Source organism: Salinicoccus sesuvii, assembly GCF_042648145.1.
Lineage (GTDB): Bacteria > Bacillota > Bacilli > Staphylococcales > Salinicoccaceae > Salinicoccus > Salinicoccus sesuvii.
In genome coordinates this window covers 112,422-211,936 of record NZ_JBHRWV010000004.1, presented here as the reverse complement: position 1 = coordinate 211,936, position 99,515 = coordinate 112,422, and the positions used below count along the sequence as shown (strand labels likewise).

Below are 99,515 nucleotides of genomic sequence, written 5' to 3'. Positions count from 1 at the left end.
TGTCGAATTGCGCAAGATTGCCGCATAAAAAGCTGAGATTCTAATCAATTAGAATCTCAGCAAAAATTATTTTATTCATCTGTAAACTTTAGTGGTCTCAGGTCATGTTAAGGTACCGGTTAGTTTTATGCTTCTGCTGTGAGTTCGTCGTAGTGTGTATCGTCGTAGACCGTCTTGTCGAGCGTCCCGTTTGTTTTGGCGGTAATTGTACCGGCTGTCATCGAACCGTTTACATTGAGTGCGGTTCTACCCATATCAATCAATGGCTCGATGGAGATGAGGACAGCGGCAAGCGCGACAGGCAGGTTCATAGTGGAGAGGACAATAATGGCTGCGAATGTTGCACCACCTCCGACGCCTGCGATACCGAGTGATGCGATGACAGTGACCGCAATCAGTGTCACGATAAACTGTGCATTAATCTCAACGCCAGCAGCTGGGGCAATCATGATACCAAGCATTGCCGGGTAGATACCTGCACAACCGTTCTGTCCGATAGACAATCCGAAGCTACCTGAGAAGTTGGCGATGCTTGATGGTACGCCGAGTCTCGTACGCTGCGTTTGTATATTGAGTGGCAGTGTCCCTGCACTGGAGCGTGAAGTGAATGCGAATAGCAGTGCTTCAGACGTTTTCTTGACGAATTGAATCGGGTTCAGTCCAGTCAGAGATATAAGCAATAGGTGGATGATATACATCGTAATCAATGCTGCATAGGACGCGACAACGAATATTCCAAGATCGTATATTGCTTGGAAGTCGGACGTTGCGACTGTTGAAGTCATGATGGCAAGGATACCGTAAGGTGTGAGAGCCAAAACAATTTTAACAAGTTGCATGATCCAGTCATTGAGTGCAATGACGCCCTGTTTAATTCTTTCTCCGCTTTCAGGGTTGCGTTGCATCAGTCGCACAAAGCTGACACCGAGGAATACAGCGAAGAATACAACTGCAATCGTCGAAGTCGCACGATCCCCAGTAAAGTCAAGGAACGGGTTGGCTGGTAACAGGGATATAAGTTGTTGTGGCAATGTCTGATCCTGCACTTCAGAAGCAGTGCTTTCTAGTGACAGTGCGCGTTCGTTCTCAGCATCACCAAGGTTCAGGCTGGAAGCATCCAAGTTGAATACGAGTGCTGCAGTAATACCGATCGCAGCGGCGATAGCTGTTGTGCCGAGTAGTAAGGCGATAATTTTAAGACCGGACTTCAAGAATTTTTCTTGGATATCCATTTTTGCGAATGCGCCTAAGATGGAGATGAAAATCAGCGGCATAACGATCATCTGCAGCAGTCTGACAAATCCACTGCCGACAATGGAAATCCAATCCATCGTGTCCGTGATGACGATATTTTCAACGCCATAGATGAGTTGGAGTGCAGCGCCAAATACAAGGCCGAGTAAGAGACCAATCATGACGCGGTATGAGAATTTTACATTCCGGCGCTTTAAATAGGCAAGTGCGCCAATCAGCAACAGGAATGCAACAAGATTTATTATGACGAGTAGTACATCCATTATGTTAGCTCCTTTGGTTTTGTAATCAAGCAAAAGTTATTATAATGGATTAAAGCATACTTGTAAAGTAGGAAATCTTGTAGCCCATGGCGCTATGGATTCAGCAGGTACAAATGCCGCGTGGCGCGTGACGCAAGTACATAGAGAATATGTTTTGAATCCTGGTAGTTCTGTGCATCTGTCAGGATGACCGTGTTGTACTCGAATCCTTTTGACAAGTAGTAAGGTAGCACGATGAAGGACTGGTTGTACAACGTGTCTGTCTCTCCGAGGTTTTTAATCTCGGGGAAGTCGTTTTTCAATATTTCGTAGTAGCGGTCTGCTTCAGCACGCGTCGGTGTAATGATTGCCACTTGAGGATGGTCATCTTTTTCCAGCAACACTTTGATATATTCAGCTTCGTCGTCCGTAGATACCTTCTGGACCTCGTCGCCGTCGACAGATACCGATTTTATCGAATCTGGTATGATGCCGTTTAGAAAGGCATTGATCTGGTTCGTCGAACGGTAGGACTGTACCAGGCGTTTCTCTGTGTGATCGCGGGCAACAAGCGCGTCCTTTTGACCCGGGTGGATCTGCTGATTTGGATCTCCGAGGCTTGTAAACGTGGCCTTATGGTAGAAATGACGCATGACATAGTACTGGATGTTCGAATAGTCCTGTACTTCATCAATCAACACGTGTTGTATTTTCCGATCCGTCTTGCCAAGTACATGGATGTAGAGGTAGAGCAGTGGTGCAATATCTTCATATTTGAAATCGTTCTCTTTGATTGAACGTACCGTCTCGTTACGGAACTGCCTGTCTCTAATGGAGTTGAGATAGAGCTTCTCAAAATGGACAAAGCGGAACAGTGAAATCTGCCGGTGGACAACCTTGAGTTGTTTTTTGGCATATTCATGGGCTTCTTTCTTCAATTCTTCTGTTTCACCGATGTACGTATTGGTCTCCTGCAAGACTTCAAACCGCTCATCTTTTAGTCTTCTGACTTCTTCGTTGTAGCGCACAAGCAGACGCTCCTGCATTTTGGCGAGCCTTCTGCGCACTGGGTGACTGCCAAGTTCATTGTAGAAGATGTGGGATAGGGCATCTTTTGTGAAGAACATGCCGTTCTCCCCGACAAGGTTTCTAAATACCATTCCAGCTTCACCGAGCGACTGGATGTATTGGTGCAGGCCGCTGAAATAGTCGAGTGAATTTTTATATTCGTATATTGCGTGTCCCGATTCGCTCTCCCTCAGACGGCGTATATTTTCGTAGACATGCTCGAAGTTGCGTCCCTTGAAGTATGGAAAGCGGGAGAGCATACGATAGAATGTTGTATTTTTAACGTGGTTCTCCCCGAGCTCCGGCAGTACATCCGACAAATAATCGTTGAACACTTCGTTTGGGGAGACGAGCAGTATGTTCCCAGGGTCGAGTGTATTCTTATGTTGATATAAAAGATAAGCAATACGCTGCATCGCAAGAGATGTCTTTCCGCTGCCTGGTGGGCCGTACACGAGGGTGTCTCTAGATAGCGGCAGGCGTATGATATCATTTTGCTCCTGTTGGATGGTCGAGACGATATTCTTGAGTCTGGACTGTGATGAATCCGTAATCATGTTCTGGAGAATCTCGTCCCCGATATACATGTCACTATCAAACATATTGATGAGTGCGCCGTCTGCAATGATGAATTGGCGCCGCTGTTCGACGGTGGCGTCGATTCTACTGCCATCAGGTATAATATATGAGAGGTCACCTGTACGGTTCTCATAGAACAGACTGGCAATCGGTGTCCGCCAGTCATAAATCAGGATGTCGTTGTCTTTATTTTTGATGGTGCCAGTGCCGATATATATGGCTTCACCATCGACCACAACCTTGCCGAAATATGGTTTTGGGATCATGCGCGTGGTGCGCTCGAGCATGGTACGTATATAATTGTAGTTCATTTCGGTGGTTCTGATTTCAGGTAGCATCTGTACGAATTCCATAACATTGCCGTCTTCGAAATCGATAACGTTTGATATGTTTTCATTAATTTCATACCGTGTTCCAACGATGCCCTCTGCGGTCCGTCCTTGCTTCATTTCGAGGTCGGCTTTAAATACTTTCAGAAAATCGACGATGAAACCGAGGTGCTTGGCCTCGTCTTCAAAAGATAGAATTTGCATAGGGATCCTCCTTTGGTTTGACACTTATCATATATGCATTTGCATTTTTTTAACAGACTTAAATTCACAAGTACCATATGCTATAATGGAAGTGTAAAAATATATGGAAATCCATCATTACCAAAGGATAGCGATCATGAGAAAAATATTAATTTCGGGTCTTGTGACCGGCATCATTTCAGGTCTGCTGCTCTTTCTGGTATGCTTCTATGTCGAACTGGCAGCCGAGATGGAACTGATGACACTACTTTTGAATGTCGATTTCATCTATGACGGTGGTCTGAATATCGTAGTGGAAGTCGCATTCCACCTCATTGTGTCCATTTTTCTGGCAACTGTGTTGAAATGGCTCTACGTTTACAGAAGAGATTTGTATATGCCAGGAATGGTGACAGTAGGGGTAGTGACGACACTGCTCTACTTCATTCTTTCGTCACTTGCAGTCCAGAATCTTGAACTCTACGGCTACATCGGCTTCACCCTATGGGTGATTCTTCATATCGGCTACTTGGAAGCTTTGCACTTGATGTACAGGCTTGGCATGTAACTTGGCGCACTCCGACCTTTTGTGGTCTGGAGGCGCTTTTTTATAATGGTAGATTTCGGTCAGATGGGTATAGGTTAATATATGTATAAGACATGTAAATGAGGTGATGAGAGTGAACAGGAATGATGCACAAGTACTGCTTCAAGAAGTAATGGATGTAAGAGACGCTGTCATACAGCAAGGAGATGCACTCTTTAATGAATGGAATAGGGACGGCATGCGGGAAGCATACACACATAGTGCTGCCAATCTGGCATATTATATGGCCTTCCGCAGCCAGGACATGCGGACACTGCAGGAAAAACTGATTCCGTGGGGACTCTCTTCACTCGGGCGTCTGGAAGCGGATGTTTTAGGTACGCTGAATGCCGTAGTACGAACACTCGCATATATTGCGGACCAAGATGTTGAGGATATCGATTACCGTTCTTCGGATTCTTTTTTGGAACGTAACCAGACGCTCAGGAAAAATTCAGATGAACTATTTGGATCTATCAATGCGGGGCGCGACACACGCGTGCTCGTTACAATGCCCTCAGAAGCAGGGAAGGATTATGAACTGGTCAGACAGCTCGTGGCGTCAGGTATGAACATGGCCCGAATCAACTGTGCCCACGACGATGCCTCCGTATGGACCGGCATGATTGAAAACGTCAAGCGGGCGGCAGATGATACAGGACATTCTTGTCGTATATTGATGGATATCAGTGGACCGAAAATCAGAACAAGACATCTGCTGACATCAAAACGGAGCCCGAAATTGAAAGTCGGCGAGTGCTTCCTCCTATCAACCGATGAAGCGATGACGTTGCCTGAAGGTATTGAAGTTGCGCTTAATACTTACGTTCCTGAAATGATCGCTAAGATTTCTGTTGGGCAGAATATCAAGATGGATGATGGACATATCGAAGCGAGCGCACAGCAGAAAGTCGATCAAGGCATCATATGTGAAGTCGTCCGTACAGTGAAGTCAGACGGCGTAAAAATCAAGACTGAGAAAGGCATCAATTTGCCGGACCTTGATTTCAAGCTGTCCGTTCTGACCGATAAGGACCGCAAGGACCTAGATTTTGCGGCAAAACATGCCGATGCCATCGCTTTTTCGTTTGTGAAAGATGTGGAGGATATCGATCAGATAGAAGCGGCACTTTTAGAGCGTTTGCCTCAGAATAAGAAACACTTACCAATCATCGCAAAAATCGAAACGCCAGAAGGCATCAGGAACCTGCCTGATATTATTCAGCGTGCAGCAGGTGCACGTCCGTTTGGTATTATGTTAGCCCGGGGTGATTTAGCAGTTGAGATCGGCTATGAGCGCCTATCGGAAATTCAAGAAGAGGTGCTGTGGATTTGTGAAGCAGCCCATGTACCGGTCATTTGGGCGACTCAAGTCGTCGAATCGCTTGTGAAAACAGGTATACCGACGCGTTCTGAGATGTCGGATGTGGTTGCAGGCTCAAGAACCGAGTGCATCATGCTGAACAAAGGCGAGTATATTGTGGACGGTCTAAAGGTCGTGGCGGATATTTTGGCGAAGTTCGATGACCATCACTACAAGAAGACCGCAATGCTTCGATCACTCAGTATAGCTAAGAACACTTTAGATAGGAAAGAATAGTTTCAACCATCCGAGAAGCATGGAAAATGCTTCTCTTTTTGATGAAAACGCATTCATTATCAGAATGATTCGTTTTTTCTGAAAATAGCTTCCTTTCATGTTTGCGAAGGTTTATACTACGTACATCGTGAAAATTAGGAGGGATGAATCATGCTACAAGAACCCATTGTTGCAACAGTCATGATATTCGCACTGATTGCATTTGGAGAATTGCTCTCGGTCTTAACACGGGCAAGAATACCCATGTTGCTGACGTCGATGCTTGGCTTTTTGATACTCACATGGATTGGAATATTTCCAGAAAATATTCTTGAACTTTCTACACTACCGGCACTCGGTGCCATATTGATCGGCCCTCTGATTGTACATATGGGTACACTTATGCGCTTCTCTGTTTTGAAGCTGCAATGGCGTGCTGTCATCATCGCATTATCCGGTCTGGTCGGTGCGTTGGCACTGGTTTTGACTATTGTAACAGCGGTATTTGGATTTCCAACAGCAGCAAGTGGCATCGGACCATTGTCGGGTGGTGTTGTCGCACTGCTGATCACTAATGAGACGCTGACAAACCTCGGGTTGACCAGCCTGATTGTTGTCCCTGTGCTTGTACAGGCTTTTCAAGGCGTCTTCGGTATGCCACTCGCTACATTCTTCATGAAACGGTATGGTCGATCATTCATGGAGAACGAACGCGTAACAGGTTCTACGAATATCGCTGTTGAGACGGAAAGGGGACTTTCCCGTTTTAGTCTAATGAAAAACAATACAATCAAACTGTTTGTGATTTTCGTGCTTGGTATGCTTGGTATTATTTTAGGAGATCTGACGGGTATCCACTATACACTTTTTTGTCTGCTGTTCGGGATACTTGCTTTGAATACGAACTTGCTTCCAAAAAGTGCACTTGAGTCCGCCAATTCATTCAGTTTCATGATGGTTGCTCTCATCTTTGTTATTATAGGATCAATGGGAGGAATCACACCTGGCGATGCACTTGCAAACATTCCAGCCGTGGCGGTTATCTTAGGTCTCGGTATAGTGGGTATCATCGCTGGTGGTTTCATCGCATCAAAACTAGTCGGTTGGCATCCTTATAAGGGTATTCCGGTGGCACTTACTGCATTGATTGGTTTCCCTGGGGACTATCTGATCTGTGAAGAAGTGGCAAGAAGCGAAACGGATAACGTGGAGGATCAGAATGCACTTTTCCAAGAACTTGTAACGCCGATGCTGATTGGTGGCTTTGTTACAGTAACAGTTGCTTCAGTCTTCATCGCTAGCTTCATCATGAGTCTAATTTAAAAACAACTAGGAGTGGAGAAAATGAAAAACCTATTCATTAAAAATGTTAATCTAATTGACGGAACAGGATCCGAACTGATCAGCAATACAAACGTGCTCGTTGAAGATGGGCGTTTTAAATCAATCGGTGCGGATGAGTCGCAAGTGGGAGATGCCGAAGTGATTGATGGGCAAGGACAATACATGCTCCCGGGTATGATCGATGCACACGTTCATATGATGATAGAATTCAAGCCAGTGGAAGAGCGTCTTGTAACACCATTCTCGTATAATTTCTATGCTGCTGCGGAATACTTAAACCGTACGTTAAACGCAGGGGTGACGACAGTGCGCGACGCGTTGGGTAGTGACCTTGGACTAAAGAAGGCAATTGAGGATGATTTGGTTAAAGGACCAAGAATGCAAATCAGTGTCAACGCATTGACCATAACAGGCGGTCATGGTGATGGCTACAACTATTCAGGGGTTATCACTGATATTCTTCAACCACATCCAGGCATGCCGCAAGGTATATGTGACGGGGTGGAGGAAGTACGCAAGCGGACGCGGGAAATGCTACGGGCCGGTGCGGACGTTATCAAAGTCCACGCGACCGGCGGTGTATCCAGTCCGACGGATCACCCTAAATTTACTCAGTTCTCACTGGAAGAATTGAAAGTCATCGTTGAAGAAGCGAAATTCAGGAATGGTGTTAAAGTGATGGCGCACGCCCAAGGTCTTGAAGGCGTCAGACAGTGCATTGAAGCCGGCATCCATTCCATCGAGCATGGTATCTTCCTAGATGATGAAGTATGCGCCATGATGAAAGATCAGGGAACGTATCTTGTACCGACGCTACTCGCGCCTGTATCCGTTCTCGAATTTGCGAAAGAGCTTGGCATGCCGAAAACTGCAGTTGAGAAGTCTAAAGAGGTCATCGAAATTCATAAGGAAAGTTTTGCACGTGCTTACAAGGCGGGTGTCAAGATTGCAATGGGTACAGATGCCGGTGTGTTCAAACACGGGACGAACTTGAGAGAGCTTGAACTGATGGTAGAATGTGGTATGACACCGATTGACGCCATCGTGGCATCGACAAAGACCGCAGCTGAATGTATGGGCTATGCAGATCTTGGACTAGTCAAGGAAGGCTATGTTGCAGATTTCATATTCTCAAAGGAAAACCCACTAGAAAATATCGGTGCACTTAAAGATAACGATAACATCCAAGTTGTTGCCAAAGCAGGCACAGTCTACAAAAACACGATAGAGGCATAAATCAGTCCCCGGTACATACCGGGGATTTTTATATGCAAAGGGAATCTAGTGGAATGTTTAGGTGTCTAGATAGAGGGAACAAGTGACTAACAAAGTAAAGGAAAGGGGAGAGGGCATGAAAGCATTGGATATTTTGGCACTTTTACTTCTAATCATCGGTGGGCTCAATTGGTTGCTTGTCGGACTGTTCGAATTCGACCTTGTTGCATCCATATTTGGAGGCCAAGAAGAACTCTTATCAAAAGTTGTCTATATTCTCGTTGGTCTAGCGGCACTCTATTGTCTGAAGTTCTTTGGCATGATTACAGATGACGGTGCACGTCATGAAGCAAGACGCGACGACGTAAATGATAATTCAGCGATTGACAGCGGCATGCACAGAACAGTCGACGATACACCAGGTGCGAGACCAAATCTGGAAAATGAAAGAAACACAAGAACGGACAGTGTTGTAAACGATGGCGCAGTCGACGACGGACCAGGAGCAGGACCTACACTCGAAAATGAAAGACACACAAAGACAGAGGGTGTCGTAGATGATGGTTCAGTCGACGATACAACACGTAGAAAAGATGAAACAGATCGTCTGTAACTGTATAGATCGACCAATCTTCATTATATGGAATCGGACATTCAGTTAACTGGATGTCTTTTTTTGTGTTTAATCGACATGCGCGTGTTATTACTATAAAATGATGGAAATACATCAAGCGATGGGGGAAGAGCGATGAAAACTGCTGCAGTCATTATAAATAAGAGTTCAGGCAAGAAGAAAAAGCCACCAATCGAGTATGGTGTTCTTAGCAACCTGCATGCGCAAGGGTACGACGTGAAACTACTTTATACAGATGGGTCCGATGCGAAAGAACTGGCCAAAGAAGTATCAGATTACGCAGATCTGATCGTTTCTGCAGGTGGAGACGGTACAATTGGAGAAATAATTGATGGTATGGTCGAGTGTGGATCTGATTCCGTACTTTCCATACTGCCAGCCGGTACGGTCAACGACTACGTGCGTGCACTTGGGCTGCCGCTCGATATGAACGCTGCCATCGAGAGTCTCTCTGGTCCTCAAAAAGAAATCAAAGCAGATGTCATCAAGTTCAATGATCGGCATGCTGCCTACTTAATTGCGCTTGGTGATTTCATGGAATCATTCACCAAAGTGAGCTCAAAGGTGAAGAACAGGTTTGGTATCTTGGCCTATCTATACGCAGGACTGCGCGCATTACTGACAATGAAGAAATATCGGGTCAAGATAGAAGCGCCAGAAGAGACGGTGATGTCGGATTCAATATTGACCATAGTAGCCAATACTTCCTCTGTCGGCAGTTTCACGCGTCTTCTTCATGAGGCACGGGTCAATGATCATCATCTTCATGTACTGAACATCGCACCGTCCAATCCAAAAGAAATTGTCCAAATTGTACTGGGTGCTTTGCGTGGGAATATTGCTGACCATAAAAATGTTCAATATATACGTACGAAAAAACTGACCCTCGATACGGACCGACTTCAAGTAATGGACATTGATGGCGATGCTGATACATTCACAGCGATGGATATAGAAATAGTACCAGGATGTATAAAACTCAATGTACCGGAGAAGTAATCTAAATAGCTGAGCGACTTTCCTCAAGTTGAAAAAATTCCCCTTATCGTATATTATGTATCGGTGGAATGAAAAACGTGAGGAGGAGGATAATTGTGCAGATTAGAAAAATGCTCGGAAACAAAAGTTTTGATAAGAAGAGGCTTTCGTTTAGCCCGAGAATCACCCAGCAGACCTTGATTAATATTGCGACAGTCATCATTGGGTCTTTCATCTTTTCAATTGGTGTTAATTCGTTCATGATCGCTGGTAACCTTGGTGAGGGCGGTGTCACCGGTCTCGCAATTATTCTCTACTATGCATTCGACATTTCTCCCGCACTGTCGAACTTTGTACTGAACTCTATTCTTCTCGCAATCGGATTCAAATTTTTAAGCAAGCGGGCGATGTACTATACGATTGTGGTCGTTTTCCTGACCTCGTTCTTCTTATGGCTGACGGAGACGTGGCGTGTGGAGACTGATGAGATACTCATTAATACAGTCTTCGGCGGCGCACTCGTCGGACTTGGTATTGGGCTGATCATCCGAATCGGCGCAACGACGGCTGGAACGACGATTCTCGCGCGTCTTGTCAATAAATATATGGATATAAACGTGTCTTATGCACTGATGTTTTTCGATCTCGTTGTCATTACTATCGGGCTCACAGTTATGACACTCGAGCAGGTACTCCTGACTGTTATTGCGATCTACATTGCCATGAAGGTCATGGACTTCATCATAGAGGGAATGAACCCGAAAAAGGCAATTACTATTATATCGGATCACCCGGATCGGCTGGGTAAGATGATCAACAGCGAAATTAGACGCGGCGTAACGATTATGAATGGTCGCGGGTTCTATACCCAGGAGGATAAGGATATTCTCTATGTCGTCATCAATAAATCGCAGCTGACGCGGCTGAAGCGATTGATACGGCGCTACGATGAGAATGCCTTTGTCGTAGTCCATGATGTCAACAGTGTGCTTGGCAATTATTTTATATAGGCAGGATTAAAGACTGGCAGCTTATGTTGCCAGTCTTTTTATTCATTGGTTATTTTACAATATTAGGGGTAGAATACATCAAAAGCTAAGAGGCATAGATCAAGGTGGTAGAGTGAATAAAATATACGGGAGGCAAAAAAATGAAGAGAGCCTGGCTGGTATCATTGTTCAGTATCTTTGCGCTTTCAGCATGTAGCGGGACGACCGAGGAAAACGCATCGAACGCAGACGAAACAGTAGTCTTAGAGAATACTTCTGAAGAGATAGAGACAGTCGAAGAAGTAGAAACACCTGAAGAGGTAGAGACGACTGAAGAGGCACCAGCATATGAAGATGAATCAAGCGAGGGCGAGACAGCATCACGTGACCTTCAGCGCGGCGATATAGAGGCGGACAGATCTGCATATGACAGTGATTTAAGAAAAGCTGAGTTGTTAGAAGAGGCAGAGGAAACCACGCTCGGTTTTGAAGACGTCATGAGACCGGTGTCCGAAGTTACTTCCTATGAGCACAATACGGCCATTATTCTTGAATTAACTGAGAACGGTAATGTGATGGAACAGCAGTTCCAAGGCATCGTAGCAGAGGTGAGGGAATCCGATGAGATCGAATTGGCATCTGATTTCTTCGACGAAAACTATCAGATCGTTGGACCTTATGCCTATGGCAATACGGATACCGAAGAAGTTCTGGTTCATGAAAATGGAGAATGGGTGGATTATTCTTCGCAATTTGAAGTTGAAGACCTCATTAACGGATTATACTCAAAAATAGATAGTATGCTTCAGGAAATGAGTGATCTGATGCAAGTTTTGGAAACAGATGAATACTATATTTTGAATTACGCAGGCACGGATATTGAAGTATTCGAGCTCTACCAAGAGCACTTTGAAGTAACATTTGAAAATGCCAATCTGACTCAGCTTGAATTGGGGATGCTTGGGTTTATCAACAAAGAGACCGAAGATCTTGAAAGTGTCAATTTGATCTCTACTGCACCGAGTAGAGAAGACTCGAATCAGTTCGTAACCATTGAAATCATTCTCAACTACTCAGATTATGGTGCTTTCGACGATAGAGATATTCTACAACCCGCAAACTAAACATGTAATGCCTTATTGACCGTGCAAAGCACATCTGAAATCGAGTTACACTTACAATTTCAGATGTGCTTTGCATTGTCATTTTCTTATTGATCTTTCTTTACTTTCAAGTAGATGCAGAGATTCTCACTATCCTTTATGAGATCGAATCCTTTATGTAAGAGCCAGTTTCTGGTGAATGCACTGGAAAGGTCATCCATGAATAAGTAGATTTTTTCAACCTGGCTGGTATCTTCTATATAGGCATTCATTAGTTTTGAAGCAATCCCTTTCGTGCGGTGCTCAGGATGGACTAGGAAGTCGGAGATGACTTGGGTGAACTGCATGTCCCCAGAAGAACGGATGAGGCCGACAAGCAATGGACCGTCCCAGGCCGTAACCAGATGATCCGAGTGGACGACTGCTTCATAAAGCGCACCAAGTTTGTTTTCATACGGGGTATCGCCACTGCTCATATATAGATGTTCAATATCGCTGTAGGCAATATTTTTCTCTCGACTGATATTCATATATGATCTCCCCTTTTTATATAATAATAGCGCCTTACAGACAAAGAACGCAATGATTATTGAAAATTCAAAAATAATCTGTATAATTTTTAGTAAATATCTAAAATTTTAGAAAAAAATGGTATGGATTATGAAAAGGGGATTATAATGGAGCTCTATAGTTACGAGAAAAAAATTAAGGCACCACCCGAGCATGTATTCAAAGTGGTCGAGGATGACGACAAATTGAAAGAATGGAGCTCGATTTTTGAAGGCAATATGTACTATACCGAGGAGAAGCGCGCCGAGGGAACAAAGTTCAGAACGATACTTAATGTCCTTAATAAGACATATCAATTCAAATCCACCATTACAAAATATGAAGAGAACCGGTTCATCGAAGTCGAAACGGCACTCAGACAAGGAATCATTACCTCATCGTTTAGTGTAGAACCAACGGATGCAACAGCTTCAGATGTGCAGGTGACCAGTTATTTTAATACCGATAGCAAGCGGTATAAGCTGATACTGAAGGGTGTCCGCCCAGTGATGCGCCGGGTATTGGATAGTCAGATGAAGAAGCTTGAAGTACTCATGTACTAGTACACCATCGAATCCATAAATATAAAGAGGAGATTACATATGTTTATTGCTGTGTTCAGGGAGACACTGAAGAGAACATGGAGAAACCGTAAGAACCGCCTGGTTCTAGTCCTCTCACTTGTGGCCATCTTCAGTTATCTTCTGATTTACTTGCCAGGGACGGAACATCCAACAACGATTGATCGTGAAGGCTTGGCACTCCAGTTGAGTACTGAGTACGGAACGAAAGAATCAAGAATCACACAGGGCGATATCGCGATTAACAATTTTACTGGCATCAATACATATAGCGTTGCTAAAGAAAGTTATGAAAGCTATTATCCGTTCCACAGCGCAATCGACAATGGAGACATTCGGTTGCTAGCGGATTTGATTACAACGCCTGGCTTATCACCCCCTAAAACTGGTGGCAACGGAGGGACGGGGAGTGGCTATGGGAGTGATATGCATCGTGTCAATTATGAACTAGCAGTAATGCAAACGGACCTTAGAGCCGTAGCGGAATTGGAGAACTTGACACTCCATCTTTATGACCAGAAAACGGCTGCCCAGCAACTTCATCTCTTCATGAAGACGAATGGCTCACTGATTTTATTACTAATCACAATATTCGTAGCCAGTGAAATTCTTGTCGATGACAGGAAACACCGCACATTGAAATCAGGTCAACCTTTCGGTTGGCAACGCTACATACTCTATCAATCTCTTTCACTTTTCACCATACTGATCATCGCATTCACCGCGCTGTTATCTCTATTCTATCTGGTCACCGGTATTTTATATGGATTCGGTACATTCGGTTTAGGGGTGTCCTCATATGCTTACCAGGATGGCTATCGCGGAGAATTAGTAAATTTTTCAACTCGGTCTATTGGTAGTTTTGTTGGCATGTCTATCGCATTCTTACTCTGCCTTATCTATCTTTTTGTCCGTCTCAATGCCTGGATGTCACTGCTCTTTCGGCATGACGTGGTAGTAATGATCATCGGTTTTCTAATCGTCGGCTTCAACCGTATATATGGTGGTGGGACGGAGCCAGTTATTTTTGGCATAGGTGCACACTACTTCCCACAAAACTACTTCGAATTCGGACAAGTATTGAGTGGAGAACGCAATTTCCTCACTTTGAGTACTGGATTCACTTTTGAGACCGGTATCATTGTGTTGGTTATCTCAATTGTTGTCATCGAACTATTGCTGTTGGTAACAGCGAAATGGATGGATCGTCAGAAGTTCGTAAGGGAGGTGGGCTGATGCGACTCTTCAAGTGGGAAACTTTAAAAGTGCTACGAGACTGGAAAGTGCGCATTCTGCTTGCTGCATTGATTTTGTTCGTTGCGACATATTCGACACTTTATCAGAATCGTTCAGTTGAATTGCCGATTGAAGAAACAAGAGCACAGTATCGAGAAACCCAAGACCTCTTCCATGCGATCCCTCAGCAACATTTTGAAACAGAAGTGGGTCAGGGGGTCTATGACCGCCTGGCTCGCCAGCAAAGTATACTTGGCATGCAAAGCTTCATTTTGTCCGAAAAGGAAGGCAACACTGTAGAAGGGCTTGAAGACATTGTCAGTGACTACGTCGATCAAGGCATCGAACTGGCAGAGAATCAGCTATACTTTCATGCTGAGGATGGTTTTGAATCACAGGAGTTGTTACTTGAATTTATCCCAAGTGAAACCGAAATTAACAATACACTCAAATTCCTCAACTATTTACAAGAAAACGATGTCGCCATCGACTGGAATCCCATGTCACCGAGCCTTGTACTCTACACGTTGATTAACATCATTGCGGGGGTGTTCATCTATATCATCGCGGCAATATTCGGGGCCGACCGTTTCAGTAGGGATCAAGAAAATAACTGGAGCATCACCCAGGGGCTGCCATACACGTGGAAGTTCCAGTGGCGACAGCGCACCTTTATCAGCTGGGTATTGATCTGGGTCACCTTAATCATCGGGATACTCATTTCGTACTTCGTCAGCCGTGTATTTAATGACACCGGTACACTTATGTACCCGGTTCAGTTGTACAGCGGCGCAGACGCTGTATATATCAGTGTACTGCAGTATGTCATCACGACACTACTGCTTGCCATGCTACTCAGCTATGTCATCATCAAACTGTCAACGGGTCTTAGCTGGATGTTTAGGAATATCTATCTGACCATTACGATTGTCGTCGCCATTTTCTTCATTCCTTATTTGTTCACTATCATTTCGCCGCTCAGTAGTTGGAATCCGCTATTATATCTGCAGCTGTTGCCGGTACTCGAGGGAGAATGGTCAGATATCGGTAATGTCACTATCGTGAAGCTACTCATGGCGATTCTACTATTTTATATACTAATTGAAATACTGTTCAACTTCATTTTCAAACTGATACCGACGCGGACAGGCAAACTTGAGAGGAGGAAAAACTGATGCCACTCGAAATAAAGAATTTAAGCATCAGCTACGGCACTCACGTCGTACTCAAAGATATCAACTTCAGCATCGCAGATGGTAATATCATCGGACTCGTGGCGCCAAATGGTACCGGTAAGACGACATTATTCAATGCGATCATTCGTTTCATTCCCATCAACAAGGGAGAGATACTGGTCGATGGGCGTGCCTATAAGAACACGACAAAGGATGTCCGCGCATTGCATGAGAAAATCACCTTCTTTCCGGACCAGGCGGAGCTTTATGAGAATTTTACAGGATATGAACATATAGAAATGTATCGAGATATATGGAAAGGCAATGAAGGAGACATCGATGCGATTGTTGACCGTCTGAACATGGGAGGATACGTCAGGGATAAAGTTAATTCCTATTCCCTCGGTATGCGTCAGAGATTGTGCTTCGCTATGATGATGGCTGCTGATACGAAGATCATGTTCATGGACGAGATTATGAATGGACTGGATCCGGTCAATGTTGAACTTGTCAGTAGAATCCTTCAAGAAGTAAAGCAGGAAGGAAAAATCATTATTGTCGCAAGTCATCTTCTTGAGAACCTTGATGATTATGCCGATCAGATCTATTTTCTCAATAATAAAGATATCTACTATACGTATGACCGGAAAGATGCACAGGAAAAATATATCAAGGGCAACATCGAGCTAAGCCATTATCAGGCGCTTGATACACTCCCTGAAGGAACGATGTACTTGAATCGCCAGCGTATCTGCATTCCAACAAAAACACTGACTGATGCTGATAAACTGAAATTGATGACCCGTTTGCAAGAAGGTGGATCGGAATCGGTGACTATCGGTCCGCTCGGTACTTACGAGCATTACTTGCGTATCTATAAAGGTGTGGAATCATGAAGCGGATGATCTTACTCCTAATGGTATTCGGGCTGGCAGGATGCGACTATGGAGGCATTATGCCGGAAACGTATGACGGAGAAGCTTTTGTGAAGGATGAAGCAGCAATTAGTGCTTATGCCGAGGATAATCTGCTTGTAGCTGATGACATAGCAGCACGCTTTCCATTCGTTGAGAGCAGTGAAATACCTGGGACTGTTGAAAGTGACCGAGGTGAACAATTGATTCTGGAACCGGGAACATACGTCACAGGGGAAGACCTTGACCCTGGTAGGTATACAGGTATGATGATGGATGCGGTAGGTGTAGTCATTATTGAAGATAGTTCAGGCATAAGAATACTCGAAGTTTCAGTCGGTGTGCCGACACCGGACGTCACTTTTGAACTGAAGCCTGGATATAATATGATATTCAAGTCACGCGATAGCGTACTTGAACTATCAACGGTCGAAAATGATATGATGGAACCACAGGAAACAGGTAGTTTGATGATCCCTGCAGGTACCCATACGGCGGGTACGCATATTGAACCTGGGAACTACCTCCTGGCGTCGGAAAGTCTGCCTTTGTTGAGTGCATCTGGGGAACATCGGATCTACTGGAATGTGTCGGGGAAATACCGAGATTTTGATCCCACGGAAGGGCCGGGCCCGGAGGATACTGTCGGTGTAGAAATCAACGCCGGTGACACAATCGTTTCAGACTACTATATCGAGCTGTTCCAGCAATAGTCATAGGAGAGTGATCGTATCAATATAAAAGTGCTACAGTACCAAGTAGTGTTCGGAGATTTAGAAGCGAACTTAAAAAGAATTCAGGATGTTTTTGCCGAGGAAGACTTTAAAGATACCGACGTTGTCGTACTGCCGGAAATGTGGACATCAAGCTACGATCTTGAAAATATACAGTCGCATGCCTGTCATCATCTCGAACCGGCCAAATCCGTTATATCGGAACTAGCGAAGAAGTACGACGTCAATATCGTTGCGGGTTCTGTTGCCAATATGAAAGACGACTCAGACAGGGTATACAATACTGCCTTCGTCATTGATTGGAGTGGTGCACTCGTGCATGAGTATTCGAAGATGCACCTCGTACCGATGCTCAACGAACCCGAGTTCCTGGCAGCGGGGCAGGATAAGGTGGAGACTTTCAAGTTAGACGGTAATACGTGCGGTATCGTTATCTGTTACGACCTGAGGTTCCCTGAACTGTTCAGGGACTTGGCACTTAAAGGTGCGACATCCATCTTCGTCGTTGCCGAGTGGCCTATGGCGAGAAAAGCACATTGGGAGACACTCATCCGTGCGCGTGCCATTGAGAACCAGCTCTATATGGTTGCAGCGGATACACATGGCGAAATCGGTGATCAGGAATACGCCGGGCGCTCCATGATCGTTGGTCCATTTGGTGAAAGTGTCGACGAAGCCTCTGACTCTGGTGACGCCATATTAACTGGGAGGGTTGATGGGAGTGAAGTGGATAGAATCCGTAAGGACGTACCGATTTTCGATAGCCGTAGGAGAGAGATGTATCACTTTCTATAGGCATTCAGAATGGGAGGTAACGATGTGTTTACAATAGCAGAAGCATTGGTATTGCTTGCGACGGATAAAGAGAAAGGCACCCAAGTAAGTGGGGCGGATTCCATTGAGTACGGGATTACTGGTGCTATTTTATCGGAACTGACGCTGATGGAGCGTGTAGAGTTGCAGGAGGACAAAATGGTTGTGGTTGACCGTACGCCAACAGAGATACCTTATTTTGAAACTGTCCTGGACGAGGTTGAAAAAGCGAAGAAGCCACAACAGGTTGATTACTGGGTGGACCGCCTGCCATTCAAAATGCATAATATCAAAAAAGAGATTATTCAATCGTTAGTAGAAAAAAGGGTTCTAAAAGAAGAGTCCAAGAAATTCCTATTTGTTTTCAATTGGAAACATCATCCCGAAGCAGATGGCAGAGCCGAAGAGGAGATTAGGAACAGACTTCAAAGAATTGTTTTTGAGGATGAGACGCCTGATCCGCTTGCTGGCATTCTATTGAATCTGATCAAGATATGCAACCTGACCGCTGAAGTGTTTGGTGAGGATAAAAAAGAAACTGTAGAGAAGCGAATTGAGAAGATTGCAGCCGAAAGCGAATACGATGTCGCCATCAGCAAGTCCATCGAAGAGATGGAAGCGGCAATCATGATCGCAACAACCACCGCCATTTCGATGACAGTAATCAATAGCGCCATGCCACCGAACAATTAGGTGGCATGGCTATTTGCCGTTGTCATAGCTGCCGTAAATAGTTTGAATCACGATGCCAACGATTAAACCAATCCCTGCACCCGCAGGAATTGTATAGACCATAATTGTTGGATTGATGAACAGAGCTACAAGGATGGCGAACATGCAGCCGAAAATCATGCATAGACCAATGGCGCTATCGATCCAGTCTTTTTTAGTGGTTTTTCTTGTCATATTGAGTCACCTTTCATTTAAGATGTGAGTTAGTGAGGGATCTTATGCAAGAGTCTTAGTTATTTTTATTGTATATGAAATGAGCAGATTGTGCAGAGTTCGTTATTAGGAGATGGAGTAGGGCCATGACTGCTCATTAAATAAAAGCATAGATAAAGATACCGCACATGGTACAGTCGTTCAGAGTTGAATGAAAAAGTATATACGTATATACTTAGAAGAAAAGGAGTAATATTGTATGACTAATTTAAGGAAATTAAGGAAAACTGGAAATAGCACGGTTGTCAGTATACCAAAAAGTATTCTTGAAACGTTGAAGGCTGACGAAGGTGATAATTTGGAGTTTGTTGCAGAGGGTGATTCAGTGGTCATCAGAAAGCAAGAAGATTCGCAGAAAGAGATATTGAATCTATCCAACGAAATGTTTGTAAAGTATGATAAAACAATGCGTGATTTGGTAGAGAGATGATCCGCTATCTAACAGAACAGGATTTAATACTCATCAATGTCAATGTGATTAAAACCTATTCTCCTCAAGAACAAATAGGTGTAAGAGAACCTTACGCATTAAACATGGCGGCGGAATCGCCGAAACAGAATGTTTTTGGCAAAGAACTTTACCCCACCTTGGCACTGAAAGCTGCAAATTTGTATAGAAATATTGTATTGAAGCATATATTTTTCAATGGTAACAAGCGCACTGCTGCGAATGCGCTCTATATTTTCTTGAAACTGAATGGCAGTACACTTACAGTAGATTCTGATGAATTTACAGAGTTTACTGTCAAGATTGCCGTAGAGCATATGGAAGAGCAAGAAATAGCGGAATGGCTAAAAAAATATATGGAGTAGTATCCTCTAATGAATGTAACCCAATACATTTGATTAGAGGATTTTTTGATTTGCATTTTATAGAAATTTGAGTGTAACTCTTTAGTGTTTACATACACCGTGACCCTAGCTCTATTAAAGGGATGTCAGAATGAGTAGATAAACTTAAGTTTGTGAAGCCGCTAATCATATTTAAATACCAATCCACTTTAAATTAATAACGTAAGTCTTATAATAGAAAGTTAATATTAAAACTTATGTATACCTTTTTTATACTTTCGTGACATAACTAAATTGATAGTCAGCCACAAAACTTGTACTACGGCTGGAATAAGAAAAGCTAAAGCCAATACGGCTATGCTAATTAGCTTAATTTCAGTTGTTTGTATTGCACCTGCTGCGTCTATTTCTCTTGCCCATAATAAGAAAGTCAACGCAGAGAAAACTACTATTTCCGTTGAAGTGACTATTGACCAAAGAATCCAAGAAACTTTCATTTTTGATACTCTCCTCGTATATACGTCTTGATGTTTTCTATATATTACCACTTTATAAGATGATAGAGTAAAAGAATAAAGCGTAACTGTTAGAATATTTTGGGTTGATCACGGTTGTGTTTGAGCCACGATGGTTAGAGGTCATTTGAACAGACGATAGGATTTCGGGAGTAGAGAATATATAAAACGATAAGGCACAGTTAAAAGGGGAGAAGAGAATGAATCTTAAAAACGTAACGTATCTAAACAGTAGTATGGAATTTGAAACCCATAACATGACGATTAAAAATGGAGAAATACATTCAATTACTAATAGCTCAAGTAGTGAGGAGGATATAGACTGTTCCGATTATTTAGTCCTCCCTGGTTTAGTGAATGCTCATTTTCATAGTTATTCCACTCTAGCCAAAGGGTTGATGAAAGAAATGCCACTTGAAGAGTGGAGCAATGATTCTGAGCAAGGAAAAATACAGGAAGTTTTTTTCAATTATATCGATAATGTAATTTCAGAAAAGGATTTCGTGCATATTGCTCAGAAGAGTTATATAAATATGATTAAAAATGGAGTAACCTTCGTAAGTGATTCGGATCCGCAATCCCCACAATTACTAAGCGATGCCATGAATGAAGTTGGAATAAGAGGTATCATAGATACTTACGAGGAAATTGGCGAGTATCATAATAAGCATGAAGGCAATATTCTATTTGGGACACATCTATTAGAAGAAGAGGACTTTAATCTTGAAGATCTACACAAATTGAAAGAGGTAAAAGACAAATACAATTCCATAATGATGACACATTGCTTGGAGAATGAATGGAGACATAACTTGGTACAGTCCAAGTTTGAAAAATCGAGCATCGATATCTATAGTGAACTAGGTCTGCTCGATTATAGAACTGTTCTATTTCACGGTGTCTATATGTCGAAAAGTGATATAGATTTAGTTGCGAAACATAAGAGTGCAGTTGTGCATTGTCCAATTTCAAATTTAGAGACGGGGGCAGGCGTTGCAGATGTCAGCTATATGCTTCAGAAGGGGGTCAACGTTTCTTTAGGAACTGATTACGGCCATACGAATATGTGGGAATTAATGCGTTTAGCTTATTATCTTTTGAAAATAAACAATCCAGTGAATAAATACTCTGCCGAGGATATTTTTAAAATGGCTACCATAAATGGTGCGAAAACATATGGCTCACAGGATCTAGGGCAAATACGAGAAGGTTGTAAAGCGGACTTAGTATTCATCAAAAAGGAAGCAGGGCTGGAGCCGCTACTGAACAACGAAATGTTTTCTAACTACCTCCATAATCTATTGTTTTACAACAAAGAAGATTCAGTCGAGCATGTTATGGTGGACGGTAAGTGGGTCATGGAGAACAGGAAGCTTGTAAATGTAGATGAGGAAAAAGTGGAGAGTAGATACAATGAACTTGCTGCAGGCTTCTTAAATTATCTAAAAGCACAGTCTGATTAAGTTACAGAAATCCAACATAAAAAAGGATCATCTCTTTCGAGCGCTAGGAAAATCAACATAGTTTCTTTCAAAGTTAAACATTTCTTTAAAACTTTATTGTAGCAGGGCATATTTTATTTCAATCAATTGATAAAAAAACTCATAATAAGTGAAAGAAGAGACCTTTTAGGTCTCTTCAGCTATTCAATAAAATAAAGCGGCAATGCTTTTCAAGTTGAGTAAGTTCTGTTAGTTAGTAGTGTGGCGTGTTTCTTTTCTGTCAGGTGAGATTCTATCTTTTTTCGAGATTCCTACAATAAGCGCTATTATGTTAACAAGCAAAAGAACAATGGAATAGATGCTAATACCATCGAGGACCAAATATGTTGTATAGCGTAAAATATTGAAGACCAAAAAGGCCAATAGCAAATAGTAGAGTGTTCTGTTCATAATGATGCTCCTATCTCTTCTAAAATCGAACACGTATAAATTTAAGGTTTTTAATGCCGGTATAATTTCGTTACCTCTTTATCCATCTATGCTTCCATATTCACGAACGGGTGATTGTATTCAAGTGTGCCTCTGATCTGCTTGATATTAACTTTATCACCGTCGAGCCACTTTTTGAAATCAAAGATAACAGGCTTTTTGTCCGGACCGATCACGAACCATGCTTTTAGATTTTTAGGAAAATAGACGGATGTGTGTATTGTTCCAGCTGCCGCATCGTACTTGTCGGAGAATACACCGTGGTCGGGATTATTCATGACTTTGAATGCTTCGTAAGGGTTGGTGGTGGACGCTTGTTCCTGCTGTATCGTTTTCTCACGTTCTCTCGTCTCAGTCTGGCGATGCTGGTTTTCATCATTCAACAAGTGGAAATGATTTGTACATACGTTTGACTGTCTGACCGCGACATTCCTCGGTGACGCTTCAACGACGTACGTAATACCCCCGGAATCGAGTACAATATAACTAAATGAGTGCCTGTGTGGAATATCCTTTAGTAAAGCAATCGCTTCTTCCACATTGGCACATGTCTCGAGGACCAGACGACCGATCATATTACAAATGAATCCATCACCTGAACTTTTTCTATGAGTGAAGTTATATCCCATCACTAGTCCTTTTTCGTTCATGCCGTCCATCCGTCCTGTGATCTGCATGGACGGACCAATGACGGCGTATCCATTATCAGTCGGTTCATAGAGTGTATAGCGCCCCTCGTAAGAGCGCGGCTGGCTATCGTAGTTGCGTACCATGAAGTCGCTATCAGTGAATATTGAACAACCGCTTCTCGTATATTCTAAGTAGTAGCCACCAAACAGCTGGAATGCTTTTTCCATCTCCATATCGAGTGCGTCGGCAAGTCCATGAATTTCTTCCAGTATGGCTGGTGAATATTTCGAAATGATAGTGATATATTCTTCTGGGTTCACGATAAAATGTCGATCTTTGCGATGTACCCATTGCTTCTCACGATTTTGTAGAATTAATGAGTCTTTAAGTTGTTGCCCTTGAAAATGACCGAAGTCATAATGGGTGCCTCTAAATTGAATGACATCACTGTGGTACTGTTTCATTGTATCCCGCCTCTGACTAATCTCTCTTGTCAGTATACATACTTCGTAGAAAATCGCATTCTTGGTGCTTCAGGCATTTACAATGTAAGCGGCCGAAGTGGAGTCAAGAAGCAAACTATTTCAATCATCTGCATTCTCTATAACCAATACATAGGAACTAAAGAATACTGAAACTAAAGCAACGATTAGAAGTAAGATGACGATAGTCGGTACCAATGCGCCGCCGATATTTACGTAAAACAAGGATTCTTGGTAAGGAAAATAAGTGTTACTAAACAAGAGGAAAGCTATCATCGCTAAGAAGATGATATTTCCAATCTTGTTGAGTAGCGTTTCTTTGATGATGACAGTATCCCCATCCTTGATGTAGATCTGATGGCTGTGATCAAGGGGTTGGGAGTATTTCAGTCTGCCTGCTTCTTGCGGGATTTGTATCGTTTTATTTTCAAATGCATGGATTTTCGCAACTACTTCACCATTGAACTCGAGTTTCAGTGGCATCAGGATTCCAAGCCACCAGGTACGTCGTTTTACAGTAATCTCCATAACATCCTCCCCAAGTGATGAGAAATGACTCCGAAGAGTCATTTCTCATTCTTATTCTTTATCATCAGTCTCATTGACATCGAGGTTGTCTTCTAGATCTTCACCATCTGCTTCATCTTCTGTGTATATTTCTTCAGTATGGGCTGCTTCACTCTCGTCTTGCACGCTAGTGGACAAGTTCTTTAGGAACCCTTCCATATCAAAACCGGTCATCTGCCCCATACTTTCCTGCAAATTGGCCATTGTTCCGGTTATGGTGTTTGGTAAGGACTTGAGCTGATCTCCACTGCCACCGTCTAGAATGCGGATGGATTCAACATTGCTCATGGAATCGCTGACCGCTTTGGCAAATTCAGGCATGATTTCAATGAGTTTTTCCATCAGAATAACATCTTTATGCTGGGCCATAGCTTTGGCACGGCGTTCAATGGCTTCGACTTCAGCGAGGCTCTTCTTGCGGATGACTTCAGCTTCTGCGTTACCTTCTGATATACGGGCAGCGGCACTGGCTTCCGCTTTCTTCGTTTCGGCGTAGTAGTCGGCTTCCGCTTGCTGTCTACGCACTTCCACTTGTTGCCTTTCTATTTCAACATCGTTTTCACGTTCCATCTTACGCAATTTCAACTCGTTCGCTTTTTCCTGCTCACGGATCTCAAGACGTTGCTGCTCGACTGCGAGTCGGCGTTCTTCAGCCTCGAGCTCTCCAGCAGCTTCAGCGATTGCACGTTCTTTGGCAGTCTCTGCTGAGTTTCTGGCTTCTTTCAGTTCTTTCTCTTTACGGCTGTCGGCAATGTTCATCTCACGCTCGTATTTCTCACGGGAGATTTTCTCATTCACTTCAGCTTGCTTGCTTTCTGTAGCGAGCTTGTTTTCAGACTCTGCAATCTCGGCTTCTTTCCTGACACGCGCAATCTGCGGACGACCGAGGTTTTCAAGATAGTTTTCGTCGTCTTTCAGGTCTGACAATCCGAGGGAAGTGATCTTGAAGCCCATACGATTGAGCTGATCTTGTGCAATCTCACGCACTTGTTCATTGAAGCTCTCCCGGTCTGCATTGATGCTCTCTACCGTCATCTTCGAAAGGATGGCACGGAGGTTTGAGTTCAATACTTCGGATACTTCGTGTTCAATGTCGTTTTGATCCTTGCCGAGGAACTGCTCCGCGTATTTGACGATACCTTCTAGGTCATCGGCAACTTTTACAGTGGCCACTGCCTGACCATAGATGCCAACACCTTCTTTTGTGTATACCTTCGGAGTCTCTATTTTCAACTGGAATGACTTGAGAGAAACTTTCGTTCCGGTCTGGAAGAGACGCAGGCGATGGCCACCGCCGCGGATCACTTTCATGTAGCGTCCTTGGTCGTCCTTGTAGATGTTCGTCTCTTTCGCTTCATCACCAAGGTTCGGGCCGGTGACGATCAAAGCTTCGTTCGAAGGCACTGTTCTGAACCTGACCTTCATATAGAAATACCAGGCGATACCGGCGGCGATGATCAGCACTAGAATCGCACCGAGAATGATGATTAACCCCATGTTTTCTGCCATCTTGCACACTGCTCCTTTTCAATTATTATGGATTTATGTAGTAGTCGGAACGTACAGCATGATACATATCGGACTACTCATCCATTCATTACCTATTTTACATTAATTTTTACATCTATGTAGTGTATATTTAAAATACTCTATATATTTAAATTAATCTATGTTTTGAAATTTTATGACTTCACAAGTAAAGTATTTAAGGTATTCTAATATTAGAGAGATTTGATACCCCAAAGCTTACTTTAGCGTGATTACATCCAGTTTCATTTATATCTATGCAAGAAAACTCGGAGGAGAGTGGGAAACACCGATGAACAACAAAAGAAAGAATTACAATGAGCTGGCAGGACAGATTATAGAGAAAGTGGGCGGCGATGAAAACATCGATAACGTCATCCATTGCGTGACTCGGCTCCGTTTTTATCTGAAGGATCCTGCGCTCGCTGAGACGGAAGAAATCAAACAGATGAAAGGTGTTATGGGTGTTGCGGAAGCAGGGGGTCAGTATCAGGTGGTGGTCGGGCCTGCGGTTGATGATATATATAAGGAAGTAATGGCTCAGCTCTCCCGCTCGGAAGATCAATCCACAAGTCGGGAGTATGTTTCAGCACCTAAAGCGGATAGCACATTCATGGAGAAGATCGGTTACCAGTTCAACAAGCTGATCGGGATCATCACGGGTTCTGTTATGCCGATCATCAGTATTCTTGCTGCTGCAGGAATTATAAAAGGATTGCTTGCGGTCCTCACAGCAACGAACATCGTTACTGATACAGGCACAGCATATCTCATCATCAACGCAATGGCGGATGCGGTATTCTACTTCTTGCCGATACTCATCGGTTTCAATGCAGCCAGGCGGATGGATGGGAACCCGGTTCTAACCGCAGTCATTGGGGGAGTCATCATTCACCCGACAGTCCTTGAAGCGGCAAATAGCGATGTGAACATCTTCGCTGTCGGCAATTTTGCCTTTCCCTTCGTCTCGTATACATACTCGATATTCCCGATGATACTGGCGGCGTGGATGGTGAAGAAACTTGAAGATTGGCTGAAGACTTGGGTTTCATCTTACATTCAAGCCATTTTTATCCCAATCGTCATCATTGGACTCGTATCTGCCATTACGCTCATCATTACCGGTCCTGTATTGGTTGGTTTCTCTACAGCACTCGCCAACGGACTTCAAGCCATGCTTGACTTCAATGCGCCACTATTTGGTGCTGTCATTGCGGCATTCTATCAACTCCTTGTCATCTTCGGATTGCACTGGGGGATCGTGCCGGTGTACGTCAATGATTTCGCAACGCTCGGGTACAGCTATCTGTCCGTCATGATCAGTGTCACCATCGTCGGACAAGCAGGTGCTGCACTTGGTGTTGCCGTGAAATCGAAAAAGAAAGAAGTGAAGGAACTCGGATATGCCGGTGCATTCTCAGCTTTTTGTGGTATAACGGAACCTGCCATTTATGGTATTAACCTGCGTTTCCGCAGACCTTTCATCTGTGCAAGCGTCGCTAGTGCGGTCGGAGGACTGCTCGCTGGCATTCTTGGAGTCAACATGTGGAGTATCATTGGTTCCCTGATTGGACTACCATCCTTCATCGATCCAGACAACGGCATTACTGCGAACTTCTGGTATGCCATCCTTGTGACATTCATTACACTTGCGCTATCATTCGGCCTGACTTATATCTGGGGGTATAATGACAAGATGGAGATGTACAAGAAGCTTGAGAAGCCGAAGAATCCAGCGAAGGCTAAATTCTAAAAATGATCATTAATTGCTAAATATAGTGGGAAAGACAATGACTATTTCCAAGATGAAACTGTCTTTAAAACGTTCTACAAAATCTCGCTGGGAAAAGATTGATTGTGTACTCCGGACTTTTTAAAGATGCCAATAAAAATACGAAAACAAAGAATTAGGACATTATAAAGAAATGGACCCGACGAATTACATTTACCAAATTTTTTATCATTGAGGTCAGTCAGATTATCTACAAACCTAAAAGAAATTGATGTCATAAGATATGCAAGAAGAAGTGAATAATTAAATGTTGGACGAGGGGGGAATTATGTTAAATTGAAAATAGTTAAAGGTATTTTATTAGCATTATTAATTCTTTGTATTCTATATCCATGGTTTTTTGGTGAAGTGGATGATGTTTTTTATATAGTCGTCGTAGTTGGAATACTTATTATAATTTTAACTTTTTTCGAAGAATTTAAAGATAAAAAAGGGTGATAGTCATCTTGTACTTTTTGTCTTTAAGTTCTATTTTTGAACTCACTCTTGAAGTGAATTACCCAGAGGGAGGCGCATCTTTTCGCTAGAAAAATTCGTGTGTGTAACTGGGCAGTACTGCGTTCTGATATTTTAACAAAATTAAATTAAACTAGATGGATAAGGGAATGGGGCAATATAAAGTTATTGAACACTTTTAAGAAGGGGTTCTTATGAAAGCAACTTTGCTCAAAATATTTGGGGTACTCGTTATATGTTTATCTGTATAGATTTCTTATTTTATAGGAGAACGGGTCGATTCCTCTTTACTTCTTGTTCTAAGTATAGTCGTTGGCTTAGGGATTGTTATAGCAGGTGTTATTCTTGAGATAAAGAATAAAAAAGTTAGAAAGACTAAGAAAAATAAAGAGACTTAGAAATCTTTCTCTAGTTGTAAGTGCTGAAGAAGTTTTGGAGGCTGAATATTAAGAAGTTAATTATAAGGAAATCGAGAATAATATTTTTGTAAATGAAAAAGAATTACAAAACATTAGTGATGAAGATTTTGAAGAAATAATGTGTCTTGCTTCGGCAGATAGTAACGATTTGAATAGTAATTCTGGGAATGGTGGCTTTTCTACATTTGCAGTTCCCAATGTGGGAGATTGTAAGTTCTCATATTGTCAAAACTTTAGTACGCATGGATACACAGCTGCGTCTAGTACTGTGCTTGCACCATCATTTGCTCTAGCTAAGAACAGGATACACCCTGCTTTGAATCTTCCACTTGGAGTTATTGCTGGTTTTTCTGACGCTTATTTTTCTCCAAATAATCTTTATGGTGTTGTAGAGCACTTTAACTATTATTATCCGAATGAAAACTTCAAAAAAACAATGAAGTTAACTAAGTATTATTATAATTCTTCTCTTACAATTCAAAGTAGTACTTGTGTTGGATAATCTATTAAGAAGGTGATTTATATTGTATAGATTGATTACAATTATATTACTACTTATTATGTTTTTTATTGGTAATTTAATTTTTTCTTATATTGAATCGGGAATGTCCAGTATTATATTTGCGATTTTTTATATTATATTTTTGACGCTAATGTTTTGGTTTATAGAAAAAAAGTTCAATAAAAATGAAAAGTAAAAGCGATTTTTTTACTGAGCTTTAACTAATTTTATTTAAGCTTGGTACTATATGTCACAATTCTAATTGACCCTAATATGCTTTGAATCCTTACCAACACTGGTTAAATACGAAAAAATACCTTTTTCTGTCTGCTAGCTTAGTGTTTAGTTAACACTATCAATCTACTAGAGGGTATTATGCCATCGAGTAAAGAGTCTATTGCGCTAATTGTAATGAATTTTTGTATTATATTATTCTTTCCGGAAGATGCGCATTAGGACAGCGCACTCTTCATATTGTTAATATCAGTAAGCCTCGTAGTAGTCATTTTACAGGGGAAAGCTAGAATTCTTTGAGCAATGAGCAGTTACAATCTCTTAATGGTTGTTTGTAGTCAATATTAAGGTTTTTGTATTCCTGTATTGTATAGAAAATCAGGTAGAACCCCCTAAGTATTTACTATTATTGATATTTAAACACTTCGTGAGAGTAAATATTGTAAGGACTTTCTAAAGAGTCAATATAGAGATAATTGTGGATAATCTATTACAATTACTAGTCAATGGATTTAATATCTAATTCTTTTTGCTCAATACCATCGCAACATCGGCAAATTTTAATCTGATTTACTAAATTTCATTCTCCAACGAAAAAATGTATAATTACTATAATGAGAAATAAACGAGAATGGACGAATGGTAAACGATGAACAGTAAAAGGGGGATCATAATGAAAACATTGACGCTATCGGATGTACGAAAAAAGAATAGAGAAAAAAGAAAAGATGCTGTTCGTGCTATCAGAAGAGTCAGTCCAGATTTCATGCCTGGTGATCGCAATTTTGATAGACCACGCCGTAATCCCGAAAAGCAAAGAATATTAGATGAAATGCGAAAAAAAGAAAATGACTTATAATATAGAGCAAGCGCGAATCGATATGAATAGTATTTCTTCCGATTCAAGCCTATCTGATAAAATGCTTGAAGTTTCTGCAATTATAACAAGACTCATGTCAGAAGAAGTGAACGAAGGTGACTTACCCATCATAGTAGGTGGATTATCTTTAGAAATTTTTACGGAGAGTAAATATACGACTCATGATATAGATTTTTTAACTTCTGCATCAGGAAAAACAAAAGAGATATTAAGTGAAATTGGGTTCGTTCATGAAGAACAAATTTTTATATAGGAAAGATTAGATGTCGCCATAGATATTGTAGATGACACTCTTGATCCCCCAGATTATGATAAAACAATAAAAATTAATCTACCTGGTGATAAATACGTTCTTGTCCAATCAATAGAAAGTATTTTATATGACAGGGTCTTGGATTATGAACGAGCTGATAATGAAAACTACGGTATCTATTTGATTGCTACAAGGTTTGATGACATAGACTTCTCGTATTTGAGAGAAAAGCTAAAGAGTACTGATATTAAAGCACTTCATGCTCTAGAACAGTGGATTAAAGTAGCGCAAGAAAATTAGTATTTCAGCAAGTACTCGGTATATAAAAACGCCTGACATTGATTCGAAGTCAATGCCAGGCGTTTTGTTTTATTGGTCTTTACGTGGTACTGGGTAGAATCCTTTATAGAACTGTTCCCATAGAGGTTCAGTCAGTTCGTGCTTATCTGTACGTTCTGGATCGAATACGTTGGTAATCTTGTCTTCTCTGCCAGCTTCGATCTTGTTGATGAAATCTGAATCAAGAAGCAGGGCGCGACCAAGTCCGAGCAGGTCGACATTACCAGCCTCGAGTGCTTCCAGTGCCTGTTCCGGTGTGAAAATGGAGCCAATACCGATCAGTGGCATACGACCGCCAATCCATTTGTGGAGGAGTTCAATACGCTCTGTACCTTCGTATTTGCCTTCACGTGTCGTGGAATGTATGTCAAATAGCGAGACATGTAAGTAGTCGAGCGGCTTCTCAACGAGTTTGCCAATCAACGCTTCAGTGATTTCCATACGAATGCCAGGTGATTCGCTTTCTTCCGGTGAGAATCTATAGCCGATAATGAAATCGGGGTTGCCATGTTTCTTGGCCGTTTTGACTACTTCATCCACAACTTGCATGGCGAAGAGGTAGCGGTCTTCGCCCCATTTGTCCGTACGTTTATTGAAGTAGGGGGAGATGAACTGGTGAACGACGTAATGGTTTGCACCATGGATCTCAACACCGTCAAACCCGGCTTCAATCGCTCTGCGTGTTGCTTCCCCGAATGCTTTAATCGTTTCTTCGATTTCATCCAGCGTCAGTTCTCGTGCATCGTGGGGTTCCGGTTCACCAAAGCTCTGCATGGTAATGGCGCTCGGGCCGGCAGATTCGCCAGTGGCTGTCTGAGACGGGAGCGCTTGGACGCCCCCATGGTGGATTTGCATGATTGCCTTAGCGCCATTTTCCTTCATGGCATCGGCAATTTTTCGTTGCTCTTCAATATCCGAGTCACGAACGATGGACGGCTGGCCCGGGAATGCTTTGCCAAGGTCCGTTACGTTCGTTGCTGCGGTCAATGCAAGACCGACACCGTCAGATTTTTTACGCATATACTCAATTTCTGCATCCGTGGGTGTGCCATCGTCGTTTGAAGAAACATGGGTCAGTGGAGCGAGTACAAATTTATTTTTCAGTTCAACACCGTTCGGCAGCTGAACGCTTTCAAATAGTGGTGCATACTTGGTATTCATTATAGGAGCCTCCTGTTTGTGCTGTAATCATATCCGAATACATACTATACCAATCTACTTTACCGAGAATCAATTTTGCTGACTGATATATCGCGCGCATTTAATATTTTCTCTCCACCCCCCTATTCCGAGTATGTTACTATGGAAAGTGGCTAAACTGATAGATGGAGGAGAATTATGAAAAAATACTTGGTACCATTGTTTACTTTCCTTTTTATACTGCTACTCTCTGCCTGTACAAATGACAGTGAAGTGGAAGAAGCTGTAGAAGAAGAAACAGAGACAGGTAGTGGAGAAGATTTGACGATGAGTGTCCTGGCAACTCCCAATTCACTCGATCCACATGCAGCAAACGACCAGTCATCGAACCACGTGAATGTTAATATATACGATCGCCTAGTTGAGTTTACACCAGACCTTGATATTGAACCTGGACTCGCTGAATCTTATGAGCAGATTGATGATCTGACGTGGGAATTCAAGTTGAGGGAAGGGGTCACTTTCCACGATGGCACAGATTTCAATGCAGAAGCGGTTAAAACAAATCTTGATCGCGTGAGGGATGCAGAAGTGGGTGCTCCTGTCGCTTTCTTGTTCGAGCTGATCGATTCTGTTGAAGTCGTTGATGACTATACAGTACATATCAAGACAATCAATCCTTTCGCTGCACTGCCATCGCATCTGGCACATCCTGCCGGTAGCATGATCAGTCCAGCAGTTATTGAGGCGGATTATGAACAGTACGAGGATGGCGGCGAACTGCTGACTGAAGTCCACCGCAATCCAGCTGGTACAGGACCGTATACTTTCGAAACACTCGCAGAAGGTGAATATGTGACGCTATCGCGTAACGCAGACTACTGGGGCACACCCGCTCAAGCAGAGACGTTCACATTCAAGGCCGTACCTGAAGATTCGGCACGCATCGCAGAACTGATGACCGAGACGACCGATCTCATTTATCCGGTCAATCCGAACGACTTCGCACAAATTGAAGAGAATGCAGATACAAAAATGAATGAAACTGAGAGTGTCCGCATGGAATACGTCGGTTTCAACACTGAAAAGGCACCATTCGATGATCCAGTCGTCAGAACAGCCATCGCTAAAGCCATCGACAAGCAGGCAATCATCGATGAAATGCTTGAAGGTAAGGCGGAAGTGGCGGATACACCACTCTCACCAGCGGTCTTTGGGTATAGTGATGATCTGGATAGGCTCGAATATGACACAGAAGCAGCTAGGCAGCTGCTCGAAGATAATGGGTACGGCGATGGATTCACAGCAGAGATTACAGTCATGGATCGTACCGCAGCAGACATGGCCGCCTATATCCAGGAAGCACTTGCCGATTTGAACATCAATCTTGAAATCTACCAGCTCGATTCCGGTGCATTCCTCGACTACGTCGGCGGCGGTGATCACGAAATGTTCATCGGTGGATGGGGGACGGTGACACTGGATGCCGACTACGGGCTCTATGCTCTCTTCCATTCTTCGAACATCGGCACCTCAGGTAACCGTTCGAGATACAATAACAGTGAAGTGGATTCACTGCTTGACGCAGCACGTTCCGAAACAGACATGGATGAAAGACTGGCATTGTATGGAGACGCTCAGCAAATCCTGCTTGATGAATCTCCGATCATTCCGATCTATCATCCCTCACTGCTTACAGGTCTCCGCGAGGATATCGAAGGATATGGCCAGCACCCGGCCAGTTTCCACTTTTTAAAAGATGTGCATAGAGAATAGAGAAAAGGATGCCCCACGGGGCATCCTTTTTAGTCTACATAGTATTATCTGGCTGTAGGTACTTCTGACTATGAGTGCTTCTGGCTCAGTTCACTGACTGCCAAAATAGCATTTGCGACGTCTTCTGCCGTGACTTTATCGCTCAAATTACCGAGCGTGTCGTTTGGATCAATTGCGAGCTCTCCGACTTTGACTAGGTCTTCATAGCTTGTATCTTCAAGATGCATCTCCTTGAGTGTCGTTGGCATGCCGATTGCTTGGTAGAAGCGGATATATTTTTCCATGACTTCATCAGAGCTGTTCTCAAGCAGTAGCTGGACAAGTGTACCGTAAGTGACTTTCTCACCGTGGGATAGATGGTGGATATCACCAGATAGTGTCGTGAATCCGTTGTGGATGGCATGGGCCGCCGCAAGACCACCATTTTCAAAGCCGAGTCCAGAAAGGAGTGTGTTGGCTTCGATGACTGCTTCCACTTGTGGCGTTACTAGCCCTTTCGCAGCAGCTTTATATGCTGCGTGGCCATGTTTGAATAGTGTCTCTTCACATTTTTCTGCGATGGCAATTGAAGCGAGCGTCGGTTGACCACCAACCATCGTTTCACCTTTTGTACGCAGCGTGGCGCGTGCTTCGACGAGTGTTGCCATTGCGTCACTCATTCCGGAAGCGAAAAGATTGAGTGGTGCGTTGACGACTACTTTTGAATCAACGAGGATGAGATCCGGGTTTTTATCATAAAAACGATAACCTGTAAATTCACCTTCGTCTGAATAGATGACAGAAAGGGAGCTCGTCGGTGCATCGGTCGATGCGGTCGTCGGTACGATGATGACTGGTACATCTAGGTTATCCGCAATCGCTTTTGACGTATCCAATGTTTTACCGCCACCAACACCGATGACGATATCCACATTGTTTTCTTTCCCCGTATCGCTCAAGCGGTCGATTTCCTTTTCGGATGCTTCTCCGTTAAAAGCTTCATAGGCATATTCAACATCTGATTCTTTAAAGCTTGCTTCAATCGTTTCACCGGTGATGGACCATACCATATCATCCGATATCAAGAGCGGCTTCTGTGCGAGTTTCTTAGTTTCTTGACCGAGGCTCTCAAGGACGCCTTGCCCTTGAATATACTTACTTGGGGACTGAAATATGAATTTTGACATTTGAATACCCTCCGTAAATTAGATTCATTCCATATCTTTCCTAAATTAAGCATGTTAAACACACTTTGTTAAGTTCAATTAAGACAATTTTGTGAAGTACATGATAAGAAAATTTTTAATATATTTTCATGTCTTTAACTCACGTTTGGTTGTGGAATTTGTCTTGATAAGGTATATATAGGGTAGGAATGCCCATACGCCCCGGGGCAAGGGGCAATAACAAATGAGGTGTAGAAGATGGAAACAGTGCAGGATGTGCTCTCAAAGCGTGTGCGTCGATTAAAACAGTCATATGTGGACTACGTGAATAACCCGTACCATCCAAAAACTGCGCATGCGATGCGTGTGAATGCAAGAAAGCTGAGGAGTCTGCTGAGTTTCTTAAAACCTACAATCGAAGAGGAGAAATATAAAAAGCTGAATGAAGCGTTGAAGACTGTGGCAAAAGTCTATGGGCCTTTGCGTGAACTGGATGTTCTCATTGATCTGTGCACCCACATTGCCGGAAAGCATCCTGAGGCGAGTGATCACTATCAAAAAATGTTCAGATACCTCCACCAAGAACGCGGGGAAGAGATGGAGCGGACACTTGTCGAGGCTGATAATACTCTAAAGACAATCGATACAGTAGAAACGGATTTGAATGAATTGATATTCAACACCAATGCCGACTGGAACGATTTCATTACAGAGCATCTGCAGAAAAAACACAAAAAGCTTAAGAAGGATTATCAGAATGTGGACCAAAGTGATTATGAAGCGGTGCATGATATAAGAAAAGCGGCCAAAAAGCTCAGATATTCTGCGAGGTATCTCGGGAAACTTGCTTCCATGAAGCATAAGGGTATCGCGAAGGATGCCAAAAGGATCCAAGAAGCATTCGGCAAGCTCACTGATGCACATGTCAACGAAGAAATGCTTGCTGCCTATGCTAAAAAAGTCGACGACAAGCAACTGAGAGAGACTTTCATGAAAATGAGTGATATGCAGAAGAATCTAGATTGAGTAGACAATTGACCACTGCCCCCGTCGCCATCACAGAGTGGGACGGGCTTTATTGTATCAATTTGGGAAAATAATAAATTCGAAGAGGGATGTATATGGGAAAGAAGCTTACCGGTGTATCAACAATCGTACTTACAACTATGTTTCTCACAGGATGCAGTAACCCATTCGATACGATGGCCAATGGCATCAATGAGCTTTTTGCTTTGGAGCGTGACGATACTGAAGATGCGGCGGATTCATCAGTACCATCATCGCCGGACGTCAGCGAGACGGTGGAAGATACTGAAGCAGGTTTATCAGAAGAAACTTCGGAAGAATCAGATACTGATACTTCCGAAGTTGAAACACTGGACTACAGCCATCTAATGAATGAGGGGGAACCGGTGACTCTTGGCGAAGGAACGTTCGTTGTCGGTGAAGATATTCAGCGTGGCCGGTACCGCGCAACATCTACAGAGGGCTACGGTAACCTTTTCGTTTATGATGCAGACGAACGACTTTCTGTGAGTGCAACCATGATAGAAGCATCAGATAGCAATCGATCGAGATCCAGTGAGGTTGTGCTATTTCTAGACGAAGGAGACGAAGTTGAAATTTCAGGCATCGATGATGTTGAATTCGTACCCTATGAAACAACTGAGGTCTCTGAACTGACACCTGGCCAATGGGTAGTGGGAGAAGATTTTCCAGCCGGTATTTATGACATCAGCCTTCAAGAGACCGAGACCCTCGGCTATTTGAAAGTCAATACGATCAAAGACTATGAGACATCCCGTTTTGCTTTGGGGAGTTCGGCGTACGGTGGCACGACGGAATTTACAACTGCGTTCGAAGCAGGAGAAGTTGTAACTGTCGAGTGGGTGCCGAAAGTAGTACTTACTAAAAGATAGGCAGGTGCGCACATTAGTGAAATGGACTCTTGATGATATTGAATGCGCTGTTTGAATCGTCTATGACCACGTCAAAGTGCTTTCTTTCCTCATGCATGTGTAGATCATACTGTCTGCGTCTGAAAGTATGACTGTCCAAAAGAAGTTGCCTATCTTTTCCTCTGAGTTCCACATCACGATACAGTCTTCTGTTGAGTTCCGTATCGGAATCAGTATAGATATAGACTGACAGATCGAATAGGGAGGGCGGCAGAAATGTGGCTGACATTCCCTCGACGATATGAATCTTTCTATCTTGATACATCCTGTGAGCAGGTTGCCATGGCACATCTATGGTCAAGAAGTTTATTCCTTCTTTTAGCATCCTAATATCCCGTTCCAGGCTACTCAGTTCGTCTGCAGCCGCCATGCATGCGGTAACCGGGTTGAATCTGTCTGAATCTTCTCGGGAATCGTTTGTAAATGTGTATTGACGGTAGTGGCTCGGAATGATGTACGGGTCGGTACTGAGTAGGTTATGTGGGACATCTGTGAAATGCGCACACAACTTTTCGGCAAAGGTTGTCTTTCCCGATGCGCCGTGACCACATATTCTTATAGTAGTATCTTCTCTATTTTCAATGAATAAAAGTATGTTTTTAATCAGTTGATTCATATCATCACCTCTATGGGTCGAAAGTGTATTACAGTAATATCTTTATATTAATTTAAAGCACGGTAGAGGTTTTAGAACTTTGTTAACGGCAAGTAAAGAGTGAATTCTTAATGTAAAGACATCCTAACACAACCTTAAGATGCAGTTAACATTCCTCTTCTATAATTGTATGTGTAATACATTCTAGTGAAGAATATAGGAGGGTATCTTAAGAATGGTTTTCAAACAGTTTCCTGACAAGCGCGTTCTCGTAATGAGTGTCGTCATAAGTTTCGTTGTCGCCCTTATTGCATCTACACTCATCGGCCCGATTGCCCATGCAAGCGGAGGGGGCGGCAGTAGCCCTGGTTCCGACCCGGTGGCAGAGGAAACGTTCAACCCGGTCCTTACTGACGAGAAGCCGGCGGTAGCAGAAATCGGAGTCAATAACATGCCTAACAGAATCATCACGACAATCAACGGGGACACAACAAGCGAGATGGGTTTCAATTGGTATACTACTGAACTTGCTGACAGCCCGATGATTTGGGTGTCAGAATCCGGCAACTTCGACGATGCGATGGCATTCGAAGCAGAAGCGACTGAAGTGACATCAAGTTACGGTGAACGTGACCAGCATGGCAACTACATCTTCGGTGAAGTAGCGGAAGACGAAGAAGGGGAGCCAATGGAAGATGAGAACGGCGACCCGGTCATCAACGGCTACTATACAGATGCACAAGCCCACGGGGATGACTGGATGTCCGGTGACTACGGCCATATCGAATTGATCGATGTTACTGAGTATTCCTATAAGGCCAAAGCGGTTGACCTTGAACCGAACAAAACCTACTACTATAAAGTAGGCAGCGAAGCGGATCACGTAAGTGAAGTTGGTCAGTTCAAGACTTCTGGAGAAGCTGGGGAAGCGTTCAGTTTCATCCACTACACAGATACTCAGAATGCGTTTTGGAATGAAAATGTACGTAACGAAGCGGCATTCGGTGCGGATACCCTCGCACATGCACTCGCAACAGCAGAAGATGCAGACTTCGTCATGCATACTGGTGATGTGGTCGAAATCGCAGAAATAGAAGATGAGTGGATCGACCTTTATGAGCGTTCCCGTTCATCCTTTATGCAGACTGCCATGGCGGTTGCGCCAGGCAACCACGATGAATATGCGCTAAATTATGGCGATGATCCGTTTGTAGAAAAGTTCAACGAGCATGTGAACGTGCCTGTAACTAACGATGCGATTTCAGGGGGTTCTTACTACTCTTACGACTATAACGGTGTCCACTTTGTAACATTGAATACAAACGACAATAAGGAATCTGATGACAATCCTGAAGGCAAAGCAATCGGTCAGGCGCAAATGGATTGGATTCGTGAAGATGTAGAGCAGGCAAGAGAAGCTGGAGCGGAATGGATCGTATTGAACTACCATAAGCCACTCTATTCGAAATCCTACCACTCCTTGCAGGATGAAGATGTTCAGCTCGTCAGGGAAGAACTGACAGCATTGATCGACGAACTGGATATTGATGTGGCTCTCCAAGGTCATGACCACGTCATCTCAAGAACGCATTCATTGACGCATATCCCGACGGAAGAAAACTTCTCAAACGGTGCAGTAGAAGAAGTAAGTACATTTTACGGGGAGAATGGGGTAGAGTATCTCGATAATCCTGAAGGTACAACTTACATTCTGCCGAATACAGGTGGGACGAAGGAGTACGACAACGTCTTTGAAAAAGGTGTCGACCACCTACATGAAGTTAGACCCAACCTTGACTGGATGACACAAGGGGATATCGACTACTACAACAGTCTTTTCGCTTTCGGTTACCAGCCGCAGGAAACAGACGCATTTGAAGATTCTCATTCTAATAACCGCGACTCTTCCTATCAGAACTTCGCAGTGTATGAATTCGTGGGCAATGAAATGGTTGTGCGTATGTATCAAGTAAGTGGTGATCTCCATCTTGGTGAAGAGCGTACAGTCGAATTGATCGATGAGTTCGGTATCTACAAATCTGCAGAGTAGCTTCCAATAAAGATAGCCCCCCGAAGTTGATATCAGCTTCGGGGGGTCTATTTTTATTCGTACACCGCTTAAAATGATATTATTGAAAACATAATATTTTAAAAATATGATGATATTATGGCTTTAGAAAATAAGGAGGTAGTATGAACATTCCAGTTGAAATCTTATATGGAATCAAAGTCGACTCTACTCAGCCTATGGAAGGTGGTCAAACTTCAAATACAATCAAGATAACAAATGCTAGACGTCAATATGTACTAAAATCCCATGCAACGATTGATCTAGCACACAATGAATTCTTATGCCTAGATGCATTATCGCTTATTAACATGACGCCTAAGCCGATAAAAACACTCGACGGATCACTCTGCTTTAGGTGGGAAGATAGTTATTATATTTTAATGGAATATGTATTAGCAGAGCGGCTTGGACACTGTATCATTGACTATTTCGCACTTGGTAAAAATGTTCGACGCATGCATCGTAAACTATGTAGTATTGAATTGACAAACGTCAATGATCGATTCAATGAATGCCATATGATTGAAAATCTCGAGAATAAAAAAATACAAGAAGTAATCACAGGAATCAAGATGCCCGAAGTGGAAGACAATACTGAATCGATAATTCACGGTGATCTTGGGTTTTGGAACATTCTCTTAAATGATGAGGATTTCTACTTCATCGATTTTGGTGAAACTATGCTTAGCGATTGTTTTTTTGATCTTGCAGCAATCGTAGAATCGCTTGATCTAAATGAAGCGAATATTCATCAGTTACTAAGAGGATACGGCCCAAGCGATCCAAGTGCCTATAGTAGATTGATGAAAATGCGCTATCGATGGAAGTACAGAGGCGCCTTATATTTGGCGGTCAATGACTTGGTTGGCGAAGAACGGATGATTGAGATTTTAAAGGAGATAAGTCTGTTTTCGAAGGAAGTAGAGCTTTCAAAGAATAATCCATATCGAGCTTGGAGTGATGTAGATGATTGAAGTGAAATTGGCCAATTTATCGCATGTGTTGGGAATTATAGAAGTCTGCAGAAGTGGCTATCAGGATGTTTCGAACGGTGTATTATCGGAGTCTCTTATTGAAGAGAGATGCAATAAATACTATAACAAAGAAAGAGTTAGCAACGAAGTAGGGAATCCAACGAAAGAATGGGGAGGTTACTTCGTTGCCTTAGATAGAGGTGAGGTTGTTGGTGCTGGGGGTGGCGGTATGATAGCCGAAGGAGAAACACGCCTTTATGTCCTCTACCTCGACCCTACAAGACGTAACGAAGGGATTGGAAGCAAAATTTTAGAAGCAATCACTCAGCAACAGAAAAATTTTGGTGCCAAAAGTCAATATGTAACGGTCCAGAAAGACAATATGAAAGGCATCCCGTTCTACGAGGCACGACGATTTATGTATGTGGAAAAAATTGTTTCTAATAATATTAAAAACGAACCAAATGATATTGTGTTCGAATACGTTCGAACGATTTGAAGGAAGTAGTCTGACGGTTTTAGAGCTCTACAAAGAATGGGTGTGTCGTTTCATCTAGACAGTGTACGATGCGCTCACGGAAGTTGTTGTGTTCTACCATGGAAAGTGCCTCTTCAACGGTGAAGTAACGAACATCGAGACTTTCAGGTGAAGTCGTTGGCAATCCCCCGACTGGTTTGGCGAGGAATAGAGTGTTACATATGGATCTCTCAACGTTCTGGTAGATGCCGCAGAATTTGATGATTTCGACATCGATACCTGTCTCCTCCTTCGTTTCTCGGATAGCCGCTGCGGTCAGCGACTCGCCTTCCTCCACTTGACCGCCAAGCATTTCCCAGCCTCTTCTCGGCCCATAGAGAAGAAGTATCTCTCCATTATCATTAAGTACAATGGTAGCAGCAGACACAATGTGCTTAGGTGGTGTAAATGTCATCTTAGTACCTCTTTCTGTTTTAGACTTTATTTGTGTATAATTATAGCTAAAATGTTGTAATTTTTAGTTATTTTATACGAAGTTATACAAAAATGTAAAGGAGACTGATTATGCCGAGAATAATTACGAAACAAGATGATTTCATCATTGACCAACCGTTAGATTTAAAAGTAATAGATTGTACACCTAGCGATATAATTCACGTCAGTGCAGAAATGTATGACGAAGAAAACAAGCTGTTCCATTCCTATGCCTCATTTTTTACCAAAGATTCTGGGGTTGTAGATCTCGCTTTGGACATACCGTTTGAAGGCACATACGATAGAGCTGATGCGGCAGGTTTGATATGGTCAATGATTCTTAAGGATACAGGCGAAGATGATTATTTCGTAAAAAAAACAGACTGTGATCTCTCCTTAGAGTTCTATGTAAAACATAAGGGAGAGATTGTAGACTCTAAAAATATCTCAATAAAATTTATGGCTAGTAATGTAAGGATGCTGGATATAACTCAGAGCGGAATTACTGGAAGTTTGTATGGGCCGGTGGGAGAAGGGAAGTATCCTGCTGTCATCATACTGAGTGGATCCGATGGAGGGAATGAAGCACATGCATCGTCTTATCTTGCTTCAAAAGGCTATTTAGTTCTCTCACTATCTTATTTTAATGATACAGGACTTAAATCAAACCTCGAGTACATAGAATTGGAATACTTTAAAGATGCTACAGTGTTTCTCAAATACCATGAGCAATGCAACGGTAAGATCAACTTGATTGGTTACTCAAAAGGGGCTGAACTGGTACTACTTCTAGGTGAAAAATATGATGGTTACACTTCTATCATTGCTGGTGCACCCTCTAGCCATATTACATCAGGAATGAAAAATGGCATGTTCACACCAGTTACTGGGTGGGTGCATGAGGGTGAACCTTTACCTTTTCTCAAAATGAGATTCTCAGTGGGAATGGTATTAAAATCTATGAAAGGTTGGATAATGAAACAGCCGTTTAAATTTCTAGATGTGTGGGAGAAGTCGATGGATGCTGAAGCGGCCATTGAAAGTCGTATAGAAGTACGCAACATCTCTTGCCCACTTCTTGTAATTGCTGGAGGGAGCGACCAACTTTGGCCATCAAAATTTCATGCAGAAAGCATACAAGATCGGAGATTAGATTCGAGAGATGAATATTTAATTTATGAAGAAGGTGGTCATTTTATCTCTTTTCCCTATAGTTTTAATCAGCTGCCAGCGAATGTGAATATGAAGGTTGGCAAAATGACTATGAATTTTGGTGGGTCCAAGAAAATAAATGCTGAGGCGAGCAAACAGTCCCTAGAAAAGATTTTAAATTTTCTTATTGTACATAATAAATGAGTAGTATAGATCCTAAATATCGCTCTATTAATAAGTTGTTTTATCAATCCTCTCTAGTAAACATACCTAAAGTTAATGTGAAATAAGTGAATTGAAGGAGAATATGCGGATGAGAAAACGAATACTAATTACAGGCGTCAGTCGGCCACAGGGAATCGGCAGCACTCTGGCACGTAAATTTAAAGAATCAGGCTATGAGGTGCTTATCCATGGCCATTCAGAATACGATAGGCACATGCAATACCCGGACGCTGGGGAGGTGTCGTCGCTAAGTGAAATCACAAGGCTAAAGGACTCCGACCTGTCCAATGAAACAGGTATTAGTGAATTGATTGATGAACTGGGGCAACATGAATCAATCGATCATCTTATTCTTTGCCATGCCTACAGTACCCATGGAGAAATAGGTGAATGGTCGTTTGAAGAAATCAACAATCATATGGTCACCAATGTTACAGCGAGCATGCTCCTCATACAGGCATTCCATAAGCAGTTTAACTCGAATATCGGATGCATTACGCTCTTTTCCTCAGGTCAGAGTCTCGGACCAATGACAGACGAAATTCCGTACGCTGTTTCAAAAGCGGCTATTGCGAATCTGGCAATGCAGTCGTCTCATGCGATGGCAGCAGATAATATTAGGGTCAATGCAGTGAATCCAGGACCCACTGACACGGGGTACATAGAAAAGGGAAGTGCGCTATATCAGGAAATTGCAGAACAGTTCCATTCAAAACGATGGGGGACTGCAGAGGATGTAGCGAACCTGTTGCTTTTTCTTCACAGTGAGGAAGGAAAATGGGTCGTAGGCCAAGTGATTGACAGCGAAGGTGGCTTCAGGCACTAGGCAAGTAAAACGGACATAATGACTGTGAAAATCGGCGGCATATCTGGGGATTTATATCAAATCTACTAATCTTGAGTAACCAATATATACCGTGGGTATTTAGAGAGGAAAGTAGAGGAAGATTTAGAGTACTTTCCTTTGCAATAACACTCTACGGGAGGGAATATGATGCGCAAATACTTATTTGTTTTATTTAGTTTAATGCTACTTATTGGCTGTCAAAGTGCAGAAGAGGAAGCAGATGATGCTTCAAATGCAGGAGATTCAGCCGAAAGCACTGCAGACGATTCAGAAACATCAACCGAGGACTCAATGGAAGACACCACAACGGAGGAAGATTCCAGCAGCGAATCAGCAGATTCCTCAGAAAATGCTTCGGAACAAGATGACTCAGAAGAGATTAATGTTGCAGCAGAACGTTGTATCATCAGTAATTTGGGGGATTGTGATGGCGTGCCGCTAGAGGAGCAAAAAGCAGCTTTCCAGCGCTTGGTCGATGAAGGTGTATTTGGAAAAATGGAAATGAGCGATACATTCCTTGAGGAAGTTTTGGGAGCCCATGTAGTCATGCACAATCAGATTGAACACAACACTTACCCTGAGGATCGATATCCACCTTCCTCAGTGGACGATACAATAAAATATTATAGTATGGAGCTCGAAAACTATTATAATGGTGAAGATGAAGCGGTGCTCGATTATCTTAAAGAAGATAGCCCTCTGTACCAATCTATTGTTGAAAATAAGGAGTCAGGCGATTTCGCCGACTACAAGCTGTATGACATCGAAATGATGCCTGCAGAAGGCAGTGGTGGGCCAAGTTCCAGAGTTGTTGAGCGTATCTATTCCCATGCTTCTTCAAACGGCATCGAACGTGAACGTGTATCATACGATACCTCAGATAACGACACAGGAGCGAATGGAAAAATCCAGCTTGGTGATATTGAAAGCCGTGAAGTACTTGAAGAGAATATCGAGTACGAAGAGGAAGTAAACGAAGTTTACGGGCCTGCTAACACTGCTTCACCACATGCTAGGGAGTGCGTCATCAATTTTATCAGGACATGTGAACTTGATTCTATTGAAGATGTCAGAGATGCTTACGACCAGTATGTTGCCAATGATACGCTACCCGAAGCAACAGAAGCAAAGAGCTATCCTGCAAAAATAGACGAGTCTCGAGAAAAAATCAATTACCAAGTCCGTGCAGCCGGATCGATGGTATCGAAAAACTACGAAAACTACTTAAAGCATTACGTGTATGACCTGCTACAGTTTTACAATGAGGAAAGTGGGGACGCACTCTATTACGTAAGACCGGAAAGTGAAGCTTATGATGCCATCCTCGCTAATAAGGAAAGCGGAGACTATGCTGACCAAGAAAATCATCTCGTCAATGTGGATGATGACCGTTTCAATGATATGGATGAAGGAACCCAAGAAATGGTCGTAGAACGTGTGTATTCTGACGGATCAGCGGACGGAAAACGAAATAGCAGTGTACTATACCAATTTGATTTGGATGATGTCTCCGGGATTCAGATTAAGAGCTTTGAAGAACTTTCAGACGAACCACTTGAAGAATAAAAAAGATGGGTGAATTTATGGACTATAGGACGATTATTGAACAAAATAGAGACGCATACCTTGAAGAACTGTTTGAAATGCTCAGGCAGAAGAGCATTAGTGCGCAGGATGATGGAATTCGCGAGTGTGCTGAGCTTGTGGCTGGCAAGCTCAGCACTGCTGGCATGCATCATGTGGAGCTGATGGAGACCGCAACCCATCCAGTCGTTTATGGTGAATATCATGTGTCGGACGACGTACCGACCATACTGATCTATGGACATTACGATGTTCAGCCGCCGGACCCGCTAGAAGCATGGGATAGTCCGCCATTTGAACCAACGATACGCGATGGACGGATTTATGCACGGGGAGCTGGGGATAATAAAGGTCAGATGATGGCACAAATCCTAGCAATCGAGACGTATCTGGAAGCCAAAGGTACATTACCTGTAAACGTCAAGTTTCTAATCGAAGGGGAAGAGGAAATCGGCAGTGTGAATCTTGCCGATTTCGTTGATACCCATCGTGATAAGCTTAAGGCGGATCTCGTCTATGCATCCGACGGTCCAATGCTTCCGGACAACCATCCATACGTACTACTTGGGGTCCGTGGCATCATGTATATAGAGCTTGAACTAACAGAAGCAGCATTTGATAACCATTCCGGAAACAAAGGTAACATTGTGCCTAACCCCGCATGGAAGCTCATAGATCTTTTGAATACCATGCGCGATGCCGAGGGTAACGTACTGATAGAAGGTTTTTACGATGACGTTTTTCCACCGACAGATCAGGAGATGGCATTGCTTGAAAAATTGCCGTTCGACCTTGAGGAAGTGAGACGTAATGTCGGTCATGAAGACATAAGCATGACTAAAGCCGAGTATTACCGTAAACTCTGTTTCGAACCGACGTTTAATATCGCAGGGTTTACGAGTGGATACAGCGGAGAAGGGGCGAAAACGATTGTTCCGAAGGATGCAAAGGTGAAGATCGACATGCGTCTGGTCATGAACCAAGACCCGGATAAAATATTTGGACTACTGAAGGCACATGTGAAAAAGCATGCTCCGAATGTTACAGTGAAGCAGTTCGGCAAGATGTCGCCCTCCCGCACCTCGGCTGATATGCCATTCATCGAACCGATCCGTCAGGCAGCTGAAACATCATTCGGCAAGGAAGCGTTCATCCAGCCAAGCTTGGGTGGCAGTCTGCCCGATGCTATTTGGACCAAGGTGCTCGGTGTGCCTTCCGTACTTGTCCCATATGCTAATGTAGATGAAGCGAATCATTCTCCTAATGAGAATATTATGGTGGAAAACTTCTATAATGGCATAGAAACAACGTGCCGCGTGATTGATGTTGTGAAAGATATTGATATGTAAAACAGAGCCCCTGTAGTGGAGTGATATCCATTACAGGGGTTAGTGTTTGATTTATTTTTTTAGAATGTCATTGATCAGCTGGTTAACTTCGTCTTGTTTCTCATGAAAGATGGCGTGTCCTGCATCATCCACTTTGTGCAGTGTATAGCTTGGCAGCGTTTCTGCTAATACATCTGAGAACTCGATTGGGCAAACAGCGTCTTCTTTACCATGGATGCCAAAGACTGGAAGGTCAAGCCCTTTGACTTCTTCCCTGAGATCCTCATCCCTTAGAGACTCCGCCAGTTTCACTGTCGCAATAAGTGAGGATGTGGAGACCAGTCCGTGGAAGTAAGTCTGAAATTCTTCAGAATTCTCAACGTTGGAAGAGAAGAAATTCTGACCAAATTCATCCAATGCTTTCGGACGATCCTGTTTGAGTCCTTGGATTAGCTCATCCACTTCCTCTTTCTTCATGCCGTATGCATACCCCTCTTGTTGGACGAAGCTTGGTGCCGCAGGGGAGATGAGAATCAGTTTGCTTAAGTTGTCACTGTTGTATTTGGAAGCATATTTCAATGCGATCGGTCCGCCGACTGAGAAACCGACGACAACGATGTCTTTAAGGCCAAGTGTCTTGACGACTTGCTGGATATCATCTGCGATTTCTCCGTAGCTGTAGCCGTCTGCAGTGATGTCTGATCCGCCGTAACCTTTATAGTCGAGACCAATATAGCGGTAGCCATTCTCGACGACTGAAAGTGCCTGTGCTTCGAACATCCTGTTGTTTGCTGGCCAGCCGTGCAAGAATACAACGGGTTGCCCGCTACCATAATCTTCAACATGGATTTTATTTCCGTTTTTAGTTTCAATCTGATGTGTCATAAGAACTTCCTCCTTGGAGTATCGATAGATATTACGAAATACTTCTTCCCCGAAAACCGAAATATAAACATTCCGAATTCGGAATAATAATTAGCAACGTAGTAGAGTTTTACGCAGGTCTAAAATTTTCTTGGTGCTAGATTGAGAAGAGATAGTCACTTATCTTACTTAGATAAACTTTTTTGAGAAATAAATGAGAAAATTTAAAAAACATTAATTACATACCAGCAATGGGTTTTTAGTACCAAAATAATATTAAGAAATCGCTTACAATATTAAATATTGAATCAGTAATTCGATCTACTCGTATGCTTTTTCCACATAAATTTAGTACAGTGGATTGTTTATCTAATGGAAACATTTATGAACCAGGTAAAAAGCTTGAAACAATTTCTGTAGTCCGGCAGTTCGTTCTCAATTAAAAATCAACTCGTGGGGTGATCCATTTGGAAGAAAACATTAGAATGTCAACTAAGAGTGAGATAATCAGATATGCTTTCGGGGGACTTGGTTCTAATATACCATTTCTGCTGATACTTGCTTATTTGATGTTTTATCTTACAGATGTTGTAGGAATATCACCGATCGCTGTCGGTGGACTGTTCCTCATCGCTCGTATCATCGATGCAGTTACTGATCCCATGATGGGCATGATCGCCGATCAAACGCGATCAAAATTTGGTAAGTTTAGACCGTATGTCATTTTTGGTGCCCCTGTTCTTGGTATAGTCACGATTGCTTTATTCAATGTCCCGGATATGTCGTCTAATATGCAAGTTACATATATTTACGTAATCTATATTCTCTACTCTTTAATTTCAACAGTAGTAAATATTCCTTATCATTCTTTGACACCTGTACTGAGTGAAGACGGTAATCAGAGAACAACTATTGCAACGGCAAAAACGTTCATGTCTGTGCCAGCGACCTTGATTATTAATGTTATGGTCTTACCGATGGTAGCGATTTTTGGTGGTGGACAACAAGGTTGGACAACAACATCTATCATTCTAGGGATTACACTTACTATCAGCTTTTGGGTATGTGCGAGTAGTGCCAAAAGACACGATGTTAGCGCGAAGCATGACGATCAAAATCTGAAACCCCAGTTCAGCTTAAAAGAACAAATTTCTTTAATCGGTAAAAACAAACCGCTATTAATGATAATGATCGCGATGTGTACAAATTTAATCGCAACTTCTGCGGTGGGCGCCATAGCCCTTTATTACTTCACATACAATTTGGGCAGAGCTGACTTGTTCCCATTACAGAGTTTAGTGGCAATACCGTTTACAGTTCTGGCGTTTATTTCACTCCCTTATCTGGCTCGAAAAATAGGTAAAAGAAATGTTTTCCTATATGGAAGTATTTTAGCAATTTTGCCGCTACTCGTTATATTATTTACACCCTACGAGTTCATTTGGATCATCTTTGCAGCGGCGGTATTGACTACTGCACTTGGACCTTTTACTGGCAATATTGCTTGGGCAATGCTACCTGATTGTGTAGATTATGCAGAGTGGAAAACAGGTGTACGTGGTGACGGTGTGGTGACTTCGAGTCTCACTTTCATCAATAAATTGGGAACTGCTCTAGGTGGATTGTTAGGTGGAGTTCTACTTGGCGTGTCAGGATATGTCGCCAATCAAGTGCAGTCGCCTGAGACTTTGCAGTCGATTGTTATCATCTATGCATTGCTCCCAATAGGTGGACATATATTCACAATCATCGCGCTTAAATTTTACAAACTTGATAACCAATTCCATAAGCAGATTATCACGGAACTTAAAGAAAGAAAGAGAGCGCTGCGGGCAGCAACAGAATAAAATTAGTTGTACATTAGCGTATTTAGGATCGTACGAGTTCTATTTGTAGTCAATATCATCTTATAGTCTGAAAGGATGTCAAAGTAAATAGTTATGGACAAAGCAAAAAATAAACCCAATATTCTGTGGATTAGCCTAGAAGACACAAGCCCACGATTTGGTTGCTACGGAGATTCATTAGCCCAAACACCGAATTTGGATAAAATAGCAAAACAGGGAACGACTTTCACAAATGCATTTTCAACTTCCGGAGTCTGTGCGCCCAGTCGAGCGTCTATTATTACTGGAATGTATCCGACATTCATGGGCGCCCATCAAATGCGCACCACACACGATAATCCACATGCACCAGAAATACCAACACCTTATACAGTGGTCCCTCCGACATATGTAAAGACTTTCACTGAATATCTACGTATGGATGGGTACTACTGTACTAACAATTTTAAAACGGATTATCAGTTCGAAGCCCCTCTCTCTGCATGGGATGACTCCAGTAACACGGCTCACTGGCGTAACAGAGAGGAAGGACAACCCTTCTTCTCGGTGTTTAATCCTATGGGAACACATGAGAGCTTTATGTTCGATGACGAGGACTTGGTAATGCCAAGTAACCGAGGGGAATTGATGACCGATCCTGATGAAGTGGAGGTCCCCCCTTATCTGCCAGATACGCCAAAGACAAGGGTTTCGATAGCAAGACAATATGACAACATAGCAGAATCAGATAAAATTGTAGGTCAACTGCTTGAAGAGCTGAAAGAGGATGGTTTGGAAGACAACACTATTGTTATCATATGGAGCGATCACGGAGAGGGATTACCACGGTCGAAGCGCTGGCCTTACGATGGGGGGATAAGGATACCGCTTATCGTTAGTTGGCCAGGTGTACTGGATCAAGGTCAGATGAGTGATCAAATGGTCAGTCTAATTGATTTAGGACCTACTGTTCTTTCTCTAGCAGGGATTCCAATACCTTATCATATGCAAGGTCAGCCGTTCATAGGAGAAGACGTAAAGAGAAGGGAGCATGTGTTTGCAACCCGTGATCGCAATGGCGAATCTTGGGATAGAGTACGTGCGGTTCGTGATAAAAAATATAAGTATATTCGAAATTACCATCCTGAAAAAGCTTATATGGAATGGAATCCGTTTTGTCACGCCCATCCAGCTTGGAAGGAATTATGGAGACTTAATCTATCGAACCAGTTGGAAGGCAGTCAGAAGCTGTTCACTCGAACCACCCGCCCACCTGAGGAACTTTATGATTGTGAAAACGATCCATATGAAATAGATAATTTAGCAAATAATAGCCAATACGTAACAGAATTAGAAAGTCTGCGTGAAACGCTTGATAACTGGATGACGGAGTACGATAGATTTGGAGAGATTTCTGAGAAAGAAATGGCCCAAAAGATGTGGCCGGGAGGGATTCAGCCAAAGACGGTAGATCCTCTTGTAATTCCTGTTAACACTCAATTGTCAGGTATTGAACCTATGATAGAAGGCAACTTCGATCAGCCAACAGCAATCATGCTATACAGCGCGACACAAGGCGCTTCGTTGATATATGCAATTGGAGAAGGTGGCTGGAAAGTCTATAATGGACCAATAAGACTGAATAAAGGCGAGAATAATATTAGGGTAAAAGCAGTTCGAATTGGTTTTCAAGACAGTAAAGAAGTAACTGCATCTTTCTTCGTGAATTGAGACACGAATACCACTTGGAATCCTCACGTTAAATTGAACTTCTGAAAATGGTAGCCCGGTGCAACGAAAGAATAGTTGCATCGGGCTACTGTTTTTTTAAAATGATGTCTAGTTTGGAAAAACGAAATTTTAATCAATGAGTGCCAAGAGTTGCAATGAATGACTTAAAACTATAATGATTGTACTTCTTAAATTCATCTAATGACTGTATTGTTTTTCTGCCTTGCTGAGGAACGCTTTCATCTCTTCATGTTTAATCTTCGCATCATTCCAGCCGAGTTCATAGAGACTTTCCAGTCGCTCTTTGTTCTTCTCAGCCCGGCCCACTTTGATGGTTTTGCTCGGACTGATAACAAATGTCTTACCGGCTTTCTCCTGGCGGGTAATATAATGCAAGGTTTCGTTATAAACTCTATAGCGTGTGGCTAGCTTCTCATTGATAACTGGATGATTTTTATACTTGATTATTTTCGACATTTTTCCCGGTTTCTTGAAGTAGCCACGCGGTTTAGTCAAGACTACAATATTAAGTTCGAAACCATCAGCTTCGGCCTTTCTAATTGGAATCGGGTCGGCAATGCCGCCGTCCAGAAGGTGCTGTCCACTGTATTCGACGCTCGATGCGACAAAAGGCAACGAACTCGATGCACGAAGTAGTCTGGCAATCGTCCTCTCATCATAATCGCTCTTTTTAAAGTAAACTGGCTCCCCGGACTCACAGTCCGTCGTTCCGATAACAAATTCCTCAGCGCCATTCATCAGCGTCTTCACATCAAATGGCACGAGCTTGTTTGGTATTTCATCGAAGATAAAGTCCATACCGAATACTTCACGTTTTTTAATATAGTTGGAAAATGAAAGATATCGTTTATCCTGCACAAAGTCGAGATTGACTTTCCTGTTACGCCCGCGTTGACGTGCAAGGTACGATGCTCCCATGCATGCACCTGCCGAGACTCCAATGACATACGGGAAGTAGAGATCTTTGCTCATAAAATACTCCAATACACCTGCCGTATAGAGCCCTCGCATGCCGCCACCTTCAAGTACTAATCCTGCATTTGTCATAACTACACCTTCAATTTCTTCAAGTTTAATGTATATATAGCATTCTAACAGATGATGAGGAAGTAAATAAGTCTGTATACTTCTTATGCATTGAACCCATATAGAAAAGTCATATATACTGTAAATAAATAGAATTTTAAGGAGGAGATGTATATCAAGGAAACGAATAAAACGGTCATACTACTCGGTTTGATTTGGGCGGTTGTGTCCGTAATAGTCATAACGACTCAATTCTCGGACTGGTACGATGGCACGTATCCGATTATTTGGTTGTCGATTGTGTTAATACCAATATTTCTGATAAAACTAATATTCGACGGTATAATTAGATATGACTTTTTTAGTAAAGGTGTAGAGGAAATGAATAAGACATCTTGGCTATTTGAGTTAACGTGGATGCTCACTTCACTTACTCTCATATTTACCCGATTCGAGGAATGGTTCAATGGAGGCAATTCGATTTTTATTTTGTTTGTTGTTGTTATACCGGTGTACTTGATACGTTATGTATTCAACCAAGTACTCAAGTATGATTTCTTTAATAAAGCCTACAAAAAGAACGAAGACTAGGTGTATTTAAAGTTCATAGATGAGACTATGGAGTTAATGTGGAAGTGGCCGTAAGGTTGTACACTGTTAGGTCGTAATTGATGATATGATGAGAGTGAAAACCTGAAAAAGGAGGAACCAGTGTGCGTGAAATTAATAAAACGTCCATACTTCTTGGACTGATATGGGTGATTATTTCATTTACACTCATCCGGACTGTACTCTATGAATGGATTTCTTCAGTGAACCTCGTCTTCATACCACTCATTATCATACTGCCAGTGCTACTGATCAGAATTTTGTTCGACAATATACTCAAGTATGACTTTTTCAACAAGTCATATAAGCAACGAAGAAAATAGCCGGAGAATCCAAGTAACCGATTGTCCGTTGATTTATTGTAAAATCAAGTCCTCTACTATTCACTAATGAAATGAGACACCTGCGTCTGCTTTGACAGACGCAGGTGTCTTAGTATTGATCCCGAAGCTGCCATATAATTCTCCATAGTATCAACAGTTTGTTCTATATTATGAGAATATTGATACGTGTTTCTTTTCCAATTTATATAGTATTATGCTTGACGCTTTATGACTATGCACTTACTTGGACATATTTACTATAGTCGTTGCTTTGATTCCAATCCTGCTATTGTTATCGCTTATAGCTTGTATGGCTTTTGGCCCTCTTTTTATGATTATGTAAAGACACGGGTACGTTCCTGTTATCAAAGATGATATCTGCATATGTTTGTCGGTGTGTAACAAGGGTAAATATCAACTAACCGACAGGTTGGAATAAAGATATTCTAATCCGGTAGACTAAAAAAACGATCAGCAGAATCTGATAATTGGAGGACTAATCATGAGAAAAATGGAAACATTTATCGACGAAAGAGAAGTCAGAGACAGAGTAGATCAGCTAAAAGCGCAGGGCGTGAGTGAAAGCAGTATTACAATCGTAGCGAATCGTGACTTGGACATGGGCGGCGCATTCGGGGATTATTCAGATGTGAACATCAAGAGTTCCGAGGGTAGCCCATGGGATAAGGTCGTTTCCTTCTTTACAGGAGAAGATACACGTAATCAACCTGTCAATGATTCCAACATGACGCCAGGAGAAGAAGAGGAGTTCAGACAAGCACTGAACGAAAATAAAATTGTACTTTATGTAAATGGCGAAGTTACTGACGCCCCAGAAGGTACAAGAGCGAGAACGACTGATGACTTGGCTGCCACTAACCGTGACAGAGATGTCGTTGACAATTCATTTGGCGATGCGACTGGTGTGTCTGAAGGAGCAGCTGCAGGAACAACTGGCGCTTATGCTGCAACGGATCGGAATCGCAACACCACAACGGACGATGAAACATTAGAATTGCGTGAAGAGCGGCTTAATGTTGATAAAGAAAACGTCAAAACAGGCGAAGTCAATATTGATAAGCACGTCGAAACTGACCATCAGGAATTTGATGTGCCAGTAGAACGCGATGAAGTAACTGTGGAAAGACGCCCGGTCGATGATAAGCGGCCAACTGACGATTCTGCTTTCATCGAAGGCGATGAATCAATCAGAGTGCCGGTTCATGAAGAGAAAGTCAATGTAGATAAAGAGAGCGTCGTTTCTGAAGAAGTCGTCGTCAATAAAGAAAGAGTTCAGGATAAAGAACACGTCTCTGAAGATGTCCGTCGTGAAGACGTTGATATTGACGAAACGACAGGAAATAACAGAAGAGACGATAGAATATAATAAGAACGATTAAGCTCCCGACGCTAGCGTCGGGAGTTTTTAGCTGTAGATTGCGATGATTTCCACTTCTATCGCATCCATCGGCATGACAATGGATTGAAGTTGTTTATGGCTGCCGACACCATTTTCAATTATTCTTCGTGCATTGCTGTCGAGATTTATAAAATCCTTAAGAGGATCAAATAAAGTGACCGGACTATCATAAGTCCTTTTCACTTTAGCGAGCACGATATTGTCTTCTTTCAGTTCATCCAGTTCATTTTCTTCGACCATTATGCAATCCTTATGGATTTTACTGAATATGAGTGTTTCCAGATCATTATTGTAGACTGGCAACTTCACCTTATCGAAGTCGAATACCATGTTGAAAAGATCGGCATCGTCAGAATCTAGCCCCATCAGGCCTGCATCGATCAGCTGAGTCTGCATCAGTTGTTTGACTTCATACATATCAAAAGCTTCGTGTATCTTGAGCGGTAGGGTCGCGCGAAAGATCATTCTTCTGCTTAGATCTTCGATCTGCTTATACGGATCTCCCATTTCAAAATCGACAAAATAGTCATGGTGTGTGAGGCTCTTCTCCAAGCTGATCAGTTTGGAAGGGGCGTTATTTATAATTTCACCCTTTATGACAGAGGACTTTCCTAATCCAAATTGTGTGCTGTCAAATCCCAGTTGTGCGCCTTTATCCGTCTGCGATTCAATCTCCTTGAATTCCACGGCCTGGCCAGCGCTGGCAAATGCATAGTAGGTATCATACAGATTTTCGTTGAAGTAAAGCAGGTTATAGAACATAATCTGACCTCCAATATCATAGGAGGGTTAGGCTACAGTGTCCTGCTCCGCAAAGTGCTTCACTCTCCCATGTTCAAGTGTCACCCGAACGTATTCACATTATAACACGAACATATGTTCTATTGAATGCAGAAATCTTACGAATGATACTTATTTTACTAGAAGTAGATACAATTATTCCTTGGATTTCGTGTGGATTAGTGAATTATATTAAAAACTGCTGGAGTGGAGAGTATCTCCAAACCAGCAGTAGGAAAACGTATGATTAGATGCCAATACTTTTGCATTCTACCTATATACCAGTCCGCCGTCTGTGACAATCGCCTGACCTGTAATGTAGTCTGCTTGATCCGATGCAAGGAAACTAACGAGGTTGGCAACATCTTGCGGCTCCTGGTATCGGCCGAGCGAGATGGCACTGGAGAATTCCTCAAATGCATCTCCAGGTTCCATATCGTCATTGTATCTGACCATCTCTGCATCGATGCGATCCCACATTTCGGTCTTCGCAACACCTGGACAATAGGCATTTACTGTAATATTCTCTTTTGCAAATTCCTTAGAAGCGGAGTGTGTCAGAGATTTCACCGCATGCTTGGTTGCAGAGTAGGCACCGAGCATTTCGTAGGATTCATGCCCTGCGATACTGCAGGCATTCAGAACTTTACCTTTGGTGCCCTGATCCATGAATTGTCTGGCAGCGGCTTGTGTGCCGAACATGACACCATTGACGTTGATGGCAAAAATCTTATTCATCTGTTCTTCCGTCGTTTCAATGAATGGGGCGACGATATCTATCCCTGCGTTATTGACGTATACATCAAGCTGACCAAAGTGATCGACTGCTGCTTTAACGAATTCGGTATGACTATCGCGTTTTGATACATCTCCAGCTATGGATGTAACCTCGTACCCATCGTTTTTAAATTCTTCCTCGGTCGATTTCAACGTATCTTGATTAATGTCCTGCAGGACGACTTTGAATCCATCCTTTGCGAGCTGTAACGCGATACCCTTACCAAGACCGGCACCGGAGCCTGTAACGACTGCAACTTTATTCATCTACTCATCCTTTCAAATTTGATCCACTTCCTCTTTACCCGTAATTGAATGTTTAAACTGTTAAATTAAGGAATAATCTGAAAAATAATTAAAATTCGTATAATAGAACTATAATGGATATAAAATATAATAAATATAATATAAATGTTTTACTAACGTACATTTATGTTATTATTCTATTTATCGTTCGTATTTTAAGGATTAGAAGTGGAGGATTTATTTTATGAACAGGTTTGAAAACAAGTGGATGCGTGCTGTGCTTCCTGCGCTACTGATTCACTGCAGTATCGGAACAGTCTATTGCTGGTCACTCTTTAAAGGTGATATCGCCGCCTACATGGGCCAGGATGTCGGGGATGTGGAATGGGCATTCAGTATCGCCATCTTTGTCCTTGGTATGTCTGCTGCTTTTGGTGGTAAATTTGTAGAGAGGGATATTCAGAAATCATCATTGCTTGCGGCAGTATTTTTTGTTTCTGGCATGGCAGGTACAGGATTCTCCATCGTCCAACAGTCGTTGGTCGGCGTATATATATCCTACGGTGTCATTATGGGCGTTGGTCTCGGTATCGGTTATCTGACACCAGTAAAGACATTGATGCTTTGGTTCAAGGAACAAAAAGGTCTTGCGACAGGTCTTGCAGTTCTTGGATTCGGTTTGGCGAAAGTAATCGCAAGTCCGCTGATTGGTAAACTCCTTGGGGCCAGGGACTCTGAAGGAGTGCTTATTAGCCCTGAGAATATCTATATCATGTTTTATATACTGGCAGGCATCTATATGGTGATGATGGTAATTGGACATCTATTGATCCAAAAACCAGCAGGCTATACTGAAGCTGTTGTACAGGGCCAAAAGTTCAACTACATAGAAGTACTAAAAAATAGAACATTCATTGGCATCTGGCTGATGTTCTACTTGAATATTACGTGTGGGCTCGCCTTAATCTCACAAGAGAAGGGCATACTAGTGTTCATCGGATTCGGTGCAGTCGGTTTGGTCAGTTCGCTGACTGCCATTTTCAATGCAGGTGGCAGACTTATGTTCTCGGCACTCGGTGATCAGTTAAAAGATCGCAACGCAATTTACAAGCTCATCTTTTTGTTATCCATCACAGCGATTCTGTTGCCACTGCTACTGGATGGTAACGGTGCACTCATGACATTCCTCATCATTGCCCTTTTGTGCATCGTAAACGCAGGTTACGGTGGGGGATTTTCCTCCTTGCCACCCCTGCTTGCAGACCGTTTCGGACTCCATGCCATTTCGACTGTTCATGGTCTGGCACTATCCGCTTGGGCGATTGCCGGACTGACTGGCAACCAGCTTGCGACATTCGTGCTTGATCAGACAGGATCCTATAACGTCCTGCTGTTTGTCATCATGGCACTCTTTGGTGTCGCAATGTTGATCAGTATATTTGTTGTTAAACCTGGAAAAGTGGAGTTGTCAAGTGAAGCAATGGAGCAAGAGAAGACACTCGTCACCAGCTGACTGCATGCTGTAGCCTTCGACGTTTATGAGAATCTGAGACGGGAAGAGTAGATTATCATTAACGATAAAGGAGACAGCTATAAAATGAGTAAGACGATTATGATTACGGGCGCTGGTTCCGGACTGGCGAAAGGTACAGCAATTGGACTTGCCAAGAATGGTCATAAAGTGATTGCTTCTGTAGAGAACCATCCGCAGAAGACGGGATTAATGGAGGCAGCAGAAGCGGCTGGTGTAGAGATCGAGATCTTCAAAATGGATATTACAAATCCGGATGACCGTGAGCGCATGAAGCGATACGAGTATGATGTATTTGTTGCGGATGCAGCAGTCAATGAAGGGGGCCCGATATGGGAAGTCCCGATGTCGGCACTGCGCCAGCTGTTCGAAGTGAACGTTTTCAGCACGCTTGAAACTGCACGTATCGCAGCTAGACAGTTTGTCGAAAGGAAACAGGGGAAAATCATTTTCATGTCTTCCATGGCGGGAACTATGGCTGCGGCTTACAAGGGACTTTATGCGTCTTCCAAGCACGCACTTGAGGCCATTGCCAAATCGATGAGACAAGAGATGGAAGAATTCAATGTACAAGTGGCTACTATCAATCCAGGTCCATTCGAGACTGGATTCAACAAACGTGCAGTAGAAGAAAAATGGGAGTGGTTCAATCCCGAGAAACACCATACTTCCATCGAGAATCTAAAAGAGAGTGAGCAGGGACTCGATCAGCAAAATGACCCTCAGCTGATGATCGATAAGATGGTTGAAATCATTCCAATGGATCACCATAAGTTCCGCACCGCATATCCCGAGGATACAGCAGAGAATATGCGCAAAGAGGAAAAGGAAAACTGGGATATCGAGATATAGTGCCCGATACTCACTTGAATAAAAAAACTGGCCGCGATTTGATATCGTGGCCAGTTTTTTATATAGTTTTAAATATCCAATAGAGGCGATCGCCTGGTGGCGTTACTATTTTTCTCCGACAACAGTGAATCTTTCGTTGACGTGTTTTGGATTTTCAATTTCATCCAATACCGCAATCGCGTAGTCGGCGTAGCTGATATAACTTTCACCTTCGGAATTTATAAGAAGATGATCTTTACCACTTTCATAACTACCCGTTCTTTTACCTTCGGCATCAAAATCAGCTGAAGGGCTGATGAAGGTCCATGTGATATCAGACGTTTCCTGAAGTTCCTTCAGATTGCGGTCTTGCCCAGTCGCTGTCGGTATGAAAGCTTCTGGGAAATCCTCTGTATCAGCAACTCTGAGAGTCTTCTCTTCATCAACGAACAAGCTGCCCGCACCGCCGACGATAACTGCTTTTGTATCTGTACCTTTAAGCGCTTCGATCAAAGCATGTCCTGCATCAACGTGGGATTGCTCTTCTCCAATTGGGGCACCAAAAGCATTGACGACAACATCAAGTGCATCCAAATCCTGTGATGATAAATCGTAGATAGATTTTTCGACAACATTGACATCCGTTGCCTGAAGTTTTGAGGCGTCCCTTACGATTGCGGTAACTTCATGTCTGCGATCTACTGCTTCCTTTAGAATAAGATTACCTGCCTGACCTGTTGCACCAATGATTCCAATTTTCATGTATATCCCTCCAGGGATTAATACGATCATATTAACACGGTGCAAACGGATCTGCCCGATTTATGCTTAGAGATATAAAAAGTTCTGCCTCTTGCTCAAAGCAAGAGGCAGAACGTAAGTGAATGAACGGACTTATCCCACTGAGTTACCGAGGACACTGTTCACATCGTTGACGACAACAAAGGCATCCTCATCATATTTTTTGATCAGACGCTTCAGTCGGGTCAATCTGGATTTATTGATGACGACGTAGAGGATGTCGTTTTCTTCTCTGGAATAGAACCCCTTACCGTTCAACATCGTCACTCCGCGACCGATTTCACTATTGATCAGCTTACCGAGGACTTCAGGATGCTGTGAGACGATGGTAATGGCTTTCTTTGGGTTCATACCTTCGATCATGAAGTCCATGACTTTGACGTTGATATACATTGCTACGACCGTCAACAGTACTTGCTCGATTGTCAGTACAGTAAGACCGAGGGTGATGACCATAAGATCGAAAGCGAGGATGGCATTGGCAATTTTTATATCCGTATATTTGTGAACGATTCGTCCAAGTATGGCCGATCCAGCCGTAGTTGCGCCAATACGGATGACGAGACCATTACCGAGACCAAGGAAGAGGCCACCGAAAATGACATTGAGCATGATTTCGTCCGTTTCTATGACTAGCGTATCTGTAAGGCCGAGGAATATAGACATCATGATGACGGCAAATATCGTATAGTACATGCCGCGTCTTGACAGAAACTTGAATCCGATGATGAGCAGGATGCCGTTCAATACAAGTGTGGAAATGGCTGGAGAAATATCGAACGCATACAGTATGATGATGGCCAGACCTGACACACCACCATCTCCAAGGTTCCCTGGAATCATGAATTGATTGACCCCGATCGAGAATAGGAAAGCCCCGAGGATGACAGCTGCAATGTTGAGCAGTGTCTGAAGCGTAATTCTCGGTGTTACAAGTATTTTGATATTTTCAAAATTGATTTTTTTAAGCCCTCTTTTTATCATTTCAATAACCCTCCTTATTAATCGTTTGAATACCGCTGATTCATGATAAGGGCAGAGGTAACAAATTTCAACCCATTTGAATATAGTCCTAATAGAAAGATAATTCATTTTAGAACCCTTGGGGCAGAAGGGATAAGTGCGTTTTTTCTAGTAAGAGTTTTCCTGGTATGCTATAAGGAAGAAGATGAAATATGATACGTAGAAAAGTAAAGGAGGAGTACGTCATTATGAGAATGGAGGTACAGGATTATAGTACAGAATGGATTCGAATGTTCGAGGCGGAAGCAGAAAAAATTAGAGGTATCTTCGGTAGAGAGATTATCGATATCCACCATATTGGCAGTACTTCAGTACCAGGACTCAAAGCCAAACCGATCATCGATATGATGCCAGTCGTGAAGGAGATAGAAGCGGTCGATGCCTTTAATCGACAGATGGAAGAACTGGGCTATCGAGGACTTGGTGAGTATGGTATACCGGGTAGGCGGTACTTCAGGAAAGGGAACCCGAAAAGAACACATCATGTGCACGTTTTCGGAATGAATAACAGCACAGACATCAACCGGCACCTGGCTGTACGTAACTACTTGAGAGCAAATAAGGCGGCAGCTGAGTCATATGGCAATTTGAAAGCAGATCTTGCCGACCGGTTCCCAGAAGATATGGCGGCGTATATCGCTGGCAAAAATGCATTCGTCAAAGCATTGGAGAAAGTGGGCAGAAAACAAATGGAATAGAAACTGCATCTGCAGTACTTTTTGAGAGATATCTGCATCATCTCGATGGATAGACAGAGTAGTGGTTTTATAGTTAATCGTTGCAACGCTCCAACTGCTCCAACCAAGTGTGCTTCGGCAGATGAACATAGAGCGCATCCTGCAACCACGCTCTTTGCGTATGACTCACAGCGCAAACGGCTTTATTAAAATCATGTATATCTTTTTTGTTAACCGACTTTGCCTTATACAGTAGGACAACTTCCAGACTTAGGTAGGGCAAGCCACTGCGAGAGAGATGAACGATTTCGGCTAGAGGCTTTCTGATTCGCTTCTCCCTTCTGAACACCCAATTCTCTTCATCTTCCTCATTGAGAAGCATCTCGATTTTCCATTCAGTTGTTTTGTGCGTAGCATGCAACTCGTGAGTGGGCTTTTTCAAATATTCACCTTTCCATGTCACTAGCTTGCCATCTTCGACTTTGCTGATGTGCCAATCGCTGAAATGTTTCTCCAACAGCTTCTGATCATCACGGAAAACCATGACTTCAATATCACTATGCACCCTCGTTTCCTTCTCCAGGAACAAATCGATTGCCCATCCGTCTGCGATGCACCACCTTCCTTTGAATCCGTTCATCCACCGATCAACAGCGTAGGAGAGACTGAAACTCAAAGTATTCACCTCCACTTCATGTGATAATTAGATTTTGATACGTAATTAACCTTTCAGAGACATATAGTGAGAGGGGGCCATCTCTGGCGATTCGATAACGATTGCTGTCATTCCGGTATCCGTGTATGTCTTGTGTCTTTCGCCTTTACTCCAGAAAACAGCATCTCCTGCCTCGATGAGTACATCTTTTGATTCATGCCCTTGTACACATCCCTTTCCCGAAACAACGAGTAGCATTTGCGGGACGGCGGCTTCATGGGCTCCAACTACATCGCCAGCCTCTAGGTAGAAGCAACCGATTTGAGCCATTGCTTCTGTCTTTACAATCTTTGATAGGATAAAGTTCGAGTTATAATGCGTAACCTTCTGTCCTTGAGACTTTCTGAAACTATGTATTTTCATGTTTCTCTCCTTTTTTATTCCTTATCATGATCTGATATGCAAAATGTAGTCAGCGAAAAATCCATCAAACGGAAAAACACGTGTTTTAATTTTTTCTTCCAACGCTTCGATGGATTGGTTAACAAAACTGAGAATATGATCCGGGTAGTTGAAAAGCTGGCTGTTGCTCTTAAATTCATCGTAATCCATCAACTTCCAATCCGCATCAGGCATCTTTACGAAATCGACATCCAGATCTACAAAGTGGATCTGTCCATTTTTGTATTCCGATGGCAGAGCAATGTTGCAGTAGTATTCCAAGTCACCATCAGGATGAATGTCGATATTTACTGTGAATCCTTCTTTGAGCGAGAAGAATTCCAGGGAGGGTGTAGGACAAATGTACGTTTGCTTCTTTGTGTAATGACGCAGCTGCCTGCCAGCTCTTCCTTTGACTAGTAAATAGTCTTCCGTTTTTTCTATAATATCGGCATCCCATGAGTAATGCAGGCTACCATCATATTTAAAAGCGGAAATGGTTGTTGTCTCTAGTGACATCATTATCTGCTCTCCTTCCTTGAGTCGAATAGCGCATAACCATCCAGTGCAACCGATCATTCTTACAGTTTGTCCGTATAAAAAGATTATACCAAAAGCGGCTACGTTCCAGCTGTCGTAAAGGAAATGGGCGAGTTGTAGTTTTAATATTAAGTGTCCTTCTGTTTCGGCACTTATAAACATCATTGAGTGTTCTAAGACCTCAAATATATAGTATGCTAAGGTGACTAATCATAAGATCAAAAGTAGATGTCACAGGAGGAATCAAGGTGAAAAACAAGTTCTCGATTGGAGAGATGGCGAAACTCCATAACACGACAGTAAAAACGCTCCACTATTACGATAAGGTGGGGGTATTGAAGCCGGATTATGTGGAATCGAAAAGTGGATACAGGTATTATACAACCGACCAGTTCGAACAGCTTAACACCATCCAGTATTTAAAAGAGCTCGGTTTTAGCTTAAAAGAAATCAAAAGTCACCAGGATCACCGGGATATTGAAGGTTTTTTGGAACTGCTAGAGAAACAGCAGAAGTTGACCGAGGCAAAGATAGAAGAGCTGCAACGTGTAAATCTCAGATTCAAAAATCGCATAGAAGATATCAAGACGGCTCAAAAAATAACGGAACTCGGCATGCCGTTCCTCAAAGAGGTGTCAGAGCGAAAAGTGATCAGATTGATGGAGAAGATCAGTTCTGAGCCTGAGTTGGAAATATCACTGAGACAATTGGAGAACCTGGCAAACCGACACTCTTCAATCTATATCGGCGGTGTGGGGCTTACTATAGAAAGCGATAAAGTGAACCAGCAGGACTTCAATGAATACAACTCGATTTTCATACTGGTTGAAGAAGAAGATGTTTCAGGACCGCTGACAGCGACTTTGCCAGCAGGAAAGTATGCATGTATTTATTTCAGAGGCGATCATACACACTCCCATTTCTACTACAACATCCTGCTCGATTATATAGAGGATAATGGATTACAGGTCATGGGTGACTCCATTGAACGTACCATTATTGACCATTACATCTCCAATTCAAAAGAAAATCACCTTACGGAAATACAAATTCCAATTAATCATTGACCCTCCTCTAACAGGAGGGTTTATTATTTGATGGTGATTGGTCTCAGCTAATCTTAATCAAGGTCATAAAGGAGAAAGAAATGGAAAACTCTAATAATAAAATTTGGTCATGGACATTTATTTTCGTCATGGTATCCAATGCACTTGTATTCATGATTTTCGAGATGCTTTTGCCGACGCTTCCTCTATTTGTTACGAATATTGGGGGTGGACCGAGCCAAGTCGGTCTCGTTACAGGTATTTTCATGGTTTCAGCGATTCTGATACGCCCATTTGCTGGACTGTTCGCAGCGAAGTTTGACAAAAAACTTCTGCTCATTCTAGGGCTTACTGTCATCGCTCTATCGACGGGTGCCTATTATCTTGCCCAAAGTATGCCCGCGTTGCTGGTCATACGGCTGATTCACGGTGCGGGCTTCGGTCTAGTAACCACATACTTCGCCACACTGGCTGCAGAGATCATTCCGAAAGAACGCAGGGGTGAGGGCATTGGATATTTCGGTGTCGGAGAAACAGTTGCGATATCAAGCGGTATTGATGGCAATATTTATTAAGCGTGCACCTGAAGGTAAAGAAAGAGATCGTCACGCAGAAGTGACATTCAAACTGGTGGAGAAACGTGTACTGGTACCTGCGCTCCTTATTCTCCTCGTCGGTATCGCTGCTGGTGGTATCATGTCATTCTTTTCTCTTTATGCACTGGAGAAAGAATTCAACCATGTCGGGTTGTTCTTCCTATTGATTGCCACAGCAAGCTTTATTGTCCGTCTGGTTTCAGGCAGATTGTTTGATAATTATGGTCAGCTGTTATTCTGATACCTGGCTCCTTTTTGTCAGCAGGGGGGGATGCTTCTGCTTTATACGGCGTCCAATGACATCATGATATTCTCAGCAGCACTTCTGTACGGATTTGGTTTCGGTGCTATTTTCCCGGCAATCCAAACATGGTGTATCAATCTAGTCGGAGAACATGAAGATGCGATGGCTTCATTCTTCAACTTCTTCGACCTTGGCATCGGTGGCGGATCATTCCTTCTTGGGCTGATTGCGGCAGCTGGGTCCTACCAGCCCATCTTCATCTTCACAGCACTCATCTACGGCGTATTCCTGGTCGCCTATGTTGGATATGTAGTGAAAAGAAGACAGCGCGTACTTCCCAATGCGACAGATAAGGGCTTGCATTAGAACCATCCGTTTTAAAGAAGCACCCTGTGTAGATACATAGGATGGTTTGACTGTTTTGTATAAAATATTTAAGGAGAATTACAATGAATAACAGAACAGAAATCGGCGCACTCATACTGCGTGTCGTCGCAGGTCTCATCTTTTTGGCACATGGTATTGAAAAATTCCAAGGTAGGATCGGCAATACTGCCAAATGGTTTGGTAGTATCGGCCTGCCTGAATTCTTAGCATATGGTGTCGGTGGACTTGAAGTGCTCGGTGGCATCCTTTTAATTCTTGGACTCGGCGTCCGTATCGTAGGCGCACTCTTTGTCTTGTTGCTGCTCGGTGCAATCATCACAGTTCAACTTGCAGCAGGTTTTGTTGGCGGTTACGCTTACGACTTGGCACTGCTAGCCATCTCGATCTACTTGGTGCTTGGCGGAAGCAGACTGTATGCACTGGATCAAGTGGTTTTTAAAGCAAAAAATAATGGAACTGCCAAATAAAGAAGCATTATAGGTGATGCTCGGATGAATACAACTAAAATAATAATGATTATCGTACTTGTAGCGCTTGCGATATCCATCTTCTTTTTTATAAATACAAGGAGCGAGGAAAACAACATGGCTGTCTACGCTGAAGACCAGGAACCAAGACTCGGCTATGTCGAGCTGCAGGTGTCAGATTTGGACGAATCTGCCCAGTTCTATGAGGATTTGATCGATTTCAGTATTTTAAAGCAAAACGACAACACAGTCGAACTTACCGCTGACGGCACGTCACCGCAGCTGATCCTGACACATGACGACAACTTTGAAGCGCGTTCTCCGAGAACCACAGGCCTATACCATTTAGCAGTTCTGGTACCGACGCGGCAGGATCTCGCTCTGTCCATTCAGCATCTGATGGCATCTGAATATCCGTTGCAGGGCGCTTCCGACCATCAATACAGCGAAGCCCTCTACTTGGCCGATCCGGACGGCAATGGCATCGAAATCTATACAGATCGGGACTCAGCAGAATGGGTACGTGATGACAACGGCGGATACGTTGGTGCGACGGATCAACTCGATCTGGAAAACCTTTTTGCAGAAATCGGGGATGCCAAGTGGAATGGGTTGGCCAACGGTACAAGAATCGGTCATATGCATCTTCAGGCATCGGACCTTGAAGCCTCGGAAGCATTTTATGTGGATGCGCTAGGCTTTGATATAGTCGCACAAGACAGTCATATGCTGTTTGTGTCAAAAGATGCGTATCATCACCACATCGGAATGAATACGTGGATGGGGACAGATATACCAGAGCCTTCAGAAAATACTCTGGGACTGAAGCGCTTCACCTTCCACTTGACCGAAGATGAATATCAGGAAGCGAAAGCCGGACTCACCGAAGGGGATTTCGAGTTCGAAGAGGACAACGAAACACTGACGGTAGAAGATCCAGCTGGAGTTGAACTGAAACTGATTATGAAAAGTGAATAGATGTAATACGAAAGTGTAAGACCAGTTAACATGGGTAGTTCTAACGCTTTTTCAATTCGACAATGTTTTGTCTCAAATATAGATATAAATGGTCCGGTTATTCCTAACCGGACCATTTTTGCATTTCTAGAACTGTATAGAATTTACTCGACTCTAACGGCTGACGTAAGAACAAACACATTGTTTCATAAGAAAGAATAGGGTTTTTGTCAATGATAGAACTTATCTTCCTGCTTTAATTTTAAAGTAACTTTAAGAAACCCGAGGTTTTAATTTGGTAACCATTACCTACATAAAATTTGTGTGCAATGTTTCTTTCTTCCCTATTACCACTATTTAAAATTATTGCGCAACACCCTTTTTCCTTTGCAAGCTCTTCTGATTCTCTCAATAATATTCTGCCCAATCCTTGATTCTGATATTCTGATTTGATGACAAAAGCTAATATTCTCATGTAGTGATCTTCTTTTTCATAAAACATCATTTTACATAAACCACTAAATCCTACTATTTCGTCCTCCTTGATTAGAAGTAAGAACGTATAATCTTCATGCTCAATTATTTTAGCAAGTAGCTCTCTCAACTTTTTCATTGTGATTGGATATCCTAAATCTTTGTAAAGGGGCATTAGCGCCTTTAGGGTTGGTAAATCATTTTCTTTTAAAATTTTAACGTGTGACGACATGGATAGCCTCCATAAAAAGTTAGTTCAAAACGTACTCTCATTTGTGCTTTTTGACAAAGTCGTTTCTTTACTATTTCTTTGTTCTTCGCTTTGTAATTATTTGGTATATTATAATTATAACTAATTTTAATTAACTTTTCAGAAAAGTAGGTGATTTCATGTGGATTAGAGAAGCAACAATGGCCGATGCTAGTGGAATTGCGAAAGTCCATGTAGATAGTTGGAGGACAACTTACAAAGGAATTGTCCCTGACGAATACTTAAGCAACTTATCTTATGAGCAACGCAAAGATTTGTGGCAAAAGAACATAGGAAGGAAAAATAACTATGTCCTAGTAGCTGAAAACTCAGAAGAACAAATTGTAGGATTTGCTGATGCTTGGAAAAGAGAAAACAATTTTGAACAGAACTCAATTGACTTAACTTCCATCTATCTTTTGGACAGCTATCAAGGAAAAGGTGTTGGAAAAAAGCTATTAGGTATGCTATTTCAGTACTTTAATCAAGAAAATTACAATAAGGTTTTTGTGGAAGTTCTTGAAGAAAACAACACACGTTTCTTTTACGAATATTATGGTGCATGTTTAGTCGAGACTATTCAGATTGAAGTGGGTGGTAAGACACTTAACGAGTCAATCTATGTCTGGAAAGACGTAAAAGAAGTTCTTGAACAAATACGGACTTAAATAAAACCGAAGGGATAGGTATATATGGAAAATTTAAATTTATACTTGCAAGTAAGTACCATTCGAAACAACAGTGAGACCAATGCGGAATAGAAGTGCGGTGGTCATAGTTGAGAGTGGAAACAAGGTTACACTGATAAAGAGGATCAGAAATGGATCTGTCTACTATGTGTTTCCTGGTGGAGGGATCGAAACGGGAGAAACACCAGAAGACGCGGCAAAGAGAGAGACGTTTGAAGAATTGGGTGTGGAAGTGAAAATCGGCGAGTGTGTCGCAGAAGTAGACTTCGACGGCGCCCAGTACTTTTTCTTGGCTGAAATCCTCGAGGGCATGTTTGGTTCTGGCCAAGGAGAGGAGTACAGTAATCCTAGGAGGAACAGAGGGAAGTATATACCGATGTGGGTTGATATAGAGAAACTGTCCTCCATTGACGTCAGGCCAACATCAGTGGCGCTAAAAATTCAGGACTTGTATAGCTAAGATGTGCAGTTTTGAGTGTTGCTTAATCTAGGAGAAATGTGTCTTGAAGCTTTAGTTGTTGTATAAAACCAAGGAGAGTGGCCAAATGAATACTTATCTAAAATTAAGTGATATTTCCCTAAGACCGTTGTATCATTCAGATTTTCCAAATGTGCTGAAATGGACCAAAGATAAGGCATTCTGTCACGCTAATGGGTGGGCCTTAGATAGAAGTGAAGTAGAGTTGCGCCAATGGTGGAGTAATCAAGTCGACAATAGAGACAAGACTTTCAGTCGAAAAGGAATAGAAGTGAAAGGGAAGTTAATCGGGTATATCGATATAGCACTCTTGGATAAAGATATAGCGGAGTTGGGAATCGCAATAGGAGAGCGCATGCTATGGGGAAAAGGAATCGGACCAAAGGTCGTGCGACATGCGATGGATATCGCTCATAAAGATCTTGGAATCATAACTTTCAATGCTGAAACACACGAGAAAAATACAAGAGCCAGAAATATGCTTAAGAAACTGGATTTTAAAGAGATCGACTCTGATGAGTCTGAAGAACAGTTTGGACCGAGTAATGGAACGATAATGTATCAATTGAAGCTGGAGGAGACAACTGAGTGACACACTTTGACTTGAGCCTATTCAACAAAGAAAGAGATTTTGATTCTTTCTACAACTTTATAATGAAAAACACAGCCTATTTTACAGAGTATATTAACGAAGCTCCTTCTTTTGAAGAAGTAGAGGCCGAATTCCTTTTGGACGTTCCACCAGGTGTGGATATTGAAAACAAGAAAGTGTACGTAATCTATCAGGAGCAGCGCATGATCGGTTTTTTGGATATTCTATTCAATTACCCGGAAACATCGACCTGCATGATCGGCTATCTGGTCATTGATCAGACGCATAGAAATCAAGGGATTGGACAACTGGTGTATGACCAAACTTCTGCTTATATTAAAACAAAGAATATACAAAAGGTAAGACTCAGTGTCGTCGAAGATAATAAGCCAGCAATAAAGATGTGGGAGAAACAAGGGTTTGAAATAGCGGATGAAGTGATTACAGAGTATGGCGTACAGCTAATGATGGAGATTAAGTTGTAAGCACATTTGATTGGACAGAAACCAACTATATATGTTCTTTTGTGGGAGTAACGACTAGATGGCAAAGGGGAAAATTACGTGGAACTGGCGATTATAGTAATTGCGGTTGGTCTCGGTATCTTCGGCTAAAAATGGTTGGTGGGAGATAGGACTGGGCGCATTATTCTTGAGTTGGATGACAGGTACAGTGACCATAATGCGTATATGAAGGCAGTAGAACAAGAACTCTCTGCACAGGGAAGACAGGTGGAGTATAAAGATAAGGGCAGGTTCTTGATTGATGGACAGACCTACATCTTGATAGAGCATAATGTGTCCATGGGTCCTGGGGTGGTACAAAGGACGATTTTGGCGCCAGAGAAGTGAAATAGTACGCGTATGGGTGAAGAATAATACATTTAACGGTTAATGTACGAGTATTGGTTTCGAAATCCTAAACTAGATATCCCCAGATATAATAGGTGATAAGATATGAGTCATATAACAATAAGAGCAATAGATGAGAATAACCTGAATCATGTGAGAAAAATACAGGTGAAGGCGCATCAGAGGGATTTTATAGAAACAGTAGATGAGTGTCTAGAAGAAGCGGAGCTCCATAAAGAGTGGCGTCCAGTATCGATTTATTCTGACGATGATATAGTAGGCTTCGCTATGTATGGTGCATTCGGTGAAAATCCAGATGTTTGGATAGATAGAATAATCATAGATGATAACCATCAGAGGAAGGGGTTTGGCACGGCAGCTATCCAGCAACTCATAGAAATAGTTACAAATAAATATGATGTTCGAACAGTCTATCTCAGTTTTACACCAGATAATCACTTTGCGAAGCAGTTATATGAGAAGTTGGGCTTCAGATTCACAGAGGAGTATGATCCTGCAGGTGAGTTGATCTATGAATACGACCTTACGCATTAAACAAAGAATAGAAACAAAAATCGCTGTATCTAAATACGCCATGAGTGAAAAATGTGCGTTTAGATACAGCGATTTAATTGTTTATAACGCTACTCGACTTCTACATTCCGCATATCATAAAGATCATCCCAACCAATCTCAAGATTATCTATGCTGTTGTGATATGCATTAAGGTACTCTGAGTGCCTAACAAAAATTGCCGGTGCTTCTTCGACGAGCAATTCTTGTGCATCCATGTAAATTTGCTCACGTGCATCGGTATCAAATTCTCGTCTGCCTTCATCGAGTAGCTGGTCGAAATCATCATTTTTAAAGAAGGAGCGATTACCTTGTGCACCGACCATATCAGAGTGGAATAGTGTAGTCAGGAGTTCTTCTGGATCTGCTGTTGAGTTGGACCATCCCATTACGAACATATCGTGTTCTCCGTTGCCTGTCATTTCGAGATAAGTGCCCCATTCAATCTGTCGGATATTAACGTTGATACTCAGTTCTTCAAGAGATTCTTGCAACCAAATAGACATGTTCAATCTTTCCGGATTATCTTCATTGACCATAAGTGTCATATCGAAGCCATCTTCATAGCCGGCTTCCGTCAACAGTGTTTTTGCACGATCCATATCATAACCTAAAGGCTCGAGATTTTCGTCATACCCGAGTGTATTGGGTGCCAATGCTGCTACAGCTGGAGTTCCAGAATTATTGAAGACTCCTTCAAACACTGCTTGATTATCAAAGGCGAGCGTAACGGCTTGTCGCACTCTGACATCGTCAAATGGCGCTTTTTCAGTGTTAAAACCGATAAAATCAATGGCTAGTGCATCTGTTCTCGTCAGAGTTACATCGGGATTATTTTCAATGCGGTCGATGTTGCTAGACTCGACCCTTTGAATAAAATTAGAGGCGCCTGTTTCTATTTCAGCAATTCTGGACCCTGTTTCAGAAACTGCTTTATAAGTTGCAGAACTTAAGGAAGGCGGACCATCCCAATATTCTTCGTTCGCAACAATCCTAGTGCTTTCACCAGGAGACCGGCTGTCAAATTTCATGTAGTTGGTGCCGATGGGGCCTTGCTCAATCAAAGTGCCGACATACTCAGAAATGTTCTCAGAGGCGTCTTCGTATTCTTGTCCACCATCTTCCCGTGCTTCTTTGTATTCATCGAGAGTCATATCAATACCTGCTTCATCAAGAGCATTTTGATAATCTGAATCGATCAATTCCTTGCTCATCATTTTACCTGCACCGTGTGTCAGGTTATTAAGTAAAGGGGCGAACGGATATTCAGTGATAAGTTCCACTGTATAGTCGTCAACGACATTCACTTCTTCTATCATATTCAGAACAAAGTTTCTTGGAGAAGCGACTGCGGCGTCTTGTAGACGATCTAGGTTGGCTTCAACAACTTCCGCGTTAAACGTTGACCCATCGTGGAATGTTACATCTTCGCGGAGCGTAAACTCCCAAGTGACGTCGTCGATTTGTTCCCATTCTGTTGCGAGTACTGGAGTAATCTCCAAATTCTCATCTTGAGTGACTAATCCCTCATAAAGAGTATTGCGTAGTTGCTCTGAAGGGGTATCATTGCTGCCATGCGCGTCCATAGAAACGATATCAGTTGGAAAAGCCAACGTAATATCTCCTTCAGTTGCTGTCTCGTCTCCTTCACTATTGCCTTCTATCCCCTCTGTGACATCACCATCGTTTGTACAAGCAGATAGAACAACTAACATTACGCCTATTAAAATTATTCTCCAAGACTGTGTCATTCAGTCCCTCCTTTTTAGTGGTTACCTAGACTGCATATAAGTCATATCATACCGTAGTCTAATTATTCTTTCAATATGGAATATTCTGATATTTATTTGACATGAGTTCTTATTAATCCTAGTATTGAATTAGATGAGTCAGTTTTTGAGTATTAAAAACAAGAAGGAGAATACGATATGTTGCTTTCAATACCTAAGTATGAATACAAAAAAAGGCAAGAAGACTTTAAAACAAAGATGAGGCATGCGAACTGTGAGTGTAGTATTATTTTTTCACCCACCAATATTTTCTATTTAACCGGATTTCATTTCCATCCGACTGAACGACCAATGTGTTTGTTCGTTGATCCGAAGGGTGGATATAATCTATTTGTACCGGCCCTCGAACACGAACATGCGGAGTATTATAGTGTAATCGATGGCGTTTTTTCTTATCCTGAGTATCCAGGATTGAAGCACCCCATGTTGCATTTGAAAGATACGCTCGAGAACAATGATTTTTCAAATAAAAGCATTGGATACGACTCAATGGGATACGGTTCCCCAATGGGATACAGAGGACCAACCTTGGATGAATTGATCGATTCGAAATCATTTGTTTCACTATATGGATCAGTTGAAGAGATGAGATACATAAAATCTGATAACGAGATTGAATTGATAAAAGAATCCTGTAGGTGGGGGAACCTGGCGCATAGTCTGCTACAGAAGTATACAGCCGCCGGGCTTTCAGAAATTGAAGTGACAAATAAAGCATCCATGGAAGCAACGATCGCAATGGTGGAGACACTAGGTCCGGATTATACTCCGCATGGGACACCGACATCAGCATTCTACAGAGGGCAGATCGGAGAAGAATCGGCTTTCCCTCATGCAGTAACCCAAAACAAGAAGTTTAAAAAAGGAGATACTCTGGTCACAGCAGCCCTCTCCAGTGTGTTTGGCTACAATAGTGAACTGGAGCGTGTGATGTTTGTCGAGGAGTATACTAGAGATCAAGAGAAGTACTTCAAGCATATGTATGAAGCGCAAGAAGTGGCATTTAGTGCGATAAAGCCTGGTAAAACTTACGCATCTGTTGAACAAGAAGTGCAGAATTATTTTAAAGAAGCGGGTGTCACACACCTTACGAAACACCACACAGGCCATAACATTGGATTGCTCGGACATGAAGCACCATTTTTTGATCTCGGCGATGAAACAGTAATGGAAGCGGGCATGGTGGTCACAGTGGAACCAGGGATATACGTAGAAAAACTAGGTGGATTCAGACATTCGGATACGGTATTAATTACAGAAACCGGCATGGAGATGCTCACTTACTACCCGAGGAATATTGAAGCTCTGATTTGTTAATGGTGATAGAGAAAATCATACTATCTGATTCTGTGAGATAGGTCAGAAAGTAATTGATTAGATCAATGTTTCAAGGAGATACTATTCAAGTGCTTACTCGAAAAATCTAAAAAGTGAACCTTTAATTGAATGCGCTTACATTGAATAGAAAAGTTGATTCATGTAAGATAAAGTTACAACTTAATAAACAATTTACTACAAAAGGGGTTTTGTAAATGGCGAGATTAGAGGGTAAGATTGCAGTGATTACAGGCGGAGCTGGTGGTATGGGTAAAGTTCACGCGAAACTTTTCGTTAACGAGGGCGCCAAAGTAGTCATTGCCGATCTAGGAGTTTCTGATGGGAAAAAGACGGCTGAGGAACTTGGGGATAATGCAATGTTTATTGAACTTGATGTTACCGATGAAAACAACTGGATGAAGTTAGTTGAAGAGACAGAGAGCGCATTCGGACCAATCAATATACTGGTAAATAATGCAGGTATTGTCGTATCTAAATCAATTGAAGACACCACGTTGGAAGACTTTCGCAAGACAAGTATGATAAACCAAGATGGTGTTTTTCTAGGTATGAAGTATGTTTTACCATCGATGAAAAAAGCCAATAACGGATCTATTGTCAATATATCTTCTATTTCTGGTATGGTGGGCAGTGCGAATACGAGTGCTTATATTGCATCCAAATTCGCAGTCAGGGGACTTACGAAAGCTGCCGCGGTAGAATTTGCTCCACATGGTATTCGGGTCAACTCAGTACATCCAGGTACAATACGCACACCAATGACAGAGCAAGAAGATGTAAGAGAAATGGTAAAGGCGTTGGAAGAGAAAATTCCACTTAGTCGTATGGCCGAGCCAGAAGAGATTTCCAATCTAGTATTGTACCTGGCTTCCGACGAGTCAAGCTATTCTACAGGAACAGAATTTGTTGCAGATGGTGGTTTGATACAGCAGATGTAAAGTGACTATGTGGCATTAGTTCTAGTGAAAGTATCAATGTTAAAACTTAAAAGACACGTATGATATGTTGAATGAGTGTATCATACGTGTCTTTTTATAGAATTATTTTGATATCCTTTATTTTATTCTGAGGCCTGTATAAGCTAGTAACATAAATAAAATACAGCTGAAATCTAAGCTTTTGTACGATAGTCCAGATTGTGTTTCTGCAGTGTTTCATCTTTGCCAAACAGGAAGTGTTTTTCCATGTCAGGAGAATACTTTGAATTGACGGTTTCTACTCCGACAGCCTCGGCAACAGATCGAAGCATGGCGGGTGAGGCACCACAGCATAATCCGATATAGTTTACGCCAATAGCGTGTGCCTTCTTTGCCCACTCAGCGAGCTCATAACGGTTATGATAGAGTGGATCTAGTGAAGTGGGAAAGGTTGTTTCGAGTGGCAGGTGGCAGCTGCACCCACCGTCTGGCAAATTGAAGAAAGTCGGATGTGCTTCTGTAGTGCGGTAGGGAATCGGCAGTCCGCCGACATAGCCACCCACCACTTCACATATCTTTTCAAGATAGGGCTGCATGGTGTCTGGCCCACGGAAGCAGTTCATACCCACTACCAGCGCACCTTTCTCAGAAAGTATTCTACATGACTCTTCAACGGTAAAGCCATCTCTTAATATGTTTTCTCCCATGAGCCCCAAAGTGATAACAGCCGGTATTTCTTGCTTTTGAATCTCTTCTAGGGCAATCACTGCTTCTTCATGATAATAGAAGGTTTCTCCGTTGATGTAGTCCACTTCCTCTTCTTTACACCATTGAACCATCTCTTTGAACATGCTTCTTACCTGGTCTTTGGATTCCGGGTTATCCGGATTAAAAAGATTTGTATTGGAGATATTGCCTGCGACCAGTGCTTCTTCTACTGGATGCTCCTTTGCAACTTCCTTTGCCAACCTAATGGCATTTCTATTCAAAGGTTCCAACAGCTCTTCTTTACCAATGATTCTCATTTTCTCCCTGTGGGCGTTATAAGTGAAAGCCAGAACCACGTCGGAACCAGCATTCATAAAGTCACGGTACGTCTGCTTGAGTGCTTCCGGATTGTCCAATGCCACCTCGGGTACAAAAGAACCTGCCTGCAAATAGCCTCTACGTTCTAATTCGAATAAATATCCTTCACCTGCAATTACTGGTCCAGCTTTTAGTCTCTCTTCTAAATTACGCTTCATATGAATTGCCTCCTTATAATTAAAGAGAAGGTTTGAAAACTTCAATAACCTTATCTTTTTTGATTAAGGTAAGTCTATCATGATATGCATAGTGTAAAATAATACTGATATTTCATGGTTGGATATAGTGTAAGACTATAACCTAACGTTAAGTGTTTGAGATGTCTTTGTAAAACGATTAAGAATTTGCTTCTGCAGTGTTATTTGATATTAGGAATAGGTCGGTGAAGATTTTAGGTATAATTGATTTAACAAGCAGAATAAACAAAATTGACCTTAAGATTGTTGTTCTGTAAAGTTTAAATAAGAATTTAGTTAGGGGAAGTGATTAGAGTTAATAACTTAAAAAATCAATTTAAGTTTATGTTCTACCATTTTGTTAATGAATTAGATTCTGCAGAAAAAACTACCAATAAGTATAGATTGAGGGGTGAACTACCCTTTAAAAAAATAAAGTTTGATAAGTATGATAAATTTCGGACACAATCATTTTTCTATTTTACTAGATTAAATAACATTGTTGGTGATTCTCAAAACCATTCTGTTTCTTACAAAATGTTGAGAAAGAGAATTGAGAAGGAATTAGATATTGAATTACCTAAAATCAATCAAGGAAGTAAAGAGATAATAAATACTTTTTATAATCAAAGGAATTGGACCGTACATTTCACAAAATATGAGCTTCAAGCAGAGTTGGATTTAAACCCTAGTAGATACGATGACCATAGACATACAGTTGGCCGACCTAAATATGTAACAAGAGAGTTATATTTAGATTTGATACATTCTAATTGGAGCGAAATTAACAAAGCTAGAATTATTCGCAATCTAATCCTCCAAGATTATTTCAAACTTTTTGGAGAATACCCGCAGATACATCGTAATAAAGGATACACAATTGATCTCAGTAGTCTCGAAAAAGCTGAAAGATCGTTTGAATACTCAAAGAAGAAGCCTTAGAGAAAGTAATGAGTAATTAAATGTAAACGAATGAATAGATTTATATCTTTCATGAATAATTTATAGAAGATTTCAAAATTAGTTTGATTTAGCATGTATTTAAGTGTAAATATCTATGGAATTATCATTAATTGTTTATGTAAGTTTTATATTTTTTACTATAGTGAAGGTAAATTCAATGGTAGAAAGGGCGTTGAGTCAGCAGTATAGTATGAAAATATTGCCTCTGCTAGTGTCTGCTACAACTGACTATGTCTTTATAGTTTCATTACTTGGACAATAAAGATATTGAATAGGTGGACTAGTGATGGGCTATATCAAGAGTGAAGCGACTAACATCAACAGCCTGCTGAACAACAGGTATAAAGTCCGGTACTATCAACGAGAATAAAATCGAAAGACGAAGCAGATCTAGGAACTGATAGAAGATATGATTAACCGCTACCGAGATATCAAAACACTCTTTCCAGCTAACGTGAAGATTGAAAATTTGCTGATTTTTATCCAAAAGCTGGTTCTGGTTGAAATCAATCTCAACAGCGAATAGAATGCTCATAAAGTATTTGCCCCCATGAACAATCGAAAGCTAAGATATTATAAAAAGGAGGAAATACATTGAGACAGAACTTCGAAAGCACCCCTAATACATCTAACCGTGTGGAAGCTAATTCAACAAAAGGTTTAGATAGAAAAATATGTATAATCTTTGATACGAATACCCTTAGGGGGAGTATTGATTTTGATTCTCCTGTTAGGCTAACAGGGAATATTGTTAAAATACATGACACCCTTATAGAGTTAGATATCGTTGAATTTGTAGATTTAGTTGTGCCAGATATTGTTTTAGAAGAACTTAGAAGACAATACATTGAGACTTATCAATCAAATGTCAAAAAATTAAAGAGTATCGTTAGAACCACTATATTACCAGGAATAGAGTTAAAATGGGATGAAACATTTAGTGTAGAAGAACACACTAACCAAGGACTAGAAACGATTCGTAATAATGTTCTAGATGAATATGGTATTTTGACTAATATGAAAATGCACGATGTTTCCTTTCATTCTATACTTGAGAGGGCTTTAGAAAAAAGGCGTCCTTTTGAAGGTGAAAAAGGGAAATCGGATAAAGGATTTAAAGACGCAGTTCTATGGGAAAATATGATTAACTATAAAGAAAATCATCCTCAATATGAAATTATACTTTTTTCAAAAGATAAGGGTTTTGATCAAGACTTAGAGAAAGAATATCACAGTACATTCGATGAACCAATTAAAATTTTTGGTGATCACGAAAAAGTATCTTCTTATTTAATTTCTATTTCTGAGAAAGTTTCATCTTCACTAGTTAAACAAATAAAGGAATCTGAATATGTAAAAGAGTCTCTTCAAAATAGTATAAATGATCTACAACTTCAATATAAGCACTGGTTAGAAGATTTAGAAGCTTATGGCTCAGGGGTCAGAATTTTTGAAATTACTGATTTCACTATCAACAACCTATTACCAGCTGAATTTTCTTCTTACGATATCGAAGGCGATTATTTTGCCTTAATTGAAGTACAGGCCAGGGGATCTCATGAGGGTCTTTCAAAAACTTTCCACTCAAATATATATGTAGATATTTCTTTGGATAAAGAAAACATTGTTTCTTTAGATATTATTGGACTAACACTTTCAGACGAAAATTATATATAAGGCTGCTACTTTTATCTGAATAGAATAATATCCTTAGTATTGAGCCAACAAATAAATGTAAGCATTGTAAGAGAGAGTAAACCTGCTACCTGCTAAATTTGAGCTCTTCTCCATCAGAGTACGGTTTTGTTATTTCTTAACCGACTACTCTCGTTACTCAAGTTAATTATCACAATCTAATAAAAATGTAGACTCTAGGATATTTATAATAGTATTGAATAGTAGCTTAGAATGATTAAGAGGCATATAAAAACTTAAATTATTAAATGGAGAACACATCTATAAACAATGCTTAGTAATATGTTGCCAAACTCTTATTCCGAATTGATGTGGAATTAGTATCATTGTTTGATTCCATTGAATCTTAAAATCATCACCTGCCGTATTTCGTATAACAGAAGTTACTTCAGCTGCTTTTAAAGGTTTCTCTAATAGTTCGAAGCGATTCAGGTGCATGTAGTGTTCTTCATTCTCATTATCTTCATAATCTTTTAATTCAACAATCCCAGTTGCTATCCCCCGACCAATGACTCCTACGTCACTTGAATATAAAAAAACTAAATCATTAGCTTCTATGGTATCAATGTAATACTTCCAAGGAGTATAGTAAGCTGCACATTTATGGTTTTGTACCATTTCTCTCTCAGATTTAGGATTATGGGCTTTATTTGTATTGATAAAGTAGACTTTGGGCATAATTTATTTCCTCCTTCTGTAGATAGAACATTTCATTAATAGATTACCATATATTTTCATAGATTGATGAGTGATTTTCATAGTTTGTTATTTCAGTTATAGTATTAGTAAGTAATGTACTTAAGGGAGTGTATTAATGGAAGGTAATGTACGGTACATAAGTGAATACTTGAGAGGTGCTACGAAGCTGATTATTCCTGTATATCAAAGAAACTATGATTGGAATCAGGAAAACTGTAAACGGCTCGTTGATGATTTGGTTACACTAAACGTAGAACAGAAACAAACACATTTCTTCGGGAGCATTGTAGTCAAACCTGGGGACTATTCACAGGAAATCATCATCATTGATGTCAACAAAGGATTACTACAATATCTTTGCTAATTCTAGCTATGAAAAATTATATGGATGCAAACAATATTGTTCAGCAAACGATTAATCCCCATAATTTAAATGATGGATTTCTGATCAACAGTTTCAGTAGTGATACAGATAAACAGAAGCTAAATTCCAACCCTCGCGATTTCGACGCATATAAGAAGCTATATGGTGATCCAAGAGTCCACAATCAAACATCAAATATCACAATCAACTACAACTATTTCTATCAGAGACTCGGAGAGATTGATATAACACTGGAGGAGTTGTTTGAATCTATTAATAAGCTTCAGGTGATGGTTGTCAATTTAAACTCACCAGATGATGATCCTCAGCTTATTTTTGAAAGCTTGAACTCGACTGGCGTAGATCTGACTAATGCAGATAAGATTAGAAACTTCTTGCTCATGAATGAAGAACGAAACTTTCAACTTGAATTGTTTAATAATTACTGGCAGCCGATTGAAGAAAGAACACATTTAAGAATGTCCGATTTCTTCAAGGACTTTCTTACTTTAAAAGAAGGAAGAACACCAGTCATTGCTAAAGTATATGAAGCTTTCGTAGATTTCTATGAGACATTGGAAAAAGAAGCTGCTTCGGAAGCTAATACCAAGAAAGAGTTCTTTAAGAAACTGTCCGAATACTCGATCGCATACCAGCATATTCTAAAGTTCAATACTGACAACAAGAAAATAAATGAATTTCTAAAACGTATAGAAGAAGTAAACGTTACAGTAGCTATACCGTTCATACTAGGAATTTTAAAAGATTACTCAGATAACAAAATTGATGCGCAACAAGTCATCTTAATCTTTAATATCATAGAATCATATATAGCCAGACGCTTGATAACAGCTATTCCATCTAACGCACTGAATAAAATATTCTCGACGCTGTATAAGGACATGAAAAAACATATCCATAAGTCGGATAATGCGGTATCCGAATCTGAAATCATTGCCTATTTCCTACTGTCTAAATCAAGTACTGGTCGATTCCCTACTGATCAGGAAGTTGAAGAGACGTTGAAATCACGGAATATGTATAATATCAGTCCAAAGATAAGAACATACGTGTTCGAAAGACTCGAAAACCATGGTCATATAGAAAATCTGAATATCTACGAAGGCGTTCAAAACCAGGATTACAGTGTTGAACACATTATGCCTCAAACATTAAGTAGGGAATGGCAGAAAGAACTAGGTGATAACTACCAAGAAATTCATGATCTATACCTGAATTCTATTGGTAATCTAACGCTGACTGGTTATAACTCCAAGTATAGTAACCGACCATTTACCGAGAAGCAAAATACAGAAAAAGGGTTTAAAGATAGTCATTTCGCCTTTTTAAACCGTCTTCCTGCGGCAAGAGAGACTTGGGGAGAATCTGAAATTATTGAAAGAAGAAATACAATCATCGAAAGAGCTTTGAAAATATGGGAGTATCCAAGTACTTCATATAATCCAGTAACCGTAATTCAGGAGATGGTTATTTTTGATGGGACACAAACTTTCAAGAATTGTTATATCAAAGGCTATACGTTTTTAGATGATAACTATGTTCCTATAGACACCTGGAAGGCAATGATGATTGAGGTTGTAAAAGTACTAGCTGAAAAAGACATCAATCCGCTTCTCAAGCTGGCCAATCTAGATCAATCAGGTTTGAAGTTAATATTTAATACAGAACCGCATGAGGAGAGAGTTCCGATAATTCCTGGGTTATATATGTTTGCCAGTTATTCCAATAGGGCTAAAATGAAGTACTTGATGGAACTGTTCGACATTTATGAAATAGCTTATGATGAGTTGAGTGTTGATATAATTAATAACTAGAATAAACGATATGAAATATCTATAAAAGAGCTCAGAGGAGAAGGGAGACAGTAATAGTTGTTACGTCTCTCTTTTTGAATGTGACTGTTATATACTGATTCTAATTAGGCTAAGATAAGTAATTCAAAATATAATAGCCATTTCCTTGAAAATCAATATGCTACCTATGTCAAGGTAAATTTTAGAGACCAGTGAGGAAATAAATTTGATTAATGACAACTAACTAAGTTCAAAGGAACTATCTTTAATAGCAAATATATGTTTTTTTAATCTCTCAGCATTCTCATTTTGACTGAAAAAATCGAATGACGATAAACTCTTAAACATTCCCTTTTCTCTGTTTCGTATAGTATTACTCATACCAAATTTTCTTGCCATAGAATCTAAATCCATGGAATAATGTCCTTCTAGGTCTGGAGAGTGTAGGATCAAATGAAAGTCTAGTTCTTCGCTCAATTGTTTTAAATATTGCGTTAGTGCCACTGGATGTTTTAAACGTGCACCAGTTGGATTTTCAAGATCATCATCTATTACAACTCTTATATTTTTCCCTAATATATTAAACAAAAGAACGAAGAATGGAATGAAGGTTTTGCCGTTTGGATTAAATACCTCAAGCGATACATCAAAACTATCCTTTATATGATTTAATGCAATAATATCAGATTGTCCCTCTACGATAAGTATTTCTTTATAAAATAGAGTACGATAAAATTGTTCGTCTTTTAAATATTGATTTAAAAAACTTTCAAATAAAGTATCATTATCTATGAAGCTTAACCTGTAATTAATCTGAGCACTTTCTTCAGCATTTATGTTTCTAACTATAGTACCAATATTTTCCCTGACTTCTTCATAACATTCTTTTATCTTTAAGCTACTTATACTTAATTGTTTGTATTGTTTTAACACAATAATATTTTCTAGGTTAACGTTAAGTAATCTCAATAATCTAGAGTTATGAGTTACTACACGCACCACTTTTTCATTCTCTATCAACAGTCTAATTAAATTTGCTACTTCTTTAAGATACTCTTCGTCTAAGAAGTTTTCAGGTTCATCAAAATAGAATAATTTTATGTTATTTAAGTTGTAGCTCAAAAGTATCTTTAAAAGGTTATTTAACTTCTCTTGTCCCATTGATTTATTAATTACTTGGTTCAACTTTTTGAATTTTTTATAGCAGAAATCAATAATATTTAAAGAATTAACAGATATTTCATCCTCTTCTAATAATCGATCTCCTCTACCACGCTGTTCTTCTTCGGTATAACTGTATAAAGCTTTTTCATAATCTATAATCACTTTATTTATTTTCTTAACAAATAAAGGATTACCGTCTTCGGTAATAAGTATACATTTTTCATCAACATTTTCCATTGATTGCTTGAGCGCGTGTGTTTTACCAGAGCCATTTGGACCAACTAGGAACAGTAGCTTTCTATCTAAATCTTTGATATCAACCATTGGTCATCATCCCATGCACAACGTAACAGTACTTTTGGAATAGAACAGATAAGTACCCCTCTTCTAGATTGTCGTTAATTCTCACTTGGTTTCTAATGTCCTTTAGGTTTTTTACATCTCTAAGATTAGGATTGAAGTTTTCAAGTTTAATTGAAGTAATATTCTCAATATTCATAATAAATATTCTAAACTCTTCTTGATCAGTTGGATCGTAAAAAGTTAATCCCATATCTATACTTTTTTTTATATTGTCTTCTCGTAGTTTATAAGATAGTTTTTGACTTGGTTGGAGCTTTTCTGACCAATTCCAATCAACCTCTAACTGCATGGCTGCCATTGCCGGACTAATTAAACCTGTCATATCTTTTGGGATAAAATTATAGGAATCAATTTCGTCTTTTATTGAAATTGGTAGTTTATTATATTCTGCTTCCCAAAAGACAACTTTGTCATCTAATACATCTATTAAATATTGATTTTCAGTATTTTCTTTGTTAATTATTACTACGTCGTAAAGGTAATAATGAATTTTCAACTTATCAAGAACTTCCTTTTGGAAACATACAAAACCTTCTGTTGTATCACCGTTGTAATGTGTACTATCAAGGCTTCTTGCTGTAGATGAATTTAAGTCAACTACTTTAATATTTCTTGCTGCCTCTCTTTCAATACTAAGTGCATTTATAGGAAGTGTTACACTTCCTAATATATACATACTATTGGCATTAATATCAGCTTTTACTATAGCATTATTACTTTGTACATTTTTAAAATTGTAATCTAAGTGTTTAGAGTGTGTTCTGTATTCGAACTCTGCAACTAACTCATATTTAGGGTATATATTATTGTCGGTTTTATTAATATAATACTTTAGGCTGCTTTTAATTATCATTAAATTATTGTCTATATATTGAAAGACAGGTTTTCCTTTAAGGTTGGAGTATTCTTCATTAAAAAATGTATTTACATGTGTAGGATTATCATATTCATATTCTGTGATGTAATCTGTGACTAGCAGAGGGTTAAGTTGGTATAACTTATTGGATTTAAAATTTCTATGAGTAACTACATTCTGTATAAATTGGTCATTTTTTGAGTTTATTGATTCTTCTTTTGGCTCTTCTAAGAAAAATTCAAAGTTATTCTTTAGCCAAGTAGATTTCAAAGGTATTGATTGATGTTTAACTACTAATTTTAAGTAAAAATCTTCTCCCTTTTCTCTTGTAAATAAACCTTCTTCTATTATAGCTGGAATATATTCATCAGTACTGAACTCGTCAAATATTAAAGTTATAATATCAACTATACTTTCGAGATTTTTAGTCTCTTTAAGTAAATGTAAGTATTCTCTTTGTTTCATTATATGTTCTCCTTTATCATTACAATTATGACATTAATAATGGGTGTATTGAAAGCTATTATTAATAACTACTTAGTTTAAAGTGGTCATTCGGACGCTCATAAAAAATTTAGACTGGCTGGATCTATAAATTATAACTGTTTAGGGTACGACTAAAGAGCTTTCTAACCTATTTTCACAATCGATATGTAATGAAATAAACTTCCTATGAAAAACTATAAATTGATGCAATTATACTTATTGATGCTCATACAATTTCTAAAGTTATAAGTAGACCTCATTATTTCTCTTCATAGTCGATAGTAATGTATTATAAGTTACAATTTAAAAATTATATTCACTATGCTATAAGAGGTACATGTTAAATACAAATAGTATTAAGGACATATATTTACACAATAAAATAAAAAGGATCTCTCTATAGTAGTTAAATAAGAAAAGAGATAGTAAAAACGAAGATACAAAAGAACCGAATAACAATACATGTTATTTTTCACTCTAATTTTTCGAAGTATAGCATTATGGAGATAAGGCTTATTATTCCGGAAAAGATAAGGTTAGCTTTTAGACTGTAATCTAAGCTTATGAAAGTAAGTATTAAAGCAACTACTGAAATAAAAAGTAAAATCAATTGTAGTTTGTTTTGCCCTTTGACAATATTATCTTGTTGAAGATCCATTATAGATGTATTCATTTCTTGATAATGAGAGTCTAGTTTTTTTTCAAAATCAAGAGGAAGAAGATTCTTTCTTAATATTAACGAAAATTCAGTTACCGTTAATAAAGTAGGGGATAGAGCTCTTTCCTTCAGTCTTTTAATAGAATAGATTTGTTTCTTTTTATTTAATAAATCCACTGGATCTACTTCATCCTTCGTGCCATAGATAGTACTGAGTTTTTGATAGATATGAATATCTATTAGTGAGTCATATAAAGAAGGATAGATATTAAGAAATATTGAATTAGTTATTTTATCGTCACTAGAGTTATATAGCTCTCTAATATTCTTATCGGCATAGATGAATGAGTGGTTTTTGTTACCAAAAAAATGGATGTTTTTAAAGCTGGCTATTTCATCTGTGTTAATAAACTCAGTCGCTTTTTTACTTGTTCTTATAGGTCTAAAAACTAAATTTAAAGTCGGCAGTTTTTCACTTAAATTTCTCTTTTCAGTTAATGTCTTCATTATAATAAAACTATATATAGTTTTATCTATTACTATATCTTCCGACAATAAGTCAAGTACGTTTTTTGTTAAGTAGAAATCTAAACTATTTTCATCTAATATCGAGATGCTCTTCCCTTTATAACTATTACTCTTATTCGAATATTGATATAAGTATGTATTAATATGTGCAATCTGATATAGTTCACTTACACGCATATAAGTATTGCAATAATAGTGAAAACATTCTATAAAACCATTTTCATAAACATTTATAACTGTAAAGATAGTGGTTTTTACCTTATCAGACTCTTCTAAAGTCAATTCAATAACTGAAGGCTTTAATATAAATGTTGTAAAGTTTAATGTGGAGTAACCTAAAAGGTCATTTATTCCAAAAATATTTGGAATTACTATACTATTTAAAGTTGACCAAGCTGCTTGAAAATCATTGTTTTTTTCGTTTAATAAAGTAATTGATTTAAGGTTCTCGTACAACTTTTCATCTAAGCTATCCAAATCTATATTACCGTAATCATTTCGATTGCACTTAAATATGTATGTATGATCGTTGGATTCAAGTCTCGATATTAAACTATTATTAATTTGTTTATTATATCTTGTAGATGAAATCAAGCTATAATCGATTAAGTACATTTTTCCAAACTCGTCAACCATACTTTTTCCTTCTTCAATTTTTGATACGTCTATTTTAATATAACTATCGTTATTCAACGTTTACCTCACCCTAACCTACTATAGTTAAGCTTAAACGAAACAATCATATTTGAAATAAATATAAATTTAGAAACATTGATGGGGTTGAGCGAACTCCACCAACGTTTAATGTTCTAATTGAATTTTTCTTTTGACTGAATGTGATGGTAGTTTTTACATCAATTTTTATCGTATGTAAATCTGCTTGAAGTTTTTTCCCAATGAACGGAATGTTCATTGGTATCAAAGCCACAACCTGTTTTATCTCCTTTAGTTTCTTTATGAACCTCATTTGTCGGTGTATGTCTTACAGTCCATTTTTATACCTCCCAATTTTAGTAAGATAAGACGAATAGTCGAATGCATTTTAATTAACAGTACAATATAATTATATCATCGCATCCATAAATTATCTATATAATCAAAATAATGTAAATATTTATTAGTGAATATGAATTTCTAATTTTACTCACAAACTAAAAACCTATCAGAAGTTTTCTATTGCCATCTAAAGAACTAATCCTCTTATTCATTTGCAATAATGCTTTTAGCAGATTAGTGATTAATTCATATCTAGCACAAGTGTGTTCATAAAAGGTAGGTAAACAGAAGCTTTTATGAATTAAGTGGATAAGAGGTTTGAGAATCTGAATTTTTTTTAATTGTTATCTAACTTTCTAATTTTGAATGTTGAAAAATGAAGTATTGTAACGTACCTCGTTTCAATACTTTGTTTCATTATTTCGAGATTAATAATCGGATACAGAAAACCCGAATAATGGACGTTTTTTATGCGTTGCCCATTATTCGGGTTATTTTTTATTAATCAAAAATAATTGTCTTATTGCCATTGTTGACTATTACTTTATGAAACACATGATACTCGACTGCTTGCGCCAATACCGATGCTTCTACATGGCGACCGATCTTTTTTAGACTTTTCACGTCATACCTGTGATTGACGCGTATGACATTCTGCTCGATGATTGGTCCTTCATCCAAATCTGCAGTAACGTAGTGGCTCGTCGCACCGACGAACTTGACGCCGCGTTTCCAAGCCTGCTTATATGGATTCGCACCGATGAATGATGGTAGAAACGAGTGATGTATATTGATGATTCTATCTTTGTAGTGATCGATAAAGTCATCGGATAGGATCTGCATATATTTGGCCAGAACAATTAGATCCACTTCATGGTCCTCGCAGATTGCGAGCATCTTCTCCTCGACCTTGTCTTTGGATTCATTGCTAGGTACATAATAGAACGGCACACCAAGACTTTCAGCAAAGTGCCTATTGTCTTCATGGTTCCCTACAGCACAGACGATTTCTGCTGGAATCTCGCCACGTTTGACTCTGAGTAGTATTTCATTGAACGCATGGTCCTCTTTTGAAACAAACAAAGCAATCTTAGTATTTACAGCACTATCAAACAGCTCGAAATCGATGTTCTTCTGTTCGAGTTCATGCTCCAGAGCAGCTTTCAAATCATCCACTTTCTCAAATTCAAACCTCAAATACAATTGACCTTCTTCAGAGTTGTCATGGTCATACTCGGTAAAATGATCCAGGTGTAGTATATTGGAACCATACTTTGAGATGATTCCAGTAATCAGGTTGGTGATGCCTACCTGGTCCTTGCAGCTTGCCAACAAAATATATTTATCATTCATGTTCATAATCTCCTCGTCTAAGTGTGCTTTCTTTATTTAAACCGGTTTAATTCTTTCAATTCATATATTGCGGTTGTGTCGTCCATTCATATAATGCATTTTCATGAATAGATATAATGAGTAGCATACTAAAAGTTCAAATAACTACGCAAGCAAAATGTGACAGTAGGAGTGAGGGAAGTTGCTGGAAACGGTATTCAATGGAGTTATAGAGGTGTGCTGGTCTATCACCTTTGATGCAGGAAGAAATTAAAGCCAGGAAGAATGGCGGAATTGTCGCATCTCCCTGGCTTTAATTTTATGACGTTGATTGCTGGTTTATCTAAAATGGTGAAGCTCACTTTTTCCAGTAGTCGAATAGCGGTCCATCATGCCCGAATACCGGATCGTATTCCGGGATTGGGACCTGCTTGATGTTCTCCACCTTTTCAGGACGTTCTTCCGCTTTCCCATAGCACATATCAAAGTCGACTCCACCAGGATAGGCGCCATAGTTTGCGTAGTCGTCACTCGCTTCTATTTTCTTATGACCATAGCCGGCTGGCAGGATGATGACATCGCCTTTTTCGGCTTTGATCTGCTCTCCCTGTTCACCGCCGAGCTGCAGTGTGGCAGTGCCGGCTTTGACCGCAAGCACTTCGTGGGTGTTGCTGTGGTAGTGGTGGAACGGATGGACCGATCCAAGCCACTCTCCGGACCAGTCATTGGCATTCAGTATCTCTGGAATATCATCGCCATCCTGGAACACATTCTTGTAGACGAGCAGGGGGAATTCCGGATGGTTGGGTATGCCACCATCATCTTGCGCTTTCAATTGAATGATTTTAATGTCTACAGTACGCTTCATTTTATCCCTCCATATCGTAGTTATTGACCATTTACCTCTTCAACCTGAAAGTAATCATCGTGTAGAATAGAAACTGGTTTCACAATGATGCGAGAAAAGAATGGAGGGCTTATCATCAACATAAGAGTATTAGATACAGACGATGCCAAGCAGTACCTGTTGCTGAGGCTGGAAGGATTGAAAACAGATCCGAGTGCGTTCGGTTCGACCTATGCGCGGGAAATCGAATTGTCACTTACGGACTTTGAACAGCGTATAGAAGCTTCCGACACTCAGTTTACTGTAGGCGGCTTTGACGGAGCAGAACTTGTGTGCACCGCTGCTTTCATTCGGTCACAAGGCGTGAAGTCGAAGCATAAAGGAAGCTTGGTCGCGATGTACTGTAAGAGTGAGTACAGAGGCACCGGCATCGCAAAAGAAGTGGTGCTTCATCTGATTGATCAGGTAAGGGGACTGGACGGAGTGGAGAACATCAACCTCTCAGTAGTTACTGAGAATATAAGGGCTCTGGCATTTTACGAATCATTCGGGTTTGAAATATATGGCACAGAACCGAAAGCGATGTTTGATGGTGAACGATATTATGATGAGCATCTGATGAGTCTCAATCTGAAGGATAGATGATTGGAGAACCTTGGCGACTCATCAAGGTCAAAAGGCATGTTTCCTGTAGAAATATAGGAAACATGCCTTTAATATTTTTTTCATATAATATCAAGGTCGGCGTGCACTTCGTGGCCTTGTGCATTCAGATGAACAGATTCAGGTTGCCGTTTTCCGCATCACCGATATAAGTGCCCACACCGCCGAAGTCAACGTTTGGCAGCAGTTCGTCACGCTCGATGGCCATGATGTCCATACTCATCGTGCAGGCAATCATCTTAACACCGAGTTTATCGGCTTTATCGATCATTTCAGTCAGGGCATCGACTTTTTTCTTCTTCATGACATGCTGGATCATCCGGCTTCCGAGTCCGAACATGTTCATGTTGGAAATCGGCAGTTTGGCAGCGGATTTCGGCATCATCATGCTGAAGGCCTTATCCAATCCGGTTTTTTTCTTCTTTGGTGCATTCGGATCCTTGATGATGTTGAGGCCCCAGAATGTGAAGAACATGGTGACGTCCTTGCCCATGCTTCTTGCACCGGTGGCGATGATGAATGATGCCAGTGCTTTATCCATGTCGCCACTGAATACGACCATGGTTGCGCCGTCCTTCGTTTCGACCATCTGGTGGGCATCTGAATCGTCTTTACTTACCGGTGCGTTTTTTTGCAGCACGACAACGACCTTGTCTGTTGATTTTTCATTTCTAAGGATTGTGTGGCCGGTCTTGTGTGCCCAAGCTTCTACATCGGAACAAAAGCCGAAGTCCGTCACCGTAATTTCCATCTGCTGGCCTGCTTCAAGTGTGCCCATTACTTCATTGACTTTAAGGAGTGGACCGGGGCATTGAAGACCGCTGGCTTCGACCATGATCCGCTTCGGATCAATCACAATATTCTCGGCTGATGCACCTCGATTTCCACCTACTGCATTTGCACTGTCGTATTGCCCCGTGTAGGCGGCGTAGCCTGCTTCCAGATTCACCGCGTCAAACCCATGGTCATTCAGTATCTCCACTGCGCTGGCGCCGCGTTTTCCGCGTTGGCAGTACACATGGATCTTTTTGTCCTTTGGAAGTTCCCGGAGGCGGGAGTCGATTTCATTTACAGATATATTAACCGCCTCACCAATATGACCCGCCTCATATTCGAACGGTTCACGTACATCCAAAAGATATTCATTTTCTTTGAACAGCTGGTCGGCATCATTAATATGGTACTTCGTTTGTGTATCGCTCATCGTCTTCACTCATCCTCCTGTTTCTTATACCTATAGGGATATGCATCTTTTTCTTTCATCGAATAGCGCACAGGTCTCATGAAGAGTGTCAGAAATACAGGTGACACCCATCTGCTTTTGTTCAGTAGTTTAACCACTTCCGAGTCCCATACAATGGCATATGGCCTATACATCGTTTACTTGTCGAACGCCAAAGGATTTTTAACTAACGAGGATATACATTCGCCGCTTGAGTACGTTTCTAGTTGCACTGAGCTGGATGCAGCTTCTGCCTTAATTAATCATTTTCAGTACGCCGTTGATCTGGCTCTGTTGCCGATGAATTCTATTGATAATTTCTTGTCGTAGTGTGCCTACATACCCAGTTCGGCCATCGGCGCGACCCTCTGGTTGTATTGATTATATATAGACGGGTGCATCCAGTCAAATACCAGCGATACATTGATTTAACGATGTCGCTAGGATTGGGGAGTGGATCCTTTCTCAATCTTTAAATAGGGGATTTACGCAACAGCCGTTGCCCGGGATGGATTAAAGTGATAAAATTGCACCAACAAGTAAAAGGGGTGAACTTTAGGCCGATGAAAAAATAATCCTTATTCTAAACGACAACATAATACGTCATGGTTTATTTCGTGATGGAAATTTATGTTGGAATAAGGGTTATATCGGATAAAGTGGGCAAGTACGTGTATTTGTCATACCTATTTTTGGATATATGCGCCTTATTCCGACAGGAAAAGAGGTGCTTTTTTATGTTGGAAATCAATAACTTAACATTGGAAGTCGAAGGGGAACAGCTGCTGCATGTGGATCAGGCACGCGTCGCAACACCGACAATCATCGGACTGATCGGTGACAACGGGTCGGGGAAGACGACACTGCTCCGGCACATTTTAGAAACGCATGACAATGTCACATACGTCCCGCAGATCAAGGAGAGAGAAGCAACGAAGAGTGGTGGAGAGACGACGAAGCAGTATCTGCTCGATGGCCTGAAGCAGTACAGCCAAATACTTTTGCTCGATGAACCGACGACCCATCTGGATGAGAACAATATTAAATGGCTGACAGGGAAACTGAAGCGCTATGACGGTATTGCGATCGTCATTTCGCATGACCGGCATTTTCTCGATCAAATCGCACGCGAGATCTGGTCGATTGAACAAAAGACACTCTTCAAGTATCCCGGCAACTATACGAAGTTCAAACAGATCCAAGAAGAGAAGCTTAAGCGCCAGCAGGAAGAATACCGCCAGTATGTGAATGAGAAAAAGGCCATTGAAAATAAGATCAAACGCAAGAATGATCAGGCAGCACGCGCCAATGTAGCAGAAGGGGTCGATCATGGGGATAGTGGATCGAGTCCATACTTCAACAGACTGCAGAAAAAACTGCACAGTACATCTAAGGCGATGGCATCCAGGCTTGATCATCTTGATGAGAAGGAGAAGCCAGTCGAGGAGAAGGAAATCCTGTTCCATAGTGCGACGGAAAACAAATACGGCCACAAGATGATCATTCGGTTTGAAGACAGTGTCGGCATCGGCGATCGGACATTGATACAGAATGCCGGTCTATATATTCGGAACGGCGAAAAGGTGGCCATCAGCGGGCCAAACGGTAGTGGCAAGACGACACTTATCAATCAAATATGTGCGAAGTACGAAAGACAACTCACTATTGGCTACTTCCATCAGAATCTAGAAGGGCTGGATGAGGAATGGACCATCCTTGAGAATGTGATGGAAACAGCCATCTATGATGAGACAACAGTGCGCATCATACTTGGTCGGCTCAGCATCAGGCGGAATGATGTCCATAAGCCGGTCAGACTGATCAGTGGTGGAGAACGCATCAAAGTGCAGCTTGTGAAAATACTGGTGATGGATGCGGATATCCTGGTTTTAGATGAACCGACCAATTATCTCGATGTCAGTTCGGTTGAAGCACTGGAGTCCATGATTGTGAATTACCCAAATGCCGTCTTGACCATCAGTCACGATAGGCGGTTTAAGGAGAATGTTTCAGATAAGGAATATGTCATCAAAGACAAAGGCCTGAAAGAGAATATGACCGTACGTTCCAGAGATGAGACGAATGAAGCACTGATGGTAGTTGAAAATAAGATTTCCCAAGTGCTGAGTGACATGGCGGACGGTTCTACCGAAGCGCTGGATAAGACATTCAAGGAACTGCTTGAAGAGAAGAAAAGATTGGTCAGTCAAAAGAAGTAATAGCTGGCGGGTACTAATATACTCACGGTTCAAGTAGCCGTTGACTTTCTGATAGTTTATCGCAACAGTAAGCTCCCCTGATTTACACTCGTAAATCAGGGGAGCTTCATCGTTTAGCGAGTTCGGATAGTTGTAAAAAAGCAGTAGGATTTACCCCAATTATTCAAGCATAGATCCAATATCAGAACCACCAGTAGGGTAGGCATAAATCATCTGTTTAAGGTCCTCTGTTTTCAGTTTGAACTGAATCGCAGTAGCGAAGTGGTTAATGAGTTCATCTGCTTCTCGACTGAGTAAGTGGGCGCCGAGGACGCAATCCGAATCTTCATCGATAATAATTTTGGCCATCGCGTATTTTTCATTCTTGCGTTGATAGGTATACCATTCAGAAGTGTCGATTTTATTGACTCTGATGTTGTAGCCTTGTTCTCTAGCGGCTTTTTCTGACAGTCCGACTGCTGACAGTTTTGGAAGTGTAAATACGACACTCGGCATCACTGTATAATCCGGGGTCCGTTTATTTTCATTGAGGAGATTGGACGCTACTATTTGGGTTTCCATTGCGGCAACTGGTGTCAGAGGCAGTCCTTTTGTGGCTGCTGCGTCTCCGGCCGCATAGACACGGGGGTTGCTGGTACTTTGCAGATGTTCATTAACAGAGATGCCTTCTTTCTCCCAGTCGACATTTCCTTTTTCAAGATTTAGACCGTCGATATTGGGAACGCGCCCGCCCCCGTGGACAATAAGATCACCTTCCAGTTTGAATGCGTCATCATTTTTCACACCTTCGACCGTAAGGGAAGAGCCGGCTTCCTTAATGGATTTCACCTCAGTGTTCAAGTGAACTTGAATACTGTTCTCTTCCGAACTTTTGACCAGTAGGTCTACAAGGTCTGGGTCAAAGTGTTTGAGCGGTTTCTCTCCTCGCTGAATGATATGTACTTCGGCACCCGCTCGCGCTGCGATATGCGCGAATTCAAAAGAGATATAGCCGCCACCTATAAAAATAACTTTTGAAGGCAGTTTATCTAGTTCTAGGAATTCATCGCTGTGTGTCAGATATTCGATTCCTTCAATCGGCAACTCGACCGGTTTTGCCCCAGTCCCAATCAGTATGTGCGTGCCAGTCAACTGGTGATCCGCAACTTCAATCGTTTCTTCGTCGATAAACGAGGCATGGCCGTGGAACATATGAATCCCTGCTTTATGCAGTTTCTTTACCGTTCCTTCAGGTATCGGTTCTGTGAATGTCCGCTTGAATGCCATCAATTCTGACCAATTGATGGAGGGTTGAGAAGCCAAACCCTTCCCCTGCATCCTTTCTGCGTCATCAATCATTTCGGCTGCCCCTACAAGTACTTTTTTAGGATCGCATCCTCTCAATGGACAAGTGCCTCCATAGGGACGAGAATCTATCACGGCGACTTCCCATCCTGCTTCTTTGCACTTTATGGCAGTCGCTGTGGCAGAACCTGTACCGATGACAATTAAATCAAAGTTTGTTTTCATTTGAGTCGCTCCTATTCAGGTTAAGTGGTTTCTCACATCTTTTCTCTAAAACGGCGTGGGTTAAACGCATATGCTAATCAATTTTCAAATTCAATTATTGATAAAATCGGTTTCCTAGTGCACTAATACAATGGCGTATATCCACCTAGTATTAGGGATAACTTTAAGAGTCGGTTTATAGTGGCTTTAAAGTCCTCTGTACTTTCAATGCTTTTGGCCTTGTATAGTTATGCCGACACAACGAATAACATAATTTTTCAACAACAGAAAAACGAGGATACATCAAGTATCCTCGTTACAATGCGTATTTGGTTTAGAAATCGACGTCATTCGGGTTCATACCGGAGAAGCCGACGTTCTCCATTGCATCCATCTGTTTCATGTCTTCATCAGAGATTTCGAAGTCGAATACATGAGTATTCTCTTCAATTCTTTCTGGTGTGACGGATTTCGGCAGTGGCAATGCACCATTCTGCAGTACATATCTGATACATAGCTGTGCCACGGATTTGTCGTATTTCTCTGCAATCTCCTTCAGTGACTCGTCTTCAAGCAGACGGCCGGATCCGATTGGACTCCATGCTTCAACAAGGATATCGTACTGTTTACAGAGGTCAACGACACCATCCTGCGTGTGACCCGGGTGGTATTCGATCTGGTTGACCATCGGTTTCACTTCGAATTCAAGAAGTGGCTCCAAGTGGTTAGTCATGAAGTTGGATACACCGATTGCTTTGACTTTGCCTGCTTCATGAAGCTCAGTCATGGCTCTCCACGTTTCGTTGTTGATCTCTTTCCAGTTGTCGAACTGCTTTTCGTTCGCTGGCCAGTGGATGAGGTAGAGGTCGAGATAGTCTGTATCGAGCTCTTTCAAGGTCTGTTCGAAAGCGGCTTTTGTTTTCTCGTAACCACGCTCCGAGTTCCATAGCTTGCTTGTAACGAAAAGATCTTCACGGGCGACGCCGGATTCTTTGATGGCCTGCCCGACGCTGCCTTCGTTTTTATATGCCGCGGCTGTATCGATATGGCGATAGCCGGATTCGATGGCTTTCTTTACTGAGTTTACTGCCGTCTTTCCATCTGGTGTCTGCCAAGTGCCAAAACCGACACATGGGATTTCAGTACCGTTGGATAGTGTGAACGTATCTGTCAAATTCTGCATATCTATTGCCTCGCTTTGTCTCAAGTATTTGGTACATATGCATTATATACCATCTTTACAGCATCTCAAACTTAAGAAGATCGAGAACGCCGCTAGATGGGCTTGGGAAAGCGAAGATCATGCTGGAGAGATCTTTGACGGTGACCTGCTGATTGACAGCGAATGTCAGTACGTTAATGAGATCTGCTGCATCATTGCCGTAGATTTCAACACCGACGAGCTGCTTGTTCTGATTGAGGACGATATCCATCTGTGCTTCCGTCTCATTTTTATACTCGAATACCATGCGCTCGCCGAACTTCACGGTTTTCACCGTATAACTATCGTCTTCTTTTGCTTGCGCCACAGTGACACCGATAGAAGAAAGGCGAGGGAGCGTATAGAGTACCATCGGAATGGCCGGGTACTCGATTGGATCCGGATTCATGCCAAGGATATTCGCTGCGATGTAATCCGATTCGAACGTTGCGGTTGGTGTCAGTTTTGGAATATCCTTATCGAGCACGTCACCACTTGCGTAGATGTGCTTTTGCGCTGTACGCAAGTAAGCATCCACTTCGACACCTTTTTTAGAATAACGGACGCCCGCGTTCTCGAGTCCGATACCTGCAACGTTCGGTACGCGCCCCGTCGCATCTACAACATAGTCAGTATCGAGTGCTAAGCCGGATTCGGTTTTAAGCGTATAGTCTGCTTCGTTCTTAACGATTTCTGTTGTACTTTCGTTAGAATGGAACTGGACGCCTTCTGCCTTCAGTTTATCCATCAACTGATCGACATGACCGGTGTGGAACCCTTCTAGGTAGTCATCAGAGTAGTTGATGATGTGGACTTCGGCACCTGCTTTGACGGCGATTGAAGCAAATTCAAACGTAATGATGCCGCCACCGATGAAAGTAATACGGCGCGGTAACACTTCAAGATCCATAAACTCACGGCTTGTGTGTGAATGCTCCTTACCTGTGATATCCAAGACATTACTATGCTGCCCAGTAGCGATGACGATATATTCTGAAGTAATCGTCCGATCGTCCACTTGGATTGTACGGGCATCTTGGAGTTTGCCGTGGCCCATGAGAATGTCGATGCCAGCTTGTTCCATCATCTGCTGCATGCCGTCAGACATCGGGTTGATGACTTGCTTCTTATATTCCATGAGTGCCGGCCAGTCGACGGACACATCTTGACTTAAGATTCCTTCGTAGTGTCCGAGTTTCTCTAGAACTTCGAACGGTCCTTCGAGAAGAATTTTCGGATTACAGCCGTAGTTGGTGCATGTGCCTGCGATTGTATCCTTCTCAATGATTGCGACGGACTTGCCTGCTTGCCTAAGTGTCAGGGCTGCATGCCATGCGGCGTGTCCACTGCCGATGAATGTTACGTCATAATTATAGTCTGCCATTGTTGTCATCCTCCATTTTTGATTCATCTGTTAATAAAGTTCTCAGCGTCTCTTCAAGCTGGTTGATGGTTGCCTGTGCGTCTTTGTACTGATCGATATCAAGATGTTCCTTGCCGATGCATGCGGCAATCGCTTTCTGTATGGGGGCTTCAGCCGCCCGGCCGCGCTCGGTCAGGTGTGCCGTCAACTGACGTCTGTCGTGGGGAGATTTCTCGCGTGTCAGCCATCCGGCTTCCTCCATCCGGCGGAGTACCGGGGTTAGGGTATTGCTTTCTAAGTAGAGGGCCTCACCGATCTGGTGGAGCGTCCGTCCGCCCTCTTCCCAAAGCGCCATCATTACAAGATACTGCGAGTAGGTCAATCCGAAATCCGAAAGCGCGCGCTGGTAGAATTTCGTAAAGAGCCGACTCGTATTATAGACCGAAAAACAGAGCTGGTTGGCCAGCTTGAAACCATCTGTCTGCAAATCATTCACCTACTTTCAATCGTGCACGATTAATTGAAGTGTAGATTAATCCGCATCATCTTTCAAAACATATGCTTCAAAGAATTGATGGAAGAGCGCGCATCCTCTATTATTAGGTGGAGGTAAGTGATGCGGATGGAGGAATACGATGAAGAAGAAAGAACGCAGTGCCACGCTTGTCAGCGAATATGTAGCGCAGATACAATGCCCGATGTGTGGCGCAGGGATGAAAGTCTTGTCACTGACCAGTCTCGTATGTAGTAATAACCATACATTCGATTTTGCCAAACAAGGCTATGTCAATATGCTGAGCCGACCGGTCGCTACCCAGTATGATCAAGCACTATTTGAAAACCGCAGAGACTTTATTTTAAATAGCGGATTCTATGCGAAGATGCACGAAGCCGTTGTGGATATCATACATCGCCAATTAGCGCCGGGTCCTATGACCATATTGGACGCAGGCAGTGGGGAAGGCTCCCATATGGAACAAATTCTAAAAAAGGCTGGCGCGGGACATATTGGCATTGGACTCGATATCGCCAAAGGAGGCATTCTGCTGGCAGCAAAAAACTACCCGGATTCAATCTGGTTGGTCGGTGATCTGGCCAACCTGCCGATGAAAGCTGGCAGTTGTGATGTCATTTTGAACATCCTCTCGCCGGCCAACTATAATGAATTCAACCGGGTGATCAAACCAAGCGGCATCGTCATCAAAGTGGTCCCTCGGTCAGGTTACCTTTCAGAACTGCGCCAAGCACTCTACCAAGATACAGACAAGGCAGACTATGACAATGCTGGAACGATAGCCTTATTCGAAGAACACTTTGAAGTGCTCGAGCGGGTTTGTCTAACAGAGCAGGTCATGCTTGATCAATCCGCACTTGCCAATTTAATCCGGATGTCGCCGCTTGCGTGGCATCATGAAGACGGGGACTTAGATAATTTTATCTCAAAAAGTAGGCCAGTGACGATTGACCTTGAAATACTAGTCGGTAGACAGACCAATTAAATAGGTCGAGTGTTTAGCGTTTTACTCCTTGAGGTAAAGTGAATGGTAACTTACACTAGGAGGGGTAGAATGACAGAACAGAACAATGCCAATCGTGGTAACTACTTTGAAAAAAGAGAAGGCACAAGTGATGCACGCTATCACGTAGTCCCAGGGGATGATAAGAAATGGGCAGTCAAAGAAGAAGGACAGGATAATCCAGTTTTCACTTCAGACAACAAGAACGAAGCGATTGATGAAGCAAAGAAACGCGCTGAAGAAGCGCAGTCCAAAGCTATCATTCATGACGATGAAGGCACGATCGAAAAGCAGGTTGAATACGATCAGTAGCAAATGGCTAAAATCATAAGTCCCAAAGACATTCAAGCATATGGATGTCTTTTTTGCTGTATAGAAAAAGTTTTAAGCATGCTTTCGACTTTATTGCTAATCAATCGGGTAAAGAGTGGATGTAACAATCTTTCCGTTCCATATAGAAGGAAAGATTTACCCGATATATAAAAGGAGTAGGTCAGATGAACCGGACACTGAAAGTTTCAACAGCCCTGGCTTCTATCGCAGGGGCTACCGCAACGCTATATTCCTTGCGTGCACTCCGCCTCCATAACGGCAGCATCGGCAGCCGAGTGGCAGAGGATGTGATCAGAATCGTAAACTCGGGTGCTGAACCACTGGATCAGAATCGAATCGATGCCAAAATCAAAGAAAATCGCAAGGAGCATAAGGTCGCTGATGGGCTTATGAATTCCGAAGTCGAAGTCTTCTACAAGGATGGCATGAAAGTGTTCAGGGTCTGGCCCGGGAAAGAAAAGCCGGCACGGAGCATGCTTTATCTGCATGGGGGCGGCTATATCAACCAGCCGTCACTGTTCCATTGGCTTTTCGTAGATCGTATGGTCCAGGATAGCGGCATGGAATTCATCGTACCGATCTATCCGAAAACACCTGAATATACGTTCAAGGACGCCTATCAGGTGGTGTCCGACTTGTATATCGATCTGGCCAAAGCGCATCCAGAAGGGCTGGCGCTGATGGGAGATTCAGCAGGCGGGGGACTTGCACTCGGTCTCAGCCAGTGGCTCAGATCACATGGACACCCGATGCCGAAATTACTGATTCTCATGTCCCCATGGCTCGATATTTCCGTTGAAAATCCAGAGGTGGGTGTCTATCAGGCGCTTGATCCGATGCTCAGCGTTACAAGCCTGAAGGATGTTGGGCGCGCGTGGTCGGGTGGTGCGGATCCATCGGACTACAGGCTTTCACCAATGTACGGTGACTTGAAGGATCTGCCGAAGATTGCCATGTTTGCGGGCACACGGGAAGTCTGTCTGCCGGATGCAAGAAAATTTGCCTCCCTGCTTAAAGAAGCGCGTGTGGATTTTGTTTACTATGAATATCCGTGGATGAACCATATTTTCCCGCTCTACCCAATCAAGGAAGGGCGTGAAGCTAGACAGCAGATTCTGGCGTTGCTCGAGACAATGGAGTAGCGCCCAATCCTATTCTATAACTGCTTAAAATCTGTTATAGTCGAAACATCATAAAAATCAAAAGAATGGAACTGCAGGTGAAGCAATGATTACCATCAATGATATCGCAGAGCAAGCCGGAGTGTCGCGGACAACTGTATCCCGGGTGATTAATAATACGGGATACGTCAGTGAGAAGGCCAGAAAAAGGGTGATGGACGTCATCGGGGAGACGGGCTATGTCCCAAGCCAGCATGCGAAGTCGCTACGGACGAAAAAGACTAAAATCATCGGTGTCATCTTGCCGAAGATCAGCACGGATACATCTTCAAGAACAGTAAATGGTATGACGGAAGTGTTCGAAGCAATCGGCTACCAGATTCTGTTGACGAGTACAAACCTAGACAGTGAAAAGGAACTTGAGCATCTCAAACTGTTACAAAACCGTCAAGTCGACGGCATTATCCTGATTGCGACGAATACAAGCCAGGCAC

The 99,515-nt window shown here is 41.6% G+C and carries 101 protein-coding genes and 1 pseudogene (1 of these 102 only partly in view); 64 read left to right on the top strand and 38 right to left on the bottom strand.

Annotated features, from left to right (window positions below):
* Positions 1-125: 125 nt before the first annotated feature.
* Complete coding sequence (locus ACFOJ8_RS05565; protein ID WP_380652331.1) at positions 126-1,517, bottom strand: L-cystine transporter; 1,392 nt, start codon at positions 1,515-1,517, stop codon at positions 126-128.
* Between the two features lie 92 nt (positions 1,518-1,609).
* On the bottom strand, positions 1,610-3,676 hold the full coding sequence (locus ACFOJ8_RS05560; RefSeq protein WP_380652334.1) for a HelD family protein: 2,067 nt from the start codon (positions 3,674-3,676) through the stop codon (positions 1,610-1,612).
* A 136-nt stretch (positions 3,677-3,812) separates the two neighbouring features.
* Between ACFOJ8_RS05560 and ACFOJ8_RS05555 the strand changes: the two genes are divergently transcribed.
* The 8 genes from ACFOJ8_RS05555 (at position 3,813) to ACFOJ8_RS05520 (ending at position 12,104) form a co-directional block, all read left to right on the top strand.
* Positions 3,813-4,223, top strand: coding sequence for a hypothetical protein (locus ACFOJ8_RS05555; RefSeq protein WP_380652337.1), 411 nt, complete (start codon positions 3,813-3,815; stop codon positions 4,221-4,223).
* Positions 4,224-4,335: 112 nt separating this feature from the next.
* A complete protein-coding gene (locus ACFOJ8_RS05550) occupies positions 4,336-5,841 on the top strand; it encodes a pyruvate kinase (RefSeq protein WP_380652340.1) in 1,506 nt (501 codons plus the stop codon).
* Positions 5,842-5,991: 150 nt separating this feature from the next.
* Entirely contained in the window at positions 5,992-7,143 is a 1,152-nt protein-coding gene (locus ACFOJ8_RS05545; protein WP_380652343.1) for a hypothetical protein, read from the top strand.
* Between the two features lie 21 nt (positions 7,144-7,164).
* The gene (locus tag ACFOJ8_RS05540; RefSeq protein WP_380652346.1) at positions 7,165-8,400 is read left to right on the top strand and encodes a metal-dependent hydrolase family protein; all 1,236 of its coding nucleotides are present in this window, start codon (positions 7,165-7,167) and stop codon (positions 8,398-8,400) included.
* Between the two features lie 82 nt (positions 8,401-8,482).
* Positions 8,483-8,992 (top strand): DUF378 domain-containing protein, encoded by a 510-nt coding sequence (locus ACFOJ8_RS05535; protein ID WP_380652349.1) that lies wholly within the window; start codon positions 8,483-8,485, stop codon positions 8,990-8,992.
* Between the two features lie 135 nt (positions 8,993-9,127).
* Positions 9,128-10,012: a diacylglycerol/lipid kinase family protein gene (locus ACFOJ8_RS05530; RefSeq protein ID WP_380652352.1), complete on the top strand. Its 885-nt coding sequence runs from the start codon at positions 9,128-9,130 to the stop codon at positions 10,010-10,012.
* Between the two features lie 95 nt (positions 10,013-10,107).
* The gene (locus ACFOJ8_RS05525; protein WP_380652355.1) at positions 10,108-11,001 is read left to right on the top strand and encodes a YitT family protein; all 894 of its coding nucleotides are present in this window, start codon (positions 10,108-10,110) and stop codon (positions 10,999-11,001) included.
* 140 nt (positions 11,002-11,141) lie between these two features.
* Positions 11,142-12,104 carry a hypothetical protein gene (locus ACFOJ8_RS05520; protein ID WP_380652358.1) on the top strand — a complete coding sequence of 321 codons (963 nt, stop codon included), beginning with the start codon at positions 11,142-11,144 and terminating at the stop codon, positions 12,102-12,104.
* A gap of 86 nt (positions 12,105-12,190) precedes the next feature.
* Here ACFOJ8_RS05520 and ACFOJ8_RS05515 read toward each other — a convergent pair whose 3' ends face one another.
* A complete protein-coding gene (locus ACFOJ8_RS05515; protein WP_380652361.1) occupies positions 12,191-12,613 on the bottom strand; it encodes a GNAT family N-acetyltransferase in 423 nt (140 codons plus the stop codon).
* Between the two features lie 147 nt (positions 12,614-12,760).
* Between ACFOJ8_RS05515 and ACFOJ8_RS05510 the strand changes: the two genes are divergently transcribed.
* The 7 genes from ACFOJ8_RS05510 to ACFOJ8_RS05480 are packed head-to-tail and all read left to right on the top strand — an operon-like array spanning position 12,761 to position 18,778.
* Positions 12,761-13,195, top strand: a complete 435-nt coding sequence (locus tag ACFOJ8_RS05510) for an SRPBCC family protein (protein ID WP_380652364.1) — start codon at positions 12,761-12,763, stop codon at positions 13,193-13,195.
* Positions 13,196-13,234: 39 nt separating this feature from the next.
* Positions 13,235-14,449: a hypothetical protein gene (locus ACFOJ8_RS05505; RefSeq protein ID WP_380652367.1), complete on the top strand. Its 1,215-nt coding sequence runs from the start codon at positions 13,235-13,237 to the stop codon at positions 14,447-14,449.
* Entirely contained in the window at positions 14,449-15,624 is a 1,176-nt protein-coding gene (locus ACFOJ8_RS05500; RefSeq protein ID WP_380652370.1) for a hypothetical protein, read from the top strand. The genes ACFOJ8_RS05505 and ACFOJ8_RS05500 overlap by 1 nt, the downstream gene beginning before the upstream one ends.
* Positions 15,624-16,520, top strand: coding sequence for an ABC transporter ATP-binding protein (locus tag ACFOJ8_RS05495; RefSeq protein ID WP_380652373.1), 897 nt, complete (start codon positions 15,624-15,626; stop codon positions 16,518-16,520). Before ACFOJ8_RS05500 ends, ACFOJ8_RS05495 begins: the two co-directional genes overlap by 1 nt.
* Positions 16,517-17,251 (top strand): hypothetical protein, encoded by a 735-nt coding sequence (locus tag ACFOJ8_RS05490; protein ID WP_380652376.1) that lies wholly within the window; start codon positions 16,517-16,519, stop codon positions 17,249-17,251. Before ACFOJ8_RS05495 ends, ACFOJ8_RS05490 begins: the two co-directional genes overlap by 4 nt.
* 30 nt (positions 17,252-17,281) lie before the next feature.
* Positions 17,282-18,067: a carbon-nitrogen family hydrolase gene (locus tag ACFOJ8_RS05485; protein WP_380652379.1), complete on the top strand. Its 786-nt coding sequence runs from the start codon at positions 17,282-17,284 to the stop codon at positions 18,065-18,067.
* Between the two features lie 24 nt (positions 18,068-18,091).
* Positions 18,092-18,778 carry a GOLPH3/VPS74 family protein gene (locus ACFOJ8_RS05480; protein ID WP_380652382.1) on the top strand — a complete coding sequence of 229 codons (687 nt, stop codon included), beginning with the start codon at positions 18,092-18,094 and terminating at the stop codon, positions 18,776-18,778.
* Between the two features lie 9 nt (positions 18,779-18,787).
* Here the strand turns inward: ACFOJ8_RS05480 and ACFOJ8_RS05475 are convergent, their stop codons facing one another.
* Entirely contained in the window at positions 18,788-18,991 is a 204-nt protein-coding gene (locus tag ACFOJ8_RS05475; RefSeq protein ID WP_380652385.1) for a hypothetical protein, read from the bottom strand.
* A 238-nt stretch (positions 18,992-19,229) separates the two neighbouring features.
* Between ACFOJ8_RS05475 and ACFOJ8_RS05470 the strand changes: the two genes are divergently transcribed.
* Together ACFOJ8_RS05470 and ACFOJ8_RS05465 are read left to right on the top strand one after the other, a co-directional pair.
* Entirely contained in the window at positions 19,230-19,460 is a 231-nt protein-coding gene (locus ACFOJ8_RS05470) for an AbrB/MazE/SpoVT family DNA-binding domain-containing protein (protein WP_380652388.1), read from the top strand.
* The gene (locus ACFOJ8_RS05465; RefSeq protein ID WP_380652391.1) at positions 19,457-19,843 is read left to right on the top strand and encodes a type II toxin-antitoxin system death-on-curing family toxin; all 387 of its coding nucleotides are present in this window, start codon (positions 19,457-19,459) and stop codon (positions 19,841-19,843) included. The genes ACFOJ8_RS05470 and ACFOJ8_RS05465 overlap by 4 nt, the downstream gene beginning before the upstream one ends.
* Before the next feature lie 227 nt (positions 19,844-20,070).
* Here ACFOJ8_RS05465 and ACFOJ8_RS05460 read toward each other — a convergent pair whose 3' ends face one another.
* Positions 20,071-20,319, bottom strand: coding sequence for a DUF3923 family protein (locus tag ACFOJ8_RS05460; protein WP_380652394.1), 249 nt, complete (start codon positions 20,317-20,319; stop codon positions 20,071-20,073).
* Between the two features lie 218 nt (positions 20,320-20,537).
* On the opposite strand from ACFOJ8_RS05460, the gene ACFOJ8_RS05455 reads away from it, so the two are divergent.
* Complete coding sequence (locus ACFOJ8_RS05455; protein WP_380652397.1) at positions 20,538-21,800, top strand: amidohydrolase family protein; 1,263 nt, start codon at positions 20,538-20,540, stop codon at positions 21,798-21,800.
* Between the two features lie 228 nt (positions 21,801-22,028).
* Here the strand turns inward: ACFOJ8_RS05455 and ACFOJ8_RS05450 are convergent, their stop codons facing one another.
* The 4 genes from ACFOJ8_RS05450 to ACFOJ8_RS05435 form a co-directional block, all read right to left on the bottom strand.
* Positions 22,029-22,229 carry a hypothetical protein gene (locus ACFOJ8_RS05450; RefSeq protein WP_380652400.1) on the bottom strand — a complete coding sequence of 67 codons (201 nt, stop codon included), beginning with the start codon at positions 22,227-22,229 and terminating at the stop codon, positions 22,029-22,031.
* Positions 22,230-22,315: 86 nt separating this feature from the next.
* Positions 22,316-23,362 carry a C45 family autoproteolytic acyltransferase/hydolase gene (locus ACFOJ8_RS05445; protein WP_380652403.1) on the bottom strand — a complete coding sequence of 349 codons (1,047 nt, stop codon included), beginning with the start codon at positions 23,360-23,362 and terminating at the stop codon, positions 22,316-22,318.
* Positions 23,363-23,482: 120 nt separating this feature from the next.
* Complete coding sequence (locus ACFOJ8_RS05440; protein ID WP_380652406.1) at positions 23,483-23,908, bottom strand: hypothetical protein; 426 nt, start codon at positions 23,906-23,908, stop codon at positions 23,483-23,485.
* 51 nt (positions 23,909-23,959) lie between these two features.
* A complete protein-coding gene (locus ACFOJ8_RS05435) occupies positions 23,960-25,456 on the bottom strand; it encodes a flotillin family protein (protein WP_380652409.1) in 1,497 nt (498 codons plus the stop codon).
* 310 nt (positions 25,457-25,766) lie between these two features.
* On the opposite strand from ACFOJ8_RS05435, the gene ACFOJ8_RS05430 reads away from it, so the two are divergent.
* The 5 genes from ACFOJ8_RS05430 (at position 25,767) to ACFOJ8_RS05410 (ending at position 30,310) form a co-directional block, all read left to right on the top strand.
* Entirely contained in the window at positions 25,767-27,227 is a 1,461-nt protein-coding gene (locus ACFOJ8_RS05430) for a PTS transporter subunit EIIC (protein ID WP_380652412.1), read from the top strand.
* A 1,182-nt stretch (positions 27,228-28,409) separates the two neighbouring features.
* Positions 28,410-28,643 carry a hypothetical protein gene (locus tag ACFOJ8_RS05425; RefSeq protein ID WP_380659891.1) on the top strand — a complete coding sequence of 78 codons (234 nt, stop codon included), beginning with the start codon at positions 28,410-28,412 and terminating at the stop codon, positions 28,641-28,643.
* A gap of 907 nt (positions 28,644-29,550) precedes the next feature.
* The gene (locus ACFOJ8_RS05420) at positions 29,551-29,736 is read left to right on the top strand and encodes a hypothetical protein (protein WP_380652418.1); all 186 of its coding nucleotides are present in this window, start codon (positions 29,551-29,553) and stop codon (positions 29,734-29,736) included.
* On the top strand, positions 29,705-30,010 hold the full coding sequence (locus tag ACFOJ8_RS05415; RefSeq protein ID WP_380652421.1) for a hypothetical protein: 306 nt from the start codon (positions 29,705-29,707) through the stop codon (positions 30,008-30,010). Before ACFOJ8_RS05420 ends, ACFOJ8_RS05415 begins: the two co-directional genes overlap by 32 nt.
* A 138-nt stretch (positions 30,011-30,148) precedes the next feature.
* Positions 30,149-30,310, top strand: a complete 162-nt coding sequence (locus ACFOJ8_RS05410) for a hypothetical protein (protein ID WP_380659890.1) — start codon at positions 30,149-30,151, stop codon at positions 30,308-30,310.
* 69 nt (positions 30,311-30,379) lie between these two features.
* Here ACFOJ8_RS05410 and ACFOJ8_RS05405 read toward each other — a convergent pair whose 3' ends face one another.
* Entirely contained in the window at positions 30,380-31,510 is a 1,131-nt protein-coding gene (locus tag ACFOJ8_RS05405; RefSeq protein ID WP_380652424.1) for an NADH-dependent flavin oxidoreductase, read from the bottom strand.
* A gap of 177 nt (positions 31,511-31,687) precedes the next feature.
* Here ACFOJ8_RS05405 and ACFOJ8_RS05400 point away from each other — a divergent pair, with 177 nt between their 5' ends.
* Positions 31,688-33,265 carry a glutathione ABC transporter substrate-binding protein gene (locus ACFOJ8_RS05400; RefSeq protein WP_380652427.1) on the top strand — a complete coding sequence of 526 codons (1,578 nt, stop codon included), beginning with the start codon at positions 31,688-31,690 and terminating at the stop codon, positions 33,263-33,265.
* Positions 33,266-33,333: 68 nt separating this feature from the next.
* On the opposite strand, the gene ACFOJ8_RS05395 is transcribed toward ACFOJ8_RS05400, so the two are convergent.
* Positions 33,334-34,431, bottom strand: coding sequence for a glycerol dehydrogenase (locus tag ACFOJ8_RS05395; protein ID WP_380652430.1), 1,098 nt, complete (start codon positions 34,429-34,431; stop codon positions 33,334-33,336).
* 237 nt (positions 34,432-34,668) lie between these two features.
* Between ACFOJ8_RS05395 and ACFOJ8_RS05390 the strand changes: the two genes are divergently transcribed.
* Together ACFOJ8_RS05390 and ACFOJ8_RS05385 are read left to right on the top strand one after the other, a co-directional pair.
* Positions 34,669-35,436, top strand: a complete 768-nt coding sequence (locus ACFOJ8_RS05390; RefSeq protein ID WP_380652433.1) for a CHAD domain-containing protein — start codon at positions 34,669-34,671, stop codon at positions 35,434-35,436.
* Between the two features lie 95 nt (positions 35,437-35,531).
* On the top strand, positions 35,532-36,329 hold the full coding sequence (locus tag ACFOJ8_RS05385) for a hypothetical protein (protein ID WP_380652436.1): 798 nt from the start codon (positions 35,532-35,534) through the stop codon (positions 36,327-36,329).
* Positions 36,330-36,342: 13 nt separating this feature from the next.
* Here the strand turns inward: ACFOJ8_RS05385 and ACFOJ8_RS05380 are convergent, their stop codons facing one another.
* The gene (locus tag ACFOJ8_RS05380) at positions 36,343-36,984 is read right to left on the bottom strand and encodes a phosphoribulokinase (protein WP_380652439.1); all 642 of its coding nucleotides are present in this window, start codon (positions 36,982-36,984) and stop codon (positions 36,343-36,345) included.
* A 214-nt stretch (positions 36,985-37,198) separates the two neighbouring features.
* Between ACFOJ8_RS05380 and ACFOJ8_RS05375 the strand changes: the two genes are divergently transcribed.
* The 3 genes from ACFOJ8_RS05375 to ACFOJ8_RS05365 all read left to right on the top strand — a co-directional run bounded on the left by ACFOJ8_RS05375 (position 37,199) and on the right by ACFOJ8_RS05365 (position 40,507).
* Positions 37,199-39,013: a metallophosphoesterase gene (locus ACFOJ8_RS05375; protein WP_380652442.1), complete on the top strand. Its 1,815-nt coding sequence runs from the start codon at positions 37,199-37,201 to the stop codon at positions 39,011-39,013.
* Between the two features lie 143 nt (positions 39,014-39,156).
* The gene (locus ACFOJ8_RS05370; protein WP_380652445.1) at positions 39,157-40,008 is read left to right on the top strand and encodes a phosphotransferase; all 852 of its coding nucleotides are present in this window, start codon (positions 39,157-39,159) and stop codon (positions 40,006-40,008) included.
* Positions 40,001-40,507 carry a GNAT family N-acetyltransferase gene (locus tag ACFOJ8_RS05365; protein WP_380652448.1) on the top strand — a complete coding sequence of 169 codons (507 nt, stop codon included), beginning with the start codon at positions 40,001-40,003 and terminating at the stop codon, positions 40,505-40,507. Before ACFOJ8_RS05370 ends, ACFOJ8_RS05365 begins: the two co-directional genes overlap by 8 nt.
* Positions 40,508-40,526: 19 nt before the next feature.
* On the opposite strand, the gene ACFOJ8_RS05360 is transcribed toward ACFOJ8_RS05365, so the two are convergent.
* Positions 40,527-40,940, bottom strand: a complete 414-nt coding sequence (locus ACFOJ8_RS05360) for an NUDIX hydrolase (RefSeq protein WP_380652451.1) — start codon at positions 40,938-40,940, stop codon at positions 40,527-40,529.
* Between the two features lie 110 nt (positions 40,941-41,050).
* On the opposite strand from ACFOJ8_RS05360, the gene ACFOJ8_RS05355 reads away from it, so the two are divergent.
* The 4 genes from ACFOJ8_RS05355 (at position 41,051) to ACFOJ8_RS05340 (ending at position 46,117) form a co-directional block, all read left to right on the top strand.
* The gene (locus ACFOJ8_RS05355; RefSeq protein ID WP_380652454.1) at positions 41,051-42,316 is read left to right on the top strand and encodes an acyl-CoA thioesterase/bile acid-CoA:amino acid N-acyltransferase family protein; all 1,266 of its coding nucleotides are present in this window, start codon (positions 41,051-41,053) and stop codon (positions 42,314-42,316) included.
* Positions 42,317-42,425: 109 nt separating this feature from the next.
* Positions 42,426-43,163, top strand: a complete 738-nt coding sequence (locus ACFOJ8_RS05350) for an SDR family oxidoreductase (protein ID WP_380652457.1) — start codon at positions 42,426-42,428, stop codon at positions 43,161-43,163.
* Positions 43,164-43,331: 168 nt separating this feature from the next.
* Positions 43,332-44,750, top strand: a complete 1,419-nt coding sequence (locus ACFOJ8_RS05345; RefSeq protein ID WP_380652460.1) for a hypothetical protein — start codon at positions 43,332-43,334, stop codon at positions 44,748-44,750.
* 17 nt (positions 44,751-44,767) lie between these two features.
* Positions 44,768-46,117: a M20/M25/M40 family metallo-hydrolase gene (locus ACFOJ8_RS05340; protein ID WP_380652463.1), complete on the top strand. Its 1,350-nt coding sequence runs from the start codon at positions 44,768-44,770 to the stop codon at positions 46,115-46,117.
* Positions 46,118-46,168: 51 nt separating this feature from the next.
* Here the strand turns inward: ACFOJ8_RS05340 and ACFOJ8_RS05335 are convergent, their stop codons facing one another.
* Positions 46,169-46,981, bottom strand: a complete 813-nt coding sequence (locus ACFOJ8_RS05335) for an alpha/beta fold hydrolase (RefSeq protein ID WP_380652466.1) — start codon at positions 46,979-46,981, stop codon at positions 46,169-46,171.
* Positions 46,982-47,427: 446 nt separating this feature from the next.
* On the opposite strand from ACFOJ8_RS05335, the gene ACFOJ8_RS05330 reads away from it, so the two are divergent.
* Both ACFOJ8_RS05330 and ACFOJ8_RS05325 read left to right on the top strand, forming a co-directional pair.
* Complete coding sequence (locus ACFOJ8_RS05330; RefSeq protein ID WP_380652469.1) at positions 47,428-48,807, top strand: glycoside-pentoside-hexuronide (GPH):cation symporter; 1,380 nt, start codon at positions 47,428-47,430, stop codon at positions 48,805-48,807.
* A 93-nt stretch (positions 48,808-48,900) separates the two neighbouring features.
* Positions 48,901-50,517, top strand: coding sequence for a sulfatase family protein (locus tag ACFOJ8_RS05325; protein ID WP_380652472.1), 1,617 nt, complete (start codon positions 48,901-48,903; stop codon positions 50,515-50,517).
* A gap of 198 nt (positions 50,518-50,715) precedes the next feature.
* Here ACFOJ8_RS05325 and ACFOJ8_RS05320 read toward each other — a convergent pair whose 3' ends face one another.
* The gene (locus ACFOJ8_RS05320) at positions 50,716-51,585 is read right to left on the bottom strand and encodes a patatin-like phospholipase family protein (RefSeq protein ID WP_380652475.1); all 870 of its coding nucleotides are present in this window, start codon (positions 51,583-51,585) and stop codon (positions 50,716-50,718) included.
* Positions 51,586-51,732: 147 nt separating this feature from the next.
* Between ACFOJ8_RS05320 and ACFOJ8_RS05315 the strand changes: the two genes are divergently transcribed.
* The 3 genes from ACFOJ8_RS05315 to ACFOJ8_RS05305 all read left to right on the top strand — a co-directional run bounded on the left by ACFOJ8_RS05315 (position 51,733) and on the right by ACFOJ8_RS05305 (position 53,883).
* Positions 51,733-52,155 (top strand): hypothetical protein, encoded by a 423-nt coding sequence (locus ACFOJ8_RS05315; RefSeq protein WP_380652478.1) that lies wholly within the window; start codon positions 51,733-51,735, stop codon positions 52,153-52,155.
* A gap of 122 nt (positions 52,156-52,277) precedes the next feature.
* Positions 52,278-52,496: a hypothetical protein gene (locus ACFOJ8_RS05310; RefSeq protein ID WP_380652481.1), complete on the top strand. Its 219-nt coding sequence runs from the start codon at positions 52,278-52,280 to the stop codon at positions 52,494-52,496.
* A gap of 502 nt (positions 52,497-52,998) precedes the next feature.
* Positions 52,999-53,883 carry a YsnF/AvaK domain-containing protein gene (locus ACFOJ8_RS05305; RefSeq protein ID WP_380652484.1) on the top strand — a complete coding sequence of 295 codons (885 nt, stop codon included), beginning with the start codon at positions 52,999-53,001 and terminating at the stop codon, positions 53,881-53,883.
* 39 nt (positions 53,884-53,922) lie between these two features.
* Here the strand turns inward: ACFOJ8_RS05305 and ACFOJ8_RS05300 are convergent, their stop codons facing one another.
* Positions 53,923-54,678: a DUF6414 family protein gene (locus tag ACFOJ8_RS05300; protein ID WP_380652487.1), complete on the bottom strand. Its 756-nt coding sequence runs from the start codon at positions 54,676-54,678 to the stop codon at positions 53,923-53,925.
* A gap of 288 nt (positions 54,679-54,966) precedes the next feature.
* Positions 54,967-55,740 (bottom strand): acetoin reductase, encoded by a 774-nt coding sequence (locus ACFOJ8_RS05295; protein WP_380652490.1) that lies wholly within the window; start codon positions 55,738-55,740, stop codon positions 54,967-54,969.
* Between the two features lie 223 nt (positions 55,741-55,963).
* Between ACFOJ8_RS05295 and ACFOJ8_RS05290 the strand changes: the two genes are divergently transcribed.
* A complete protein-coding gene (locus tag ACFOJ8_RS05290; RefSeq protein WP_380652493.1) occupies positions 55,964-57,232 on the top strand; it encodes an OFA family MFS transporter in 1,269 nt (422 codons plus the stop codon).
* An 84-nt stretch (positions 57,233-57,316) separates the two neighbouring features.
* Positions 57,317-58,102 carry an SDR family oxidoreductase gene (locus ACFOJ8_RS05285; RefSeq protein WP_380652496.1) on the top strand — a complete coding sequence of 262 codons (786 nt, stop codon included), beginning with the start codon at positions 57,317-57,319 and terminating at the stop codon, positions 58,100-58,102.
* 105 nt (positions 58,103-58,207) lie between these two features.
* Here ACFOJ8_RS05285 and ACFOJ8_RS05280 read toward each other — a convergent pair whose 3' ends face one another.
* Together ACFOJ8_RS05280 and ACFOJ8_RS05275 are read right to left on the bottom strand one after the other, a co-directional pair.
* Positions 58,208-58,843: an NAD(P)-dependent oxidoreductase gene (locus ACFOJ8_RS05280; protein WP_380652499.1), complete on the bottom strand. Its 636-nt coding sequence runs from the start codon at positions 58,841-58,843 to the stop codon at positions 58,208-58,210.
* A gap of 132 nt (positions 58,844-58,975) precedes the next feature.
* Positions 58,976-59,866 (bottom strand): YitT family protein, encoded by an 891-nt coding sequence (locus ACFOJ8_RS05275; protein ID WP_380652500.1) that lies wholly within the window; start codon positions 59,864-59,866, stop codon positions 58,976-58,978.
* A gap of 191 nt (positions 59,867-60,057) precedes the next feature.
* Here ACFOJ8_RS05275 and ACFOJ8_RS05270 point away from each other — a divergent pair, with 191 nt between their 5' ends.
* Positions 60,058-60,603, top strand: a complete 546-nt coding sequence (locus ACFOJ8_RS05270; protein WP_380652504.1) for a GrpB family protein — start codon at positions 60,058-60,060, stop codon at positions 60,601-60,603.
* Positions 60,604-60,676: 73 nt separating this feature from the next.
* Here ACFOJ8_RS05270 and ACFOJ8_RS05265 read toward each other — a convergent pair whose 3' ends face one another.
* Genes ACFOJ8_RS05265 through ACFOJ8_RS05255 form a run of 3 tightly spaced genes read right to left on the bottom strand, consistent with a single transcriptional unit; the run spans position 60,677 to position 62,200 of the window.
* Positions 60,677-61,258, bottom strand: coding sequence for a nucleotidyltransferase domain-containing protein (locus ACFOJ8_RS05265; RefSeq protein WP_380652507.1), 582 nt, complete (start codon positions 61,256-61,258; stop codon positions 60,677-60,679).
* Between the two features lie 45 nt (positions 61,259-61,303).
* On the bottom strand, positions 61,304-61,660 hold the full coding sequence (locus ACFOJ8_RS05260) for a cupin domain-containing protein (protein ID WP_380652509.1): 357 nt from the start codon (positions 61,658-61,660) through the stop codon (positions 61,304-61,306).
* 24 nt (positions 61,661-61,684) lie between these two features.
* Positions 61,685-62,200, bottom strand: a complete 516-nt coding sequence (locus tag ACFOJ8_RS05255) for a DUF402 domain-containing protein (RefSeq protein WP_380652511.1) — start codon at positions 62,198-62,200, stop codon at positions 61,685-61,687.
* A 266-nt stretch (positions 62,201-62,466) separates the two neighbouring features.
* On the opposite strand from ACFOJ8_RS05255, the gene ACFOJ8_RS05250 reads away from it, so the two are divergent.
* The 4 genes and pseudogenes from ACFOJ8_RS05250 (at position 62,467) to ACFOJ8_RS05235 (ending at position 65,936) form a co-directional block, all read left to right on the top strand.
* Positions 62,467-63,285 carry a MerR family transcriptional regulator gene (locus ACFOJ8_RS05250; RefSeq protein WP_380652513.1) on the top strand — a complete coding sequence of 273 codons (819 nt, stop codon included), beginning with the start codon at positions 62,467-62,469 and terminating at the stop codon, positions 63,283-63,285.
* A gap of 80 nt (positions 63,286-63,365) precedes the next feature.
* Positions 63,366-64,470 (top strand): annotated as a pseudogene (locus ACFOJ8_RS05245) (MFS transporter).
* 83 nt (positions 64,471-64,553) lie between these two features.
* Positions 64,554-64,958: a DoxX family protein gene (locus tag ACFOJ8_RS05240; protein WP_380652516.1), complete on the top strand. Its 405-nt coding sequence runs from the start codon at positions 64,554-64,556 to the stop codon at positions 64,956-64,958.
* Between the two features lie 24 nt (positions 64,959-64,982).
* Positions 64,983-65,936: a VOC family protein gene (locus ACFOJ8_RS05235; RefSeq protein WP_380652518.1), complete on the top strand. Its 954-nt coding sequence runs from the start codon at positions 64,983-64,985 to the stop codon at positions 65,934-65,936.
* 241 nt (positions 65,937-66,177) lie between these two features.
* Here the strand turns inward: ACFOJ8_RS05235 and ACFOJ8_RS05230 are convergent, their stop codons facing one another.
* Positions 66,178-66,621, bottom strand: a complete 444-nt coding sequence (locus ACFOJ8_RS05230) for a GNAT family N-acetyltransferase (RefSeq protein WP_380652521.1) — start codon at positions 66,619-66,621, stop codon at positions 66,178-66,180.
* Positions 66,622-66,779: 158 nt separating this feature from the next.
* Here ACFOJ8_RS05230 and ACFOJ8_RS05225 point away from each other — a divergent pair, with 158 nt between their 5' ends.
* From ACFOJ8_RS05225 to ACFOJ8_RS05200, 6 genes are all read left to right on the top strand, one after another.
* Positions 66,780-67,307: a GNAT family N-acetyltransferase gene (locus tag ACFOJ8_RS05225; RefSeq protein WP_380652524.1), complete on the top strand. Its 528-nt coding sequence runs from the start codon at positions 66,780-66,782 to the stop codon at positions 67,305-67,307.
* An 82-nt stretch (positions 67,308-67,389) separates the two neighbouring features.
* Entirely contained in the window at positions 67,390-67,788 is a 399-nt protein-coding gene (locus ACFOJ8_RS05220) for an NUDIX hydrolase (RefSeq protein ID WP_380652527.1), read from the top strand.
* 85 nt (positions 67,789-67,873) lie between these two features.
* Positions 67,874-68,398, top strand: a complete 525-nt coding sequence (locus tag ACFOJ8_RS05215) for a GNAT family N-acetyltransferase (protein WP_380652529.1) — start codon at positions 67,874-67,876, stop codon at positions 68,396-68,398.
* Positions 68,395-68,883, top strand: coding sequence for a GNAT family N-acetyltransferase (locus tag ACFOJ8_RS05210; RefSeq protein ID WP_380652531.1), 489 nt, complete (start codon positions 68,395-68,397; stop codon positions 68,881-68,883). The genes ACFOJ8_RS05215 and ACFOJ8_RS05210 overlap by 4 nt, the downstream gene beginning before the upstream one ends.
* 138 nt (positions 68,884-69,021) lie before the next feature.
* A complete protein-coding gene (locus tag ACFOJ8_RS05205; protein ID WP_380652533.1) occupies positions 69,022-69,249 on the top strand; it encodes a hypothetical protein in 228 nt (75 codons plus the stop codon).
* A gap of 105 nt (positions 69,250-69,354) precedes the next feature.
* Complete coding sequence (locus ACFOJ8_RS05200; protein ID WP_380652535.1) at positions 69,355-69,804, top strand: GNAT family N-acetyltransferase; 450 nt, start codon at positions 69,355-69,357, stop codon at positions 69,802-69,804.
* An 89-nt stretch (positions 69,805-69,893) separates the two neighbouring features.
* Here ACFOJ8_RS05200 and ACFOJ8_RS05195 read toward each other — a convergent pair whose 3' ends face one another.
* Complete coding sequence (locus ACFOJ8_RS05195) at positions 69,894-71,573, bottom strand: glutathione ABC transporter substrate-binding protein (protein WP_380652537.1); 1,680 nt, start codon at positions 71,571-71,573, stop codon at positions 69,894-69,896.
* Between the two features lie 177 nt (positions 71,574-71,750).
* Between ACFOJ8_RS05195 and ACFOJ8_RS05190 the strand changes: the two genes are divergently transcribed.
* Both ACFOJ8_RS05190 and ACFOJ8_RS05185 read left to right on the top strand, forming a co-directional pair.
* Positions 71,751-72,929, top strand: coding sequence for a M24 family metallopeptidase (locus ACFOJ8_RS05190; RefSeq protein WP_380652539.1), 1,179 nt, complete (start codon positions 71,751-71,753; stop codon positions 72,927-72,929).
* 215 nt (positions 72,930-73,144) lie between these two features.
* Complete coding sequence (locus tag ACFOJ8_RS05185; RefSeq protein ID WP_380652541.1) at positions 73,145-73,888, top strand: glucose 1-dehydrogenase; 744 nt, start codon at positions 73,145-73,147, stop codon at positions 73,886-73,888.
* Positions 73,889-74,061: 173 nt separating this feature from the next.
* Here ACFOJ8_RS05185 and ACFOJ8_RS05180 read toward each other — a convergent pair whose 3' ends face one another.
* Positions 74,062-75,111, bottom strand: a complete 1,050-nt coding sequence (locus ACFOJ8_RS05180; protein WP_380652543.1) for a homocysteine S-methyltransferase family protein — start codon at positions 75,109-75,111, stop codon at positions 74,062-74,064.
* A gap of 324 nt (positions 75,112-75,435) precedes the next feature.
* Here ACFOJ8_RS05180 and ACFOJ8_RS05175 point away from each other — a divergent pair, with 324 nt between their 5' ends.
* Complete coding sequence (locus ACFOJ8_RS05175) at positions 75,436-76,071, top strand: hypothetical protein (RefSeq protein WP_380652545.1); 636 nt, start codon at positions 75,436-75,438, stop codon at positions 76,069-76,071.
* Between the two features lie 301 nt (positions 76,072-76,372).
* Here ACFOJ8_RS05175 and ACFOJ8_RS05170 read toward each other — a convergent pair whose 3' ends face one another.
* Positions 76,373-76,627 (bottom strand): hypothetical protein, encoded by a 255-nt coding sequence (locus tag ACFOJ8_RS05170; RefSeq protein WP_380652547.1) that lies wholly within the window; start codon positions 76,625-76,627, stop codon positions 76,373-76,375.
* A gap of 59 nt (positions 76,628-76,686) precedes the next feature.
* On the opposite strand from ACFOJ8_RS05170, the gene ACFOJ8_RS05165 reads away from it, so the two are divergent.
* Positions 76,687-77,769 carry a PIN domain-containing protein gene (locus tag ACFOJ8_RS05165; protein ID WP_380652548.1) on the top strand — a complete coding sequence of 361 codons (1,083 nt, stop codon included), beginning with the start codon at positions 76,687-76,689 and terminating at the stop codon, positions 77,767-77,769.
* Between the two features lie 279 nt (positions 77,770-78,048).
* Here ACFOJ8_RS05165 and ACFOJ8_RS05160 read toward each other — a convergent pair whose 3' ends face one another.
* Positions 78,049-78,465: a hypothetical protein gene (locus ACFOJ8_RS05160; protein WP_380652550.1), complete on the bottom strand. Its 417-nt coding sequence runs from the start codon at positions 78,463-78,465 to the stop codon at positions 78,049-78,051.
* A 136-nt stretch (positions 78,466-78,601) separates the two neighbouring features.
* Between ACFOJ8_RS05160 and ACFOJ8_RS05155 the strand changes: the two genes are divergently transcribed.
* Complete coding sequence (locus ACFOJ8_RS05155) at positions 78,602-78,850, top strand: DUF262 domain-containing protein (protein WP_380652553.1); 249 nt, start codon at positions 78,602-78,604, stop codon at positions 78,848-78,850.
* A gap of 8 nt (positions 78,851-78,858) precedes the next feature.
* Positions 78,859-80,685 carry a DUF262 domain-containing protein gene (locus ACFOJ8_RS05150; RefSeq protein ID WP_380652556.1) on the top strand — a complete coding sequence of 609 codons (1,827 nt, stop codon included), beginning with the start codon at positions 78,859-78,861 and terminating at the stop codon, positions 80,683-80,685.
* A gap of 219 nt (positions 80,686-80,904) precedes the next feature.
* Here the strand turns inward: ACFOJ8_RS05150 and ACFOJ8_RS05145 are convergent, their stop codons facing one another.
* The 6 genes from ACFOJ8_RS05145 to ACFOJ8_RS05120 all read right to left on the bottom strand — a co-directional run bounded on the left by ACFOJ8_RS05145 (position 80,905) and on the right by ACFOJ8_RS05120 (position 87,915).
* A complete protein-coding gene (locus tag ACFOJ8_RS05145; protein ID WP_380652559.1) occupies positions 80,905-82,152 on the bottom strand; it encodes a hypothetical protein in 1,248 nt (415 codons plus the stop codon).
* Positions 82,145-83,512 (bottom strand): hypothetical protein, encoded by a 1,368-nt coding sequence (locus ACFOJ8_RS05140; RefSeq protein WP_380652561.1) that lies wholly within the window; start codon positions 83,510-83,512, stop codon positions 82,145-82,147. The genes ACFOJ8_RS05145 and ACFOJ8_RS05140 overlap by 8 nt, the downstream gene beginning before the upstream one ends.
* Positions 83,513-84,005: 493 nt before the next feature.
* Positions 84,006-85,412, bottom strand: a complete 1,407-nt coding sequence (locus ACFOJ8_RS05135; protein ID WP_380652563.1) for a hypothetical protein — start codon at positions 85,410-85,412, stop codon at positions 84,006-84,008.
* A 46-nt stretch (positions 85,413-85,458) separates the two neighbouring features.
* Positions 85,459-85,686 (bottom strand): hypothetical protein, encoded by a 228-nt coding sequence (locus ACFOJ8_RS05130; RefSeq protein ID WP_380659889.1) that lies wholly within the window; start codon positions 85,684-85,686, stop codon positions 85,459-85,461.
* A 530-nt stretch (positions 85,687-86,216) separates the two neighbouring features.
* On the bottom strand, positions 86,217-87,068 hold the full coding sequence (gene purU / locus ACFOJ8_RS05125) for a formyltetrahydrofolate deformylase (RefSeq protein ID WP_380652566.1): 852 nt from the start codon (positions 87,066-87,068) through the stop codon (positions 86,217-86,219).
* A gap of 337 nt (positions 87,069-87,405) precedes the next feature.
* On the bottom strand, positions 87,406-87,915 hold the full coding sequence (locus tag ACFOJ8_RS05120; protein ID WP_380652569.1) for a cupin domain-containing protein: 510 nt from the start codon (positions 87,913-87,915) through the stop codon (positions 87,406-87,408).
* Positions 87,916-87,999: 84 nt separating this feature from the next.
* On the opposite strand from ACFOJ8_RS05120, the gene ACFOJ8_RS05115 reads away from it, so the two are divergent.
* On the top strand, positions 88,000-88,539 hold the full coding sequence (locus ACFOJ8_RS05115; RefSeq protein ID WP_380652571.1) for a GNAT family N-acetyltransferase: 540 nt from the start codon (positions 88,000-88,002) through the stop codon (positions 88,537-88,539).
* Between the two features lie 124 nt (positions 88,540-88,663).
* Here the strand turns inward: ACFOJ8_RS05115 and ACFOJ8_RS05110 are convergent, their stop codons facing one another.
* Positions 88,664-89,761 carry a DsrE/DsrF/DrsH-like family protein gene (locus ACFOJ8_RS05110; protein WP_380652573.1) on the bottom strand — a complete coding sequence of 366 codons (1,098 nt, stop codon included), beginning with the start codon at positions 89,759-89,761 and terminating at the stop codon, positions 88,664-88,666.
* A gap of 78 nt (positions 89,762-89,839) precedes the next feature.
* Here ACFOJ8_RS05110 and ACFOJ8_RS05105 point away from each other — a divergent pair, with 78 nt between their 5' ends.
* Both ACFOJ8_RS05105 and abc-f read left to right on the top strand, forming a co-directional pair.
* Positions 89,840-90,109 (top strand): hypothetical protein, encoded by a 270-nt coding sequence (locus ACFOJ8_RS05105; RefSeq protein ID WP_380659888.1) that lies wholly within the window; start codon positions 89,840-89,842, stop codon positions 90,107-90,109.
* A 407-nt stretch (positions 90,110-90,516) separates the two neighbouring features.
* Positions 90,517-91,998 carry a ribosomal protection-like ABC-F family protein gene (gene abc-f, locus ACFOJ8_RS05100; RefSeq protein WP_380652578.1) on the top strand — a complete coding sequence of 494 codons (1,482 nt, stop codon included), beginning with the start codon at positions 90,517-90,519 and terminating at the stop codon, positions 91,996-91,998.
* Between the two features lie 159 nt (positions 91,999-92,157).
* Here abc-f and ACFOJ8_RS05095 read toward each other — a convergent pair whose 3' ends face one another.
* The 4 genes from ACFOJ8_RS05095 to ACFOJ8_RS05080 all read right to left on the bottom strand — a co-directional run bounded on the left by ACFOJ8_RS05095 (position 92,158) and on the right by ACFOJ8_RS05080 (position 96,546).
* Positions 92,158-93,507, bottom strand: coding sequence for a dihydrolipoyl dehydrogenase family protein (locus tag ACFOJ8_RS05095; protein WP_380652581.1), 1,350 nt, complete (start codon positions 93,505-93,507; stop codon positions 92,158-92,160).
* A 313-nt stretch (positions 93,508-93,820) separates the two neighbouring features.
* Positions 93,821-94,669, bottom strand: a complete 849-nt coding sequence (locus ACFOJ8_RS05090; protein ID WP_380652584.1) for an aldo/keto reductase — start codon at positions 94,667-94,669, stop codon at positions 93,821-93,823.
* Between the two features lie 55 nt (positions 94,670-94,724).
* Positions 94,725-96,071, bottom strand: coding sequence for a dihydrolipoyl dehydrogenase family protein (locus ACFOJ8_RS05085; protein WP_380652587.1), 1,347 nt, complete (start codon positions 96,069-96,071; stop codon positions 94,725-94,727).
* Positions 96,058-96,546, bottom strand: a complete 489-nt coding sequence (locus ACFOJ8_RS05080) for a MarR family winged helix-turn-helix transcriptional regulator (RefSeq protein WP_380659887.1) — start codon at positions 96,544-96,546, stop codon at positions 96,058-96,060. Before ACFOJ8_RS05080 ends, ACFOJ8_RS05085 begins: the two co-directional genes overlap by 14 nt.
* A gap of 139 nt (positions 96,547-96,685) precedes the next feature.
* Here ACFOJ8_RS05080 and ACFOJ8_RS05075 point away from each other — a divergent pair, with 139 nt between their 5' ends.
* The 4 genes from ACFOJ8_RS05075 to ACFOJ8_RS05060 form a co-directional block, all read left to right on the top strand.
* Positions 96,686-97,549 carry a putative RNA methyltransferase gene (locus tag ACFOJ8_RS05075; RefSeq protein ID WP_380652591.1) on the top strand — a complete coding sequence of 288 codons (864 nt, stop codon included), beginning with the start codon at positions 96,686-96,688 and terminating at the stop codon, positions 97,547-97,549.
* Positions 97,550-97,618: 69 nt separating this feature from the next.
* A complete protein-coding gene (locus tag ACFOJ8_RS05070) occupies positions 97,619-97,879 on the top strand; it encodes a DUF2188 domain-containing protein (protein ID WP_380652593.1) in 261 nt (86 codons plus the stop codon).
* A 185-nt stretch (positions 97,880-98,064) separates the two neighbouring features.
* A complete protein-coding gene (locus ACFOJ8_RS05065; RefSeq protein ID WP_380652595.1) occupies positions 98,065-99,042 on the top strand; it encodes an alpha/beta hydrolase fold domain-containing protein in 978 nt (325 codons plus the stop codon).
* A gap of 85 nt (positions 99,043-99,127) precedes the next feature.
* Positions 99,128-99,515: the start of a LacI family DNA-binding transcriptional regulator gene (locus ACFOJ8_RS05060; protein WP_380652597.1), read on the top strand. Its footprint extends 602 nt past the window's final position; the window shows 388 of its 990 coding nt (coding positions 1-388); the start codon lies at positions 99,128-99,130; the stop codon falls past the right edge of the window.

Coding starts and splice junctions, on each gene's coding strand:
- ACFOJ8_RS05565 (WP_380652331.1), bottom strand. CDS start 1,517: ATGGATGTACTACTCGTCATAATAAATCTTGTTGCATTCCTGTTGCTG.
- ACFOJ8_RS05560 (WP_380652334.1), bottom strand. CDS start 3,676: ATGCAAATTCTATCTTTTGAAGACGAGGCCAAGCACCTCGGTTTCATC.
- ACFOJ8_RS05555 (WP_380652337.1), top strand. CDS start 3,813: ATGAGAAAAATATTAATTTCGGGTCTTGTGACCGGCATCATTTCAGGT.
- ACFOJ8_RS05545 (WP_380652343.1), top strand. CDS start 5,992: ATGCTACAAGAACCCATTGTTGCAACAGTCATGATATTCGCACTGATT.
- ACFOJ8_RS05540 (WP_380652346.1), top strand. CDS start 7,165: ATGAAAAACCTATTCATTAAAAATGTTAATCTAATTGACGGAACAGGA.
- ACFOJ8_RS05530 (WP_380652352.1), top strand. CDS start 9,128: ATGAAAACTGCTGCAGTCATTATAAATAAGAGTTCAGGCAAGAAGAAA.
- ACFOJ8_RS05520 (WP_380652358.1), top strand. CDS start 11,142: ATGAAGAGAGCCTGGCTGGTATCATTGTTCAGTATCTTTGCGCTTTCA.
- ACFOJ8_RS05515 (WP_380652361.1), bottom strand. CDS start 12,613: ATGAATATCAGTCGAGAGAAAAATATTGCCTACAGCGATATTGAACAT.
- ACFOJ8_RS05510 (WP_380652364.1), top strand. CDS start 12,761: ATGGAGCTCTATAGTTACGAGAAAAAAATTAAGGCACCACCCGAGCAT.
- ACFOJ8_RS05505 (WP_380652367.1), top strand. CDS start 13,235: ATGTTTATTGCTGTGTTCAGGGAGACACTGAAGAGAACATGGAGAAAC.
- ACFOJ8_RS05500 (WP_380652370.1), top strand. CDS start 14,449: ATGCGACTCTTCAAGTGGGAAACTTTAAAAGTGCTACGAGACTGGAAA.
- ACFOJ8_RS05495 (WP_380652373.1), top strand. CDS start 15,624: ATGCCACTCGAAATAAAGAATTTAAGCATCAGCTACGGCACTCACGTC.
- ACFOJ8_RS05490 (WP_380652376.1), top strand. CDS start 16,517: ATGAAGCGGATGATCTTACTCCTAATGGTATTCGGGCTGGCAGGATGC.
- ACFOJ8_RS05475 (WP_380652385.1), bottom strand. CDS start 18,991: ATGACAAGAAAAACCACTAAAAAAGACTGGATCGATAGCGCCATTGGT.
- ACFOJ8_RS05470 (WP_380652388.1), top strand. CDS start 19,230: ATGACTAATTTAAGGAAATTAAGGAAAACTGGAAATAGCACGGTTGTC.
- ACFOJ8_RS05465 (WP_380652391.1), top strand. CDS start 19,457: ATGATCCGCTATCTAACAGAACAGGATTTAATACTCATCAATGTCAAT.
- ACFOJ8_RS05460 (WP_380652394.1), bottom strand. CDS start 20,319: ATGAAAGTTTCTTGGATTCTTTGGTCAATAGTCACTTCAACGGAAATA.
- ACFOJ8_RS05455 (WP_380652397.1), top strand. CDS start 20,538: ATGAATCTTAAAAACGTAACGTATCTAAACAGTAGTATGGAATTTGAA.
- ACFOJ8_RS05450 (WP_380652400.1), bottom strand. CDS start 22,229: ATGAACAGAACACTCTACTATTTGCTATTGGCCTTTTTGGTCTTCAAT.
- ACFOJ8_RS05445 (WP_380652403.1), bottom strand. CDS start 23,362: ATGAAACAGTACCACAGTGATGTCATTCAATTTAGAGGCACCCATTAT.
- ACFOJ8_RS05440 (WP_380652406.1), bottom strand. CDS start 23,908: ATGGAGATTACTGTAAAACGACGTACCTGGTGGCTTGGAATCCTGATG.
- ACFOJ8_RS05435 (WP_380652409.1), bottom strand. CDS start 25,456: ATGGCAGAAAACATGGGGTTAATCATCATTCTCGGTGCGATTCTAGTG.
- ACFOJ8_RS05430 (WP_380652412.1), top strand. CDS start 25,767: ATGAACAACAAAAGAAAGAATTACAATGAGCTGGCAGGACAGATTATA.
- ACFOJ8_RS05420 (WP_380652418.1), top strand. CDS start 29,551: ATGAAAACATTGACGCTATCGGATGTACGAAAAAAGAATAGAGAAAAA.
- ACFOJ8_RS05415 (WP_380652421.1), top strand. CDS start 29,705: ATGAAATGCGAAAAAAAGAAAATGACTTATAATATAGAGCAAGCGCGA.
- ACFOJ8_RS05405 (WP_380652424.1), bottom strand. CDS start 31,510: ATGAATACCAAGTATGCACCACTATTTGAAAGCGTTCAGCTGCCGAAC.
- ACFOJ8_RS05400 (WP_380652427.1), top strand. CDS start 31,688: ATGAAAAAATACTTGGTACCATTGTTTACTTTCCTTTTTATACTGCTA.
- ACFOJ8_RS05395 (WP_380652430.1), bottom strand. CDS start 34,431: ATGTCAAAATTCATATTTCAGTCCCCAAGTAAGTATATTCAAGGGCAA.
- ACFOJ8_RS05390 (WP_380652433.1), top strand. CDS start 34,669: ATGGAAACAGTGCAGGATGTGCTCTCAAAGCGTGTGCGTCGATTAAAA.
- ACFOJ8_RS05385 (WP_380652436.1), top strand. CDS start 35,532: ATGGGAAAGAAGCTTACCGGTGTATCAACAATCGTACTTACAACTATG.
- ACFOJ8_RS05380 (WP_380652439.1), bottom strand. CDS start 36,984: ATGAATCAACTGATTAAAAACATACTTTTATTCATTGAAAATAGAGAA.
- ACFOJ8_RS05375 (WP_380652442.1), top strand. CDS start 37,199: ATGGTTTTCAAACAGTTTCCTGACAAGCGCGTTCTCGTAATGAGTGTC.
- ACFOJ8_RS05370 (WP_380652445.1), top strand. CDS start 39,157: ATGAACATTCCAGTTGAAATCTTATATGGAATCAAAGTCGACTCTACT.
- ACFOJ8_RS05365 (WP_380652448.1), top strand. CDS start 40,001: ATGATTGAAGTGAAATTGGCCAATTTATCGCATGTGTTGGGAATTATA.
- ACFOJ8_RS05360 (WP_380652451.1), bottom strand. CDS start 40,940: ATGACATTTACACCACCTAAGCACATTGTGTCTGCTGCTACCATTGTA.
- ACFOJ8_RS05355 (WP_380652454.1), top strand. CDS start 41,051: ATGCCGAGAATAATTACGAAACAAGATGATTTCATCATTGACCAACCG.
- ACFOJ8_RS05350 (WP_380652457.1), top strand. CDS start 42,426: ATGAGAAAACGAATACTAATTACAGGCGTCAGTCGGCCACAGGGAATC.
- ACFOJ8_RS05345 (WP_380652460.1), top strand. CDS start 43,332: ATGCGCAAATACTTATTTGTTTTATTTAGTTTAATGCTACTTATTGGC.
- ACFOJ8_RS05340 (WP_380652463.1), top strand. CDS start 44,768: ATGGACTATAGGACGATTATTGAACAAAATAGAGACGCATACCTTGAA.
- ACFOJ8_RS05335 (WP_380652466.1), bottom strand. CDS start 46,981: ATGACACATCAGATTGAAACTAAAAACGGAAATAAAATCCATGTTGAA.
- ACFOJ8_RS05325 (WP_380652472.1), top strand. CDS start 48,901: ATGGACAAAGCAAAAAATAAACCCAATATTCTGTGGATTAGCCTAGAA.
- ACFOJ8_RS05320 (WP_380652475.1), bottom strand. CDS start 51,585: ATGACAAATGCAGGATTAGTACTTGAAGGTGGCGGCATGCGAGGGCTC.
- ACFOJ8_RS05315 (WP_380652478.1), top strand. CDS start 51,733: ATGTATATCAAGGAAACGAATAAAACGGTCATACTACTCGGTTTGATT.
- ACFOJ8_RS05305 (WP_380652484.1), top strand. CDS start 52,999: ATGAGAAAAATGGAAACATTTATCGACGAAAGAGAAGTCAGAGACAGA.
- ACFOJ8_RS05300 (WP_380652487.1), bottom strand. CDS start 54,678: ATGTTCTATAACCTGCTTTACTTCAACGAAAATCTGTATGATACCTAC.
- ACFOJ8_RS05295 (WP_380652490.1), bottom strand. CDS start 55,740: ATGAATAAAGTTGCAGTCGTTACAGGCTCCGGTGCCGGTCTTGGTAAG.
- ACFOJ8_RS05290 (WP_380652493.1), top strand. CDS start 55,964: ATGAACAGGTTTGAAAACAAGTGGATGCGTGCTGTGCTTCCTGCGCTA.
- ACFOJ8_RS05285 (WP_380652496.1), top strand. CDS start 57,317: ATGAGTAAGACGATTATGATTACGGGCGCTGGTTCCGGACTGGCGAAA.
- ACFOJ8_RS05280 (WP_380652499.1), bottom strand. CDS start 58,843: ATGAAAATTGGAATCATTGGTGCAACAGGTCAGGCAGGTAATCTTATT.
- ACFOJ8_RS05275 (WP_380652500.1), bottom strand. CDS start 59,866: ATGATAAAAAGAGGGCTTAAAAAAATCAATTTTGAAAATATCAAAATA.
- ACFOJ8_RS05270 (WP_380652504.1), top strand. CDS start 60,058: ATGATACGTAGAAAAGTAAAGGAGGAGTACGTCATTATGAGAATGGAG.
- ACFOJ8_RS05260 (WP_380652509.1), bottom strand. CDS start 61,660: ATGAAAATACATAGTTTCAGAAAGTCTCAAGGACAGAAGGTTACGCAT.
- ACFOJ8_RS05255 (WP_380652511.1), bottom strand. CDS start 62,200: ATGATGTCACTAGAGACAACAACCATTTCCGCTTTTAAATATGATGGT.
- ACFOJ8_RS05240 (WP_380652516.1), top strand. CDS start 64,554: ATGAATAACAGAACAGAAATCGGCGCACTCATACTGCGTGTCGTCGCA.
- ACFOJ8_RS05235 (WP_380652518.1), top strand. CDS start 64,983: ATGAATACAACTAAAATAATAATGATTATCGTACTTGTAGCGCTTGCG.
- ACFOJ8_RS05230 (WP_380652521.1), bottom strand. CDS start 66,621: ATGTCGTCACACGTTAAAATTTTAAAAGAAAATGATTTACCAACCCTA.
- ACFOJ8_RS05225 (WP_380652524.1), top strand. CDS start 66,780: ATGTGGATTAGAGAAGCAACAATGGCCGATGCTAGTGGAATTGCGAAA.
- ACFOJ8_RS05220 (WP_380652527.1), top strand. CDS start 67,390: ATGCGGAATAGAAGTGCGGTGGTCATAGTTGAGAGTGGAAACAAGGTT.
- ACFOJ8_RS05215 (WP_380652529.1), top strand. CDS start 67,874: ATGAATACTTATCTAAAATTAAGTGATATTTCCCTAAGACCGTTGTAT.
- ACFOJ8_RS05200 (WP_380652535.1), top strand. CDS start 69,355: ATGAGTCATATAACAATAAGAGCAATAGATGAGAATAACCTGAATCAT.
- ACFOJ8_RS05195 (WP_380652537.1), bottom strand. CDS start 71,573: ATGACACAGTCTTGGAGAATAATTTTAATAGGCGTAATGTTAGTTGTT.
- ACFOJ8_RS05190 (WP_380652539.1), top strand. CDS start 71,751: ATGTTGCTTTCAATACCTAAGTATGAATACAAAAAAAGGCAAGAAGAC.
- ACFOJ8_RS05185 (WP_380652541.1), top strand. CDS start 73,145: ATGGCGAGATTAGAGGGTAAGATTGCAGTGATTACAGGCGGAGCTGGT.
- ACFOJ8_RS05180 (WP_380652543.1), bottom strand. CDS start 75,111: ATGAAGCGTAATTTAGAAGAGAGACTAAAAGCTGGACCAGTAATTGCA.
- ACFOJ8_RS05170 (WP_380652547.1), bottom strand. CDS start 76,627: ATGAGCATTCTATTCGCTGTTGAGATTGATTTCAACCAGAACCAGCTT.
- ACFOJ8_RS05160 (WP_380652550.1), bottom strand. CDS start 78,465: ATGCCCAAAGTCTACTTTATCAATACAAATAAAGCCCATAATCCTAAA.
- ACFOJ8_RS05155 (WP_380652553.1), top strand. CDS start 78,602: ATGGAAGGTAATGTACGGTACATAAGTGAATACTTGAGAGGTGCTACG.
- ACFOJ8_RS05150 (WP_380652556.1), top strand. CDS start 78,859: ATGAAAAATTATATGGATGCAAACAATATTGTTCAGCAAACGATTAAT.
- ACFOJ8_RS05145 (WP_380652559.1), bottom strand. CDS start 82,152: ATGGTTGATATCAAAGATTTAGATAGAAAGCTACTGTTCCTAGTTGGT.
- ACFOJ8_RS05140 (WP_380652561.1), bottom strand. CDS start 83,512: ATGAAACAAAGAGAATACTTACATTTACTTAAAGAGACTAAAAATCTC.
- ACFOJ8_RS05130 (WP_380659889.1), bottom strand. CDS start 85,686: ATGAGGTTCATAAAGAAACTAAAGGAGATAAAACAGGTTGTGGCTTTG.
- purU (WP_380652566.1), bottom strand. CDS start 87,068: ATGAATGATAAATATATTTTGTTGGCAAGCTGCAAGGACCAGGTAGGC.
- ACFOJ8_RS05120 (WP_380652569.1), bottom strand. CDS start 87,915: ATGAAGCGTACTGTAGACATTAAAATCATTCAATTGAAAGCGCAAGAT.
- ACFOJ8_RS05115 (WP_380652571.1), top strand. CDS start 88,000: ATGATGCGAGAAAAGAATGGAGGGCTTATCATCAACATAAGAGTATTA.
- ACFOJ8_RS05110 (WP_380652573.1), bottom strand. CDS start 89,761: ATGAGCGATACACAAACGAAGTACCATATTAATGATGCCGACCAGCTG.
- ACFOJ8_RS05105 (WP_380659888.1), top strand. CDS start 89,840: ATGAAGAGTGTCAGAAATACAGGTGACACCCATCTGCTTTTGTTCAGT.
- abc-f (WP_380652578.1), top strand. CDS start 90,517: ATGTTGGAAATCAATAACTTAACATTGGAAGTCGAAGGGGAACAGCTG.
- ACFOJ8_RS05095 (WP_380652581.1), bottom strand. CDS start 93,507: ATGAAAACAAACTTTGATTTAATTGTCATCGGTACAGGTTCTGCCACA.
- ACFOJ8_RS05090 (WP_380652584.1), bottom strand. CDS start 94,669: ATGCAGAATTTGACAGATACGTTCACACTATCCAACGGTACTGAAATC.
- ACFOJ8_RS05085 (WP_380652587.1), bottom strand. CDS start 96,071: ATGGCAGACTATAATTATGACGTAACATTCATCGGCAGTGGACACGCC.
- ACFOJ8_RS05075 (WP_380652591.1), top strand. CDS start 96,686: ATGAAGAAGAAAGAACGCAGTGCCACGCTTGTCAGCGAATATGTAGCG.
- ACFOJ8_RS05070 (WP_380652593.1), top strand. CDS start 97,619: ATGACAGAACAGAACAATGCCAATCGTGGTAACTACTTTGAAAAAAGA.
- ACFOJ8_RS05065 (WP_380652595.1), top strand. CDS start 98,065: ATGAACCGGACACTGAAAGTTTCAACAGCCCTGGCTTCTATCGCAGGG.